The organism is Sinimarinibacterium arenosum (genome assembly GCF_005047655.1).
GTDB lineage: Bacteria > Pseudomonadota > Gammaproteobacteria > Nevskiales > Nevskiaceae > Solimonas.
Map to the genome: position 1 here is coordinate 342227 of NZ_SUKF01000003.1, position 112760 is coordinate 454986.

At 62.5% G+C, this 112760-nt stretch carries 112 protein-coding genes, 2 tRNA genes and 1 other RNA gene (2 of these 115 running past the window's edge); 81 read left to right on the plus strand and 34 right to left on the minus strand.

Annotated elements, in window-relative coordinates; translation table 11 throughout:
* The 5 genes from E4T66_RS07905 to E4T66_RS07925 form a co-directional block, all read left to right on the plus strand.
* A protein-coding gene (locus E4T66_RS07905) for an ATP-dependent DNA helicase (RefSeq protein WP_136848445.1) crosses the window boundary here: on the plus strand, nt 1-125 show its final stretch. The gene continues 1819 nt to the left of window position 1, outside the view; the window shows 125 of its 1944 coding nt (coding positions 1820-1944); the start codon falls outside the window, past its left edge; the stop codon is at nt 123-125.
* Nucleotides 122-823, plus strand: coding sequence for a tRNA (adenosine(37)-N6)-threonylcarbamoyltransferase complex dimerization subunit type 1 TsaB (tsaB, locus tag E4T66_RS07910; protein WP_136848447.1), 702 nt, complete (start codon nt 122-124; stop codon nt 821-823). The genes E4T66_RS07905 and tsaB overlap by 4 nt, the downstream gene beginning before the upstream one ends.
* 117 nt (nt 824-940) lie before the next feature.
* Nucleotides 941-1037: signal recognition particle sRNA small type (gene ffs, locus E4T66_RS07915), an RNA gene on the plus strand.
* Nucleotides 1038-1140: 103 nt separating this feature from the next.
* The gene (gene dnaX, locus E4T66_RS07920; RefSeq protein WP_136848449.1) at nt 1141-2787 is read left to right on the plus strand and encodes a DNA polymerase III subunit gamma/tau; all 1647 of its coding nucleotides are present in this window, start codon (nt 1141-1143) and stop codon (nt 2785-2787) included.
* Between the two features lie 55 nt (nt 2788-2842).
* Nucleotides 2843-3169 (plus strand): YbaB/EbfC family nucleoid-associated protein, encoded by a 327-nt coding sequence (locus E4T66_RS07925; RefSeq protein ID WP_136848451.1) that lies wholly within the window; start codon nt 2843-2845, stop codon nt 3167-3169.
* 72 nt (nt 3170-3241) lie between these two features.
* Here the strand turns inward: E4T66_RS07925 and E4T66_RS07930 are convergent, their stop codons facing one another.
* The 4 genes from E4T66_RS07930 to E4T66_RS07945 form a co-directional block, all read right to left on the minus strand.
* Nucleotides 3242-5413 carry a phosphocholine-specific phospholipase C gene (locus E4T66_RS07930; protein ID WP_136848453.1) on the minus strand — a complete coding sequence of 724 codons (2172 nt, stop codon included), beginning with the start codon at nt 5411-5413 and terminating at the stop codon, nt 3242-3244.
* Nucleotides 5410-5661 (minus strand): hypothetical protein, encoded by a 252-nt coding sequence (locus E4T66_RS07935; RefSeq protein ID WP_136848455.1) that lies wholly within the window; start codon nt 5659-5661, stop codon nt 5410-5412. The genes E4T66_RS07930 and E4T66_RS07935 overlap by 4 nt, the downstream gene beginning before the upstream one ends.
* A gap of 176 nt (nt 5662-5837) precedes the next feature.
* Nucleotides 5838-6395, minus strand: coding sequence for a ribosome biogenesis factor YjgA (gene yjgA, locus E4T66_RS07940; RefSeq protein WP_136848458.1), 558 nt, complete (start codon nt 6393-6395; stop codon nt 5838-5840).
* A 45-nt stretch (nt 6396-6440) separates the two neighbouring features.
* Nucleotides 6441-8072, minus strand: a complete 1632-nt coding sequence (locus E4T66_RS07945; RefSeq protein WP_136848460.1) for an alpha-D-glucose phosphate-specific phosphoglucomutase — start codon at nt 8070-8072, stop codon at nt 6441-6443.
* A gap of 151 nt (nt 8073-8223) precedes the next feature.
* On the opposite strand from E4T66_RS07945, the gene E4T66_RS07950 reads away from it, so the two are divergent.
* Nucleotides 8224-8616: a DUF1249 domain-containing protein gene (locus E4T66_RS07950; RefSeq protein WP_136848462.1), complete on the plus strand. Its 393-nt coding sequence runs from the start codon at nt 8224-8226 to the stop codon at nt 8614-8616.
* Between the two features lie 207 nt (nt 8617-8823).
* On the opposite strand, the gene E4T66_RS07955 is transcribed toward E4T66_RS07950, so the two are convergent.
* On the minus strand, nt 8824-9501 hold the full coding sequence (locus E4T66_RS07955) for an arylesterase (RefSeq protein ID WP_211242817.1): 678 nt from the start codon (nt 9499-9501) through the stop codon (nt 8824-8826).
* Here E4T66_RS07955 and E4T66_RS07960 point away from each other — a divergent pair.
* A complete protein-coding gene (locus E4T66_RS07960) occupies nt 9500-10024 on the plus strand; it encodes a gamma carbonic anhydrase family protein (RefSeq protein ID WP_136848464.1) in 525 nt (174 codons plus the stop codon). The two genes, E4T66_RS07955 and E4T66_RS07960, sit on opposite strands and share 2 nt — an antisense overlap.
* Here the strand turns inward: E4T66_RS07960 and E4T66_RS07965 are convergent.
* The 6 genes from E4T66_RS07965 to E4T66_RS07990 all read right to left on the minus strand — a co-directional run bounded on the left by E4T66_RS07965 (nt 10014) and on the right by E4T66_RS07990 (nt 12821).
* Nucleotides 10014-10511 carry a SixA phosphatase family protein gene (locus E4T66_RS07965; protein WP_136848466.1) on the minus strand — a complete coding sequence of 166 codons (498 nt, stop codon included), beginning with the start codon at nt 10509-10511 and terminating at the stop codon, nt 10014-10016. The genes E4T66_RS07960 and E4T66_RS07965 overlap by 11 nt on opposite strands.
* A gap of 33 nt (nt 10512-10544) precedes the next feature.
* Nucleotides 10545-11249, minus strand: coding sequence for a class I SAM-dependent methyltransferase (locus tag E4T66_RS07970; protein ID WP_136848468.1), 705 nt, complete (start codon nt 11247-11249; stop codon nt 10545-10547).
* A 3-nt stretch (nt 11250-11252) separates the two neighbouring features.
* Nucleotides 11253-11567, minus strand: a complete 315-nt coding sequence (locus tag E4T66_RS07975; protein WP_136848470.1) for an SCP2 sterol-binding domain-containing protein — start codon at nt 11565-11567, stop codon at nt 11253-11255.
* An 89-nt stretch (nt 11568-11656) separates the two neighbouring features.
* Nucleotides 11657-11935, minus strand: coding sequence for a hypothetical protein (locus E4T66_RS07980; protein WP_136848472.1), 279 nt, complete (start codon nt 11933-11935; stop codon nt 11657-11659).
* The gene (locus E4T66_RS07985) at nt 11932-12378 is read right to left on the minus strand and encodes a PaaI family thioesterase (RefSeq protein ID WP_136848474.1); all 447 of its coding nucleotides are present in this window, start codon (nt 12376-12378) and stop codon (nt 11932-11934) included. The genes E4T66_RS07980 and E4T66_RS07985 overlap by 4 nt, the downstream gene beginning before the upstream one ends.
* Complete coding sequence (locus E4T66_RS07990; RefSeq protein WP_136848476.1) at nt 12375-12821, minus strand: PaaI family thioesterase; 447 nt, start codon at nt 12819-12821, stop codon at nt 12375-12377. The genes E4T66_RS07985 and E4T66_RS07990 overlap by 4 nt, the downstream gene beginning before the upstream one ends.
* 85 nt (nt 12822-12906) lie before the next feature.
* On the opposite strand from E4T66_RS07990, the gene E4T66_RS07995 reads away from it, so the two are divergent.
* The 26 genes from E4T66_RS07995 to pnp all read left to right on the plus strand — a co-directional run bounded on the left by E4T66_RS07995 (nt 12907) and on the right by pnp (nt 39815).
* Entirely contained in the window at nt 12907-13557 is a 651-nt protein-coding gene (locus E4T66_RS07995; protein WP_211242818.1) for a CoA pyrophosphatase, read from the plus strand.
* Nucleotides 13554-13919 (plus strand): MazG nucleotide pyrophosphohydrolase domain-containing protein, encoded by a 366-nt coding sequence (locus E4T66_RS08000; protein ID WP_136848480.1) that lies wholly within the window; start codon nt 13554-13556, stop codon nt 13917-13919. Before E4T66_RS07995 ends, E4T66_RS08000 begins: the two co-directional genes overlap by 4 nt.
* A 64-nt stretch (nt 13920-13983) precedes the next feature.
* Nucleotides 13984-14928 carry a DegV family protein gene (locus E4T66_RS08005; RefSeq protein WP_136848482.1) on the plus strand — a complete coding sequence of 315 codons (945 nt, stop codon included), beginning with the start codon at nt 13984-13986 and terminating at the stop codon, nt 14926-14928.
* 67 nt (nt 14929-14995) lie between these two features.
* The gene (gene dapB, locus E4T66_RS08010; protein WP_136848484.1) at nt 14996-15802 is read left to right on the plus strand and encodes a 4-hydroxy-tetrahydrodipicolinate reductase; all 807 of its coding nucleotides are present in this window, start codon (nt 14996-14998) and stop codon (nt 15800-15802) included.
* Nucleotides 15803-15817: 15 nt separating this feature from the next.
* On the plus strand, nt 15818-16312 hold the full coding sequence (locus E4T66_RS08015; RefSeq protein ID WP_136848693.1) for a GNAT family N-acetyltransferase: 495 nt from the start codon (nt 15818-15820) through the stop codon (nt 16310-16312).
* Between the two features lie 70 nt (nt 16313-16382).
* A complete protein-coding gene (locus tag E4T66_RS08020; RefSeq protein WP_136848486.1) occupies nt 16383-17687 on the plus strand; it encodes an amidohydrolase in 1305 nt (434 codons plus the stop codon).
* Nucleotides 17674-18786 (plus strand): PA0069 family radical SAM protein, encoded by a 1113-nt coding sequence (locus E4T66_RS08025; RefSeq protein ID WP_248679531.1) that lies wholly within the window; start codon nt 17674-17676, stop codon nt 18784-18786. The genes E4T66_RS08020 and E4T66_RS08025 overlap by 14 nt, the downstream gene beginning before the upstream one ends.
* 118 nt (nt 18787-18904) lie before the next feature.
* Entirely contained in the window at nt 18905-20041 is a 1137-nt protein-coding gene (gene carA / locus E4T66_RS08030) for a glutamine-hydrolyzing carbamoyl-phosphate synthase small subunit (protein WP_136848488.1), read from the plus strand.
* Nucleotides 20042-20044: 3 nt separating this feature from the next.
* A complete protein-coding gene (gene leuE / locus E4T66_RS08035) occupies nt 20045-20692 on the plus strand; it encodes a leucine efflux protein LeuE (RefSeq protein ID WP_136848490.1) in 648 nt (215 codons plus the stop codon).
* 22 nt (nt 20693-20714) lie between these two features.
* A complete protein-coding gene (carB, locus tag E4T66_RS08040; RefSeq protein WP_136848491.1) occupies nt 20715-23933 on the plus strand; it encodes a carbamoyl-phosphate synthase large subunit in 3219 nt (1072 codons plus the stop codon).
* Nucleotides 23934-24019: 86 nt separating this feature from the next.
* Nucleotides 24020-24496, plus strand: a complete 477-nt coding sequence (gene greA / locus E4T66_RS08045) for a transcription elongation factor GreA (protein ID WP_136848492.1) — start codon at nt 24020-24022, stop codon at nt 24494-24496.
* Between the two features lie 71 nt (nt 24497-24567).
* Nucleotides 24568-25197, plus strand: coding sequence for a 23S rRNA (uridine(2552)-2'-O)-methyltransferase RlmE (rlmE, locus tag E4T66_RS08050; protein ID WP_136848493.1), 630 nt, complete (start codon nt 24568-24570; stop codon nt 25195-25197).
* 143 nt (nt 25198-25340) lie between these two features.
* Entirely contained in the window at nt 25341-27269 is a 1929-nt protein-coding gene (gene ftsH / locus E4T66_RS08055) for an ATP-dependent zinc metalloprotease FtsH (RefSeq protein WP_136848494.1), read from the plus strand.
* Nucleotides 27270-27342: 73 nt separating this feature from the next.
* The gene (gene folP / locus E4T66_RS08060; RefSeq protein WP_248679535.1) at nt 27343-28182 is read left to right on the plus strand and encodes a dihydropteroate synthase; all 840 of its coding nucleotides are present in this window, start codon (nt 27343-27345) and stop codon (nt 28180-28182) included.
* Nucleotides 28179-29516: a phosphoglucosamine mutase gene (gene glmM, locus E4T66_RS08065; protein ID WP_136848495.1), complete on the plus strand. Its 1338-nt coding sequence runs from the start codon at nt 28179-28181 to the stop codon at nt 29514-29516. Before folP ends, glmM begins: the two co-directional genes overlap by 4 nt.
* A gap of 18 nt (nt 29517-29534) precedes the next feature.
* Nucleotides 29535-30305, plus strand: a complete 771-nt coding sequence (tpiA, locus tag E4T66_RS08070) for a triose-phosphate isomerase (protein WP_136848496.1) — start codon at nt 29535-29537, stop codon at nt 30303-30305.
* A gap of 7 nt (nt 30306-30312) precedes the next feature.
* Nucleotides 30313-30678, plus strand: a complete 366-nt coding sequence (gene secG, locus E4T66_RS21815; protein WP_136848497.1) for a preprotein translocase subunit SecG — start codon at nt 30313-30315, stop codon at nt 30676-30678.
* Nucleotides 30679-30721: 43 nt separating this feature from the next.
* Nucleotides 30722-30806: transfer RNA gene (locus E4T66_RS08080), tRNA-Leu, on the plus strand.
* Nucleotides 30807-30915: 109 nt separating this feature from the next.
* Nucleotides 30916-30992: transfer RNA gene (locus tag E4T66_RS08085), tRNA-Met, on the plus strand.
* 78 nt (nt 30993-31070) lie between these two features.
* On the plus strand, nt 31071-31535 hold the full coding sequence (gene rimP / locus E4T66_RS08090) for a ribosome maturation factor RimP (protein ID WP_136848498.1): 465 nt from the start codon (nt 31071-31073) through the stop codon (nt 31533-31535).
* 6 nt (nt 31536-31541) lie between these two features.
* Nucleotides 31542-33032, plus strand: coding sequence for a transcription termination factor NusA (gene nusA, locus E4T66_RS08095; protein WP_136848499.1), 1491 nt, complete (start codon nt 31542-31544; stop codon nt 33030-33032).
* 36 nt (nt 33033-33068) lie between these two features.
* Complete coding sequence (gene infB, locus E4T66_RS08100; protein WP_136848500.1) at nt 33069-35717, plus strand: translation initiation factor IF-2; 2649 nt, start codon at nt 33069-33071, stop codon at nt 35715-35717.
* 36 nt (nt 35718-35753) lie between these two features.
* On the plus strand, nt 35754-36179 hold the full coding sequence (rbfA, locus tag E4T66_RS08105; protein WP_136848501.1) for a 30S ribosome-binding factor RbfA: 426 nt from the start codon (nt 35754-35756) through the stop codon (nt 36177-36179).
* 6 nt (nt 36180-36185) lie between these two features.
* Nucleotides 36186-37106 carry a tRNA pseudouridine(55) synthase TruB gene (gene truB / locus E4T66_RS08110; protein WP_136848502.1) on the plus strand — a complete coding sequence of 307 codons (921 nt, stop codon included), beginning with the start codon at nt 36186-36188 and terminating at the stop codon, nt 37104-37106.
* An 85-nt stretch (nt 37107-37191) separates the two neighbouring features.
* The gene (gene rpsO, locus E4T66_RS08115) at nt 37192-37461 is read left to right on the plus strand and encodes a 30S ribosomal protein S15 (protein WP_136848503.1); all 270 of its coding nucleotides are present in this window, start codon (nt 37192-37194) and stop codon (nt 37459-37461) included.
* Nucleotides 37462-37700: 239 nt separating this feature from the next.
* A complete protein-coding gene (gene pnp, locus E4T66_RS08120) occupies nt 37701-39815 on the plus strand; it encodes a polyribonucleotide nucleotidyltransferase (RefSeq protein ID WP_136848504.1) in 2115 nt (704 codons plus the stop codon).
* Between the two features lie 403 nt (nt 39816-40218).
* On the opposite strand, the gene phaR is transcribed toward pnp, so the two are convergent.
* Nucleotides 40219-40743 (minus strand): polyhydroxyalkanoate synthesis repressor PhaR, encoded by a 525-nt coding sequence (phaR, locus tag E4T66_RS08125; RefSeq protein WP_136848505.1) that lies wholly within the window; start codon nt 40741-40743, stop codon nt 40219-40221.
* Between the two features lie 57 nt (nt 40744-40800).
* Nucleotides 40801-41769: a tRNA glutamyl-Q(34) synthetase GluQRS gene (gluQRS, locus tag E4T66_RS08130; protein WP_211242819.1), complete on the minus strand. Its 969-nt coding sequence runs from the start codon at nt 41767-41769 to the stop codon at nt 40801-40803.
* Nucleotides 41770-41865: 96 nt separating this feature from the next.
* Here gluQRS and E4T66_RS08135 point away from each other — a divergent pair, with 96 nt between their 5' ends.
* The 4 genes from E4T66_RS08135 (at nt 41866) to E4T66_RS08150 (ending at nt 47475) form a co-directional block, all read left to right on the plus strand.
* Nucleotides 41866-42666 carry an HAD-IA family hydrolase gene (locus E4T66_RS08135; protein ID WP_136848506.1) on the plus strand — a complete coding sequence of 267 codons (801 nt, stop codon included), beginning with the start codon at nt 41866-41868 and terminating at the stop codon, nt 42664-42666.
* A 74-nt stretch (nt 42667-42740) separates the two neighbouring features.
* Nucleotides 42741-44333 carry an FAD-binding oxidoreductase gene (locus E4T66_RS08140; RefSeq protein ID WP_136848507.1) on the plus strand — a complete coding sequence of 531 codons (1593 nt, stop codon included), beginning with the start codon at nt 42741-42743 and terminating at the stop codon, nt 44331-44333.
* Nucleotides 44334-44361: 28 nt separating this feature from the next.
* Nucleotides 44362-45900, plus strand: coding sequence for a glycerol-3-phosphate dehydrogenase/oxidase (locus E4T66_RS08145; protein ID WP_136848508.1), 1539 nt, complete (start codon nt 44362-44364; stop codon nt 45898-45900).
* A 15-nt stretch (nt 45901-45915) separates the two neighbouring features.
* Nucleotides 45916-47475, plus strand: coding sequence for an FGGY-family carbohydrate kinase (locus tag E4T66_RS08150; protein ID WP_136848509.1), 1560 nt, complete (start codon nt 45916-45918; stop codon nt 47473-47475).
* A gap of 17 nt (nt 47476-47492) precedes the next feature.
* Here E4T66_RS08150 and E4T66_RS08155 read toward each other — a convergent pair whose 3' ends face one another.
* A complete protein-coding gene (locus tag E4T66_RS08155; protein WP_136848510.1) occupies nt 47493-47843 on the minus strand; it encodes a DUF962 domain-containing protein in 351 nt (116 codons plus the stop codon).
* On the minus strand, nt 47840-48262 hold the full coding sequence (queF, locus tag E4T66_RS08160; RefSeq protein ID WP_136848511.1) for a preQ(1) synthase: 423 nt from the start codon (nt 48260-48262) through the stop codon (nt 47840-47842). The genes E4T66_RS08155 and queF overlap by 4 nt, the downstream gene beginning before the upstream one ends.
* A gap of 123 nt (nt 48263-48385) precedes the next feature.
* Here queF and smc point away from each other — a divergent pair, with 123 nt between their 5' ends.
* The 4 genes from smc to E4T66_RS08180 are packed head-to-tail and all read left to right on the plus strand — an operon-like array spanning nt 48386 to nt 56213.
* Nucleotides 48386-51895 carry a chromosome segregation protein SMC gene (smc, locus tag E4T66_RS08165; RefSeq protein ID WP_169577541.1) on the plus strand — a complete coding sequence of 1170 codons (3510 nt, stop codon included), beginning with the start codon at nt 48386-48388 and terminating at the stop codon, nt 51893-51895.
* Nucleotides 51892-52683 (plus strand): cell division protein ZipA, encoded by a 792-nt coding sequence (locus tag E4T66_RS08170; protein WP_136848513.1) that lies wholly within the window; start codon nt 51892-51894, stop codon nt 52681-52683. The genes smc and E4T66_RS08170 overlap by 4 nt, the downstream gene beginning before the upstream one ends.
* Before the next feature lie 16 nt (nt 52684-52699).
* Nucleotides 52700-55006 carry an NAD-dependent DNA ligase LigA gene (gene ligA / locus E4T66_RS08175; RefSeq protein WP_136848514.1) on the plus strand — a complete coding sequence of 769 codons (2307 nt, stop codon included), beginning with the start codon at nt 52700-52702 and terminating at the stop codon, nt 55004-55006.
* A 34-nt stretch (nt 55007-55040) separates the two neighbouring features.
* Complete coding sequence (locus E4T66_RS08180; RefSeq protein WP_136848515.1) at nt 55041-56213, plus strand: mechanosensitive ion channel family protein; 1173 nt, start codon at nt 55041-55043, stop codon at nt 56211-56213.
* A 4-nt stretch (nt 56214-56217) separates the two neighbouring features.
* Here E4T66_RS08180 and E4T66_RS08185 read toward each other — a convergent pair whose 3' ends face one another.
* The 3 genes from E4T66_RS08185 to ispZ are packed head-to-tail and all read right to left on the minus strand — an operon-like array spanning nt 56218 to nt 57311.
* Nucleotides 56218-56475 (minus strand): BolA family protein, encoded by a 258-nt coding sequence (locus E4T66_RS08185; protein WP_136848516.1) that lies wholly within the window; start codon nt 56473-56475, stop codon nt 56218-56220.
* Entirely contained in the window at nt 56472-56771 is a 300-nt protein-coding gene (locus E4T66_RS08190) for a YciI family protein (RefSeq protein ID WP_136848517.1), read from the minus strand. Before E4T66_RS08190 ends, E4T66_RS08185 begins: the two co-directional genes overlap by 4 nt.
* A gap of 6 nt (nt 56772-56777) precedes the next feature.
* The gene (gene ispZ / locus E4T66_RS08195) at nt 56778-57311 is read right to left on the minus strand and encodes a septation protein IspZ (protein ID WP_136848518.1); all 534 of its coding nucleotides are present in this window, start codon (nt 57309-57311) and stop codon (nt 56778-56780) included.
* 101 nt (nt 57312-57412) lie between these two features.
* On the opposite strand from ispZ, the gene E4T66_RS08200 reads away from it, so the two are divergent.
* The 6 genes from E4T66_RS08200 (at nt 57413) to E4T66_RS08225 (ending at nt 62885) form a co-directional block, all read left to right on the plus strand.
* Nucleotides 57413-58036, plus strand: a complete 624-nt coding sequence (locus E4T66_RS08200; RefSeq protein WP_136848519.1) for an L-threonylcarbamoyladenylate synthase — start codon at nt 57413-57415, stop codon at nt 58034-58036.
* A 65-nt stretch (nt 58037-58101) separates the two neighbouring features.
* Nucleotides 58102-58752, plus strand: a complete 651-nt coding sequence (locus E4T66_RS08205) for a site-2 protease family protein (protein ID WP_136848520.1) — start codon at nt 58102-58104, stop codon at nt 58750-58752.
* Between the two features lie 43 nt (nt 58753-58795).
* On the plus strand, nt 58796-59812 hold the full coding sequence (trpS, locus tag E4T66_RS08210; protein WP_136848521.1) for a tryptophan--tRNA ligase: 1017 nt from the start codon (nt 58796-58798) through the stop codon (nt 59810-59812).
* A gap of 22 nt (nt 59813-59834) precedes the next feature.
* The gene (locus E4T66_RS08215) at nt 59835-60689 is read left to right on the plus strand and encodes a segregation and condensation protein A (protein ID WP_136848522.1); all 855 of its coding nucleotides are present in this window, start codon (nt 59835-59837) and stop codon (nt 60687-60689) included.
* Complete coding sequence (gene scpB / locus E4T66_RS08220) at nt 60682-61629, plus strand: SMC-Scp complex subunit ScpB (protein ID WP_136848523.1); 948 nt, start codon at nt 60682-60684, stop codon at nt 61627-61629. The genes E4T66_RS08215 and scpB overlap by 8 nt, the downstream gene beginning before the upstream one ends.
* Nucleotides 61630-61658: 29 nt before the next feature.
* A complete protein-coding gene (locus E4T66_RS08225) occupies nt 61659-62885 on the plus strand; it encodes a pseudouridine synthase (protein WP_136848524.1) in 1227 nt (408 codons plus the stop codon).
* On the opposite strand, the gene E4T66_RS08230 is transcribed toward E4T66_RS08225, so the two are convergent.
* The 5 genes from E4T66_RS08230 to E4T66_RS08250 form a co-directional block, all read right to left on the minus strand.
* Nucleotides 62866-63609 carry an SDR family NAD(P)-dependent oxidoreductase gene (locus E4T66_RS08230; protein ID WP_136848525.1) on the minus strand — a complete coding sequence of 248 codons (744 nt, stop codon included), beginning with the start codon at nt 63607-63609 and terminating at the stop codon, nt 62866-62868. The two genes, E4T66_RS08225 and E4T66_RS08230, sit on opposite strands and share 20 nt — an antisense overlap.
* A 76-nt stretch (nt 63610-63685) precedes the next feature.
* Nucleotides 63686-65320 carry an EAL domain-containing protein gene (locus E4T66_RS08235; RefSeq protein ID WP_136848526.1) on the minus strand — a complete coding sequence of 545 codons (1635 nt, stop codon included), beginning with the start codon at nt 65318-65320 and terminating at the stop codon, nt 63686-63688.
* Nucleotides 65321-65338: 18 nt separating this feature from the next.
* Nucleotides 65339-66013: a phosphoglycolate phosphatase gene (gene gph / locus E4T66_RS08240; RefSeq protein WP_136848527.1), complete on the minus strand. Its 675-nt coding sequence runs from the start codon at nt 66011-66013 to the stop codon at nt 65339-65341.
* A 4-nt stretch (nt 66014-66017) separates the two neighbouring features.
* Nucleotides 66018-66746 (minus strand): bifunctional 2-polyprenyl-6-hydroxyphenol methylase/3-demethylubiquinol 3-O-methyltransferase UbiG, encoded by a 729-nt coding sequence (gene ubiG / locus E4T66_RS08245; RefSeq protein WP_136848528.1) that lies wholly within the window; start codon nt 66744-66746, stop codon nt 66018-66020.
* A complete protein-coding gene (locus tag E4T66_RS08250) occupies nt 66743-68056 on the minus strand; it encodes a TRZ/ATZ family hydrolase (RefSeq protein ID WP_136848529.1) in 1314 nt (437 codons plus the stop codon). Before E4T66_RS08250 ends, ubiG begins: the two co-directional genes overlap by 4 nt.
* A 54-nt stretch (nt 68057-68110) precedes the next feature.
* Here E4T66_RS08250 and mtnA point away from each other — a divergent pair, with 54 nt between their 5' ends.
* The 17 genes from mtnA (at nt 68111) to E4T66_RS08335 (ending at nt 85968) form a co-directional block, all read left to right on the plus strand.
* The gene (gene mtnA / locus E4T66_RS08255) at nt 68111-69124 is read left to right on the plus strand and encodes an S-methyl-5-thioribose-1-phosphate isomerase (protein WP_136848530.1); all 1014 of its coding nucleotides are present in this window, start codon (nt 68111-68113) and stop codon (nt 69122-69124) included.
* Nucleotides 69125-69304: 180 nt separating this feature from the next.
* Nucleotides 69305-72043: a DNA gyrase subunit A gene (gyrA, locus tag E4T66_RS08260; RefSeq protein ID WP_136848531.1), complete on the plus strand. Its 2739-nt coding sequence runs from the start codon at nt 69305-69307 to the stop codon at nt 72041-72043.
* An 11-nt stretch (nt 72044-72054) separates the two neighbouring features.
* Entirely contained in the window at nt 72055-72648 is a 594-nt protein-coding gene (locus E4T66_RS08265) for a histidine phosphatase family protein (protein WP_136848532.1), read from the plus strand.
* 81 nt (nt 72649-72729) lie between these two features.
* Nucleotides 72730-72981, plus strand: coding sequence for a CopG family ribbon-helix-helix protein (locus tag E4T66_RS08270; protein WP_136848533.1), 252 nt, complete (start codon nt 72730-72732; stop codon nt 72979-72981).
* Nucleotides 72978-73376, plus strand: coding sequence for a PIN domain-containing protein (locus E4T66_RS08275; protein ID WP_136848534.1), 399 nt, complete (start codon nt 72978-72980; stop codon nt 73374-73376). Before E4T66_RS08270 ends, E4T66_RS08275 begins: the two co-directional genes overlap by 4 nt.
* 39 nt (nt 73377-73415) lie before the next feature.
* Nucleotides 73416-74498: a 3-phosphoserine/phosphohydroxythreonine transaminase gene (gene serC / locus E4T66_RS08280; protein ID WP_136848535.1), complete on the plus strand. Its 1083-nt coding sequence runs from the start codon at nt 73416-73418 to the stop codon at nt 74496-74498.
* A gap of 50 nt (nt 74499-74548) precedes the next feature.
* A complete protein-coding gene (locus tag E4T66_RS08285) occupies nt 74549-75724 on the plus strand; it encodes a phosphoglycerate dehydrogenase (RefSeq protein WP_136848536.1) in 1176 nt (391 codons plus the stop codon).
* 110 nt (nt 75725-75834) lie between these two features.
* Nucleotides 75835-76938 carry a prephenate dehydratase gene (pheA, locus tag E4T66_RS08290; RefSeq protein WP_136848537.1) on the plus strand — a complete coding sequence of 368 codons (1104 nt, stop codon included), beginning with the start codon at nt 75835-75837 and terminating at the stop codon, nt 76936-76938.
* A 53-nt stretch (nt 76939-76991) separates the two neighbouring features.
* Complete coding sequence (gene hisC, locus E4T66_RS08295) at nt 76992-78125, plus strand: histidinol-phosphate transaminase (RefSeq protein ID WP_136848538.1); 1134 nt, start codon at nt 76992-76994, stop codon at nt 78123-78125.
* A complete protein-coding gene (locus E4T66_RS08300; protein ID WP_136848539.1) occupies nt 78122-78991 on the plus strand; it encodes a prephenate dehydrogenase in 870 nt (289 codons plus the stop codon). The genes hisC and E4T66_RS08300 overlap by 4 nt, the downstream gene beginning before the upstream one ends.
* A 43-nt stretch (nt 78992-79034) precedes the next feature.
* Entirely contained in the window at nt 79035-80348 is a 1314-nt protein-coding gene (aroA, locus tag E4T66_RS08305) for a 3-phosphoshikimate 1-carboxyvinyltransferase (RefSeq protein WP_136848540.1), read from the plus strand.
* Entirely contained in the window at nt 80348-81034 is a 687-nt protein-coding gene (gene cmk / locus E4T66_RS08310; protein WP_136848541.1) for a (d)CMP kinase, read from the plus strand. Before aroA ends, cmk begins: the two co-directional genes overlap by 1 nt.
* Nucleotides 81035-81150: 116 nt before the next feature.
* A complete protein-coding gene (rpsA, locus tag E4T66_RS08315) occupies nt 81151-82827 on the plus strand; it encodes a 30S ribosomal protein S1 (protein WP_136848542.1) in 1677 nt (558 codons plus the stop codon).
* Between the two features lie 117 nt (nt 82828-82944).
* A complete protein-coding gene (locus E4T66_RS08320; RefSeq protein ID WP_248679539.1) occupies nt 82945-83292 on the plus strand; it encodes an integration host factor subunit beta in 348 nt (115 codons plus the stop codon).
* Nucleotides 83293-83303: 11 nt separating this feature from the next.
* Complete coding sequence (locus tag E4T66_RS08325) at nt 83304-83630, plus strand: LapA family protein (RefSeq protein ID WP_136848543.1); 327 nt, start codon at nt 83304-83306, stop codon at nt 83628-83630.
* 15 nt (nt 83631-83645) lie between these two features.
* Nucleotides 83646-84812, plus strand: coding sequence for a tetratricopeptide repeat protein (locus tag E4T66_RS08330; protein WP_136848544.1), 1167 nt, complete (start codon nt 83646-83648; stop codon nt 84810-84812).
* Between the two features lie 172 nt (nt 84813-84984).
* Complete coding sequence (locus tag E4T66_RS08335) at nt 84985-85968, plus strand: SDR family NAD(P)-dependent oxidoreductase (protein ID WP_169577542.1); 984 nt, start codon at nt 84985-84987, stop codon at nt 85966-85968.
* Nucleotides 85969-85989: 21 nt separating this feature from the next.
* On the opposite strand, the gene E4T66_RS08340 is transcribed toward E4T66_RS08335, so the two are convergent.
* The 5 genes from E4T66_RS08340 to E4T66_RS08360 form a co-directional block, all read right to left on the minus strand.
* Nucleotides 85990-87063: an OmpA family protein gene (locus E4T66_RS08340; protein WP_136848546.1), complete on the minus strand. Its 1074-nt coding sequence runs from the start codon at nt 87061-87063 to the stop codon at nt 85990-85992.
* 163 nt (nt 87064-87226) lie between these two features.
* Entirely contained in the window at nt 87227-88657 is a 1431-nt protein-coding gene (locus E4T66_RS08345; RefSeq protein ID WP_248679541.1) for a M48 family metalloprotease, read from the minus strand.
* A gap of 152 nt (nt 88658-88809) precedes the next feature.
* The gene (gene asd, locus E4T66_RS08350) at nt 88810-89700 is read right to left on the minus strand and encodes an archaetidylserine decarboxylase (RefSeq protein ID WP_136848548.1); all 891 of its coding nucleotides are present in this window, start codon (nt 89698-89700) and stop codon (nt 88810-88812) included.
* 8 nt (nt 89701-89708) lie between these two features.
* Complete coding sequence (locus E4T66_RS08355; protein WP_136848549.1) at nt 89709-90143, minus strand: copper chaperone PCu(A)C; 435 nt, start codon at nt 90141-90143, stop codon at nt 89709-89711.
* On the minus strand, nt 90140-90784 hold the full coding sequence (locus tag E4T66_RS08360) for an SCO family protein (protein WP_248679543.1): 645 nt from the start codon (nt 90782-90784) through the stop codon (nt 90140-90142). The genes E4T66_RS08355 and E4T66_RS08360 overlap by 4 nt, the downstream gene beginning before the upstream one ends.
* 102 nt (nt 90785-90886) lie before the next feature.
* Between E4T66_RS08360 and prmB the strand changes: the two genes are divergently transcribed.
* Genes prmB through E4T66_RS08375 form a run of 3 tightly spaced genes read left to right on the plus strand, consistent with a single transcriptional unit; the run spans nt 90887 to nt 94046 of the window.
* A complete protein-coding gene (prmB, locus tag E4T66_RS08365; RefSeq protein WP_136848551.1) occupies nt 90887-91786 on the plus strand; it encodes a 50S ribosomal protein L3 N(5)-glutamine methyltransferase in 900 nt (299 codons plus the stop codon).
* 3 nt (nt 91787-91789) lie between these two features.
* Nucleotides 91790-92890: a chorismate synthase gene (aroC, locus tag E4T66_RS08370; protein WP_136848552.1), complete on the plus strand. Its 1101-nt coding sequence runs from the start codon at nt 91790-91792 to the stop codon at nt 92888-92890.
* A 1-nt stretch (nt 92891) separates the two neighbouring features.
* On the plus strand, nt 92892-94046 hold the full coding sequence (locus tag E4T66_RS08375) for an MFS transporter (protein WP_169577543.1): 1155 nt from the start codon (nt 92892-92894) through the stop codon (nt 94044-94046).
* 30 nt (nt 94047-94076) lie between these two features.
* On the opposite strand, the gene E4T66_RS08380 is transcribed toward E4T66_RS08375, so the two are convergent.
* The 6 genes from E4T66_RS08380 to E4T66_RS08405 form a co-directional block, all read right to left on the minus strand.
* Nucleotides 94077-95036, minus strand: a complete 960-nt coding sequence (locus E4T66_RS08380) for a hypothetical protein (protein WP_136848554.1) — start codon at nt 95034-95036, stop codon at nt 94077-94079.
* A 20-nt stretch (nt 95037-95056) separates the two neighbouring features.
* On the minus strand, nt 95057-95437 hold the full coding sequence (locus E4T66_RS08385; RefSeq protein WP_136848555.1) for a hypothetical protein: 381 nt from the start codon (nt 95435-95437) through the stop codon (nt 95057-95059).
* 84 nt (nt 95438-95521) lie between these two features.
* Complete coding sequence (locus E4T66_RS08390) at nt 95522-96418, minus strand: carbon-nitrogen hydrolase family protein (protein WP_169577544.1); 897 nt, start codon at nt 96416-96418, stop codon at nt 95522-95524.
* A 27-nt stretch (nt 96419-96445) separates the two neighbouring features.
* Complete coding sequence (locus E4T66_RS08395; RefSeq protein ID WP_136848556.1) at nt 96446-97039, minus strand: GNAT family N-acetyltransferase; 594 nt, start codon at nt 97037-97039, stop codon at nt 96446-96448.
* Nucleotides 97036-97440 (minus strand): ketosteroid isomerase-related protein, encoded by a 405-nt coding sequence (locus E4T66_RS08400; RefSeq protein WP_136848698.1) that lies wholly within the window; start codon nt 97438-97440, stop codon nt 97036-97038. The genes E4T66_RS08395 and E4T66_RS08400 overlap by 4 nt, the downstream gene beginning before the upstream one ends.
* A 94-nt stretch (nt 97441-97534) precedes the next feature.
* Nucleotides 97535-98404 (minus strand): LysR family transcriptional regulator, encoded by an 870-nt coding sequence (locus E4T66_RS08405; protein WP_136848557.1) that lies wholly within the window; start codon nt 98402-98404, stop codon nt 97535-97537.
* 115 nt (nt 98405-98519) lie between these two features.
* Here E4T66_RS08405 and leuC point away from each other — a divergent pair, with 115 nt between their 5' ends.
* From leuC to folC, 14 genes are all read left to right on the plus strand, one after another.
* Nucleotides 98520-99923, plus strand: a complete 1404-nt coding sequence (gene leuC, locus E4T66_RS08410; RefSeq protein ID WP_136848558.1) for a 3-isopropylmalate dehydratase large subunit — start codon at nt 98520-98522, stop codon at nt 99921-99923.
* Nucleotides 99920-100198, plus strand: a complete 279-nt coding sequence (locus E4T66_RS08415) for a hypothetical protein (protein ID WP_136848559.1) — start codon at nt 99920-99922, stop codon at nt 100196-100198. The genes leuC and E4T66_RS08415 overlap by 4 nt, the downstream gene beginning before the upstream one ends.
* Entirely contained in the window at nt 100198-100836 is a 639-nt protein-coding gene (gene leuD / locus E4T66_RS08420; protein WP_136848560.1) for a 3-isopropylmalate dehydratase small subunit, read from the plus strand. Before E4T66_RS08415 ends, leuD begins: the two co-directional genes overlap by 1 nt.
* A gap of 29 nt (nt 100837-100865) precedes the next feature.
* Nucleotides 100866-101942: a 3-isopropylmalate dehydrogenase gene (gene leuB, locus E4T66_RS08425; RefSeq protein ID WP_136848561.1), complete on the plus strand. Its 1077-nt coding sequence runs from the start codon at nt 100866-100868 to the stop codon at nt 101940-101942.
* 19 nt (nt 101943-101961) lie between these two features.
* Complete coding sequence (gene asd / locus E4T66_RS08430) at nt 101962-103077, plus strand: aspartate-semialdehyde dehydrogenase (protein WP_136848562.1); 1116 nt, start codon at nt 101962-101964, stop codon at nt 103075-103077.
* Between the two features lie 30 nt (nt 103078-103107).
* Nucleotides 103108-104133: an Asd/ArgC dimerization domain-containing protein gene (locus E4T66_RS08435; protein ID WP_136848563.1), complete on the plus strand. Its 1026-nt coding sequence runs from the start codon at nt 103108-103110 to the stop codon at nt 104131-104133.
* 113 nt (nt 104134-104246) lie between these two features.
* Nucleotides 104247-106961 (plus strand): FimV/HubP family polar landmark protein, encoded by a 2715-nt coding sequence (locus E4T66_RS08440; protein ID WP_136848564.1) that lies wholly within the window; start codon nt 104247-104249, stop codon nt 106959-106961.
* A gap of 17 nt (nt 106962-106978) precedes the next feature.
* Nucleotides 106979-107644 carry an energy-coupling factor transporter transmembrane component T gene (locus E4T66_RS08445; RefSeq protein WP_169577545.1) on the plus strand — a complete coding sequence of 222 codons (666 nt, stop codon included), beginning with the start codon at nt 106979-106981 and terminating at the stop codon, nt 107642-107644.
* On the plus strand, nt 107641-108423 hold the full coding sequence (truA, locus tag E4T66_RS08450) for a tRNA pseudouridine(38-40) synthase TruA (protein WP_136848566.1): 783 nt from the start codon (nt 107641-107643) through the stop codon (nt 108421-108423). The genes E4T66_RS08445 and truA overlap by 4 nt, the downstream gene beginning before the upstream one ends.
* 20 nt (nt 108424-108443) lie before the next feature.
* Nucleotides 108444-109091 (plus strand): phosphoribosylanthranilate isomerase, encoded by a 648-nt coding sequence (locus E4T66_RS08455; protein ID WP_136848567.1) that lies wholly within the window; start codon nt 108444-108446, stop codon nt 109089-109091.
* 6 nt (nt 109092-109097) lie between these two features.
* A complete protein-coding gene (gene trpB / locus E4T66_RS08460) occupies nt 109098-110297 on the plus strand; it encodes a tryptophan synthase subunit beta (protein ID WP_136848568.1) in 1200 nt (399 codons plus the stop codon).
* A 2-nt stretch (nt 110298-110299) separates the two neighbouring features.
* Complete coding sequence (gene trpA / locus E4T66_RS08465; RefSeq protein ID WP_136848569.1) at nt 110300-111115, plus strand: tryptophan synthase subunit alpha; 816 nt, start codon at nt 110300-110302, stop codon at nt 111113-111115.
* A gap of 60 nt (nt 111116-111175) precedes the next feature.
* Complete coding sequence (gene accD / locus E4T66_RS08470) at nt 111176-112048, plus strand: acetyl-CoA carboxylase, carboxyltransferase subunit beta (protein ID WP_136848570.1); 873 nt, start codon at nt 111176-111178, stop codon at nt 112046-112048.
* A protein-coding gene (folC, locus tag E4T66_RS08475; protein ID WP_248679549.1) for a bifunctional tetrahydrofolate synthase/dihydrofolate synthase crosses the window boundary here: on the plus strand, nt 112038-112760 show its 5' portion. 576 nt of this gene lie beyond the right edge of the window; the window shows 723 of its 1299 coding nt (coding positions 1-723); its start codon is at nt 112038-112040; its stop codon lies beyond the right edge, outside the window. Before accD ends, folC begins: the two co-directional genes overlap by 11 nt.

A 112760-nucleotide genomic window follows, 5' to 3' on the forward strand; every position in this document is an offset into this window, starting at 1 on the left:
GTGATCCGCGCCTGACCGGAAAATCCTACGGCCAGCGCGTGCTGGCGGCGTTGCCGCGGATGCCGATCGTGCGGGATGCCGCAGCTGTGCAGGACTGGCTCACGCTGCTGCGGGAGGCGGCATGAAGGTGCTCGCACTGGATACCGCGACCGAGGCGTGCTCGGTTGCGCTGTCGGTCGACGGCAACGTGCTGGGGCGGCACGAGGTGGCGGGGCGCTCGCATACTCAGCTGCTGATGCCGATGGTGCATGCGTTGATGCAGCAGGCCGGGATCGGCTTTGCGCAGCTGGACGCCATCGCTTGCGGCATCGGTCCCGGCAGTTTCGCCGGTGTGCGGATCGGCGTTGGCGTGGTCAAGGGACTGGCGCTGGCGCTGGATCGGCCAGTGATCGGCGTGTCGTCGCTGGCGGCATTGGCGAAGCCGGTGCTGGATGCGGGGCAGGCACGCGTGCTCTGTGCAATCGATGCACGCATGAACGAGGTTTACTGGGCCGCCTACGGTGCCAACGAGCGCGGAATGCCAGCCGATATCGTATCGCCGCAGGTCATCGCGCCTGACGCGGTGGAGCCGGTTGGTGGTGGTTGCTGGGCTGCGGTTGGCACCGGATGGGGCACCTACGAGACACAGCTGCGCGCGGCGTCAGCAGCGCAGCTGAGCGGCGTCGACGGCACAGCGTTGCCGGACGCGCGTGCGCTGGTGCTGATTGCGCTGGAGGAACTGCGCCGGGGGGGCGGCATGGATGCTGACGCACTGGTCCCGGCGTATCTGCGCAACAAGGTCGCGCTGACCTTGAGCGAGCAACAGGCGCTGCGTCGGGGCTGATCCAGGCGCGTTGGTTGGACACATCGCATGCGGCGCTGGAGTCCATCGGTATTTTCGGGCACACTTCGCGTCCTTTCGCAGGCCCCCTCGGGGAATGCGCAACGTCTATGGTGGCCCGTGCCGGCCCTCCGCGACGGCAAGCTGTGAACCCCGCCAGGCCCGGAAGGGAGCAACGGTAGCGGTGTCGCCGGGTGCCGGAGCCAGCTGGTGCGGGCTACCGCCATAACGCTGTTTCCAGTCAGAAAGTTTCCGGTTTCCAGAAGAGATGCGCGACCGCTGACTGGAAACTGGAATCCGGAAGCCGGACACTGACCGCTATGAGCTATCTCGCACTCGCACGCAAGTATCGCCCCCGTCAGTTTCCTGATGTGATGGGGCAGGACCATGTGGTGAAGGCGCTGTCGCACGCACTGGACGGCGACAAGCTGCATCCGGCGATCCTGCTGACCGGAACGCGCGGCGTCGGCAAGACCACGCTGGCACGCATCATCGCCAAATGCCTGAACTGTGAGACCGGTGTTTCTGCGCATCCCTGCGGGGTTTGCAGTGCCTGCACCGAGGTCGACAGCGGACGCTTCGTCGATCTGCTCGAAATCGACGCAGCGTCGAATACCGGCGTTGACGATGTGCGTCAGCTGATCGACAACGCGCAGTACTCGCCGGCGCGCGGCCGTTACAAGGTCTACCTGATCGACGAAGTCCACATGCTGTCGAAGAGCGCGTTCAATGCGCTGCTGAAGACACTCGAAGAGCCGCCGCCGCATGTGAAGTTCATTCTCGCGACCACCGATCCGCAGAAACTGCTGGTTACGGTGCTGTCGCGCTGCCTGCAGTTCAATCTGAAACGTCTGCCGGTCGCGGTGATCCGCGATCAGCTGATCAAGGTGCTGGGCGATGAGAACATCGATTTCGAAACCGCGGCGGTGGTCGAGATCGCGCGCTCGGCAGACGGCTCGATGCGCGATGGATTGTCGCTGCTGGACCAGGCGATCGCGTTTGCCGGCGGCAAGACACTGCAGCGCGAGACGGTCGAGGACATGCTCGGTAGCGGAGGGCGTCAGACCCTGATCGAGATCATCGCCGCGCTGGCGAGCCGCAATGGCGATCAGCTGCTGGCCTGTCTGCAGAAGCTTGAGGCGCAGTCGCCGGACTATGCGGCATTGATCAACGATCTTTCCGCGGCGATGCAGCGCATCGCTGTGCTGCAGATGCTGCCCGGTGCGCGTACCGAAGACGACGACGAGGCGCTGGTGGCATTGACCTCGCAGTTCACGCCCGAGGATGTGCAGCTGGGCTACCAGATTGCCATCGGTGGGCGGCGCGACATGCCGTGGGCGCCGGATCCGCGTCTGGGCTTCGAAATGACCGTATTGCGGATGCTCGCGTTCCAGCCCGAAGAGGCAGGATCAACGGGGTCCATGCCGCCCACTGGTGGCGGGCAGGCGCGGAGTTCAGAGCCGTCCTCGCGGTCGGCAGCCGGCGGGGTCTCCGCTGCAGCGCCCAGCACCGCTGCGGCCGCTGCAGCGGCCGGACAGAGGCCGGCACCGTCTGCCGACATGATGCCAAAGCTGCCGCCGGATGCGAGCTGGCCACAGCGCGTCGAGGCCATGAGGATCGAGGGCTTTACGCGACAGCTCGCGCGGCACTGTGCCTGGGTATCGCAGGTCGGCAATGTGGTGCAGCTGGAACTGGATCCGCAGGTGCGACACGTGCTGCAGGAGGATCGCCGGGTCGAGCTGGAGGCGCAGCTGCGTCTGCAGCTAGGCGACAACATTCAACTGCGCATCAATACCGCGCAGGAGCAGGTCGAGCTGGCGTCGCCCGCGGTGCTGGCGAAGCAGGCGGAGATCGCCCGCCAGCGTGCAGCCGAGGAGTCGATCCAGGCCGATCCGGTGGTGCGGGCGTTTCGCGATCATTTCGGGGCGCAGATCCGCCCTGGTTCCATTCATCCGCTGGATTCCTGAAACGAATCCGGCCCGCGGCGTCAACGCCGCATGACCCCATGACAGGAGAGCAACGATGAAGGGTGGTGCACTCGGACAGATGATGCGCCAGGCGCAGCAGATGCAGGAGAACCTCAAGAAAGCGCAGGAAGAAGTCGCGCGCATGGAGGTGACCGGCGAAAGCGGCGCCGGCATGGTCAAGGTGACGCTGTCCGGCACGCATCAGGCGCACAAGGTCACGATTGCGCCGGAGGCACTGGGTGAGGACAAGGAATTCCTCGAAGATCTGATCGCCGCCGCCATCAATGATGCGGTGCAGAAAGTCGATGAGGCGTCGAAGGCGCGCATGGCGCAAGTCACCGCGGGCATGCAGCTGCCGCCGGGCATGAATCTCGGCATCTGAGCCGGAGCGCGTATCGCGTGAGGCCGATCCGGGAAACTCCGGGCCGGCTCCGCGTTACAGGATCATCCAGCTCTAGCGGGATGTGGGACTGCCGCCCATGGCCGGATCGCTGACGCTCGGTAGTCCGGTTTCGACGCGTCCGGCGCAGCGGCGGTAGAAGCCGCTGGGGTCGTCGCCGTCGAGCCGGATGTCCAGGTCGTACCAGTTGCCCTGCATGCTCAGCGACCACAGCGGTTCGATGCTGCTGCCGGCGGCTACCGCGTAGACCCAGGGACCGCCGCTGCCGTAGGCGGTGTCGGTCACGACAAAGCGGCAGGCCTGGCTGCCGCGGTTGATCAGCTGCAGGCTCAGCGCCGCGGCTGTCGGGACGTAGCACACGCGGACTTCCGGTTGCGCGGTATGGCGCTCGTCCAGCTGCGAAGCGTCGCCGCGAAAATGCCGATGCCAGCCGTTCGGTCCCAGGACCCACAGATCGTAGCGGCCGCCGTCGGCGGTCAGCGACCAGTCGTCTTCAATCCTCTCGCCGGCGGCAACACCATAGCGGCGTGGATTGCGCTCCAGGTGCAGGCGGTCGTAGACATGGAATACCGCACCGGCCTCACCACTGTTGGCAAACAGGATGCGCACACGGTCGCCGTCGGCCTGCGCGGTTGCGTGCAGTTCGTAGGCGAGTGCACGTGAGGGTCTGACGCCGGCGGCCTGCTGCGGTGGCTGTTGTGTGTCTTCGTCGGGCACCGGCACCTGATTTTGAGCGCCCTGGCTGTAGCGGATGGCGTCGGCTTCGAGCTTGCTGCGCTCGGGCAGGGTCGGCGGCGTCTCGTCGTTCGGATTGACGAAGTTGAACGCCTGCATCAGATCGCCGCAGACCATGCGTCGCCATGCGCTGATATTCGGTTCAACAACGCCGAAACGGGCTTCGAGAAAACGCAGCACCGAGGTGTGGTCGTAGGTCTGGCTGCAGACCCAGCCGCCGCGGCTCCATGGGGATACGGCATACATCGGAACGCGCGGGCCCGGGCCGAAAACACCGCCGTGGAAGGCGCTGCCGCTGTAGCGCTCTGAGTCGGTATCCACCGAGGCCTTACCCGCCATCGAGCCGTCGTCGTTCAGCGACGGCGCGCACGGCGGCGGCACATGGTCGAAGAAGCCGTCGTTCTCGTCGAAATTGACCAGCAGCACGGTGCGGCTCCAGACCTCGGGGTCGGCGGTCAGGGCCTTGATCACTTCTTGGATGTACCACGCGCCCTGGACCGGACTGGAGGGGCCGGGGTGTTCGGAGTACGTCGCGGGCGCAACGATCCACGACACCTGCGGCAATTTGCCGGCGCGAATGTCGTCGGCAAAGTCGGCCAGCATGTCGGGGTTCAGGATGTTGCCGCGCGGCATCGTGTTGGCGACGCCCTTGTACAGCGGATTGCCGGCATCGTCGGCGTCACGGTAGGCCGGGTAGGGTGAGCCGTCGGCGTTGTTGCCGGCCTGCTCATTGGCACGGCGATACTGCTGGAAGCCGGCCAGCGGGTTGTCGGTGAAGTTGTCCGGCAGGTTCTGGTACAGCTTCCAGCGGACGCCGGCGGCCTGCAGGCGTTCGGGATAGGTGGTCCAGAGGTAGCCGGCGCTGGAGGCATCCAGCGAGTCCCACTGATTGTTGATCGCCGGGCCGTTGCCGTCGCCGGTGGGATCGTTGGTGCCGGTCCAGTGGAACAGGCGATTGGTGTTGGTGCCGCCGTGAAAGGCGCAGTGATAGGCATCGCACACGGTAAAGGCTTCGGCCAGCGCAAACTGGAAATCGACTTCGTTGCGCGTGTAGTAGCCCATCGACTGCGGCTGCTTGTAGGTCGGCCAGTCGCCGAAGCGGCCGTTGTTCCATGCGGGTTGTGCGTTTTCCCAGGAATGCGGAGTGCCATCCACCCGCTGCGCATTACCGGCGCTGCTGTCGAGGTGATACGGCAGGATCACGCGTTCGCTGCCGTCACTGACGTAGCGCTGCGCCCAGACACTGCGTCCGTCTGGTTGCGGAACGGTAATGCGGTCGCCGAAACCGCGGACGCCGGCCATGGTGCCGAAGTAATGGTCGAACGAGCGGTTCTCCTGCATCAGGATGACCACGTGTTCGACGTCCATGATCGTGCCGGTGCGATTGTTGGCGGGGATTGCCAGGGCATCGCGGATGCATTGCGGCAGGGCCGCCAGCGCGGCCGACGAGCCGGCCAAGCGCAGGAAGTCGCGGCGATGCAGGCGGCTCATGTGCGCTTCCCGGAGAGCGTCTGCACGCAGGCCTCGGCCAGGGTGGCTGTTCCGGGCATGGGGGCGCAGTGCTTGTTACCGACTGGCGAGCCATCAGCGGGCTGGACGACGGGGGCGTTGCCGCTGCCGACCACCGGCGCCACCGAGCTGCCGCAGGCGGTCAGGCTGGTCAGGCAGATCACCGCGAGCGTGGCGGCCAATACCTTGAAGCTGCGCCCGGCTGGGCACATCGAGTTCGAATGCAGCATGTGTCGTTTCCCCGGGATGCTCGGAGCCGATCGGGTTGGCGTCGGCAGATGATTCCAGCGTGGAGCCGGCCATCAATCTGGCGGCAGACGGCCGGAACCGGCGGCAAGCCTAGCGGCGGACTGCGACAGTCAGATGACGCTTTCCGAGGTGAACGTGCGCGGGCGTCCGGTCGGCGCTATTCGGCAGCCGGTGTCGCCGCGCTCATGGTGTCGCGCAGTTGGCGAAACAGCGCGCGGCGCGCCTTGCTCATCGCCGGTGCTCCAGGTCGAGTCGGTGCATCGAGTTCGCGGCGGGCGTCACGCACCAGCGTGCGCAGCAGGGTTGAATCCGCATCAGGGTAGGTGTTGAGCCAGGCGTTCAGGCCGTCGTCGCCAGCCAGGATCCGCTCGCGCCAGTGCTCGACATCATGGAATGCGCGAGCGTCATGAACGCGGTTTGCGCGGGTTCGCTCCAGCGCCTGCTGCAGCGGTTCGGTATCGGCGGAGCGCAGCAGTTTGCCGACGTACTGCAGCTGGCGTTTGCGTGCGCCATGCGCCGTGATGCGGCGTGCTTCATCCAGGGCCTCGCGCAGCCGCTCGTCCATTTCGATCTCGTCGAGTTGGGTGACCGGAAGCGCGAGCAGCGCCGCGCCCAAATCCTGCAAAGCGAGCATTGATTTCTTACGCTGGGTCTTGCTCGGCCCCAGTTCGTCTTCAGGATCGGGCGCAGTCGGGTCGAACGGGCGGCGGGGCATTGAGGATGCGTTCTGGCGGCAGGAGGGCGCGGATTGTGACAGGGATCAGGTGACAAGGCTCGGTGCCTTGCGTCCGGTCAGCGCACTGATCCGCGCCAGTTGATCGGCCGCTGCCGCGAGTGGGGCCAACGCTTCTGCCGGATTCCAGCCCTGGGCGCTGGGATCCTTCTCGTAGCGCTCTAGGTAGACCCGCAAGGTTGCGCCCTGGGTGCCGGTGCCGGACAGGCGCATGACGATGCGAGCTTGCTCCCCGCAGACCACGCGCAGACCCTGGGCTACGGCGATACTGCCGTCGACCCGGTCCTGATAGCTGAACTCGTCGGCGGTTGTGACTTCGTAGCCGGAGACCTGCTGGCCCTGCAGCGAGGCCAGGCTGCCGGCAAACGCCTGCATCACCGCTTCGGCGTGAGTGGCGGGTAGCTCGTCGTAATCATGGCGGGCGAAGTAGTGCCGGCCGTAGTGCTGCCAATGCGCCTCGGCGATCTCGCGCACGCTGCGGCCACTGATCGCCAGCACGTTGAGCCAGGCCAGGACCGCCCAGAGTCCATCCTTCTCGCGCGCATGCGACGAGCTGGTGCCGAAGCTTTCTTCACCGCAGATCGTGACGTTGCCGGCGTCGAGCAGGTTGCAGAAGAACTTCCAGCCCGTGGGTGTCTCGTACAACGGCACTTTCAATTCTTTTGCCACGCGATCTGCTGCGCGAGAAGTCGGCATTGAGCGTGCAATGCCACGCAGGCCGTCGCGATAGCCTGGCAACTGCGGCAGATTCGCCGCCAGCATTGCCAGCGAATCGCCCGGCGAGATGAAGATGCCGCGGCCCAGAATCATGTTGCGGTCGCCGTCGCCGTCACTGGCGGCCAGCAGTTCAGGTGCGCCCTCGCCGAAGGCGAGATCCACCAGATGCTTGCCGTAGACCAGGTTGGGGTCTGGGTGGCCACCACCAAAGTCCGGCAGCGGGTTGGCATTGAGAATGGCGCCCGCTGGGGCGCCCAACTGCTCGACCAGAATGCGCTGCGCATAGGGACCGGTGACCGCATGCATGGCGTCGAAGCGCAGGCTGTGACCTTTCTTGATCCAGTCGCGCATGCGGTCGAAGTCGAACAGTGACTGCATCAGTGCGGCATAGTCGTCGACGCAGTCAACGATTTCGATGGTCGTGCCTTCGAGCGTCTGCTCACCGCGGCGGTCGAGATCGATATCCGCGTCATCGCAGTTGCGGTAGCGCGTGATGCTCTTGCTCTGCTGATAAATGCGGTCGGTCAGGCCTTCGCCGGCCTGGCCGCCTCCGGCGATATTGAACTTGACCCCAAAGTCGCCATCCGGCCCCGCCGGATTGTGGCTGGCGGTGAACAGCAGACCGCCCGCAGCGCCGCGCTTGCGGATCAGGTTGGACGCGGCAGGCGTCGACAGCAGCCCTCCCTGACCGACAACGATATGGCGTACGCCATTGGCGGCGGCCATGGAAATCGCGGTGCGGATGGCATCGCGGTTGTGATAGCGGCCATCGCCGCCGATCACCAGCGTTGCGCCGCGAATCTCGGGTGCGCAGTCGAAGATCGATTGCAGGAAATTTTCCAGATAGTGTGGCTGCTGGAAGACCGTGACCTTTTTGCGCAGGCCTGCGGTGCCGGGCTTTTGGTCGAGATAGGGTTTGGTGGTGATTTCGCGTATGGGCATGATCGTGCGTCCGTGATCGAGATGCGTGTTTGTCGGACCTGTGTCCCTATCTTATAGTCCGCGCATGCAAGCGACCACGCATCTTTGTCCGTGCTGCGGAAAGCCCCGCAGCATTGCGCATCTGCTCGAACTCTACGAGCGGAACTTTCGCTTGCTTGAGCGTCTGTTGCCTGAAATGGACATTCCGTTCGACGCTGCCGTTTCCCGAAGTGCCAGCGATTGCCCGTTGCATCTGCAGGTGACTGATCGTGATCGGTATACCCTGAATCTGCGCCTGACCTACGAGTTCACCGACGAGAACGGCATGCGAAGGCAGCCGGATCTCTGGATTCGGGTTTATCGCGATGCCGGTGTCGCCGAGGCGCTGCAGTGCAGCCAGCGGCCGCCGTGGCTGGCGGCAGATGAGGCCGATCCCGCCGCGCATGCGTTCCTGTCCGAGCAGTGGCGGCGCAATCTGATGCTGAACAAGTGGCTGGAATATCTGCTGGAGCACGGACACGGATTCGGCATGAGTGAGCGACCCCGCGTCGCTGCGGCGGTTTAGCGGCGCTCGCTTTCGAATTGGCGCCCCGTCGCCCCGTCATTTCCGGATGTCCGCATCTGCGACCAATGCGGGTTGCTCGATTGTCATGATGTTGGGCGCATCGCGCTTGTGCGCGCAACTCCTGCCAGGCGCAATGCAGACAGGAGATTGACACCGCCTTTAGCTGCCGCGGTTGCTGTTCCGGTGTGGGTGTATTCCGATAGGCGACTAGATCGCTCCGGCCTGCTCAAGGAGCGCGGCGACCGCTTGGGCGATGCGCCGATATCCGGCAGCGTTGGGATGGATCGGGTCGGATTTCAGTTTGCGATCAGCCAGCACTGCGGTGATCGCATCCTCTTGCAGTGGCAGATGGAGGCGCCGCGCCAGCTCGCCATAGGCCGGCTCGCTGCTTCGGAGCAGCAGTTTGGGCTCGGGCACCGCGAGAAGCACGACCTCTGCACCGTGCGCGCGAATCATGGTCACCATCGCTTCAAGGTTGCGGGCCATTGCTGAGCGGTCCTGCTGACGCAGCATGTCGTTGCCGCCGAGACACAGGATCACCAGTGCCGGCTCGGTTTCGTCCAGCGTCTGCGGCAGGCGGTCTAGGCCCTCGCCGGTGGTCTCACCTGGCACGCCGGCATTGATCACGCGTCGTCCGATGATGGCTTCGAGCTGCGCCGGGTAGGCCTGCCCGGGCGCGGCCCCGGTGCCGTGTGTCAGGCTGTCGCCGAAGGCCAGGATCACCGCGTCACTCGCCAGTGGCGACAGCTTCGGTGTCTTGTTGCCGCAGCCTGCGACCAGAACCGCCAGCAGCAGACCCATGATCCACGCGCGAAACATGTCTTGCGCGCCGGATTGATGCGTCGGCACACTGCGGCTCTTTTGAACTTCGGGTGCGGTTGACATGATTTATGCGCTGGACGAAATGACACCGCAGTGTAGCGAGGGCAGCTGGGTGGCCGACACAGCAACGCTGATCGGCGACGTGCGCCTGGGGCGCGACGCCAGTGTGTGGTTCGGCTGCGTGCTGCGCGGCGATAACGATGCCCTGATCATTGGCGCCGGCAGCAACATCCAGGACGGCTCAGTGCTGCATACCGATCATGGTCTGCCGCTGCGAGTCGGCGAGGGTTGTACCGTCGGACATCTGGCGATGCTGCATGGTTGCGAAGTCGGCGATAACACGCTGATCGGTATCAAGGCCGTGGTACTGAATCGCGCCCGTATCGGGCGCAACTGCATCGTCGCCGCCAATGCCCTGGTGACCGAGGGCAAGCAGTTTCCCGATGGTGTGATGATTATGGGCGCCCCGGCCAAGGTCGTGCGCGAGCTGCTGCCGCAGGAAATTGAAATGCTGCAGGCGATGGCGCGGCACTATGTTGAAAATGCGCGCCGCTATCGGCGGTCGCTGGTCGCCGTTACGCCTTGAACTGCTTGGGATAGGCGTAATGGCGCTCGACGCCGCTGCGCTCGGTGACGTCACTCCAGCAATTGGCGTCGAAGCCCAGCTGGACGACTGCGCAGGTCGGCATGTCATCGAAGCTGCAGTGCGCAAGCGCGTGGGCCAGCTCGGTGAAGCCCGGGTTGTGGCCGAACAACATGACGTGCGTGTCGGCGTCGTCGAGCAGCTGTACCAGCGTCAACAGGGTGTCCGCTGACGCTTCGTAGATCCTGGGCTGGATCGACACCGCAGCAGGATCCACGCCCAGCGCGTCGGCGAACAGCCGGGCGGTAGTGAGCGCGCGCACAGCGGGACTGGAGACCATGCGGTCGGGTCGTCCGATCAGGCTGGATACGTGGGCCGCCATGCGCGGGGCATCGCGACGGCCGCGGTCGTTCAGCGGGCGCTCGAAGTCGCTCAGTTCCGGGTAGTTCCAGGACGATTTGGCGTGACGCACAAGAGTCAGCAGACGCATGCGGATTCATTGCGGGCAATTGATACGGACATTCTAGGCCGGTGCGGATGACAGCGGCAGGTAAACGTCGTAGCGCGCCTGCTTTCCGCTGAGCTGGAATGCCGGTTTGCAGTCTGCCAGGAAGGGGGCATCCATCGGGCGTTTGACGACAACGCGCCGTCGCGCCGCTCGCAGTGCCGGGCCTAATAGGGCGTCGGCATCATCGTCTCCGCCGATCAGCTCGCGCAGGAACTGCATTTCCTTCTGTGGCAGGGCCGATTTGTCGCGGTGGGGATACATCGGATCGAGGTGGATCACGTCCCAGCTGCGGCCGCTGCACATCAGGCCGACGGCGTCCGCCTCGACAATGTCGATGCGTTGAGCCGCTTCGTGGGTGTCGTCACGGCCCAGTGCGCGCCGGTGTGCATCGCGCAGCAACGCAACCAGATCCGAATGACGCTCGGCCAGAGTGACGGTGGCACCGAGTGCGGCAAGGACGTAGCCGTCGCGCCCCAGACCGGCGGTGGCATCCAGTACGCTCAGGCCCGGCTCCTTGTGCATTCCGATCGCACGCGGCAACAGCTCACGACGTCCGGCCGCAATGCGACGGCGCACGTCCGCTGCAGACCAGTCGGCGCAGACCGGCTTGACCTGGGGGCGATGTGCGGCTCGCAGACTCAGCCGGTCCTCCAGCTGAACCAGCTCAAACAAAAAACCCCGGACGTCGCCGTCCGGGGTTGGATGCTGCGTGTTCGACAAGGCTTACAGCTTGCTGGCGTCGAAGAAGCCGGCCATGCGCTGGGCCAGCATCATGTCGCCCTCAATCTGCAGCTTGCCGGTCATGAACGCGGTCATGCCGTTGAGTTCACCCTTGAGCAGTGCCACCAGATCATCGTCTTCCATCGTGATGGTCAGGTCGGCGCTGGCTGCGGCACCTTCGCTGCCAGTGCAGGCACCGTTTTTGATGGTGACGTGTGCCGGAGCCGAGCAATTGAACTGGATCGTGCAGTCGGCGCCACCGGCGGCATCGGCATTGAAGGCAGCGGGCAGCTTCTTGAGCAGTTCTGCGGCGGACATCGACATCTCCAGGAGAAGTTAAGGAGTCGGCATCCTACGCAGGAGTCGGGGGATCGGCAACCATGCAAACGGACGAGTGGAAAGCGTGATTACTGCCGCGGCTTTGGCACGCTGCTCAGCGCGCCGAGCAGGCGCTGGCCGACGGCGGGACTGAGCAGAATGACATTGATGCTGCCCGGATAGATCTTGCCGCTGGCACGCAGCGCGGCAATCGCTTCAGCGTCATCCGCGTGGTGCAGCAGGACGAAATCGACATCGCGGACCAGTTGCGTTTCGATATCGCGAAATGCCCGAAATGCGGTGCCCTTGGGGCTTCGACTGACCTGATCGATTTCACGCAGGCTGAGGTAGCTCTGGTAATCGATCATTCCGAAGCCGACAGCAGAAAATGCGCACGCGCCAAGGCAATCGGCTGCTCAGGTGAGCGCTGCCAGCAGCGCACCATACAATGCGCTACGCGCAGCCCTTCACGCGTGACTTCACAGCGTGCATAGCATTCCGTGTCGCGACCCGGGAGCAGATAGTCGATCGAAAAGTCGATGCTGCGTGGTACACGCTCTTCGTCCCCGGTCAGTAACAGGTGCAGCAGCGCCGCGTTCTCCATGAATGCCGCAGTCACACCGCCGTGAATCGCTGGCAGCGCACGATTGCCGATCAGGTCGGGTCGAAATGGCAGGCGCGACAGTGGCGCCCCGTCGTGCAGGCTGAGTTCGACTCCGAGATAGCGTGAATATGGAATGCAGTCGACCAGCGCGGAAAATTCGCCATCATTCCGCGCGCGCTGTCGCGCCAGGAGCAGAGCCGTGCTCATGTGCGGGCCGCCGGGGTGCGGGAGGAACGCATGAAGACGCCTTGTGAAAGTGCAACCGGGCGCTCCGGGTCCGTCTGCCAGACGGTGGCGCGGGTGAACGCGATGCTGCGCGTCAGCCGATAGCATTCGGCGCGGCAGATGACGGTGTATCCCTTCAAGGCCGGCCTCAAGTAATCCATGCGCAGGTCGATCGTCGCCACCGGTTCGTATTGGGGAAAGCTGGCCAGAACTGCAGCGCCGCTGGCCGAATCGACCAGCGAGGTGATCACTCCAGTGTGGATGACGCCACGCTCCAGGTCGCCGAGCCATTCGTCGCGATAAGGCAGCTCCATCTCGACGTGTCCGCGACCGGCGGCGGTAATCTTCATTTCGCACGCGTTCGAGTACGGCACCACCTCGCTGAAGCGCCGCGCAAAGGTTTCGAATTCCGCTGGAATCGGCATGGTGTGGGTTTCTTACGGAAAGCTGGACGAACATTGTAGAGCTCGAGTCTGCGGACTGCGCAGCGGCTTCCGGTACACTGCCGCCATGGATACCGGTGGTGCGGTAAGCGAGATGACAGAGCTGGAGCGTCGGCTGCGTATGGCAATGACCCGCACTTCGCTCGATGCCCCGCGGCCAATGTATGGTCTGGAGATGCCGTTTCACCTGGATCGTTTGCTGCCGGCGAAAATGATCGAGTCGCTGCGTCCTGCTGCGGTGCTGGCGCCGGTGATCAAGCGTGGTGACGATTTGAGCATGTTGCTGACGGTGCGCTCGCAGCAGTTGCGGTCGCATCGGGGACAGATCAGTTTTCCCGGCGGCCGGCGCGATGATACGGATACCGATATCGTACATACCGCGCTGCGGGAGGCGAATGAGGAGGTTGGGCTGAGCGCGGATCAGGTCGAAGTCATTGGCTATCTGGACGACTATCCGACTCTGACGCGCTACCGGGTCACGCCGGTCGTGGGCATCGTCCATGGTAATCCGGCCTTGAGTATCGACCCGAGTGAAGTGGCGGAGGCGTTTGAGGCGCCGCTGTCGTTTGTGCTGAATCCGGCCAACTATGAGCGCAAGATTCTGGGACGCGATGGTCTCAATGTGCCCTTCTTCGAGCTCAATTGGCGGCAGTACCGGATTTGGGGTGCGACCGCCGGCATGCTGTGGAACCTGACGCAGATGGTGACCCGGGGATGAGCGATTCCCTGGCAGAAGCCCTGCGTCTGCAGCGACGTGCCGCTGCTCTGGGCTTCGACTGGCGCGAGCTGGGGGAGTTGTGGCTCAAGCTGGCCGAGGAGGTTGGCGAGCTGCAGCAGGCTGTGGGGCAAGGCGAAGACGCGATCCGCGATGAGTTGGGCGATCTGATGTTCATGGCAGTGAATCTGTCACGCCATCTGGGGGTCGATCCGGATGTCGCGCTGGCGGGTGCCAATGCAAAATTCCTGCGGCGATTCGGCCTGATTGAATCACGGCTCGATCAATTGCCGCCGGTTGGTGACCCGCGGCGCCTGGATGCAATGGAAGACATTTGGCAGGAAGCCAAGCGCCGAGAGAAATAGCGCGGAAGTGGGGGAGATCGACGGAACGGTGAGTCCGCCGACTGACAGATAGACAGGGGGAGTCATGCGTATTGGTATCGTGGTGGACTCCGGCTGCGATTTGCCGCCGGAATTTATTGAACAGAACAACATCGGCATTCTGCCAATCACGATCCATCTCGATGGGCAGGATCTGGTTGACGTGCGCGATCCGGCGGTTACTCTGGATTTCTATCGCCAGCGCCAGGGCGCCAAGGGTGATGCCGGAACCTCGCCGTTCTCGATCGAGCAGATCAAGCAGGTCTTTCTCGAGCGCCTGGTGATCGATTACGACTTTGTGTTCTGTCTGACCATCGCCAGCAGTCGTAGTCCGATTCACGAGAATGCGGTTAAGGCGTCGTTCGCCATTCTCAGTGATTACAAGCCGATCCGCACGGCAGCCGGAGTGCCGGGGCCGTTTTCGCTGCGGGTGATCGACACGCAGAATCTGTTCGCCGGGCAAGCGATTCCGGCGGTCGAGGCGGTGCGCATGATCAGCGAGGGTGTCGCGAATCCGAACAAGATTCGAGAGCGGCTCGAATTCATCGCTCACAACACCTACGGCTATCTGATCCCGCGGGATCTACAGTATCTGCGTCTGCGGGCGAAGAAGAAGGGTGATCGTAGCGTCGGGCTGTTCGGTGCCATGCTGGGCACTGCGCTCGACATCAAGCCGCTGATTCGCGGTTATCGGAATGAGACCGGACCAGTGGCGAAGTTGCGTCACTTCGACGATGCCGCGGAAAAACTGCTGACGTATGCCGCTGCCCGGGTCGAGAAAGGTTTGCTCACTCCCACGCTGTGCCTGAGCTACGGTGGTGAGCTGGACGACATGCGCCGCCTGCCGGGCTATGCGACCCTGATCAAGGTCTGCCACGACCACGGGGTGGAGGTCTTCGAGAGCATCATGAGTGTCACCGGCGGCATCAATGTCGGGGACGGCGCGTTTGCGGTGGCGTTTGCGGCAGAGGAGCACGAGCTGGACCTGTGATGGCTCCGGCTGGTGGGCGCGCTGCGCGGTAAGCTATGCGCCCCTCAACTCTGCTTTTTCAATTCTCATGACACAGACCCGCATCGGCATTCTCGGCGCCACTGGCCGCATGGGCTGCGCGGTTTATCAGGCCGCGGAACAGGCGCAGAACGTCCGCGTAGGCGCAGCGTTTGAACGCGCAGGCCATCTGCAGCTGGGCGCCGATCTCGGTCCGATTGCCGGACGCGCGCCGGGCCTCGTGCGCATCAGCGCCGATGTTGCTGCCGCGATGCCGAATTTTGATGTGCTGATCGACTTCACTCGTCCGGAGGGCACGATGGCCGTACTGCCGCTATGCGTTGAGGCGGGCAAGGCCATGGTGATCGGAACGACCGGACTGGATCCGGCTCAAAAGGCGCAACTTTCCGCAGCGGCGCAGCACATCCCGATCTGCGTTGCGGCTAACTTCAGCGTCGGCGTCAATCTGACACTGAAACTGATCGAGGAGGCTGCCCGAGTGCTCGGTGAAGACTTCGACATTGAAATCGTCGAGGCGCATCACCGACACAAGGTCGATGCGCCATCGGGGACCGCGCTGGCCATGGGCGAGGCGGCTGCGCGTGGGCGCCAGCGGGAGCTGGCCGATTGCGCCGTATACGCGCGCGAAGGGCATACCGGAGAGCGCGTTGCTGGCGCCATCGGCTTTGCGACGGTGCGCGGCGGCGATGTGGTTGGTGATCACACCGTGATGTACCTGGGCGAGGGTGAACGTGTCGAGATCACGCACAAGGCTTCGAGCCGGCAGAATTTCGCGCGTGGCGCTGTCCGCGCCGCCGCCTGGTTGCAGGGACGCGCGCCCGGGCTGTACAGCATGCGCGACGTGCTGGATCTCTAGATGTCCGATTCATCGATGAACCCCGTCACCATCCGGTCCGCGCGTCCAGGCGACGCGCCGCTGATTCTTGAGCTGATCCAGGCGCTGGCCGCGTACGAAAAGCTGTCGCACGAGGTTGTGGCGACAGCCGATGGACTGGATCAGCATCTGTTTGGCGAGCGCCCGTACGCCGAAGCGCTGATGGCCGAGGTGGGCAGTACTGCCGTCGGTTTTGCGCTGTACTTCCATAACTACTCGACGTTTCTGGGGCGGCCGGGAATCTATCTCGAGGATCTGTTCGTGCAGCCCGAGCATCGGGGCCGCGGTATCGGCAAGCGCCTGTTGGCGCAGTTGGCACAGATTGCTTTGGCGCGCGGCTGCGGGCGGCTGGAATGGTCGGTGCTGGACTGGAATGAGCCGGCGATTGCGTTCTACCGCAGTCTGGGTGCGCGCCAGCTCACTGAATGGATCGGCAACCGCGTGACCGGCGACGCGCTGCAGGCGCTGGCCGCAACGGCGGAGGACGCGTAAAACGTCTCCGGAGGATGCTGGCGCACCCACGGTGCGCCCGTCATCCATCTGCAAATCAGGAGAGGGGCTCATGAATCTGAAGGCAAGCCGCATCGCCACAGCGTTGTGCATGGCGCTGCCCGTGGCGGCACTGGCTGCGGTCGAACCGGATTGGGCCGCGCTGAGCGCGGCGGATGCCCCTCATCTGGTGGAGCAGCGACGCTATCTGCACCAGCACCCGGAGCTCTCGAACCGGGAATTCAAGACCGCCAAGTACCTTGCCACGCAGCTGCGCGGCCTCGGACTCGAGGTCAAGACCGGCGTGGCACACACGGGTGTGGTGGCAGTGCTCAAGGGCGCACTGCCGGGGCCGGTGGTGGCACTGCGGGCGGATATCGATGGCCTGCCGGTGACCGAGGCGGTCGATGTGCCGTTCAAGTCCACCGTGCGCGCGCAATACGATGGCAAGGATGTCGGTGTGATGCACGCCTGCGGTCATGACGGCCATATGGCGATCCTGCTCGGCGTCGCACGCCTGCTGACAGCGCAACGCGAGCGGCTGCCCGGCACGGTCAAGTTCATCTTCCAGCCGGCCGAGGAAAGTCCGCCGGTCGGCGAGGAGGGTGGGGCCGCGTTGATGGTGAAGGAGGGTGTGCTGGATGCCTCGCCCAGGCCGGACGTGATCTTCGGCCTGCATCTGTTGTCGATGTTCGAGGTTGGAAAGGTCGGCTATCGCGCCGGCGGCATCATGGCCAGTGCGGATGACATGCGCATCGTGGTTCATGGCAAGCAGACGCACGGTGCCGCACCCTGGCTGGGGGTCGATCCGATCGTGGTTGCGTCCCAGATCGTGCTGGGCCTGCAGACGATTCCCGCGCGTCAGACCGTGGCGACCCAGGCGCCGGTGATTGTCTCGATCGGCAAGATCGACGGCGGTGTACGTGACAACATCATTCCCGACCGTGTCGAAATGAAGGGGACGCTGCGCGCACTCGACGAGGACATGCGCCAGGATCTGCAAATGCGGGTGCGGCGTACTGCGGAGAAGATTGCCGAGTCGGCCGGCGCCAGCGCCGAGGTGTTCTTCTCCGAGCGGCATGCCTATCCGGTGACTTTCAACGACCCGGAACTGATGACGCAGATGCTGCCGGCGCTACGCGGCGAGTTCGGGGATGCGCTGTTCGAGGCGCAGCCGATTCTGGGCGCGGAGGATTTTTCGTTCTTCCAGCAGAAAATTCCAGGACTGTACCTGTTTGTCGGCATCCGCCCGCATGATGTGGTGCCGGAAGGTTTTGCCTCGAATCATTCGCCGAATTTCACGATGGACGAAGCGGCGCTGCAGACCGGGGTGCGCGCGCTGACGCGCCTGACCTGGGACTATCTTGGCGGCGGCTGAACGCGATGACGACATCGGCGCGCCACCGCGCGCCGCGATCCGTGGGCGCGGGACGGCGGTTGCGCCCGCGGGGCGGTTCGAGTCGACGATCCGCGAGGCGGTCGATGATGGTTGGGATCTGCCTCCGGATCCCGCGCCAGCGCCGCAGACCGAAGTGTTCGTCGATCACGCGCGCAGCATCATCACCCGCAACACCTCGCCAGATCTTCCGTTCGAGCAATCGATCAACCCCTACCGGGGCTGCGAGCATGGCTGTGTCTACTGCTACGCGCGCCCGGCGCAGGCCTATCTGAACCTGTCGCCGGGTCTCGATTTCGAGACCAAGCTGTTTTACAAGCCCAATGCGGCGGTGCTACTCGACGCGGAGCTGCGCAAGCCGGGATACCGGCCCTCGATGATCTCGCTGGGGGCCAATACCGATCCGTATCAGCCGATCGAACGCAAGCTCGGCATTACCCGGTCGATCCTGGAGGTGCTGAGGCGATTCCATCATCCCGTCGGCATTGTCACCAAGGGCGCGGCGATGATCGAGCGGGACCTGGACCTGCTGACTGAATTGGCGCGGGATGAGCTGGTGCACGTGGCGATCTCGATCACGACGCTCGACCCGGAACTGAAGCGGCGCCTGGAGCCGCGTACGGCCGCGCCGGCAACCCGCCTGCGGGTCATCGAACGGCTGAGCGCGGCCGGTGTGCCGACGATGGTGTTCTTCTCCCCGGTGATTCCGTTCATCAACGATGCGGAGATGGAGGCGGTGCTGACGGCGGCGCGCAACGCCGGCGCCGCGCACGCCAGCTACATCCTGCTGCGTCTGCCGCATGAGGTGAAGCTGCTGTTCCGGGATTGGTTGGCAACGCACTATCCCCAGAAGGCTGACCATGTGATGAGCCTGGTGCAGCAGATGCGCGGGGGGCGCGACAACGACAGTCAATTCGGCAGTCGCATGCGCGGGCAGGGGGCTTATGCGGATGTGCTGGAACAGCGTTTCAAGGCTGCCTGCCGGCGGCTGGGCCTGAACCTGTCGCGCGGACCGGCGCTGCGGCTGGACCGGTTTGCGCCGCCGCTGGCGCCTGGCGATCAGCTCGGTCTGGGTTTTTAAGAGAATGTTCGAAAAGTCGTGGACGATGACGGGGCGCACCAATATAATGCTGGGCTAATCCGGCACGGGGGCTTGAGCCCCCGTTTCCATGTCCGCCGAACGGATTAGATACCAACGCATGACTGACCTTAAACCCGCTTTGCTCGCACTCGCGGACGGCTCTATTTTTCGCGGCGTTTCGATCGGGGTTGACGGTCAGACGGTCGGCGAAGTCGTCTTCAATACCGCCATGACCGGCTATCAGGAAATCCTGACGGACCCGTCGTATCGCGAACAGATTGTGACGCTGACGTATCCGCACATCGGCAATGTCGGCACCAACGACGAGGATGCCGAGTCCGAGCGGGTGCAGTTGGCGGGCCTGGTGCTGCGCGAAGTTCCTCGCGCGCACAGCAGCTTCCGTTCGACCGAAGACTTCCGCGTTTATCTGAAGCGGCAGAAGACCGTTGCCATTGCCGGCATCGATACGCGGCGTCTGACGCGCATCCTGCGCGACACCGGTGCTCAGAATGGATGCATCGTCGCTGGCGGTCGGATCAGTGAGAAGAAGGCGCTGGCCGCGGCGCAGGGCTTTGCCGGTCTGAAGGGCATGGATCTGGCGCAAGTGGTAACGGTCGAGAAGGCCTATCCCTGGACGCGTGGATCGTGGGAGCTTGAGAGCAATCGTGAAATCGAGCGCAGTGGCGGCAGCCGCCATGTGGTGGTCTACGATTTCGGCGTCAAGCGCAATATTCTGCGCATGCTGGTTGACCGCGATTGCCGCGTCACTGTGGTGCCCGCCAAGACGACGGCCAAGGAAGTGCTCAAGCTCAAGCCGGACGGCGTGATGTTGTCGAATGGACCCGGGGATCCGGAGCCCTGTGACTACGCGATCAAGGCGGCACGTGAGCTGCTGGCCAAGAAAACTCCGATGTTCGGTATCTGTCTGGGACATCAGATTCTTGGCTTGGCCGCTGGTGCGCGCACGCTGAAGATGAAGTTCGGACATCACGGTGCCAACCATCCGGTGCAGGATCTTGAAACCGGCCATGTGCTGATCACCAGTCAGAACCATGGTTTTGCGGTGGACGAGCAGAGCTTGCCGGCCAACGCGCAGGTGACGCATCGCTCGCTGTTCGACGGTTCGAACCAGGGCATCCGCTTGACGGATGCGCCAGCCTTCAGTTTCCAGGGGCATCCTGAGGCCAGCCCCGGCCCGCACGACGTCGGTATGTTGTTTGACCGCTTCGTGCAGCTGATGGCGGACGCGCACTAAGCCATGTTCGGCGTAACCGACATCACCACTTACGTCATTGGGGTGGTGATCATCGTTCTGCTGCCCGGTCCGAATTCGATGTTCGTGCTCAGCGTGGCGGGGCGCGGCGGCGTGGCCGCTGGATATCGCGCCGCCTGCGGCGTCTTCGTCGGCGATCTGGTGCTGATGCTGGCGGCTGCAGCGGGCATGGCGTCAGTGCTGCAGGCCTATCCGGGTCTGTTCGGCGTATTCAAGCTGGCCGGCGCAGCCTATCTGGCGTGGCTGGGCATCGGACTGTTGCGCTCAGCCTGGCATAGCTGGCATCACGGTGCGGAGGCTCAGGCGATTCCGGCGCGTCCGCTGTCGATGACGCGGCCGTTTACCCGTGCGCTGACTATCAGTTTGCTGAATCCCAAGGCGATCCTGTTCTTTGTCTCGTTTTTCATCCAGTTCGTCGATCGTAGCTATGCCCATCCGGCTCTGACCTACGCGGTGCTCGGCGGCATCGTGCAACTGGCCAGCTTCAGCTATCTGACCGCACTGATCTTCGCCGGCCACCGCCTTGCAGCGAAGCTGCGCGCGCGCCATCGCATGTCGGCCGGCGCCAACGGCGGTGTTGGCGCCCTGTTTTTAACCTTCAGCGCTCGGCTGGCGACAGCCGCGGCGGGATAAGACCTTTACAGACCCTAGAAAGATGCCAAAACGTAACGACATCAAGAGCATCATGATCATCGGCGCGGGTCCGATCGTGATCGGACAAGCCTGCGAGTTCGACTACTCCGGTGCACAGGCGTGCAAGGCATTGCGCGAAGAGGGGTATCGCGTGGTGCTGGTCAACTCCAATCCGGCCACGATCATGACGGATCCGGAAATGGCCGATGCGACCTACATCGAGCCGATCCGCTGGCAGGCGATCGAGAAGATCATCGAGAAGGAGCGCCCGGATGCGTTGTTGCCGACCATGGGTGGGCAGACGGCGCTGAACTGCGCGCTGGATCTGGCGCGCGAAGGCGTGCTGGCCAAATTTGGCGTCGAGCTGATCGGCGCCAGCGAAAAGGCGATCGATGTCGCCGAGGACCGCCAGAAATTTCGCGATGCGATGACCGAGATCAACCTCGGTTCGGCGCGCTCTGCGGTGGCGCATTCGATGGACGAGGCCCGGCGCATCCAGGTCGATATTGGCTTTCCGGTGATCATCCGTCCGAGCTTTACCTTGGGTGGTACTGGCGGCGGTGTTGCCTACAACATCGAGGAATTTGAAGACATCGTGATGCGCGGTCTCGATCTGTCGCCAACCAATGAGGTTCTGATCGAAGAATCGCTGCTTGGTTGGAAAGAGTTCGAGATGGAGGTGGTCCGCGACCACAAGGACAACTGCATCATCATCTGCAGCATCGAAAACTTTGATCCGATGGGTGTACATACCGGCGACTCGATTACGGTTGCGCCGGCGCAGACCCTGACCGACAAGGAATACCAGATCATGCGCAACGCGAGCATCGCGGTACTGCGCAAGATTGGCGTCGATACCGGTGGATCGAACGTCCAGTTTGCGATCAATCCGGCGGATGGCCGCATGATCGTCATCGAAATGAATCCGCGCGTGTCGCGTTCGTCGGCGCTGGCGTCGAAGGCCACCGGCTTCCCGATCGCCAAGATCGCGGCCAAGCTGGCTGTCGGCTACACCCTGGACGAGTTGCGTAACGAGATCACCGGAGGCGCAACGCCGGCGTCGTTCGAGCCGTCGATCGATTACGTTGTCACCAAGATTCCGCGCTTTACGTTCGAGAAGTTTCCGCAGGCCGATTCGCGTCTGACCACGCAGATGAAGTCGGTCGGCGAGGTGATGGCAATCGGGCGTAACTTCCAGGAATCGCTGCACAAGGCGATGCGCGGTCTCGAAGTCGGTTCGGACGGATTCGAGCCCGAAGTGCCCGACCACAGCGATGTTTCCATCAACCGCATACGGACTGAGCTGGCGATTCCTCGCGGGCGCCGGCTGTGGTACGTCGGCGACGCCTTCCGCGTCGGCATGAGCGTTGAAGACGTCTACCAGGCCTCGAAAATCGATCGCTGGTTCCTTGAACAGATCGAGGAGCTGATCCGCATCGAGGGCGAAATTGCCGCGAGCAAGTTGAGCACGCTGGAGTCGGACACATTGCGCCGCTGGAAGCGGCTGGGCTTCTCCGATCGGCGTCTTGCGCGGCTGCTTGGCGTCAAGGAAGAGTCGATTCGACGTACGCGTTATAAGCATGGTATCCGGCCGGTATTCAAGCGCGTCGATACCTGCGCTGCGGAGTTTCCGACGTCGACGGCTTACCTGTATTCGTCCTACGACGAAGAGTGTGAGGCAGCGCCCAGCGACCGGCAGAAGATCATGATTCTCGGTGGCGGGCCGAACCGGATCGGCCAGGGCATCGAGTTCGACTACTGCTGCGTGCACGCGTCGCTGGCACTGCGCGAGGACGGATTCGAGACCATCATGGTCAACTGCAATCCGGAGACCGTTTCGACTGACTTCGATACTTCGGATCGGCTGTACTTCGAACCGCTGACGTTCGAGGATGTGATGGAAATCATCGAACTGGAGAAGCCCAAGGGCGTGATTGTCCAGTTCGGTGGGCAGACCCCGCTGAAACTCGCGCGTCAGCTGGAGAAGGCCGGCGCGCCGATCATTGGCACCACGCCGGACGCGATCGATCTGGCAGAGGACCGCGAGCGCTTCCAGAAACTCGTCGACAAGCTGCAGTTGCTGCAGCCGCCGAATGGTACGGCGACGTCGGAAAAGCAGGCGCTCGCGGTAGCTCGCAAGGTCGGTTACCCCCTGGTGGTGAGGCCTTCGTATGTGCTGGGCGGACGTGCGATGGAAATCGTCTACGACGACGACGACCTGCAGAGATACATGCGCGAGGCAGTACAGGTATCGAATGACTCGCCCGTGCTGCTCGACCGATTTCTGAATGACGCGATCGAAGTTGACGTCGATGCCCTCGCGGACGGTAGTGCGGTCGTGATCGGCGGCATCATGGAGCACATCGAGGAGGCCGGAGTGCATTCGGGTGACTCGGCGTGCTCGCTGCCGGCCCACTCGCTGCCGAAGAAGGTTCAGGATGAGATTCGCAAACAGGTGGTCAAGCTTGCACAGGCGCTGAATGTTGTCGGACTGATGAACACGCAGTTTGCTGTTCAGGCGGGGCAGGTTTACCTGCTGGAGGTGAATCCGCGAGCATCACGAACTGCGCCGTTCGTGTCGAAAGCGACCGGTCGGCCGCTGGCCAAGATTGCGGCGCGCTGCATGGTCGGGACCAGCCTCAAGGCGCAGGGGGTTACCCGCGAAGTGATCCCGAAATATTTTTCGGTCAAGGAATCGGTTTTTCCGTTCAACAAGTTTCCGTCGGTCGATCCGCTGCTGGGGCCTGAAATGCGCTCGACCGGCGAGGTCATGGGCGTCGGCGCCTATTTTGGCGAGGCCTTCAACAAGGCATTGCTGGCGCAGGGGATGAATGTTCCACGGAGCGGAACGGCCTTCATCTCGGTCAAGGAGGTCGACAAGCGCAAAGCGGTCGAGCTGGCCAAGGTTCTGTCGGGCAAGGGTTTCCGAATCATTGCCACGCACGGTACGGCGTCTGCCATCCGCGCCTCCGGAGTCGACTGCGAAGGGGTGAACAAGGTCAAGGAAGGCCGGCCGCATTGTGTCGACATGATCAAGAATGGCGAGATTCATTTCATCGCCAACACGACTGAAGGCAAGATTTCGATCGAGGAATCCCGATCGATCCGCGCATCGGCCATCCAGAACAAGGTTTGTTACTTCACGACAATTGCCGGCGCCTTGGCGGCGGCGGCGGCGATGGACCATCTGGATCGTCTGGACGTGAATCGTCTGCAGACCTTGCACGAGTCCCTGCATTAGGTAGTATCTGCGGTCGAATCTGAAACCGCCTGCCGCGTCCCCATGGCGCGGCGGGGTTATTTTTGTCTGAAAAACATGGATCTGCGATGAGCAAAACCCCAATGACGGCGCGTGGCGCCGAAAAACTGCGCGAGGAACTGCGGTATCGCAAGAGCGAATTGCGGCCCAAAATCATTGCCGACATCGAAGAAGCGCGTAAGCAGGGTGACCTGCGCGAAAACGCCGAGTATCACGCCGCGCGCGAACAGCATGGCTTCAATGAGGGACGAATCCAGGAAATTGAAGGAAAGCTGGGTTCGGCACAGGTCATTGATGTGACCCAGATGCCTGCCACGGGTAAGGTGATCTTTGGCGTCACGGTTGATCTGGCTGACGCCGATTCCGGAGACGAATTGCGCTATCAGATCGTCGGAGAGGACGAAGCTGACGTGCAGGCCGGCCGGATTTCGCTGAATTCACCGATTGCGCGCGCGCTGATCGGCAAATCCGAGGGTGACATTGTCCAGGTTGTGATTCCTGCCGGCGCACGGGAACTTGAAATTGTGAAAGTGCACTACATCTAGACAGTCTGGTATCGGATGCGGGCTGAGGTCCGGTCATTGGCGTCCGAATGTTCGAGAGCTCGGGTTTACAGATGAGTCAGAAGCGCAGTTCCAGTTCCGCACGCTGGTTGGCGGAGCACGAGGCCGACCGCTACGTCAACGATGCGCGTCGGCAGGGCTTTCGTTCGCGCGCCGTTTACAAGCTGAAGGAGATTCAGGAGCGTGATCGCATCCTGAAATCGGGTCAGATCGTAGTAGATCTGGGTGCGGCACCGGGCGGCTGGTGCCAGTACGCTCGGCCGTTGCTGGGCGCTCGCGGGCAGATGTTTGCTCTCGATATCCTGCCGATGGATCCTGTTCCGGACGTGGATTTCATCCATGGTGACTTTCGTGAGGACTCGGTGCTGCTGCAGCTGGAATCACGGGTCGGCGACCAGATGGTTGACCTTGTATTGAGCGATATGGCCCCCAATATCAGTGGAATCGATGCCGCTGATCAGGCCGGCAGTATTTATCTTTGCGAACTGGCGCTGGAATTTGCCAAGGCGCACCTGAAGCCGCGCGGTACGTTGCTGGTCAAGGTGTTTCAGGGCGAAGGGTTCGAGGACTATGTGAAAACGGTGCGGGAAGTCTTCGAAACCGTTGCGATTCGCAAGCCCAAGGCCTCTCGTCCGCGTAGCCGGGAGGTTTATCTGCTGGCGCGTAACTTTAGTGCGGTGTAGTGTTCTGATTGTTTGGAGCCGGAATGCCTTCGGCGCCGAATTGGCGTGAGCCACCCGAACATCGGTGAGTGATCGCGGAATGGTTTGTCGATGGCAATCTGTAGGCGGCCGAATGACGGCAGCGCAGGATCCGAGGACTTGAATTGAACGATCTGGCCAAGAATCTGTTGCTCTGGGTGGTGATACTCGTTGTTCTGATGAGTGTCTTCCAGAGCTTTTCGTCTCGGTCGCGCTCGCAGCCTGAGCTGGCGTACTCCGAGTTCATGAGTCAGGTTCAGCAGGGCAATGTCGCGGAGGTGACCATCGAAGGCTCGGTCATCCGTGGCGAAATGCGCGGTGGAACCCGGTTTCTGACCGTTAGCCCGGAAACCGACAATCGCGCGATGGTGGGCACCCTGCTCGACAACAAGGTGAAATTCACCGGCGAGCTGCCCAAGGAAACACCGCTGCTGTTGCAGCTGCTGTTCAACGCGTTCCCAATCCTTCTGCTCATCGCGGTCTGGGTGTACTTCATGCGCCAGATGCAGGGCGGCGGTGGTGGCCGTGGCGCGATGTCGTTCGGGAAGAGCCGAGCGCGCATGCTCAATGCTGACCAGGTCAAGATCACGTTCAACGACGTTGCTGGCTGCGAGGAGGCCAAGCAGGAAGTGTCCGAGCTGGTTGACTTCCTCAAGGATCCGGCCAAGTTTCAGAAGCTCGGCGGAAAAATTCCTCGCGGTGTGCTGATGGTCGGCTCGCCCGGTACCGGCAAGACGCTGCTGGCCAAGGCAATTGCGGGTGAGGCGGGGGTTCCGTTCTTCACGATTTCCGGTTCGGATTTCGTGGAAATGTTTGTCGGCGTCGGCGCCTCGCGTGTGCGCGACATGTTCGAGCAAGCCAAGAAGCACGCGCCCTGCATCATCTTCATCGATGAAATCGATGCCGTTGGTCGTCATCGTGGTGCCGGACTCGGCGGTGGGCATGACGAGCGCGAACAGACGCTGAATCAGTTGCTGGTCGAGATGGATGGATTCGAAGGCAGCGAGGGCGTGATCGTCATCGCCGCTACCAATCGTCCGGACGTGCTGGATCCGGCGCTGCTGCGCCCCGGTCGGTTCGATCGCCAGGTCGTGGTGCCGCTACCGGATGTGCGCGGACGTGAGCAGATTCTCAAAGTTCACCTTCGCGCCTTGCCTCTGGCCGATAACGTCAAACCTGGAATCATTGCCCGTGCGACACCGGGCTTCTCTGGCGCCGATCTGGCCAACCTGGTTAACGAAGCGGCGCTGTTTGCGGCGCGTGCCAACAAGCGCCTGGTTGAGCATGACGACTTCGAGCGCGCCAAAGACAAGATCATGATGGGCGCCGAGCGGCGCTCAATGGTCATGTCGGAGGAAGAGAAAAAGCTGACGGCTTATCACGAGGGCGGCCACGCGATTGTGGGGCTGTCGGTGCCCGAGCATGATCCGGTCTACAAGGTCACGATCATCCCGCGCGGCCGTGCGCTGGGCGTAACCATGTTTCTGCCGGAGGAAGATCGCTACAGCTACACCAAGCAGCGTCTGAATTCGCAGATCTGCTCGCTGTTTGGTGGCCGCATTGCCGAAGAGATCATCTTCGGGCCGGAGAAAGTGACGACCGGAGCCTCCAATGACATCGAGCGTGCGACTGAAATCGCCCGCAACATGGTCACCAAGTGGGGCTTGTCCGACAAGTTGGGACCGTTGTCGTACACTGAAAATGACGGGGAAGTCTTCCTCGGCAGATCGGTGACCCAGACCAAGAGCGTCTCAGACGAAACGGCGCACACGATTGACGTCGAAGTGCGCAAGATTATTGAATCGAATTATGCGCTTGCGCACAAGATCGTCGAAGAGAATCTGGACAAGCTTCATGCCATGGCGGATGCCTTGCTGAAGTACGAGACGATTGACTCGGAGCAGCTGCGCCGCATCATGGCGGGCGAGGATCCGGGGCCTCCGGAGAGCTGGACCGACGATTCCGATCGCCCGGCCGGCGGCAGTCCCCAACCGGCGGCAGATGTGGCGAGCAAAGCCGGCGGCGTGCCGCCAAAGCCGGCCAGCCAGACCTGATCACCAGCATCGGTCTGTGACGACTACACTCTCGGGGCCGGCATCTGCCGGCCCCTTATCGTATTGATCGCCCGTGTTGCTCGCGCTGCCCACCCGTACGCTTGATCTGAGTCGCCCCAAAGTCATGGGCATTCTCAATGTCACGCCGGATTCATTTTCCGACGGCGGCCATCATTTCGAGCTCGGTGCGGCCATCCGCCATGCGATGCAGATGATCGACGAGGGTGCGGAGATCATCGATATCGGCGGTGAGTCGACCCGTCCTGGGAGCGCTCCGGTGTCGGTGCAACAGGAGATCGATCGGGTCATCCCTGTCATCGAGGCTCTGCGCGCGGAGTCCGGGGTGGTGATTTCGATTGACACGATGAAGCCCGCGGTGATGCGGGCGGCGTGTGCGGCTGGTGCGGAAATAGTTAACGATGTCATGGCATTGCAGGCGCCTGGGGCGCTGGATGTGGTGGCGCAATCTGGTGCTGCAGCCTGTCTGATGCATATGCAGGGGCAGCCGCAGACGATGCAGGCAAATCCGCAATACAAGGATGTACTTGCCGAGGTTCGCGAGTTTCTGGCTGAGCGCGTCGGTTGCTGCCGTGCGGCTGGAGTTGCGCCCAATCGTTTGCTGGTGGATCCGGGTATTGGATTTGGCAAATCGCTGGAGCACAACCTGCAGCTGTTATCCCATCTGGACCAAGTGTCTGAGGACGGTTGTCCGGTATTGGTCGGCGTGTCCAGAAAGTCCATGTTCGGTGCGTTATTGGAACGCGCCGTTGATGAGCGCCTGCCTGCGGGGTTGGCCGTCGCTGCGCTTGCGATTTGGCAGGGGGCGGCTATAGTGCGCGCCCACGATGTGCGCGCCACCGTTGATGCGGTGCGCTGCGCGCACGCACTTCACGTGAGGAGAGCCGTAGCTTGAGTCGCAAGTATTTCGGGACTGACGGGGTGCGCGGCAGGGTCGGACAGACTCCGATGACGCCGGAGTTTGCGCTGAAGCTCGGGTGGGCCGCTGGATGCGTGCTGGGTGGCTCTGCGGGTGCAAGAGTTTTGATCGGCAAGGACACGCGTCGATCCGGATACCTGTTTGAGTCAGCGCTGGAGGCCGGATTCGCCGCCGCAGGCGTTGAATCGGACCTGCTGGGGCCGCTGCCGACGCCCGCGGTTGCTTATCTGACCCGCGCACTGCGTGCACAGGCCGGTGTCGTGATTTCGGCGTCGCATAACCCGCATTACGACAACGGGGTGAAATTTTTCGGGGCCGATGGCAGCAAGCTGGGCGACGAGCTGGAGTTGCAGATCGAATCGATGCTGGAGCAGCCGATGGTCTGCGTCGCGCCGGAGCTGCTCGGGCGCGCGAAGCGCATTGACGATTGCGGCGGGCGCTACATTGAATTCTGCAAGGGCACATTTGGCGAGCGGAGCCTCAACGGCCTTCGAATCGTGATCGACTGCGCTAATGGCGCCGCGTATAAAGTCGGGCCCGCAGTGCTGGAAGAGCTGGGCGCCGAGGTCAAGGCAATTGGCGTGGCGCCCAATGGTCTCAATATCAATCTTGATTGCGGTTCAACGCATCTGGATGCGCTGAAGCGGGCAGTGCTTGAGTTCGGTGCTGATGTCGGTATTGCGTTGGACGGCGATGCCGATCGATGCCTGATGATTGATGCCAACGGCGAACTGATTGACGGCGATCAGATTCTGTTTGTCCTGGCGCAGATCCGTCATCAGCAGGGCCTGCTGGACGCCCCTGTGGTTGGAACAGTCATGTCCAATCTTGGGTTGGAGCAGGCAATCCGAGCGCTCGGAGTCGAGTTCATTCGTGCGCAGGTCGGTGATCGCCACGTGATGGAGCAGCTCAAGCTGGTCGGCGGCACGCTGGGTGGCGAGACCTCGGGTCACACCATCTGCCTCGACAAAACCACGACCGGTGATGGAATGGTCGCGGCGCTTCAGGTTCTGGCGGCGATGACCCGGGCGAAGCTTCCGCTGGCGCAGCTGGTGGGGGGTATGCGCAAGTTTCCGCAGGTTCTGATCAATGTTCCAATCAAAGGGCTGGCGCGCGACGTGCTTCAGCATGCCGACGTCGGTACTGCTGAGGCGGAGGTGCGCCGTCAGCTCGGCTCGCGGGGAAGAACCTTGCTGCGGGCGTCGGGAACAGAGCCGCTGATCCGGGTGATGGTGGAGGCGCAGGAGCCGGATGAGACACTGCAGGCAGCCGAGTTCTTGGCGGCGCAAGTACGCGCCGCATGTCGATAGACGATAAGGGAGATCGAAATGGCAAGAAGGCCGTTGGTGGCGGGAAACTGGAAAATGAATGGCTCGCGTGACAGCAATGCGAGCTTGATGCACGACGTCGTGTTCGAGGCGCGCAACTTCCCGGACGTCGACATTCTGGTCTGCCCGCCTGCGGTGTATATCGAATCGGTTGGCCGCATGCTCGAAGGCAGCGCGATTCAGTTGGGTGCGCAGACTCTGAGCGAGCAGGGCAAGCCTGGCGCGTTCACCGGTGAAATTCACGGTGGAATGCTGCGCGATGTGGGGTGCACCCATGTCATCGTTGGCCACTCCGAGCGTCGTGCGCTCTACGGCGAGACCAGCAACATCGTCGCTGCCAAGTTTCGTACGGCGCAGCTGTGCGGACTCGTGCCGGTGCTGTGCGTCGGTGAAACCCTAGAGCAACGCGAAGCGAATCAGACCGAGGCCGTGCTGATGGAGCAGCTCAACGCGGTCGTCAGCTTGTGCGGGATTGCGGCATTCAAGACCGCGATCATCGCCTATGAGCCTGTCTGGGCCATCGGAACCGGGCGGACGGCGACGCCGCAGCAGGCGCAGGATGCCCACGAGTTCCTGCGTGCGCAGTTGGCAGCAAGCGATGCTAAAATTGCGAGTTCAGTGCGGATTTTGTATGGCGGCAGCGTCAAGGCGGACAATGCCGAGACGTTGTTTAAATGTGCGGATGTCGATGGCGGCCTGATTGGCGGTGCGTCGCTCAAATCCGCGGAATTCATGGCTATTTGCGCAGCTGCGCAGATGCGGGAGAAGTGAGTCTCGTATGTACACGATTCTGGTGATTGTGCAGGTGCTGGTTGCCCTTGCATTGGTGGGGCTGATTCTGATTCAGCATGGCAAGGGCGCGGACGCAGGTGCCGCGTTCGGTAGCGGCGCCTCGGGGACAGTCTTTGGTGCGCGCGGGTCGGCGAATTTTCTGTCGCGGACTACCGGTTGGCTGGCAACGATTTTTTTTGCTGTCAGCCTCGCTCTGGCCTATCTGGTCCATGGTGAAAAAGAAGGCACTTCGGTGTTGGATACGGTGCCGGCAGCGGCCGAATTGCCGGCGCAAGCGGGTGACGCTTCGAGCGTTCCGGTCGAAATTCCGGCCGAGTCGGCGCCTGATCAGGCGCCAGTTGTTCCGGAGTAGAGACAAATTGATTTGCGGGCGCTAGAATCGCGCCCCTTCCGATGCCCACGTGGTGGAATTGGTAGACACGCTACCTTGAGGTGGTAGTGGCGAAAGTCGTGGGAGTTCGAGTCTCTCCGTGGGCACCAATGTTTGTCGCAGCGCTCGAGCGCGAAAATGTTGGTCGGAAGGTGTGGAAATAGACAGAATTTGTATTGCCTATTAGAGGGTTGGCAGCTATACTTTCGGTCTGTCTGGTGCGGGGTGGAGCAGTCTGGCAGCTCGTCGGGCTCATAACCCGAAGGTCGCAGGTTCAAATCCTGCCCCCGCTACCAATTAGTTTGGCTTCCAAAGGGCCCCTTGTGGGCCCTTTTTGTTGGCGATAGTGTCGCAACGGCAGGTGTAGATTCGGAATGACGGTACTGAAGGATCGATTGCAGGGCATGCTTGAACCCTTGGTGGAATCACTGGGTTACGAGCTGCTGTTGCTCGAATTCAGTCCGAGTTCCAAGAGTGGCCTGTTGCGTCTGTTCATTGATGCTCCGGCCGGCATTTCGCTCGAGGATTGCGAGCGAGTCAGCCGCGAAGTTTCGGGTCTGCTGGACGTGGAGGACCCGATCAGTACGGCATACCGGCTGGAAGTATCGTCTCCGGGCTTCGATCGCCCGCTGGCGAAGCCGGCGCACTTTGAACGTTTCATTAATGAGCAGGCCCGTGTGCAACTGGTTGCGCCGCTGAATGGCCGTCGCCGTTTCGTGGGTTGGATTCGTGAAGTTGGAGGCGATGCCGTGACGCTGGAAACGGCGGACGGCATGGTCGAGATTCCGTTCGTGGAGATCGATCGTGCCCGGTTGGTTCCGGAATTTGATCGGGAGTAAGAGGCCGTGAATAAAAACATCCTGTTGATGGTCGACGTCGTCTCCAACGAGAAAGGTGTCGAGCAGGAACTGATTTTTGAGGCGCTTGAAGCGGCTCTGGCGTCCGCTGCCAAAGAACAATACGGCGACGAGGCAGACCTTCGCGTTGCGATCGACCGCGAAACCGGAGATTACGAAACTTTTCGCCGGTGGACCGTCCTTGAGGACGATAGCGAGGATTTCGAATATCCGGAACGGCAAATCAAGCTGTCGTATGCGCTGAAGGAAATGCCTGATGCGAAGCCCGGGGACGTCATCGAACGCCCGGTCGCTTCGGTCGATTTCGGGCGCATTGGTGCGCAGAAGGCCAAGCAGGTCATCGTTCAGAAGGTCCGTGAGGCCGAGCGCGCCCAGGTTGTCGCTGCTTATCGCGACCGGGTTGGTGAACTGATCACCGGCCAGATCAAGCGCATCGAGCGTGGCAATGTCATTGTTGATTTGGGCGGGAATGCGGAGGCGATCGTGTTGCGCGATCAGCTGATTCCGCGTGAACCAGTGCGGCCGAATGATCGCATTCGCGGCTATCTGTATGAAGTGAGTCCGCAGGTGCGTGGACCGCAGCTGTTTCTTTCGCGCACGTCACCGCAGTTCCTGATGGAACTGTTCGCACTGGAAGTTCCGGAAATCGCCCAGGGGCTGATCGAGCTGAAGGGCGCGGCGCGTGATCCCGGCTTGCGCGCGAAGATTGCCGTGCAGGCAAAGGACAAGCGGATCGATCCGGTCGGTGCCTGCGTCGGCATGCGCGGATCGCGCGTGCAGAGCGTGTCCAATGAACTCGCCGGTGAGCGTGTTGATATCGTGCCGTGGGATGAGAACATCGCACAGTTTGTGATCAATGCGATGGCGCCGGCTGAGGTTGAAACGATCATCGTAGACGAGGAATCGCATTCGATGACGATCGGTGTTGCGGAGGAAAAGCTTGCCCAGGCCATTGGTCGTGGCGGTCAGAACGTGCGCCTTGCGTCCGAGCTGACGGGCTGGACACTCAACGTGATGACCACGGCTGATGCGGAAAGCAAGAAAGAAGAAGAAAACGAGTCAGTGCTCCGCGTGTTCATGGAGCATCTGGACGTCGATGCCGAAGTCGCCAGCGTTCTCGTTCAGGAAGGCTTCGCTTCGCTTGAGGAGATCGCCTACGTTCCCGCTGAGGAATTGATGGAGATCGAGGAATTTGACGAGGGTATTGTCGAAGAACTCCGCAATCGGGCGCGCGATGTGTTGCTGACCAAGGCGATTGCCAAGGCCGAGCAGAGAGCGCATGCGCAGCCGGCTGAAGATCTCTTGTCTTTGGAAGGGATGGACGACGATACAGCCTATCTGCTGGCTGAGGCCGGGATCAGCACCTGCGAGGGACTGGCTGATCTGGCGACCGACGAATTGCTTGAGCTGCTGCCCCAGTTTTCCGAAGAGCGGGCCTCGACTCTGATTATGATGGCGCGCGCCAAGGCGTACGCGTAAGCGAACGGGTGGCTTTGTCTGCCCGGGGAAGGATGAATGTCTACAGTTACCGTACAGGATTTCGCGAAAGAACTCGGGCGCCCGATCGATGAACTGTTGACGCAGTTCAAAGAGGCGGGTGTGACCGTGTCCGGCGCGTCGGCGCCGATCAGCGGCGAGGATAAGGTTGCTCTGCTCAACTATCTGCAGCTGAAAACTGGTGGCGCAGCGCCCGCGAGCGGTGAGCCGAAGCGAATCACGCTGAAGCGGCGTGAGACGACCGAGCTCAAGCTCGGTGGTGCGCGGGGCGCGCCGTCCAAGACGGTGAGCATCGAAGTCCGCAAAAAGCGGACCTACGTCAAGCGAGACGAAATGCCGGAGCTCGACGCTGAAGCACAGCGTCTGGCAGAGGAAGCTGCAATCCAGGCCGAGGCCGAACGGGCGGCCGCGGCGCGGCTGGCTGCGGAGGCGGAAGCACTGCGGCAACAGCAGGAAGCCGAACGCAAGCAGCGCGATGAGGAAGAGCAACGCAAGCGTGACGAGGCTGCAGCGGCCGAGCGCCAGGCCAAGGATGAGCACGCGCGCCTGCTGCAGGAAGATCCCCTTTACCGCGCCAAGTGGGAGGCGGAGCAGTCGCGCAGCCGCGCTGCTGAGAACATTCGTCGAGCGGCCGAAGCCGCTCGAATTGCGGCAACGCAGCCGGCGCCGGTAATCGCGGCGCCAGCGCCCGTGCCGTCCGCAAAGAAGGCGGGGGGCGGTGGAAATGCGGCCCCGGCTGGGCGTGCAGCGCCAGGCGGTGGTCGTCAGCGCACCGAGCTGCATCTGGCTGATGGCAAGAAAGGCGCTCGCCGCGAGAAGAAGTCAAAGAAACCGTCAGGTCGTGTGCGGTTTGATAACGTTCATGTCTTCGAGAAACCGGTCGCCCCGGTCGTGCGCGAAGTCGAGGTGCCGGAAGCCATTACCGTTGGTGAATTGGCCAACCGCATGGCTGTCAAGGCTACTGAATTGATCAAGGTGATGATGAAGAATGGCCTGATGGCCACCATCAATCAGACCTTGGATCAGGACACCGCGCTGCTGATGGTCGAGGAAATGGGCCATAAGGCGCGCTCGGTCAAAGCCTCGGATTTCGAGGACAGCCTGGAGCAGGCGGTTACCGGCGGCGATCAGCAGGACATCGAGAAAGAACCGCGGCCGGCGGTCGTCACGATCATGGGGCATGTCGACCACGGCAAGACCTCATTGCTGGACTACATTCGCAAGACCAAGGTCGCCTCTGGCGAGGCTGGCGGCATTACCCAGCACATTGGCGCCTACCACGTCGAGACGGACAAGGGGATCATCACCTTCCTGGATACCCCGGGTCACGCCGCGTTTACACGAATGCGTGCACGTGGTGCGCAGGTGACCGATATCGTGGTGCTGGTTGTGGCGTCCGACGACGGCGTGATGCCGCAGACCCGTGAGGCGATTCAGCATGCGCGGGCGGCGGGTGCGCCGATCGTTGTTGCCGTGACCAAGATCGACAAGCCGGATTCGGACATTGATCGGGTCAAGACCGAATTGTCCAAGGAAAATGTCATTGCCGAAGAGTGGGGCGGTGACGTCCAGATCGTAGGCGTTTCTGCGGTGACTGGGCAGGGTGTGGATGCGCTGCTCGATGCACTCTTGGTTCAGGCGGAAATGCTGGAACTGACGGCGCCTGTCGAGTCGCTGGCGCGTGGCAACATCCTCGAGGCATCGATCGAAAAGGGTCGAGGACCTGTGGCGACGGTGCTGGTGCGCGCCGGGACCCTGAAGCAGGGCGATGTTGTGCTGTCTGGCCCGCATTTTGGCCGTGTACGCGCGATGTTCGATGAGACCGGCAAGCCAACCAAGGAAGCAGGGCCGTCGATTCCGGTGCAGATCTTGGGTCTGTCCGGCGCTCCGGATGCGGGCGATGACGTGGTGGTGGTTGCTGACGAACGCAGCGCGCGAGAGCTTGCAGAGCTGCGTGAGCAGAAACTGCGTGAACAGAAACTGGCCCAGTCGCATGCGTTGCGGATGGATCAGGTATTTGCCCGGATGGGCGAGGGTGACGTCAAGCAGCTGAACCTGATGATCAAATCGGATGTTCAGGGCTCTGCTGAAGCGATCTCCGATGCGTTGCGCAAGATTCCGAGCGAGGAAGTGCGGGTCAATGTGCTGACCTCCGGAATCGGTGGCATCAGCGAATCCGATGTCGATCTGGCTGCGGCATCCAAGGCCATCATCATCGGCTTCAACGTTCGTGCCGACGCGGCAGCGCGCAAGCGGATTCAGGATACCGGCGTTGACGTGCGGTATTACTCGATCATCTACGACATCATTGATGATGTGAGCAGCGCCGTGTCCGGGTTGCTGGGTACAGAGACACGCGAGCAGATTGTCGGTATTGCGCAGGTTCGCGATGTATTCCGCAGCTCGACCTTGGGCAGCATTGCAGGATGTCTGGTGATCGAGGGCTCGGTGCAGAAGAGCCTGCCGATCCGCGTTCTGCGCAACAACACCGTCATTTACGAAGGCGTGCTGGAATCGTTGCGCCGCTTCAAGGACGACGTGCAGAAGGTCGAAGCAGGCACGGAGTGCGGCATCGGCGTCAAGGACTATAACGACGTCAAGGCGGGCGACCAGATTGAATGCTTCCAGCGCGTCGAGGTTCGGCGCACGGTTTCGGCTGCGGCCTAAAGCGCCACAGGGCGAGATCATTCTGCGCGAGATGGTGTGAAGGAATATTCCAGAAAGGTTCGTCTGAACACGCAGTTGCGGACTGAGCTCGCTGCACTCATTCGTACGCACTTGTCAGATCCGCGTGTGCTTGGGGTTACCGTCACCGAGGCGGATGTTTCGCCGGATATGCGGAGCGCAAAAATTTCGGTGAGCTTGCTCGGAGATGATGCACGTCTGGCGGAGGCGGTCATGGGGCTTAACCATGCTGCAGGGCGCCTGCGGCGTGCGCTGGGGGTAAACCTTCGCCTGCGTTACACGCCGATGCTGCGATTTGTGCCGGACGTGGCAATGCGTCAATCCGATCGCATGAATGTGCTGATCCGGGACGCCGTGCGGCGAGATGCCGAGCGTGCGGCAGAGAATGCAGGGACATCTGGGGATCGGGTTCCGTCGGAGCCGAGTCCGGACGACGCTGGCTAGCTGGGGATGAGCAAGCCAAGGCGGCCGAGACGGCCGGTGAGCGGCATTTTGCTGCTCGACAAGCCGTTGGGTTTGAGCTCGAACCAGGCGTTGCAGCGGGTCAAGTTTCTGTATCAAGCCGACAAGGCTGGGCATACCGGCAGTCTGGACCCGCTGGCGACAGGAATGCTGCCGATCTGTCTGGGCGAGGCGACCAAGCTGTCCGGGGTGCTGCTCGATTCGGACAAGATCTACCGCGCGCGCGTGCGACTGGGCCAGCGTACCGATACCGGGGACGCTGAGGGTCAAGTCATCGCGTCAGCCGAAGTGTCTGCGGGATTGGCGGAAATTGAAGCGGTCCTGCCGCGCTTTCTTGGCGAGATTCTTCAGGTTCCGCCGATGTATTCCGCGTTGAAGCAGGGTGGAGAGCGGCTGTATGCGCTCGCGCGCCAGGGGATTGAGGTCGAACGTCAGGCGCGTCCGGTGACCATTCACGGATTGCGCATCGAGTCATTCGACACACCCGAATTCGATTTGTGGGTGCATTGCTCAAAAGGCACATATATCCGGACTTTGGCGGAAGATATCGCGACCGCGGTCGGGCAATGTGCATTTCTTGCGGGGCTGCGGCGTCTGTCGGTGGCGCCGTTTTCCAGCCAAGCGCCGGTTTCGCTCGAAACGCTTCAGCAGACGCTGGACTCGGGAGGGCTCGAGGCGATTGACCGTTTGCTGCTGACGCCCGCGGAAGGTGTCGCTCATTGGTCGCAACTGCGGGTCGATGCTGAGCAGGAGCGCAAGCTGGCTCATGGCCGGGCGGTCGAGCTGAGCGATCTGCCGCCGAATCAGGCCCGGTTTGCGGTGCTGAATCAGCAGGGGCAACTGCTCGGGCTGGCGGAATCTGACGGTCTGGGGCGTCTTTTACCGCGGCGCTGGTTGACTGCGGGGTGATGCCCTTGTGATGGTATGCCGAAGAACGCTAAAATAGCGGACTTTGTAAAGATCGAAAAAATTTAGAGTTTCGGAGCAGGTAGGCATGAGTTTGACAGTGGAACACAAAGCGGGCGTTGTCCAGAAATTCGCCCGGGCCAGTAACGATACGGGATCGCCGGAAGTGCAGGTTGCCCTGCTGACCGAGCGGATCAACACGTTGGCGCCGCATTTCGACAAGCACAAGAAGGACAATCATTCGCGCCGCGGCTTGCTGAAGATGGTCAACCAGCGTCGTCAGATGCTGGACTATCTGAAGAGCCGGGATGAGGCGCGCTACGTCAAGCTCATTGCCGAGCTCGGCCTGCGCCGCTGATCCGCACGAGCTAAGCGCATTGCGCCTGCTGCCGGAAGACCCTCAGTGAGCCCCAGGGTATCACTGGGGTCTTTTGTTTTGTGCGGCGAAATTTCAGCATCGTCTCGTGACGCGCAGTCCGCGTCGGGCGGTGCTTATTCGCGTGTAGAACCCGTCGTTGAGCTGAAGTGCGCACGCGATTCCCATCGGAGCCGCGTCTTCGACGCTGCGCCAATATACGAACAAGTGAGATAACAACCATGGCGATTCCAGCCACCTTGACCGCGCCCGTGCGCAAGACTTTCCAATTCGGGGACCGTACTGTTGTTCTCGAAACCGGTGCGATCGCACGCCAGGCCACCGCAGCGGTGATCGTCAGCGTTGACGAAACCGTTGTCATGGTGTCTGTCGTGGCAAAGAAGGAAGCAAAGCCGGATCAGGATTTCTTCCCGCTGACCGTCGACTACATGGAGAAGTTCTACGCCGGCGGACGCATCCCCGGTGGCTTCTTCAAGCGTGAAGGGCGTCCGACTGAAAAGGAAACACTGACTTCGCGCCTCATCGACCGTCCGATTCGTCCGCTGTTCCCGGAGGGTTTCCGTAACGAAATTCAGATCGTGGCGACGGTGATGTCGCTGAATCCGGAAGTCGACGGTGAAATTCCTGCGATGATCGGTGCGTCCGCCGCGCTGGCATTGTCGGGCGTGCCGTTCCTCGGTCCGATCGGTGCTGCCAAGGTCGGTTACAAGGACGGTCACTATCTGCTGAACCCGAGCGCCACAGAGCTGAAGACTTCGGAGCTGGAGCTGATCGTCGCCGGCACCAAGGATGCGGTGCTGATGGTTGAATCCGAAGCCCAGATGCTGTCCGAAGCGGTGATGTTGGGGGCGGTTCTGTTTGGGCACGAGCAGATGCAGGCGGTGATCCAGGCCATCAACGAGTTTGCCGCTGAAGCCGGCAAGGCGAAGTGGGACTGGAGCGCTGCGGACAGCACTTCGGTGCAGGCGTTTGCGCAGTCGTACGAAGAGCGCATCGCTGCTGCGTACTCCATCATGGACAAGCAGAGCCGCTACGCGGCCATGGGCGAGATTCGCGCGGACGCAGTTGCTGCGCGCCCGGCCGATGCGCCGTTTAGCGAAAATCAGTTGAAGACCGAGCTGCATGACATCGAAGCCAAGGTCGTGCGTCATCGCATCCTTGACGGGCAGCCGCGCATTGACGGCCGTGATCGCACGACCGTGCGTCCACTGGCGATGCAGACCGGCGTGCTGCCGCGTGCGCATGGTTCGGCGCTGTTTACGCGCGGTGAAACACAGGCGATCGCGGTAACCACGCTGGGCACCGGCAAGGACTACCAGATCATGGATGCGATCAGTGGCGAGTGGCATGAGCACTTCATGTTCCACTACAACTTCCCGGCGTACTGCGTCGGCGAAACCGGGCGCATGAACGCACCCAAGCGTCGCGAGATCGGTCATGGACGTCTGGCCAAGCGCGGTGTCGCGGCGGTGATGCCGGATCTGGACAAGGAATTCCCGTACGTCGTGCGCGTTGTATCGGAAATCACCGAATCCAATGGCTCTTCCTCGATGGCATCGGTTTGCGGTGCCTGTCTGGCCCTGATGGATGCGGGCGTGCCGATCAAGGCGCCGGTGGCGGGTGTTGCGATGGGCCTGATTCTCGAGGGCAGCCGGTGGGCAGTGTTGACTGACATTCTGGGTGATGAAGATCACCTGGGCGACATGGACTTCAAGGTTGCCGGTACGCGTGATGGCGTCACCGCGCTGCAGATGGACATCAAGATCACCGGTATCACCGGCGAAATCATGGCGCAGGCGCTGCAGCAGGCCAAGGATGCACGCATGCACATTCTTGAGGCGATGGAGCAGGTGCTGCCGAAAGCGCGCATGGATCTTTCGCCGCATGCGCCGCGAATCACCACGATCAAGATTCATCCGGACAAGATTCGCGAAGTGATCGGTAAGGGTGGCTCGACGATTCAGTCGATCACCAAGGAAACCGGTACGCAGATTGACATCAGCGACGATGGCACTATCAAGATTGCTGCGGTTGATGGCGCCGCGGCGCAGGCTGCAGTTGATCGCATCAATTCGTTGACACGCGATGTCGAGGTCGGCGCGATTTATGAGGGCAAGGTGGCCAAGATCATGGACTTCGGCGCGTTCGTGACGATTGCTCCGGGCAAAGATGGTCTGGTTCACATCTCCCAGCTGGCCGAAAAGCGCGTTGAGCGCGTTGATGAGGTCGTCAAGGAAGGGCAGACCGTGCGCGTCAAGGTGCTGGAAGTCAGCCGCGACGGCAAGATTCGTCTGTCTATGAAGGAAGCGGCGTCAGAAGAAGCTGCCGCAGAGTAGTTGCATGCAGCAAGGGTCGGCCTCCGTTTCGGTGGCCGGCCCTTTTCAGTTTGAAGACAGTGTCGATCCGTCATGGCATCTGCCGGAATTCCCGGTAGCGCATATAGACGGACAAAAAAATACCCCCCAGGGGAGGGGGGCAAAGTGCGAGAAAGGCGCTTGGCCTTTCTGGAGGAGACTTTACTGACCCGGTCGAGCCCCGGCTTCACCGGGTTTTTCGTTTCCGCGTCATGTTGCAGTGCAGTATAGGGATGACTTACTTCGATGTCAACGAAATAAACGAATATTTAAGTCAAACAAAAACAAGAACTTATTATTGAAATGCGCTCAATATGTGACGCAGGTGTCACTTCTTGTGCCCGAGTGCATCAGCGACAAGCGCCGAAGATTCGGGCTTCATGCCCTAGCTGTCTGACTTCTGCGTTTCGCTGATGGCTTCTTCGTCCAGTCCGGCGCGGCGTTTGATCGATTTCGCCGTCGTGGTCAGGTTGTGCAGGAACTCGCGCCGCACCGAGCGCCAGATCGGAACCTGTTTCTCGGCGAGCTCTTTGAGTGCGTGAATCGGTTGCTGCGCCTGGCCGAGCAGATCCTTCAGCTGATCCGAAAAGTGCTGCTGTTGCTGCTGAAACAGTTCGACGGAGAGTTCGAGATAACGTCCGATACTGTTCTGCATTGGATCGCCGTAATAGCGAATGATGAACTCCAGCAGTTCAGTTGTGAAAATCGGATCACCGCCTTCTTCTTGCTCCGCGATCACCTGCAGCAGAATGCTGCGCGTGATGTCTTCGTGTGTTCGCTTGTCCTCGACTCGGAAGGCGATGTTCTGCAGCACCAGCTTGCGGATTTCCTCCAGCGTGATGTAGCGGCTGATATGGGTATCGTACAAACGCCGGTTGGGGTACTTCTTGATGACACGAAGATCAGTCATAAGGCCCTAATTCACATGGAATGTTGCACTGAAATGCTGCATAGCATCATGCCAGAATCAGTGCGCACCCTCCACCGTGGGGTGCCGGACGGTCGCAACCGCGTCGCTGCGCCAGTGTGCAACTCCCCAGTTCAACACTTCCTGCGCTGATGCTGACAACAGTGAGACCGGCGGCTGCTGTCCAAGCCACTGCAGACATCGCGCGAGGTTGGCGCCGGGTTTGCGCTCATCCAGGGGGTCGGCATGGTTCTGCTTCGACAGCTTGAGTCCGCGTGCATCCAGAAGGACCGGCAGATGCCGGTATTGTGGAGGGGCAAATTCAAGTGCGGCCATCACCTGTAATTGTCGGAAGGTCGATCCCAGCAGGTCGGCGCCGCGCACGACTTCAGTGATGCACTGAGCGTGCTCGTCAACCGCACAGGCCAGTTGGTAGCCGATGACCGCGTCTGCGCGGCGCACGGTGAAATCACCGATCTCGTGTGCTGCGTTACGGACTTGCAGGCCTTGCCAGGCGTCGACGAATTGCAGCTGTCCCTCTGCAATACGGAGCCGCAAAGCATGTCCAGCGTGAGGCAAGTCAAGATCGCGGCAGGTGCCTGGATACACGGGGCCATCCGGTCCGTCGTGCGCGCTGTGTTGCAGTTGCGCCCGGGTGCAGCGACAGGCATATAGCCGGCTGTGCTGTTCCAGGGTCGCCAGAGCAGACTGGTATTCGTCCAGATGCCGCCGCTGATAACGCGGTGATGCATCCCAGTGCAATCCATGGCGCTCCAACTGACGCAGAATCTGCGAGTCAATGCCGGGAACGCAGCGTGGCTGATCCAGATCGTCAATGCGCAGCAGCCATTGCCCACTCATGGAGCGCGCCTGAAGGTAACTCGCCGTTGCGGTCAGCAGTGAACCGAGATGCAGCGGTCCGCTTGGGGTTGGCGCGAAGCGTCCCCGATACGGAGTGGCGGGCGGGTTGGATGGAGAATGGTGCATGTTGACGATGTGCGCCGTTTCACGGATTGAGCGCCGTCGCATGCTACATTAAGTCCAGCGCGCATCCTGATCAAAGCCAGCTTAAATGGAACCGGAAGAACCTTGCCCTAGAACCGTCTACGCGATACGGAGGCGGCGATGACTTTGCGGGCCGTACTGTTTGATGTCGACGGCACACTTGCCGATACAGAAGCTCTGGGGCACCGGCCAGCCTACAACCGGGCCTTCCGCAAACTGGGCCTCGAATTTCGTTGGGGACCCAAGCTGTATCGACGCTTGCTGAAGCAGCCCGGAGGGCGCGAGCGTCTGAAATACTACGTTCAGCACTATCACCCTGACCTGGGTGCGGAGCAGGCCGAGGCGGACGCCTGTTTGGATGCCTGGATCGCCAAAGTGCATGAACTCAAATCGAAATATTTTCGCCGACGCATGCGCCAAGGCCGTGTGCCATTGCGACCTGGGATCGCACGCATCATGCGCGAAGCGCGCAGCAACAATCTGAAGCTCGCGATCGTGACCAATGCCAGCCTGAAAACGCTGAAGCCCGTGCTGAAGTACTGCATGGGTCCGGAGCTCGCAGCTGAAATCGAAGTGATTGCGAGCGGTGAGGAAGTGCACTGCAAGAAACCGGCACCCGATGTCTATCGGCTCGCGATGCTGCGGCTGGGTGTCAGTCCCGATGAATGCGTGGCGCTCGAAGATTCCGAGATGGGGCTGAAGGCGGCAACTGCAGCCGGCGTGCCGGCAGTCGTCACGGTCAATAGTGACACTCTGGAACAGAACTTCGCGGATGCGCGATTGGTCGTCAGCTGTCTCGGGGAGCCGGGTGCTCCAGCGGCGCTTCTGAAGGGGAGCTTTGACGGGCCGAATTGGGTCACGATTGAGACCCTGAAGCAGATCAATCGAAAATACGGTGCTGCGCACGCTCGCGCTGCCTAGGTCTCTCGCCACCGAGCCGCGCAGCTTCACCGTGGCTCGATATACTCGCCTTCCGCAGAACGCCGGGGGTGAGCATGCGACGCTGGAACGGGTGGGGTGACGAGAATGATCATCACGAGCTCAACGAGGATGCGCGCGCTTTTTTGCGTGAGCGGCTGGGGCCGGGAAATCCGCGCGCGGATGCGACGCTTGAGGCAGCCCTTGCGGCAGTTCCGTCGAGCCGCATCTCCGAATCGCCACTGATCAAAACGGATGCGCGCCAGCGTCTGCTGCATGCGCGCGGGCACAGCTTCCCCGATTGGGTCGCGATGCGCGCCGGCCGAATGGGTCCGTTCGCCGACGGCGTTGCCTTGCCGGAAAGCCACGACGATGCTGCGCGTACGCTGGCAGAAGCGCGCAAGCTGGGCGCAACGGTCGTGCCGTACGGTGGCGGCACCAGTGTCGTCGGCCATCTGAACGTACCGCAGGACGACCGGCCGGTCGTCAATATCTCGCTGGAGCGGATGCACCGGCTGATGTCGCTGGACGACAGGAGTTACCAGGCGACGTTTGGCGCAGGAACTCCGGGGCCGCAGGTTGAAGCGCAGCTGCGCGCGCATGGATTCATGCTCGGCCATTTCCCGCAGTCCTATCAATATTCAACCGTGGGCGGCTGGGTAGTGACCCGATCGTCTGGACAGCAGTCGCTGCGCTACGGGCGCATCGAGCAGTTGTTTGCTGGCGGCCGTCTGACGACCCCGCGCGGCGAGTTGCGGGTCGGCGGCGTGCCGGCATCGTCTGCGGGGCCTGATCTGCGTGAATGGGTCATGGGCAGCGAAGGACGGCTTGGCCTGCTGACGGAGGTCGATGTGCGCTTACGTCGGCTACCGCAGTGCGAATACTTTCATGTCGTGTTCTTCCCTGGCTGGGAGGCGGCGCTCGAAGGTGTCCGCGCGTTGTCGCAGGCAGAGTTGCCGTTGTCGATGTTGCGTGTTTCAAATGAAGTCGAGACTGACACCCAGCTGCAGTTGGCCGGGCATCCCAAACTGATTCGCTGGCTGCAGCGCTACCTCGGGATGCGCGGCATTCAGCAGGGGCAGTGCATGATGGTCATGGGATTGACCGGGAGCGAGGCCGAATGTCGTCGAATGCGTCGTGAGGCGCTTACAGTCGCCAAGCGGTTCCGCGGTGTCCATGTCGGCAAGGCAATGGGGCAGGCCTGGGCCAAGAACCGATTCCGCGGTCCGCTGCTGCGCAATTCGCTGTGGGACCTGGGATATGCGGCCGACACGGTTGAGACTTCGGTCAATTGGCCGAAGGTGACCAGCACCATGCGCGCGATCGAGTCTGCCGCTGCGGAGGCCTTGAAGGCAGAGAACGAACGCGTCCATGCGTTCACGCACCTTTCACATATGTATCGCCAGGGCTGCAGTATCTATTCAACCTTCGTGTTCAGGTCGGCGGGTGATCCGGACGCCGATCTGCAGCGCTGGCGCCAGCTGAAAACTCGAGTGTCGGAGGCGATCGTTGCGCAAGGCGGGACGATCAGCCATCAGCACGGCGTTGGAGTCGATCACGCGCCGTATCTGCCGGCCGAAAAAGGTGCACTGGGCATCGATTTGATTCGCGCTGCGGCACGCGATATCGATCCGGACGGCATGATGAATCCCGGAAAGTTGTTTCTGTAATGCTCGCAATTCGCGTTGAGGCGCGCCCATGAGCTCACGCATCGAGTTGTCACATCTGCGCGATCATTACGATCTGGTGATCATCGGAGGCGGCATCACTGGCGCCGGCATCCTGCGCGAGGCCAGTGGGCGCGGTACGAGCGTCCTGCTGGTGGAGGCGCGCGACTTCGCGTCCGGAACCTCGTCTTGGTCGTCGAAGCTGGTACACGGCGGCCTGCGCTATCTTAAAAATGGCCAATGGCGGCTGACCCTGGAGTCTGTGCGCGAACGCCAGCGCCTGATGCGCGAGGCTCCCGGCCTGATCGATCCGCAGCCATTTCTGATGCCGATCTACGCCGGTGCCAAGCCAGGTCGCTGGTTGATGCAGATGGGCCTGCTGATTTACGACCTGATGGGCGGCGTACGCCGTTCGAGCTGGCTTGATCAAAATGCCGCACTCAAGCGAGTGCCGGCATTGGCACCCGATCGCCTGCTCGGTGCCGTGGCCTATGAAGATGCGCGCACTGACGACGCGCGTCTGGTCTTGCGTCTGATCTTTGAAGGACGGGCCGCCGGTGCCGATGTGCTGAACTACACCCGGGCGCAGCTGCGTTCTGAGGGCGGCCGTGTCAGCGGCGTGCAGTTGATTGACAGTCTGAGCGGGCAGCAGCGCGAAATCGGTGCCGGTGTCGTGATCAATGCAACGGGCGCCTGGGCGTCCGATATACCGGGTGCTCCGGCAGGGGCGCCTAAGCTGCGCCCTCTGCGTGGGAGCCATCTGGTATTTCCGAGTGCGCGGTGGCCCCTGACAGAGGCCGTGGGTTGGCTTCATCCGCGTGACCAGCGGCCGGTCTTCGCGTATCCATGGGAAGGTGCGGTGCTGTATGGCACCACCGATCTCGATCACCTGGGAACTCCAGATCAGGCGGTCATCAATCCTGCCGAGGTCGATTACCTGATCGAGGCGCTGGATCGCCAGTTTCCCGCATTGCGATTGCGTGCGAGCGACGCGCTGGCGAGCTATTCCGGCGTGCGCCCGATCGTTGACGGAGGCAAGGCGGATCCTTCAGCGGAGTCGCGCGAATCGGCAATGTGGCAGCAGCCCGGTCTGGTCGGTATCACCGGAGGCAAGCTGACCACGTTCAGAGTGACCGCGCGTCAGGTATTGCGCGAGGCTGCAAAGCAGTTGCCACAACTGGATCCGGGCCCCGAACGGCCGGTTTTCCAGCAACCCGACAATCCCGTCGACACGCATCACGGCCGTCGACTTCAGGGCCGCTTCGGTGCGCTGGCAGCTCGGTTACAGGCCGAAACCCCGGCGGATGAACTGCAGCCGATCGGTAGCACGCCGTATACCTGGGCCGAGCTGCGCTGGTCCGCGCGGCACGAGGCGGTGGTGTGCCTGAGTGACCTGATGATGCGGCGTACACGCCTGGGCCTCGTGTGTGCCGATGGTGGCAGCAGCTACCTTCCGCGCATTCTTCAAATCTGCGCTGAAGAGCTGGGCTGGGATGAAGCGCGATGTGCGGCCGAGTCCGATGCCTATCGACAGTACTGGCGGCGGCAGCATGCGCCGCCCGGCATCTGAGTCGGCTTCGTGCCGATGAACTCGAGCCGTCTGCTCAGCATCGATGTGGGCACCCAGAGTGCGCGTGCGATCGTGTTCGACGCGCGGGGCCAGCTGCTGCGCAAGGCGCAGGAAATTTTTGAGCCCACCTATCGTTCACCGCAGCCGGGGTGGGCTGAACAGGACCCTGAGGTCTACTGGGCTGCGGTCGTGCGCTGCTGTCAGCGACTGTGGGTCCAGGGCGAGGTGCGGCCGGAGCAGATTTCCGCGATCAGCCTGACCACCCAGCGTGCCACGATGGTCTGTGTCGGCGCAGACGGCGAAGTTCTGCGTCCGGCCATTGTCTGGCTGGACCAGCGCCGCTGCACTGACCCACCGAAGCTGTCGGCGCTTTGGCGTGGCGTGTTTCGCATGATCGGAGCGACGCCGCTGATCGAGCATTTGCAGCGAGAGGCGGATGCCAACTGGCTGGCACAGCACGAGCCGGAACTGTGGCGGCACACGACGCATTTCCTGCTGCTGTCCGGCTGGCTGACGCATCGCATGGTGGGCGAGTATGTCGACTCAACCGGCTGTCAGGTGGGTTTCATTCCATTTGACTACCGCCGACATGACTGGGCCGCGCCAGGCGATTTCAAATGGCAGGCGCTGGCGGTTCGCCGCGAACAGCTGCCGAGCTTGCGGCCGCCTGGCAGCGTGCTCGGAACGCTGACCGCAGATGCCGCACGGGTGCTTGGGCTCCCAGTTGGAGTGCCGCTGATTGCCGCCGCGGCGGACAAGGCTTGCGAAGTGCTGGGCAGCGGCGTGTTGGAGCCCGATGTCGCGCAACTCAGCTTTGGCACGACGGCCACCATCAACACCACGCAGGCGCGTTACCTCGAAGTTCAGCGCATGCTGCCTCCTTATCCGGCGGCGCTGCCGGGCGCTTACAACACCGAGATCCAGATTTATCGGGGCTTCTGGATGGTGTCCTGGTTCAAGCGTGAATTCGCACATCGCGAGCAGGCGTTGGCGGCCGAGCGTGGCGTCGCGGTCGAGGATCTGTTCGACGAATTGATCGGGCATGTGCCCCCAGGTTCGATGGGGCTGATGCTGCAGCCGTACTGGTCGCCTGGCGTGCGGGACCCGGGGCCGGAGGCCAAGGGCGCGATCATCGGATTTGGCGATGTGCATACACGCGCGCATTTCTATCGGGCGATTCTCGAAGGCCTGATCTACGGCCTGCGCGGCGGCAGCGAGCAGATCCAGAAACGCAGCGGCCAGCCGATCCGCCTGCTGCGCGTGGCAGGTGGCGGATCGCAGTCGGATCAGGCCATGCAGATCACCGCAGATGTCTTCGGATTGCCGGCAGAGCGGCCGTCGATCTATGAAACGTCCGCCTTGGGCGCCGCCATCAATGCTGCCGTGGGGCTGGGCATTTATCCGGACTATGCAACGGCGGTGCAGGCGATGACCCGCGTGGGTGCGCGCTTCGAGCCGCGGCCCGAGGCCGTAGCGGTATACGACGCGCTGTACCGGGAAGTTTACGGGCGGATGTACGGCCGCCTACGGCCGCTGTATCACGCCATCCGGCGCATTACCGGATATCCGCCGTAGCGCCCCGACCGGTTGCCTCAGGTCGCCGTCTGCAGATTTTTCCACCACTGTCCCGAAATGACGAATCGCGGGAAGGTGATGAATTGCTCGGCGACGATACGCTGCACGAAGTCCCAGGCGTTTGAAAACGGTTCCGGCTGAATCGCTTCGCGGTCATGCCCCAGGCCCTGGGCGAACAGGGCCAGCGCCATCAGCAACACGCCGCCGAGTGCGGCGAACAGGCCTGAAAACAGCAACGCGCTCACAGCATTGATGGTGCCGAGCCAGAACAGCGGTACCGCAGCGATGTGGATCAGCAGGTTGATCCGATCCTGGTGGCGCTCGCTGTAGTCGGACCACTGTGCCTGCAGCAGTGCATCGAAATTCATGGAGTGAACCCCGCTCCGGTTGGATCGACATGCCAGGCCGACGGCGGCAGTTCGCCTTTCCAGGCTTTCTTCCGATGCTCGACGCTGACGTGGGTGTAAATGCCGCCGCGGACGTTGAAGACCGCGGTCAGGCGCATGAATCGCGGTTTGGTCGCTGCGACCAGGTCGTCGAGGATCTGGTTGGTCACGGCCTCGTGGAAACAGCCTTCGTCGCGGAAGCTCCAGAGGTAGAGCTTGAGCGACTTCAGCTCGATGCACTGCTTGTCGGCCACGTATTCCAGATACAGCGTGCCAAAATCAGGTTGACCGGTTTTCGGGCACAGGCAGGTGAACTCCGGCATGCGCATGCGGATCGCGAAATCGCGGCCGGGCGCCGGGTTGGGGAAGGTCTCAAGGGTCTTGGTTGGCTGCGTAGACATGCGCGCGGGTTCGGAAGTAATTGAAATCAATGGCAGATGATCCTGCCGCTCGGCATAATTTACACTACGCGACCTCCAATACTCATAACCAGCGTCCGCAGCAGGACGGGGCCCACATCACCCATGCGTCTCTCGGGAATCAAACTCGCCGGGTTCAAGTCCTTCGTGGACCCGACCCAATTGCCGTTACCGGCCAATCTGACCGGTGTCGTGGGGCCCAATGGCTGCGGCAAGTCGAACATCATCGACGCGGTGCGCTGGGTGCTGGGCGAGACCAGCATGAAGAACCTGCGCTCCGCCGACAGCGAGGACGTGATCTTCAATGGTTCGAAGACGCGCAAACCGGTCGGTCGCGCCTCGGTGGAGTTGATCTTCGACAACAGTGACGGCACCGTCGGCGGCGCTTATGCCGCGTACGCCGAGATCTCGGTGCGGCGCGAGCTGGTCCGCGACAACAGTTCGCAGTACTACCTCAACGGCAGCAAATGCCTGAAGCGAGACGTCACCGATCTGTTCCTCGGCACCGGACTGGGCGGCAAGAACCAGTACGCGATCATCGAACAGGGCATGGTCTCGCGCATGATCGAGGCCAAGCCGGAGGAACTGCGGCAGTGGCTGGAGGAAGCCGCCGGCATTTCCAAGTACAAGGATCGCCGCCGCGAAACCGAGTCGCGCATCAAGCAGACCCGTGAAAACCTGGCCCGTCTGAACGACCTGCGCGGCGAGATCCAGCAGCGTGTCGAAGTGCTGGCCAAGCAGGCGGCCAATGCCGAGAAGTACAAGGAATTCAAATCTGGTGAGCGTCAGCTGCGGGCTGAGATCCTGGCGCTGCGGATGCGTCAGTTCGATGCCCAATGTGGGGGGCACGAATCGTCCATCATCGAGCTGGATCAGGCCCTGGAATCCGCGAAGCAACGCGTTTCGCAGTGTACTGATGCACGCATCGCTGCCGAGATCGAGAACAAGGCGCTGGGGCATACCCTCAACGCCGAGCAGTCCAAGGTCTACGAAGCCGAAGCGGCGCTGGCGCGGCAGGAGCAGAGCTTCCAGCACGCGCAGGAGCTCAAGCAGCTCAAGGCGCGCGAGCTGGACCAGATCAATCGTCAGTTGTCCGAGCTTGATGCGCGCCAGCAGCGCGAACAGCAGCGCCTGGAAGCAGCCGCACGCGAACTGGTCGAGCTCGAGCGTCGGGTCGATACCGCCGAGCGCAACGAGGCCGACAGCCAGTCAGCGCTGATCGAGGCCGAGGATGGTGTGCATGAGGAACAGCGGCGCTGGGACGGTTTCGTCCAGGACGCCGAAACGCCGCTTTCGCAGACCGAGGCCGAGCGTGTCCGTGTACAGCAGCTGGAGCGCGCACGCTTCCAGGCCGACGAGCGTCTGAAGCGGCTGGAGGCTGAATGTGCGGCGCTGAATATCGATCCCGTCCAGCTCAGTCTGAGTGAGGCTGATCGCGAGCTGCAGTCGCTGACCGATGAGCTGAGTACCGCCGAAGAACGTTTGCGCACCATCGACGGCGATCTGCAGCAGGTGCGCGACGAGCGCACCGCGGCTGAAACCGCGCTGCACGAGACGCGCCAGTCCCTGCAGTCCGCGCGCGGCCGCATGGCCTCGCTGGAGACCTTGCAACAGGCTGCGCTGCGTCAGGATGACGCCGGCCTGAATCAGTGGCTGCAGCAGCAGCAACTGTCGCAGTGCCCGCGACTGGCAGATGCGTTGCAGGTCGATGACGGCTGGGAGACCGCAGTCGAGCAGGTTCTTGGCGGGCTGCTGCAGGCGCCGCTGCTGCCGGACTATGGTCAGCGCGTGTCGACGCTGCTGGAAGGGCCGAAGTCCGGTATTGCGGTGCTTTCGGACCAGGCGGGTCGTGGCAGCAATGGACTCGCGGCAAAAGTCAGCGGGCCGTTGGCGGTGCTGGATCTGCTGAATGGCATTCATGTTGCCGAGAATCTGACTGAAGCGGCAGCACTGGCGGCTTCACTGTCACCGGGCGAGTCAGTGATCACGCCGGATGGCATCTGGAGCGGGCGTCAGTGGCGCCGCTATCCGCGCAGCGGCGACAACCAGGGCGGCGTCATTGCCCGCGGCCAGCTGCTCAAGCAGCTCAAGGCGCAGGTCGATTCGCAGCAGCAGCAGGTTCTGGAGCGCGAACAGGTTCTGGGTGAGCTGCGTGGCCGCACGCACGCGATGGAACAGGAGCGACGCGATACTGCCTCCAAGTTCGACCAGCTCCGTCATCGCCAGGCGCAGAAGCTGGCGTTCCGGCAGGCCCAGGCGGTACGGCTGGAACAGATGCTGTCGCGCGCCGAGGCGCTGGGCAGCGAGATTGACGGTCTCGATCAGGTACGCACGCAGCAGATCGACGAGCTGGAGCAGGCCCGCGGGCGTCTGCTGGCGATGGAACAGGTTGCGCAGGAATTGCGCGATCGTCGCACCCAGATGCAGCAGGAGCTGCAGAAGAAGCGCGATGCGGTTGGGCGCGCGCGTCTGGCGCTGACCCAGGCGCAGCAGGCGCGCAGCCAGCTTCAGGTTCAGCTGGCCGGGCAACGCAGTGCACAGGATGCAATGGCGCAGGCGCTGCAGGATATCGCCGCCAGCCGCGAGAACCTGCAGATCCGCAAGCTGGATGAAGAGCAGAACGCCGCCCAGCTGGATGCGCCGCTGACTGATCACGCCGAGCATGTCGAACAGGCGCGTGCCGCGGTCCAGCTGGCCCGCGAAGGCCTGCGTGCGATCCGCGAGCAGGTCGAGGCGACTGAACGCGCATTGCAGGCTGCGGTCCAGCAGGCACATGCGGCTGAAGTCGAAAAGGATGCCGCGCTCGAACGCGTTCAGCAGGCGCGACTGGAATTCGAGAACCTGCGCGCACATCGCGAAAGTCTGGACGAGCAGATTGCCGAGACGGGCTTCGAGCGCGAAGCGCTGTTTGCGGGGCTTGCCGAGGAGGCCACGCTGCCGGACTGGGAAGACAGGCTGGCATCGATCACGCGCAGGATCGAGCGCCTTGGCGCGATCAATCTGGCGGCAATCGAAGAGCTCGAAGAGGCGCGTGGGCGCGACAACTACCTGACCGAGCAGCATGACGACCTGCATCAGGCACTGGAGACGCTGGAGTCGGCCATCCACAAGATCGACACCGAGACCAAGGAACTGTTCAAGCAGACCTTCGACCGCGTCGATACCGTATTCCGCGACCGCTTCCCGAAATTGTTCGGCGGCGGCGAGGCGTACCTGGAGCTGACCGGCGACGACATGCTCAATACCGGTGTGCGTGTCATGGCGCGGCCGCCAGGCAAGCGCAATTCGACGATTCACCTGCTGTCAGGCGGTGAAAAGGCGATGACGGCAGTGGCGCTGCTGCTGGCGCTGTTCCAGCTCAATCCAGCGCCGTTCTGCCTGATGGACGAGGTCGATGCGCCACTGGACGACGCCAACGTCGGCCGCTTCTGCGAAATCGTCAGAGAAATGTCGCAGAACGTCCAGTTCATTATCATTACCCACAACAAGATCACGATGGAGCTGGCTCAGCAGCTGCACGGTGTGACCATGCAGGAACCCGGCGTCTCGCGCCTGGTCAGTGTGGACATCCAGAAGGCCGTCGAGTTGGCGACCGAGCAAGGAACACAAGAATGACTCCATTGCAGTGGGCACTACTGGTCGTTGGGGCGGCCGCCGTCATCGCGATCTATCTGTTTACGCGGCGCGATCGTGACCGTGGGCACAAGAAGTCGTCGCGTCGCAGGCATGCGCCGCCGATCGGGGGCGATGCGCGTCCGAGCGGGCCCGCGGCGGGTCTGGACCAGCTGGAGATGTTCGGCGGTGGCAGTGGCGAGTTCGACGAGTTTGGCGTCGGCAAACCGCGCAAGCGCGTTACTCCCGGCATGCCTGGAATTCCCAGTGCCAAACCAACCGCAGGCGCCGAGGGCCAGGTACCGCCGCTGCTGCAGAGTCCCGCGGTACCGCGGGCTTCCGAGGCCGCTCCGTCAGCGCCGCAGCCTGAAGACAAGCTGGTCACCTTGCTGATCGCGGAACGCGAGGGCACGGCGATCTTTGGGCCGAAGATTCATGCGGCATTGCAGCGGCAGGCGCTGGTGTTTGGCGACCGCCGCATCTATCACCGCTATGAACCCGCGGCCGGCAGCGACGAGGCTGTGTTCTCGGTCGCGAGTCTGATCAAGCCGGGCGTGCTGGATCCCGCGGAAAAGCAGGGATTTTCGACGCCGGGGCTGACACTGTTCATGATTCTGCCCGGTCCGGCCAAGCCGCAGGCCGCGGTAGCAGACATGCTGGCCACAGCGCGCGCGCTGGCCAATGAACTCAACGCCGAGGTCTATGACAGCAATCGCCAGCCGCTGAGTGCCGAATCCGAGCAGGCTTTGACCCGCGAGATCGATGCATGGGCGCGCCGCTACGGTCTATGAGCCGGGAACGCCGCGCTTGAGCGAATCTGACGATTCGGTCCGCGCCCGTGTCGCGGCGCTGCGCGAGCAGCTTCATGCGCACAACTACCGGTACTACGCGCTTGACGAGCCGAGTATTTCGGACGCGGAGTACGACGCGCTGTTCCGTGAGCTGCAGCAGCTCGAGCAGCAGTATCCTGCGCTTCGCAGTGCCGACTCGCCGACGCAGCGGATCGGGGTAGCGCCGCTGTCGGCGTTCGCGCCCTTGCGTCACCGGCTGCCGATGCAGTCCCTGAACAATGCGTTTGGCGATGAGGAGCTGCGTGAGTTCGATCGCCGGGTGCGTGAGGGCCTGGGGCGCAGCAGTGTTGACTATGTGGCTGAGCCCAAGCTCGACGGGCTGGCGGTCTCGCTGATCTATCGCGACGGCGTGTTCGAACAGGGCGCGACGCGCGGTGACGGCGAAACCGGTGAGGACATCAGCGCCAATCTGCGCACAATTCGCGGATTGCCACTGCACCTGCACGGCGCTGTGCCGGATTTGATCGAAGTACGTGGCGAGGTTTTCCTGCCGCATGCCGGCTTCAGCAAGATGAATCAGGACGCGGCCGCGCGTGGCGACAAGCTGTATGTGAATCCGCGCAATGCCGCTGCCGGCAGCCTGCGTCAGCTGGATTCACGAGTCACCGCGCAACGGCCGCTGGCGCTCTACGCATACGGTGTCGGCTACAGCGAAGGCTGGCAGTCACCCGCACGACACACCGAGGTGCTGGAGCAGTTGCGCAACTGGGGGCTGCCGGTTTCGACGCTGATCGAAGCGGTACATGGCGCGGAAGGGTGCCTGGACTATTTCAGGCGGATGCAGGCGCGGCGGGGGGGGCTGCCGTTCGACATCGACGGCGTCGTCTTCAAGGTGGATGAGTTGGCGGCGCGAGAGGAATTGGGCTCTGTTGCGCGCGCACCGCGCTGGGCCATCGCGCACAAGTTTCCCGCAGAAGAAGCCGAGACCGTTCTGGAAAATGTCGACTTTCAGGTCGGCCGCACCGGCGCGCTGACCCCGACGGCGCGACTGCGCACGGTGTTCGTCGGCGGCGCCAATGTCAGCAACGCGACCTTGCACAACATGGACGAGATCGCGCGCAAGGACATCCGTATTGGCGACACCGTGATCGTGCGACGCGCCGGGGATGTCATCCCGGAAGTCAAAGGGGTGGTTCTTGAAAAGCGCCCGTCCGATGCTCGCGTAGTCGAGATGCCGGCGCTGTGTCCGGTCTGCGGTTCGGACGTCCGGCGCGACCCGGAAGGCGTGATCTATCGCTGCATCGGGCGCCTGGTGTGCAAGGCCCAGCTGAAACAGTCGCTGCAGCACTTCGTCTCGCGCAAGGCCGCCGACATTGAGGGCGTTGGCGAGATGCTGATCGACGAGCTGGTTGAACGCGAGCGGCTGAAAGCCCCTGCGGATCTGTATGCCCTGACGGTTGCGGATATCGCCGATCTGTATAAGTCAGCGGAAGTCGCGCCCGCCAAGCTGATCGACGCGATTGCCAAGCGTCGCAGTCTGCCGCTGCCGCGTCTGGTCTATGCCCTGGGAATTCCTGAAGTCGGCGAAACCACGGCCAAGGATCTGGCGCGTCACCTTGGCAGCTTTGTGCGTATCCGCCGGGCCCGGTCTGAAGTCCTGACCCTGATCGAGGGGATTGGCGACAGCGTTGCTAAGGAGATTCGCTGGTTCTTCGGAGACGAACACAATGCCTCTGCGGTCGACGCCTTGCTGGCGCAGATCACGATCGAGGACGAGCATCCGGTCTCAGCGGCGCTGGCGACACGTGCGAGCCTGAGCCAGCTGCTGGCGCTGCAGCAGATTCGCGGTCTCGGACCGGTCAAGGCCGACGCGCTGACGGTTGGCTGTGACTCCGTCGAAGCACTGATGCAGCGGATCGATGGGGCAGACGTGGGTCAATGGCTCGATGACAGGACAGCGGCCGGCGTGCGTGAGTATTTCGCCGAATCACGACACCGTCAGGAGCTGCTGGCGCTGGAGCAGCAATTGCGCGCATTCGGCGTATTCGACGCACAAACACAGACTGCCGACACACCAGCGGGTGCACTGAGCGGACGCAGCTTCGTGCTGACCGGGACGCTGGCATTGCCGCGCGACGAAGTGGCGGCGCAGATCGAAGCCGCCGGCGGTCGGGTCTCCAGCTCGGTGTCGGCCAAGACCGACTACCTGGTCGCTGGAGAGGCTGCCGGCTCCAAGCTGGCCAAGGCGATCAAGCTGGGCGTGACGGTGATCGACTACGATGCACTACGTCGGCTGATCGACGGCCAGGATCTGCTGCAATGAATCGATTGGTCACTGATGTGAGCAGAGGGGGCTGATGATCGAGCCCGCGCGTCATCTGCTGGGTCTGCTGCTGGCGCACCCGCTGACTTCGTCGGCGGTGCTGCTGGCGTCGGCGCTGATCTGGGCAGTGCTGATGCATGTTCTGGTCGACGGAATCAACGGTGGGCGCCATCCCTGGCAGCGCAGATTACGGGCACGTCTGGGGGTTGCCCCGGGCAAGCGTCTGGGCGAGCTGCGCTGGATGCTGTGGTCGATGCATCTGGTGTTGTGGCCACTGGTCGCCTGGGCATTTCTGCATCTGTGGGGTCTGCATGACGAAGGGCAGAACATCGTCGAGAAGTTCTTTGACCGCGGCTTCACGCTCAGTGGACTGACGATCGTTCCTGGAAAGCTGTTGCTGGGTACCGTCTACTTTCTCGCGCTGCTGACCTTCACCCGCTGGCTCAAGCGCAAGATCGAGCACGACTGGCTGCCACTGACGGCGATCGAAGCCAACACACGGCAGTCGCTGGCAACGCTGTTCGGTTACGCGACGTTCCTGATTGCGGCACTGGTCGGCCTGACTGCTGCAGGGTTCGATTTCACCAAGCTGGCGATCGTCGCTGGTGCGTTGTCGGTGGGAATTGGTTTCGGACTGCAGAATATCGTCAACAACTTCGTCTCCGGTCTGATCATCCTGTTTGAACGACCGGTACGCATTGGGGATTACATTTTCGTCGGGGAGACCCAGGGTTTCGTACGCAAGATCCGCATTCGTGCGACCGAACTGGAAACCTGGGACCGCGAATCCGTGGTGGTGCCGAACTCCGACCTGCTGTCCAATCATCTGCGCAACCTGAATCTGCGTGACAGCTTCGGTCGGGTCATCGTCGGTGTCGGCGTGGCCTACGGATCCGACACGCTGAAGGTCAAGCAGGTGTTGCTGGATGTGGCCTGTGCGAACCCGCAGGTGATTCGCGACGGCGAGCTAGACGGGCTCAGCGGTCCGGGGATCTACTTCGTGAACTTCGGCGACAGTTCACTGGACTTCGAACTGCGTGCGTATATCCGTGCGGTGGACAAGCGACTCAGTGTCGCCAGCGAACTGCGCTTCGCCATTGATCAGGCGTTTCGCCAGAACCACATCGATATCCCGTTTCCGCAGCGCGATCTGTGGATGCGCAACGCACCGCCATCAGCACCTGCCGCGCCAACCGACGGGATCTAGCGCTTCAGACGCTGGCCTTGATCGACAGCGCGTGAATGTCACTCTGCATCAGCTCATCCAGTGCGGCATATACCGCACGATGGCATTGCACCGGGGTCATGCCGGCAAAGGCTGGGCTGCGTATCTCGACGCTAAAATGGCCTTTGCCGCTGCGCGCGCCGGCATGCCCGGCATGCAGGTGACTGTCGTCCTCGATCTGCAGCTGCGCCGGCTGAAAAGTTGCTTCCAGGGCAGCCCGGATGCGTTCGATGCGGTCGTTCACGGCAGTGCCTTGATGAACGGCTCGACCACGACGCTGTCGAATACGCCGGCGCGCTGATAGGGATCCGCCGCAGCCCAGGCTTTGGCACTGGCCAGATCATCGAACTCGGCAACGATCAGGCTGCCGGCGAAGCCGGCGTCGCCAGGATCGCTGGCGTCGATGCGTGGTCGCGGGCCGGCCATGACCAAGCGGCCCTGGTCGATCAGCTGTTGCAGATAGGCTACGTGTTCGGGGCGGGTCGCCCGACGCAGCGCCAGGCTGTCGGACCGGTCGTGGCCAAGAATCATGTAAAGCACGCGCGGCTACTCCTCGGTCGGCAGATAGCGCTTCAGAAACGGGATGTGCGCCAGCAGGAAGGCAAACATCAGCGTCGTGAAACCAAAGGTCTTGACCTTGACCCAAGCAGCTTCAGAAAAGGCGTTGGCCACGTACAGGTTCAGCACCGCACAGAATGCAAAGAAGGCCGCCCAAGCCAGATTCACCCTGCGCCACACCGGTTCCGGCAGTTCGATCGCCTTCTGCGGCAGCCGTGCCATCAGCACCTTGTCGCCGATGAAGTGACTCGCCAGCAGCGCGATCGAGAAGATCGCGTAGATCACCGTTGGCTTGTACTTGATGAACTCCGGATCGTGGATGTACAGCGTCAGGCCTCCGAGCCCGGCGGCGACCAGTGCGGTGACGAAATGCGTCTTGTGCAGACGCTTTTCCTTGAACCAGTAAATCGCCACCAGCATAAACATCGACACGATCAGGACGGTCGTCGCGACGTAGATACCGTAGAGCGAGTAGGCGCCGAAAAACAGCAGCGCCGGAGCGAAGTCGAGCAGCATATTCATGCGGCTATTGTACGGGCTGGCGAGGGCGGTGGCTGGCGTCGATCAGCGAGCCGGGGCGTGCGAGGGTAGAATGCACGCTCCTCGCGAACCGATGAAATCCAGTGGCCGACTGGTACGAGCTGCACCCGCAGAATCCGCAGAAGCGCCTGCTGGCGCAGATTGCCGTGCGCGTGCGCCAGGGCGCCGTCATTGCCTATCCGACTGACTCCTGCTACGCGCTGGGCTGTCACCTGGACGACAAGGATGCGGCGGCGCGGCTGCGCAAAATCCGTGACTTCGACAAGCATCACCAGTTCACGCTGGTCTGCCGCGACCTGTCCGAGATCGCAACCTATGCGCGCGTCGACAATCAGCAGTTCCGCCTGCTGAAGACCTTGACACCGGGGCCCTACACCTTCGTGCTGCAGGCGACCAAGGAATTGCCGCGACGGGTTGCGCACGAACGCCGCAAAACTATCGGCATCCGCATTCCCGAGCATGTCATTGCGCAGCAGCTGCTGGAAACGCTCGGTGAGCCGCTGATTTCCTGCACCCTGCAGTTTCCGGGGGAGCAGGAGCCGGTCAGCGATCCCTCCGATTGGCGCGAGCAGCTGGATCGCAGCGTGGATGTGGTCATCGAAGGCGGTTCCTGCGGCACTGAGCCCACTACGGTGCTGGATCTCAGCGAAGGCGAGGTCACCGTCATGCGCGAAGGCAAGGGCGACGTTTCCCGGATCAGCCTGTAGCGTCGGCCGCTTCCATATCCGCCCTCCGGTCGGGCTTCCGTCGCCGGTATAATGCGCAGATGCCTATGGATATGACGCTGGTCCAGAAAATCGCGGTCTGGGCCTTACCGGTCCTGTTTGCCATTACCGTGCACGAAGCCGCGCACGGCTATGTTGCGCGCTCGCTCGGGGATCGCACCGCCGAGTCGCTGGGCCGGTTGAGCCTCAACCCGCTGAAACACATCGATCCTGTGGGTACGGTGATTGTTCCGCTGGTGCTGCTGGTGCTGGGTGGTTTTCTGTTCGGCTGGGCCAAGCCGGTGCCGGTCAACTTCCGGAATCTGCGCAATCCGCGCCGCGACATGGCGATTGTGGCAGCGGCTGGGCCGCTGTCGAATCTGCTGATGGCGTTGGCGTGGGGGCTGCTGTTGAGATTCAGCATCAGCGTTGGCGACAACAGCGGCATCTGGATCGGTCTCAGCTCAATGGCGATGGCCGGTATCCTGATCAATCTGGTGCTCGCGGTGCTGAATCTGTTGCCCCTGCCGCCGCTGGACGGCGGACGCGTGCTGGCGGGACTGGTGTCGGCTCGGGCTGCACTGATGCTCGACAAAGTCGAACCCTACGGCATGCTGATCCTGATCGGTTTGCTGGCGACCGGTGCGCTGGGCTGGCTGATCTCGGGGCCGCTGGCACTGCTGCAGTCTTTGCTGCTGCAGCTGCTGGGGCTGCGCTGAAACCTGTACAACCCTGATTGAATTGACCGACTGACGATCTCACGTGGCAACCGAATCCAAACCCGTTGTGCTTTCCGGTATTCAGCCTTCAGGGCGTCTGACCCTGGGCAACTATCTCGGCGCGCTCAAGAACTGGGTCAAGCTCAACGAGCAGTTCACCTGTTACTACATGCTGGTCGATATGCATGCGATCACGGTGCGGCAGGACCCGGCCGTCCTGAGGGATCGCTGCTATGAGTTTCTGGCGCTCTACATCGCCTGCGGCCTTGATCCGGCGTCCAATGTTCTGTTTGTGCAGTCGCATGTGCCGGCGCATGCGCGCCTGGCCTGGGTGCTGAACTGCTACACGCAGATGGGCGAGTTGAGCCGGATGACCCAGTTCAAGGACAAGTCGCAGAAGAACACCGACAATATCAACGCAGGTCTGTTCAGCTATCCGGTGCTGATGGCCGCCGACATCCTGCTGTATCAGGCCGGCGCAGTGCCGGTAGGCGAAGACCAGAAGCAGCATCTGGAGCTGACCCGCGATGTGGCGATGCGCTTCAACAATCTGTACGGCTCGCCCGAGCGCCCGGTGTTCACGGTGCCGGAGCCGATGATCCCGCCGGTCGGTGCGCGCATCATGAGCCTGCAGGAACCGACCAAGAAAATGTCGAAGTCGGATGCGGCCGAGACCAATGCGGTCTATCTGCTCGACGATCCGGACGTGATCACGCGCAAGATCAAGCGCGCCGTCACCGACATGGACAACAGCGTGCGCTACGCTCCGACGGAAAAGCCCGGCGTTTCCAATCTGATGTCGATTCTGGCCGCTACGACGGGTCAGTCGTTCGACAGTATCGTCACGCAATACGACGGTCAGGGCTACGGCAAGTTCAAGGCCGCCTGCGCGGAGGCGGTGGTCGAGTGTCTGCGTCCGGTGCAGGCGCGTTACCACGAAGTTCGCGACGATCTGGACGGTCTGCGCCGAATCCTGCGGGATGGCGCCGAGCAGGCTTCACTGCGCGCCGATGCCACGCTCAAGCACGTGCACGAAGTGCTCGGCTTCATTCCCGAATAAGGCCACAAGCCCGGACTCGCCCATGACCGAAGCGATCGAACAGGCCGAGACGAGCGTCGCAGACGAATCGTCGGCGCCGATGCCGAAGGTTCACGGGCACCGGATCGAGAAGTTGCCGGAGGATTTGTACATTCCTCCGGACGCGCTGGAAGTGTTTCTCGATGCCTTCGAAGGCCCGCTGGATCTGCTGCTGTATCTGATCCGGCGCCAGAACCTGAACATCCTCGATATCCCGGTATTCAAGATCACCCAGCAGTACATGCAGTACATCGATCTGATGCATGGCATGAAACTGGAGTTGGCTGCCGAATATCTTGTCATGGCGGCGCTGCTGGCCGAGATCAAATCGAGCATCCTGCTGCCGCGGCCGCCACCGGACGAAGCCGTCGAACAGGGTGATCCGCGCATGGAACTGGTGCGGCGCCTGCAGGAATACGAGCGCTTCAAGACTGCGAGCGAAGCGATTGAGAAGCTGCCGCGGGTCGGACGTGATGTCTTTGTTGCCCAGGCGCGGCCCGAGGTCATTCCGAAGGTCGCCCAGGTGCCGATGCCGACGGTGCGCGAGCTGTTGCTGGCGTTTCGGGATGTGATGGAGCGTACCGCGCTGTTCCGGCATCACGAGATCTCGCGCGAACCGCTGACGGTGCGCGAGCGCATGTCGAATATTCTGGCCCGTCTGCAGCGCGGTCCGGCGCAGCTGATTGATCTGATCGATCCGGAAGAAGGCCGGATCGGAGTGGTCGTGTGCTTTCTCGCAATCCTGGAGCTTGCACGCTCATCGATGTTGGATATCCGGCAGGACGGCCCGTTTGCGCCGCTGCTGTTGACGCCGCCGGGGCCGCGCCTGGCGGAAGTGGAGGAAGATGCCCATGACTGAAGACGTCGCGTTGGAACGAGCGGCCGAGCCTCTCGAGGAAATCAACGAGGCGCGCGACCGCCTGCTGGAGCGTGTGCTCGAAGCTCTGCTGATGGCCTCCGATCAGCCGCTTTCACTGGAACAGCTGTCGCGCCTGCTCGGAAATGAGCTGGGTGTCGGCAAGAAAGATCTGCGCGAAGCGCTGGCGCGACTGAGCGACAGTCTGGCCGAACGCGCGGTCGAGCTGCGTGAGGTCGCGTCCGGCTATCGAATTCAGGTCCGGCAGGATTACGCAGAGTGGGTCAGCAAGCTGTGGCAGGAAAAGCCGCCGCGGCTGTCGCGAGCCTTGCTCGAAACACTGGCGCTGATCTGCTATCGCCAGCCGATCACGCGCGGTGAGGTTGAGGAGGTGCGCGGCGTTGCGCTTTCGCCGAACATCATTCGGACCTTGCTCGAGCGCAACTGGATTCGCGAAGTCGGCGTCAAGGAAGTGCCGGGGCGTCCGTCGCTGTTCGGAACCACCCAGCAGTTTCTCGACGACCTGAGCCTGTCTTCGCTGGACGACCTGCCCAGCCTGCCGGAGATCAAGGATCCACTGCAGCTCGAGGCGGCGCTGGAGCGGCTCGGCGAGCAGTTGCATGAGGTATCGCATGTTGCCGACGCGCCGATAGCGTCGAATGCCGATGCCGAATCCCCCGAAGCGCTGCCGAACGATGGCGTGGACGTGACACTCGAAGTTTCGGTGGCAGCTCTCGTGGACGCACCGACAGAGGCTGCGACCGACGCGATCGGTACGGACGATGCGGGGGATGCGGATCCCGGCTCAGGCTTGTCCGTAGACACCGACACAGTTGAGGTCGAGGCAGAGCCGTCATCGGAACTGCCGGATGATGACGCGGCGGCCGACCTCGCCAGGGACGCTGATCCGGATGCGGATGCTGTTGATCCGAACCGGTCCTAATTGCGCTACACCTTCGGATCACACGCTCCATGGCAGAACGAATTCAGAAACTCCTGGCGACAGCCGGCGTTGCCTCGCGTCGCGAGATCGAACGCCTGATCGCCGAGGGGCGGATTCAGGTCAATGGGCAGCCGGCAGTTCTGGGTCAGGCCGTCAACGCTGATGACAAGATCCGGCTTGATGGGCGACCGCTGAATTTGTCGCACAAGACCGAGCCCACGCGGGTGCTGCTGTACAAGAAGCGTGTCGATGAAGTCGTGACGCGCGACGATCCTGATGGTCGGCGCACGGTTTTCCGCAAGCTGCCAGCACTGGAAAGCGGTCGCTGGATCGCGATCGGGCGTCTCGACATCAACACCTCGGGGCTGCTGCTGTTCACCAACAACGGTGAACTGGCGCGTCGCCTGATGCATCCCAGCTTTCAGGTATCGCGGACTTACGCGGTACGCATGCACGGCACGGTCGATCCCTCCATGATCGACCGCATGCGTCGCGGCGTGACGCTGGATGACGGTCCGGCCAAATTTGAATCGATTGTTCCAGGCGAAAACGAAGACGGTGCCGCGTCGAACCAGTGGTACCACGTCACCCTGCGCGAAGGTCGCAACCGTCTGGTTCGACGCCTGATCGAGTCCCAGGGTCTGCAGGTCAGTCGACTGATCCGGATCGCCTATGGACCGATTTCACTCGGTCGCGGCATCAAGTCCGCGGCCAGCCGTGAAGCGACACCGTCCGAATTGAATGCGCTGATGGCGGTTGTCGGCATGCAGCCTGAGGCAGGTCCTGCGGGCAAGAAAGCGCGCGGGGCTGCCGGTCCTGGCGGTAGCAAGCGCGGTCCGGTGAAGCCGATTACGGTTGGGCGGGTCTCGCGCCAGAGCGCTCGCAAGCAGAGCGAGCAAGGGTGGCCGGAGAACAAGCGCGATCGCGGGCGCGACAGCGTGGAGCGCGATGACGCCGGTGGCGCGAGGGCGCGCACTTCGCGGTCGAGGCCCGGCGGCGACAGCAGGCCGTCAGGGCAGCGTCCGACTGGTGGTGCGCGAAAGCAGAGCGGCGCTGCGGAGGGGTCTGCGGCATCCAGATCGAGCAGCAGTGCGCGTCCGTCCGCAACGCGCGCTCCGGGGAAACCTTCCGGAGCCCGTATCGAGGACTCCGGAAAACCGCGCAGCAGCAAACCGGGGATGCGTCCGTCACGCTCCGGAGCGCGGGATCGCGCGTCAGGCCCGGGTTCGCCCAAACCTAGAAAGCCGAGCCGCTGATTCCGCGGCTGTCGGGGCCGAGCAGCCACAGCAGGGCCGGCGTTGCAGTTTCTGGCACTGGCGCCTGCTCGACAATTTCGCCGGGATATCCCTTGAGGCGGTGGCCGGTACGCAGCGGGCCCGGATCATAGCTGTTCATACGCACCGAACCGGTTTGCGGTAGCTCGGCTGCCCAGGTCTGCATCAGATGTTCCAGTGCCGCCTTGGAGATGCCATAAATGCCGTCATAAGCATGCACTTCGCGCCCGTGGCGATCCGAAACGAAGACCACCGAGGCGTCTGCGGCCTGCTCCAGCAACGGCAACAGGTGACGCGTCAATGCAAACGGCGCGGTGAGATTCACCTGCAATGACTCGATCCACTCCTTGGGATCGACATCGGTCAGGGGCATGAACTGCTTGAACTGGGCGGCGCAATGCAGCACGCCATCGATGCCGCCGATTTCGGTTTCGATCGTGCTTGCTAGATCGGCGTAATCCTTCCAGCTGGCGCCGCCGAGATTGAGCGGATAGATCGCCGGGGCCGACCCGCCAGCGGCTTCGATGGCGTCGTAAACCGCCTCAAGCTTCTTCACCGTGCGTCCAAGCAGCACAACGGTTGCACCATGCGCGGCGCAGGCCAGTGCAGCTGCACGACCCAGGCCGTCGCCGGCACCGGTAATCAGGATGCGCCGTCCAGCCAACAGATCGGAAGGCGGTGCGTAGTTCACAGGTATTGCAGTCATCGGACATGGTGGCTGGCGCGAGGGGCGCTAGTTTAGCGCCTGGGCCGCGGTTGCCGCGTCAGCGCCGTTGTCTGATTTATCGCGTCAGCCAGCGCGTGACGGCGTCCGGCGACATGGCCGGGGCAACCGCCGTGCCTTCGGCATAGTCGGCTTGCAGGGCCTTGGCCAGCTCCAGCTGGGCTGCCGTCTCGATGCCACTGCAGACGACCGTCTGCGCCTGCACTTTCAGCAACTGCATCAGCGCCTGGGTGACGCTGCGGACCTTGGGTAGATCCAGCGCGCGCAAGGTCAGTTTTCCGACGATACGGCACTCATCCAGCGGGACTTCAAGCGCAGCGAGCGGGGAGGTGCCCAGATCGCCGATGCCGTTGAGTGAGAGTTTGACGCCTGCGGTGCGCAGTTGATCGAGCTGAGAGCGATGTTCGGCCTGCAGCGGATTGATCGCCGCTTCAGAGAACTCGATGATCAGTTGTGCGGGTTTCAGATCATGCGCATTGAGCATGCGCAGAATCAGATCCGGCAGACTCAGCAGCCGTAACGCGCTGGAGGGCAGGCGCAGGATCAGCAGCGGAGCATTGTCGAGCCGTTGCCATTGCGCCAGACGTTCGAGGCCTTGGCGCAGTATCCACAGACTCAAACCATGCGTCAGTCCGAGACGATCAGGGCGATCGACAAAATGGTTTTCGCTGAGGCGGCCCAGTCGCGGGTGCTCCCATACCGGCGACAGACGCAGGCGAAGTGCGCGATCGGCGGCCAGCGGCTGCTGGACCCAGTACTCTTCGCTGAGGCCATCGTTGTACAGCGCGCTGTGCAGTTCCGCCATCAGGCGCGAACTTTCTGATCGCGCATTGTCCTGTTCCGGCGCATACACCAGATGATCAAGGTCGCCGGCAATGGCCGCGAATTTGGCGGTCTCCGCGTGGCGCAGCAGTGATTCGGCATCGGCTCCATGCGCCGGATAGCAGGCGATGCCGATGGTGGTGCGGACCGACAACGGGCGCCGGCCGATGGTCAGCGGCACGTCCAGCGCGAGTTGGATCCGGTTCGCGTGATGGCGGCCTGCCGCGGCGTCACGAGCGTCGGCGATCAGGACGCCAAAGTCGTCAAAGCCAAAATGCGCGAGGAAGTCGTTGTCGGTGATGACGCTCTGCAGGCGTTCACGCAGCTGGGTGACAAATTGCCGCGCCGCCTCCTCACCGTGCGTCTGTTCAATCTCCTGGTAGTGCACGGTGTCGAGCACCATTACTGCGAAACCCTGCACCAGCTGGCTCTGGTGATGCGCGATCTGCCGATCGATGGCGGCGATCAGGGCGTGTCGGTTGGGCAGGCCAATGTTGTGTCCGAGGACCGGTGCGCGACCGAGCTCGTACTGCAGGCGATCAGCCTGCTGACGCAGGTCACGGGTCTCGTCGAGGACCAGCGCCCCGGCCTGGTACGACATGACCATGCCAATGTACTGGCCCCAGACCAGAAACAGGAACGGCATCAGGTCCAGCAGCCACAGCGCCGGATTGCGCTGCTGGACCGCCAGAATGCCTTCCCAGCTATAGGTGTCGAACTCGTAACGGCAGACCAGCAGCGTCGCCATGATGATCGCAGCGCCGGCAACACCCAGGCCGACCCAGGCATGACGATTGGCGCGTCCGCGCAGCAGGCGCGCGGTGGCGTCCAGAGTTTGCAGCGGGCGGAAGCGCGAAGGTCGGTCGGCCATACCGCCGATTCTGGCACGTCAGGCGTGCGAAGGTATCCATTTCAGCAGGCCGGTCGGCATCTCGACGATACCGTCCGCGCCCCAGCTGCCGATCGGGCTGCCGTATCCGACGTAACCCCAACCAGCCGCGATGGTGCGCATGCCTGCTGCGCGGCCGGCCTGGATGTCGCGCAGGTCGTCGCCGACGTACAGGCAGGCCTGTGGCTCCAAGTCGATGCGTTCGCAGGCCAGCAGGAGACTTGCCGGATGCGGTTTGGCGTGGGTCGCCTCGTCGGCGCTGACCACGCACGCGGCGGCGGAATCCAGCGCCAGTGCAGTCATCAGCGGACGGGTCAGCCAGCTCGGCTTGTTGGTCACGACGCCCCAGCGAAGTCCGGCTGCCCCGATCGCCTCCAGCAATGTGTCAATGCCATCGAACAGCGTCGACTCATCTGCGAGATGGGCGCTGTAGTAGTTCAGCAGCTCTTCTCTGCGCTGCGAATATTCGGGGTGCTCCGGCGCCATGCCAAGCGCGGTTTGCAGCAGCCCGCGCGCACCGGCTGATGCCACCGGGCGGTAATCTGCCAGCGGTAGCGCTGGCAGGCCCAGATTGGCCCGGACGTGATTGGCGGCGTGGCCTAGATCCGGGGCGGTGTCGACCAAGGTGCCGTCGAGATCGAACAGCACGCAGCGCAGCGGTTTGGACGCGGTCATGTGTTCAGGTGTGCGGCCGACGGCAGTGCATCAGGTAATTGACGTCGATATCGTCGGCCAGACGCGCCGAACGCAGGATCGGGTTGTAGCGCAGTCCCTTGAGACCCAGAACCTCCAGACCGCCGCTGCGCGCCCACGCGTCCAGTTCGGAGGGGCGAATGAATTTTTCGTAGTCGTGCGTGCCGCGCGGAACCACCTGGGTCAGATACTCGGCGCCGACAATCATCAGAGCGAAAGATTTCGGATTGCGGTTAATGGTCGAAAAAACCACGGTACCACCGGGTTTGACCAGGGTCGCGCAGGCCTGCACCACGGCTGCGGGATCCGGAACGTGTTCGAGCATTTCCAGGCAGCAGACCAGATCGAAGCTGGCGGGACGTTCGGCGGCCAGTTCCTCTGCGGCAATCTGGCGGTAGTCGGCGCGCAGGCCGGATTCCAGTCCGTGCAGTCGTGCCACTTCGAGCACGTCGCCAGCCAGATCGACGCCGGTTGCGGTACAGCCTGCAGCGACCAGTGCTTCGGTCAGCAGTCCGCCGCCGCAGCCGACGTCGAGCGCGGTCTTGCCGCTCAGGCCGCTGGCGCACTCGGTGATGTACCGCACGCGCGGCAGATTGATCGCATGCAAGGCGCCCATTTCGCCGCGTGGATCCCACCAGCGTGTGGCGAGGCGGTCGAAGTTTGCGATTTCGCGCGGGTCGAGATTGCTGCGAGTGGCGGGACTTTCTGAGGTCATGGTTGGATCTTATGGCGCCACTGTGCGGCTTGCGCCAGCGTGCGGGGTTCGTCGAGTGTGAGCAGTCGACGTTCGCGCATCAATGCGCGGCCGGCGACAAAGGTATGCGTGACCTGATCGCGGCTTGCGGCATACACCAGTTGTGACAGTACGTGGTAGACCGGCTGGGTAGCTGCTGCAGACAGATCGATGGCGATGAAGTCGGCCGACTTGCCTGCCACCAGCGAGCCGGTTTCGGCGTCCAGCCCCAGCGCGCGCGCGCCGCCCAGCGTGGCCATTTCCAGCGCCTGCGCTGCGGGCAGTGTCTCGGCATCACCCGCAACGGCCTTGGCCATCAGCGCCGCTGTGCGCATCTCGCCGATCAGGTCGAGATCGTTGTTGCTGGCGGCGCCATCGGTGCCCAGTCCGACATTGACGCCGGCGGCCAGCAGTCGGCCAATCGGGGCAAAGCCGCTGGCCAGCTTGAGGTTGGACTCCGGGCAATGCGCGATATGTACGCCGAGTTCGGCGGCCTGTTCGATTTCAGCGTCGTTCAGCTGGGTCATATGAACCGCAACGAAGTCCGGCCCTAAAAGACCCAGATCGCGTAGACGTTGCCACGGGCGCATGCCGCTGGATTCGGTCGCCTGCGCGACTTCGAATGCGGTCTCATGCAGATGCATGTGGATGCCGATGCCAAGCTCGTCGGCGTACTGGCGGATCTTGCGCAGCGGCGCGTCCGACACGGTGTAGGGTGCGTGCGGTGCGAAGATCGTCCGGACCAGCGTTTCGTGTTTGAGCGCGTCGTGCAGCTCCAGGCCCTTGTGGATGTACTCGTCGGCGTTCTGTGCCCATGCGGTCGGGAAATCCAGCGCGATCAGGCCGACGCAGACGCGCAGACCCGTCTCAATCGCAACCCGCGCGGTCGCATCCGGAAAGAAGTACATGTCGTTGACGCAGGTCGTACCGCCGCGAATCATCTCAGCGAACGCCAGCCGGGCGCCATCCTCGCAGAACGCCGGACTGACATGAGCCGCTTCGGCAGGCCATACATGATGCTGCAGCCAGTCCATCAGCGGCAGATCATCGGCCATGCCGCGCAGCAGGCTCATGGCGGCGTGCGTGTGCAGATTGACCAGGCCGGGCATTACAGCGTGATGCGGCAGGGTCAGGGTCTCAGCCGGCGCGTAGCGTGCTCGTGCCTCGTTCAGCGGAGTGCATTCAACGATACGGCCGCGATCCACGACAAGCGCGTGATCCTCGAGCACGCTGGCGGCAGGTTCAATCGGCACCAACCAGCGTGGTGCGACCAGCAGGTCGACAGTCTGCATGTTGAAATCGCTAGGCCCGTAAAATGATCGCGTCATTCTAGCCGAGCCTTTTCGATGCCGACCGCCGCGCAGCCTGCCGTACAGCCGATTCTGTGGTGCCGAGATCATCTTCAGCTGCTGGATCAGCGAAAGCTGCCGCAGGCGGTGAACTATCTGAGCTGCCGTGGTGCGGCGGATGTGGCCAGCGCGATCCACAGCATGGCGGTGCGGGGTGCCCCGGCGATCGGCATCGCAGCGGCGTACGGACTGGTGCTGGCGTTGCGTGCCGATGTTGATGGCTACGATCGCGCCTTCGAGACCCTGGCGGCGTCGCGCCCGACCGCGGTCAATCTGCGCTGGGCCCTGGAGCGCATGGGAGCGGTCTGGCTCGCCGGCCATGACCTCGAGGCGCTGGAGGCCGAGGCGATCCGCATTCATCAGGAAGACCTGGAGCAGAACCGGCGCATGGCCGAACTGGGCGCGGCACTGTTGCCCGCCAATGCGACGGTGCTGACACACTGCAATACCGGCGCGCTGGCGACTGGGGGACATGGCACCGCGTTGGGGGTGATCCGTACCGGCTATGCGATGAACCGCATTGTGCGGGTATACAACACCGAGACGCGGCCGTGGCTGCAGGGCGCGCGCCTGACTGCGTGGGAGCTGCAGCAGGAAGGCATTCCGGGGCAATTGGTTGCCGACGGCGCCGCCGCGCATCTGATGGCGAGCGAGAGGATTGACTGGGTCATCGTAGGTGCCGATCGCATTGCCGCCAATGGCGACACCGCGAACAAGATCGGCACCTACGCGCTGGCTTTGGCTGCGCGCGCACACGGCACGCGATTCATGGTGGTGGCGCCCAGTGGCACCTTCGATTTGCGCTGCCCGGGCGGTGGCGCGATCCCCATCGAACAACGTCCGGCGCAGGAGCTGACCGAGTTCAAGGGGCAGGCGATCGCGCCTGCGGGGTACGACGCCTTCAACCCGGTTTTCGATGTCACACCGGCGGCGTTGATTGATGCCATCGTTTGCGAGCGCGGGGTGGTGATGCTGCCGACGACGGACAAGCTGGCAGCACTGTTGCGCTGACCGCCTGCAGTGCCTTGCAGGGGCCTGAAAAAGGGGACGCCGAACCCCTGTCCGTGTTAAGATTTATCGACAAATAGAAGCGCCAATGCGGCGCCGCGACTTATCGCGACATCCTATTGATCTAAAGCTGTTTTTTGAACAGAAGGCCGTCCCGTCAGGCGGGGCCGGCGGGTATCCGATATGACTGAATTCGCCAAGGAAGTTCTCAGCGTCAATCTCGAAGACGAGATGCGGCGTTCTTACCTCGATTACGCCATGAGCGTCATCGTTGGCCGTGCGCTGCCGGACGCGCGCGATGGCCTGAAACCGGTGCATCGTCGCGTGCTGTACGCGATGAAGGAACTCGGCAACGAGTACAACAAGCCGTACAAGAAATCGGCGCGCGTGGTCGGTGACGTCATCGGTAAGTACCACCCGCACGGCGACTCTGCGGTGTACGACACCATCGTGCGCATGGCGCAGCCGTTCTCGATGCGTTACGTGCTGGTCGACGGCCAGGGCAACTTCGGTTCGGTGGATGGCGATGCGCCGGCAGCCATGCGTTATACCGAAGTGCGTATGTCCAAGCTGGCGCATGAGCTGCTTGCGGATATCGACAAGGACACTGTCGATTTCCAGCCGAACTACGACGGATCGGAGACCGAACCCTCGGTGCTGCCGACACGGGTGCCGCAGTTGCTGGTCAACGGCGCGGCCGGCATCGCGGTCGGTATGGCGACCAACATTCCGCCGCACAATCTGGGTGAAGTCATCAACGGCTGCGTTGCGTTGATCGACAATCCGAATATCGAACTCGCGGAGCTGATGCAGCACATTCCGGCGCCGGATTTTCCGACCGCGGGTCTGTTGCTGGACGCGCATGCGCTGGCTGATGCCTATGCCACCGGTCGCGGCCGCATTGTCGTCCGCGCGCGCACGCATTTCGAGAGCATCGGCAACGACAAGCAGGCGATCATCGTCACCGAGCTGCCGTACCAGGTGAACAAGGCGCGCCTGCTCGAGAAAATTGCCGAGTTGGTCAAGGACAAGAAGCTCGAAGGCATCACCGAGCTGCGCGACGAATCCGACAAGGATGGCATGCGCATGGTGATCGAGCTGCGTCGCGGCGAGAACGCCGACGTTGTGCTGAACAATCTGTTCCAGCACACGCAGCTGCAGGACAGCTTCAATTTCAACATGGTGGCGCTGGACAACGGCCAGCCACGGCTGCTGTCGCTCCGTCAGCTGCTGGAAATCTTTGTCCGCCATCGCCGCGAGGTGGTCACGCGGCGCACGCGTTATCTGCTGCGCAAGGCGCGTGAGCGCGCGCATGTGTTGGAGGGGCTGGCGGTTGCGCTGGCCAATATTGACCAGATCATCGAGCTGATCCGTCGCTCACCGTCGCCGGCAGAGGCGAAGGCCGGATTGATGAGCCGTCTGTGGCTGCCGGGCCCGGTGACTGCGATGCTGGAGCGTGCCGGCGCACACGCTTCGCGACCGCAGGACCTGGCGGTCGGCTTTGGCATCATCGACAACGCCGAGTCCGGACTGGGGTCCGCAGCGCAGCCGGGCTATCGCCTGTCCGAAGCGCAGGCTCAGGCCATTCTCGACTTGCGCCTGCATCGCCTGACCGGGCTGGAGCAGGACAAGATTCATGACGAATTCAAGCAGCTGATCGAGTCGATTCTCGATTATCTGGACATCCTCGGTTCGGAGCTGCGTCTGTTATCGGTGATTCGCACTGAACTGCTGGAAATTCAGGAGCAGTACGCGGATGCCCGCCGTACAGAGATCACCAATGCGGCGCTGAACATTGCGCACGAGGATCTGATCACGCCGCAGGACATGGTGGTGACCTTGTCGCATGAGGGTTACGTCAAGGCGGTGGCGCTGGACGAGTACCAGTCACAGAAGCGCGGCGGCCGCGGCAAGATCGCGGCGACGACCAAGGACAAGGATTTCGTCGACCGCCTGTGGGTCACGCATTCGCACGATACGCTGCTGTGTTTCTCCAGTACCGGCAAGTGCTACAAGCGGCGGGTGTTCGAACTGCCGCCGGGTTCGCGCGGTTCACGCGGGCGTCCGTTCAACAACATCCTGCCGCTGGAAGACAACGAAAAAATCAATGCGGTGTTGGCGATCAAGTCGTTCGAGGACGCCGCTCCCGGCGCCGAGGGGCCGGATCAGAAGGCGTTCGTGTTCATGGTCACGCGCCGCGGGACGGTCAAGAAGACCGAGCTGCAGGCGTTCCAGAATGTGCGCTCCAACGGCATCATTGCAGTCGACCTGCGGGTGGATGACGAACTTGTCGGCGTGGCGCTGACCGGCGGTGATCACGAGGTCATTCTGATCTCCGATTCCGGTCGCGCGATCCGTTTCCACGAGAATGATGTGCGCGGCATGGGGCGTGGCGCTACCGGTGTGCGCGGCATGCGGCTGATCAAGACTTTTGCTGGCAGTGAAGACGCCGAAGACGAGACGTCGTCCGACGACGCGATTGAGGAAGCTTCCGGCGGCGATGGCGCGCGCGTGATTGCGCTGATCGTTGCTGACGGGGGCGACATTCTCACCGTGTCCGAATTTGGCTACGGCAAGCGCACGCCGGTGGCGCAGTTCCCGCGGCGCGGACGCGGCGGTCAGGGCGTCATTGCGCAGTCGCTGTCGGATCGCACGGGGCGCCTCATCGGCGCGGTTGCCGTCGACGATACGCATCAGGTCATGCTGATTTCCGAGGACGGCATTCTGATTCGCTTCAAGACCACCGACGTCCGGACCATGGGGCGCAATACACAGGGTGTGCGTCTGATGCGTCCGGGTGACGGCGATCGTCTGGTCGGCGTTGATCGCATTGCGATTGACGACGACGAAGATGAGGCTGAAGGAGACGTCGGCGAAGTCCTTGATGAGGCTGGCGACGGCGACGCGCCGGCCGCTGAGTAGAGCCGAATACCATGTGGTCGGGGCGCCAAGGGCGTTTCCGGCTGCTGGCAGCGTTTGCAGTGTTGGCGGTCGCCTTGGTCTGTGCCGCGGCTTCGGCGCAGGCCGATCGCATTGTGTTTCTGGTCCGGCACGCCGAAGTGGCGTCAACCGGGCGCGATCCCGCGTTGAGTCCATTGGGTGAGACCCGCGCGCTTGCTCTGGCTGACATTCTGGCCAACGAGCATCCGGCACTGATCATCGTCAGCAATACGCAGCGCAGCCGCCAGACGGCGGCCGCGCTGGCTGCGCGCACCGGTGCGCGTGTGCGCGTGGTCGATGTCGACGGGAGCAGCGTGGACGCTCACGTCGAGGCGGTCGTCGCTGCGGTTCTGAATTACGTCGGTCGCGGAGCTGTTGTCGTTGTAGGGCATAGCAATACGCTGCCGCGAGTTGCTGCCGCATTGGGGGCTCCGGCGCAGCCGGATCTGGCGCGCGGATGTTTCGACGTCCTGTGGCGCGTCAGTTTACGACGTGCGGGCGCGCTATTCGAGGCGTTCAGATACGGTCGACGCTTGGCTGAATGCGAACCTTCGAGCGCCTCGGCGAAATCGAACCCGTCGAAATAAATTCATATTAAACATAATCTTATCCACCTTATATAAAGCACTCATATTGACTAACATGACCTGTTAGGTGAGAATTCACGCATGAATTTCAGCGTGCATATTGATGAGGCCACCCTCGAGCGCCTGCAGCGTGCGGTCGATCGCAGTGGCTTGACCCGCAATCGCATCATTGTGACTGCGGTGCAGGAGTGGCTGGAGCGCAACGACGAGAAAGACTGGCCGGAAGCGCTGAAGGCTCATTTCCGCAACCCCGCTCCCGAACTGACCGAGGACGCGCTCGATTTCCAGGCATGGCGCTCAGCGCTGCCTGCAGGGCCGGGAGTGCGCTGGTGAAATACCTGCTCGATTCAGATGTGCTGGCTGCAGCGGTGAAGGGACGTCTGCCAGTGGTGCTCAGGCTGGCGGAACTCAAGCCGACCGCAGTCGCGGTCTCTGTGATGGCGCGGGTTGAGGCTGAAACCGCGCTGCGCCTTCAACCGCGTGCCCAGGCGCGCTACGGGAAATTGCTGAAGGAGTTTCTGTCATCCGTGGCGGTGCTCGATTTTGGCGCGTCAGAGGCTCAGCAAGCGGTCGGACTTTCCGCCTATTTGCAGTCGGCGGGTGAATCGTTGCCCCTGCTGGATCTGCAGCAGGCCGCCACCGCACTGGCGCATCAACTTACGTTGGTGACTGATCGGGTCGCCACATTTGCTTCCGTGCCCAACCTTGATGTTGAGTGGTGGGCATAGGTGTTGATTAACATTAACTTTATATCATAAGGATCTGATATGTCACGCATATTTAACTTCAGCGCTGGTCCTGGCGCGCTTCCGCTGCCGGTCCTCGAACAAGTGCAGGCGGACCTGCTGGATTGGCGTGGCGCAGGGATGTCGGTGATGGAAATGTCTCACCGCGGCAAGGAATTCATGTCCATTGCGGCCGAGGCCGAAGCCGATCTGCGTGAGTTGATGGCAGTGCCTGCCAACTACAAGGTACTGTTCATGCAGGGCGGTGCGACCGCCCAGTTCGCCTTCATCCCGATGAACTTGCTCGGCGACAAGACCAGCGCGGATTATGTCGTGACCGGCGATTGGGGCAAAAAGGCCGCGAAGGAAGCCGGCAAGTACGGCACCGCGAATATCGCTGCCACCAGCGCCGCCGAAAAATTTACCTGCATTCCGGACCGTGCCAGCTGGAAGCTGGATCCGAATGCGGCGTATGTGCACATCACGCCGAACGAAACCATCCACGGTGTTGAATTCACCGAAGAGCCGGATACCGGCACGGTGCCGCTGGTTGCCGACATGTCTTCGAATTTCATGTCGCGGCCCGTCGATGTCAGCAAGTACGGTCTGATCTATGGCGGCGCACAGAAGAATATCGGGCCGGCCGGCCTGACGTTGGTGATCGTCCGCGAGGATCTGATCGGCCACGCCAAGCCAACGACACCGGGCGTGTTCGACTACAAGGCCGTGGCAGAAGGCGAGTCCATGCTCAATACGCCGCCGTGCTTCTCTTGGTACGTTGCCGGTCTGGTCTTCAAGTGGCTCAAGACCGAAGGCGGTCTGACGGTGATCGGTGAGCGGAATGCGCGCAAGGCAGCGCTGCTGTACGACTACATCGACAGTCAGGATTTCTATCGCAACCCGGTCAGCAAGGCGGACCGCTCGCGCATGAATGTGCCGTTTACCCTGGCAAACGCCGAACTGGATGCAGATTTTCTGAAGGGCGCCAATGCCGCAGGCCTGTCGGGTCTGAAGGGACATCGCGCAGTGGGCGGTATGCGGGCAAGCATCTATAACGCCATGCCCATCGAGGGCGTCCAGGCGCTGGTCAGCTACATGAAGGAATTCGCCCGCACACGCGGCTGATGCACTGACCTGATCCGTCGAATTCACGAACCCAATTTCGGAAACCGCACATGCTCAAGATTCAGACCCTCAACAATATTTCCGTCGCCGGACTCGAACGCCTGCCCCGGAATGCCTATGAAGTGGCTTCGGAGATCTCCCAGCCGGATGCGATTCTGGTGCGCTCCGCCAAGATGCACGATATGGAAATCCCGGCATCGGTGAAGGCAATCGGCCGCGCTGGCGCGGGCACCAACAATATCCCGGTGGCCGCAATGTCCAAGCGCGGCGTGCCGGTATTCAACGCGCCGGGCGCCAATGCCAATGCGGTCAAGGAGTTGGTGCTGGCGTCGATGTTCATGGCCTCGCGCAATATTCCGCAGGCACTGGACTTCGTACGTAAGCTCGACGGGGACAACAAGGCCATGAACGAGGCCGTCGAAGCCGGCAAGAAGAAGTTTGTTGGCTTCGAATTGCCGGGCCGTACGCTCGGTGTGATCGGTCTGGGCGCGATCGGCGTCAAGGTCGCCAACGCTGCGCTTGAGCTGGGCATGAAGGTCTACGGCTACGATCCGGCGATGACCGTGCAGAACGCTTGGCAGCTGAATGCCGGTGTGCGCCAGGCGGTTTCGGTTGACGACCTGATGTCCAAGTCGCAGTTCGTATCGGTCCACGTGCCGCTGATCGACGCGACCCGTGGCCTGATCAATGCCGACCGCATCAAGCTGATGCAGAAGCAGGGCGTGGTGCTGAACTTCGCGCGCGACGCGATTGTTGACGAGCGCGCCGTACTTGAGGCGCTCGACAATGGACAGTTGCATGCCTATGCCTGCGACTTCCCGTCCAATGCGCTCAAGGGCCATCCGCGTGCCATCTGCACGCCGCATCTGGGCGCGTCGACTGCTGAAGCGGAAGACAACTGCGCGGTCATGGTTGCCGACCAGATCCGCGAATTCCTGGAGGCCGGGAATATCCGCAATTCGGTGAATTTCCCCGAAGCGGTGCTGCCGCTGCTGCCGGGCAAGACGCGCATCTGCATCGTCAACGAAAACGTGCCGAACATGGTGGGACAGATTTCCACCGCGCTGGCCAAGCACGCGCTGAACATTGCCGACCTGCTGAACAAGTCCCGCGGCGACCTGGCCTATACCATTGTCGATGTGGACACCGATGTGCCGGCGTCCGTGGCACAGGAGCTGGGCGCGATTTCCGGTGTTCTGGCGACGCGCATCATTCCGGCGTCCTGAGTCCGGGGCGGTCCAAGGCCGCCTGGCATCAATCTGCAGGTCGCGGGCCAGTCGGCTCGCGACTTGCAGTAAACTTTGCGCCCTTTGCGCGGCTGCGCAGGTCGCTTCCAATGAATCCAAAATCTCTACCCGAAGCACGCCAACAGATCGATGCGCTGGACGAGCAGATCCAGACGCTGATTTCGCGTCGGGCGCGTATTGCACAGCAGATTGCCCACATCAAGCAGGGCATGGGCGACACCGGCGACCATTACCGGCCGTCGCGCGAAGCCGAAGTACTGAGGCAGGTGATCGCGCGCAACCAGGCTGCTGGTGGCCCGCTGACCGACGAAGCGATTGCCCGCCTGATGCGCGAAATCATGTCCGCGTGCCTGTCGCTGGAATCGCCCCTGACGGTGGCCTACCTCGGACCCGAAGGCACGTATACGCAGGCTGCAGTGCTCAAGCACTTCGGTGACAGCGTGCGTGCACGCGCCAACAGCGCCATTGACGAGATTTTCCGCGAAGTCGAGAGCGGCGCGGCTGACTACGGCGTGGTGCCGGTGGAGAACTCCACCGGAGGCGTGGTGATTCACACGCTGGACGAACTGATTCACACCAAGTTGCGCATCTGTGGCGAGGTCACGTTGCCCGTGCACCATCACCTGTTGTCCGCGGCAGACGACCTGGCAGCCGTGACCAAGGTGTACTCGCATCCGCAATCTTTCGCGCAATGTCGCAAATGGCTGGATTCAAAGTTGCCGCATGCGATCCGTGAAACCGTCTCCAGCAATGGTCAGGCGGCGCGGCAGGCGCGGGAGGAGGGCAACGGTACCGCGGCGATCGCAAGCCTGCAGGCCGGCCGCATCAATCAGCTCAATATCCTGGCGTCGAATATCGAAGACGATCCGACCAACACCACGCGCTTTCTGGTCATCGGCAAGCAGGATCCCGCCGCCACCGGCGACGATGTCACTTCCGTGGTGATGATGGCGCACCGCAGTGATACGCCGGGTGCTCTGTTCAAACTGCTGCAACCATTTGCAGATGCGGGGCTGGACATGTCCCGCATCGAGTCGCGCCCGGCCAAGGGGTCGGCGGCGCGCGACTACTATTTCTTCATCGATTTCGTCGGTCACGCCAGTGATCCCAAGGTGCGCACCGCGCTGGATGTGGTGCAGCGCGAAGCGGCATTCTTCAAGGTGCTGGGCGCGTATCCGCGAGCGGTCCTGTAAGGTTTTTTGCGGCCGGACCTCTAAGGCCGTTGCTCCAACCATCAGATTCGCCAATGAACTCGACACTTTTGAAACATGCAGGTCCCGGGGTGCTTTCGCTGGAGGCGTACTCGCCCGGCATGCCAATTGACGAACTGCAACGCCGTCTTGGCGTGGGTAACGCGATCAAGCTCGCGTCTAATGAAAATCCGCTGGGCACGAGCGCAAAAGTACGCGAGGCCATTGCCCAGACGGTCAGTGGATCGGATTTCGCACGTTACCCGGACGGCAGCGGTCACCGCCTGAAGCAGAAGATTGCGCAGATGCAGGCGATTGAACCGTCGCGCATCACTTTGGGTAACGGCTCCAACGACATCATCGAGCTGCTGGGCCGCGTCTTTCTCGGTCCGGATCGCGCCGCAATGTTTTCGGCACATGCCTTTGCGGTCTATCCGATCATTGCGCAGGCGCAGTCAGCCCGCGCAGTCGTGGTGCCGGCGCGGCCGGCTGACGACGAGCAGCCTTATGGTCACGATCTGGCGGCGTTTGCTCGCGAGCTCAAGGCCAATCCGGATGTGGCGCTGATCTTCATTGCCAATCCGAACAATCCGACAGGAACGTGGCTGAATGCCGCTGATCTCGAAGCGTTTCTGGCGCAGGTGCCGTCGGATGTGATCGTTGCGCTGGATGAGGCCTACGACGAATACATGGATCCGGCGCTGCGTGGCGATACCCGCGCGTGGCTGGACCGCTTCCCGAACCTGATCGTGTTCCGGACGTTCTCGAAAGCCTACGGTCTGGCCGCGCTGCGCGTCGGATACTCGCTGTCGAGTCCGGAGTTGGCGGATGTGCTCAATCGTGTACGTCAGCCGTTCAACAACAACAGCCTGGCGCTGCTGGCTGCGGAAGTTGCGCTGGAAGATCAGGACTTTGTGCAGCGCTCGGTGGAGCTGAATACCCGTGAGCGTGCGCGACTGACCGAGGCATTGCAGGGTATGGGGCTGACGGTACTGCCGTCGCAGGCGAACTTCCTGGCGGTTGGATTCGGGCGTGATGCCAAGCCGATCCATCAGGGGCTGCTGGAGCGCGGTGTGATCGTGCGCCCGGTTGCGTCCTATGAGTTACCGCAATTCATTCGCGTCAGCATCGGCACCGAGGCGGAAAATGACCGCTTCATCGCGGCGCTGAAGGAGGTTCTGGCGGCATGATTGCGCAGCGCCTTGCCATCATTGGCCTGGGACTGATTGGCGGCTCGCTGGCGCGGGCACTGCGCAATGCCGGTGCAGTGGCGCAGATCAGCGGTTACGACCCCGATCCGAGCCGACGCGCCGATGCGCAGCGATTGTGCGTGATCGATCGCGTATACGACCAGCCCGCCGCCGCCGTGCGTGACGCCGATGTCGTGGTGCTGTCTGTTCCGGTGCTGAACACGGCGGACGCTCTGGTCGAATGCCTGCCGGCCTGCAAGCTGGATGTCATCGTGACCGACGTCGGCAGCACCAAACAGTCAGTGCTGGATGATGTGCAGCGCGTCTGCGGCAAGCTGCCGCCGTGGTTCGTTGCGGCTCATCCGATCGCAGGCACCGAAAAAAGCGGTATCGCCAATTCGGTGCTCGACCTGTTTCGCCGGCATCGCGTGATCGTCACGCCGCACGAGGCACAGGATCCGAACGCCCTGGCGGTGATCACACGCATGTGGCAGGCAGTCGGTGCGCGCGTGGTTGAAATGGACGCGCGCCAGCACGACGAGATTTTTGCTGCGACTTCGCATCTGCCGCACCTGATTGCCTACAGCTACGTCGACATGCTGGCGCGTCTGGATGAAAAGCATCAGATATTTTCAAACGCCGGCGGCGGGTTTCGCGACTTCACACGAATTGCCTCGAGCTCGCCGCAAATGTGGCATGACGTGGTCAAGGCCAACGCCGATTCTGTTGCAGACCTGCTCGATCAGCAGATCGGTGAACTGCAGCAGATTCGTGAGCTGATTCGCGCAAAGCGCTGGGATGACATCAAGGCGCTGTTCGAGCGCGCGCGCGCCGCGCGAGAGCGCTATCTCGCGCAAATTGAATGAACATTTTCTCGGAATCTTTCAGTCACCCGACGCGGATGCAGCGATGAGCAAGGTCACTTTCCAGATGACGCCTGGCGGTACCCTCAGTGGCGCGCTGCGCGTGCCGGGCGACAAATCGATCTCGCATCGTGCGGTCATGTTTGGCGCGCTGGCGCAGGGCATCACCGAGGTGGAGGGCTTTCTGACCGGTGAGGACTGCCTATGCACGATGCAGGCGTTTCGCGCCATGGGCGTCGACATTGAGCAGACGGCCCCAACGCAGCTGCGCATCAAGGGCGTCGGTCTGCAAGGCTTGCGCAAGCCGCAGGCGGTCCTCGATCTGGGAAATTCCGGAACCTCGATGCGTCTGATGGCCGGACTGCTGGCCGGTCAGGCGTTCAGCTGCACCCTGACCGGCGACGCTTCGCTGTCGCGACGCCCGATGAAGCGCGTGATCGAGCCACTGACGCGAATGGGCGCGAGCATTGAATCGGACGGCGGCCGCGCACCGCTGGTGATCCATCCGGTCACGCAGTTGCAGGCCATCCGGTATGAGTCGCCAGTGGCCAGTGCCCAGATCAAGTCCTGCGTGCTGCTGGCGGGGCTCTATGCGCAGGGCCGCACCGAAGTATTCGAGCCGGAGGCCTCGCGCGATCACACCGAACGCATGCTGCGGGCATTCGGCGTCGAGGTAGCGGCTCATGCGGGTTACGCTGCGATCGACGGCGGACAGAGCCTGCATGCGACCCGGGTTCAGGTTCCGGCGGACATCTCCTCGGCAGCGTTCTTCCTGGTGGGTGCGGCGATCGCCCCGGGTTCGGACGTCGTGTTGCGCGACGTCGGCATCAATCCGACCCGCACCGGCATCATCGAGGTGCTGCGCCAGATGGGAGCTGACATCCAGATCGAAAACGAGCGCATGTTCGGTGGCGAGCCGGTGGCCGATCTGCATGTCCGTGGCGGAGAGCTGCACGGCATCGAAATTGGACGCGATCTGGTTGCTGCAAGCATCGACGAATTCCCGGCAATTTTCATTGCTGCGGCATGCGCCGAAGGTGAGACCGTGGTGACCGGAGCCGAGGAATTGCGCGTCAAGGAGTCCGATCGCATCCAGACCATGTGCGACGGTCTGAACGCGCTCGGAATTGACGCGATCGCACTGCCGGATGGCATGCGCGTGCAGGGGGGTACACTGAAGGGCGGTACGATCGATTCGCACGGCGATCACCGGATTGCCATGAGTTTCGCGGTTGCGGCGCTACGTGCCGCGGCGCCGATCACGATCCTGGATTGCGCCAACGTCAATACGTCGTTTCCTGGATTCGCCTCGCTGGCGCGGGACGCTGGCCTGCGCATCGAAGTTGCTGGCGCCGAGTGATGCCCGTCACCATCCCAGTGATCGCGGTCGATGGCCCCAGTGGCGTCGGCAAGGGGCTGGTGACGCGCTGGCTTGCGCAGCGTCTTCCGGGATGGCACCGACTCGACAGTGGCGCCCTGTATCGCATCCTGGCGCTGGCGGCACATCGGCGCGGTATCGATCTGCACGATGCCCCGGCTGTCGCCGCGCTGGCGCCTGCGCTGGATATCCGTTTTGCCGGCACCACAGAAGACGATGAAGGTATCTGGGTTGATGGTCAGGACTGGACCCACGACGTTCGTCGCGAATCGACTGGAGCACTGGCGTCAATGATCGCGGCCGCGTTGCCGGTGCGGGCGGCTCTGCTGCAGCGCCAGCGCGACTTTCGTCAGGCGCCGGGCCTGATAGCAGATGGCCGTGACATGGGGACGGTTGTTTTTCCGGATGCCGTGCTGAAGGTGTTCATGGACGCCAGCCCGCAGGAGCGCGCCGAGCGTCGCCTCAAGCAGTTGAGTGCTAAGGGGATACAGGCTACACTCGCGCCCCTTTGCGAAGAGATTCGCGCCCGCGACGAGCGCGACCGAAGCCGTTCCGCATCCCCGCTGAAGCCTGCGGATGATGCTGAACTGCTTGATACAACAGGACTTTCACCGGAAGCAGTGGTTTCGAAGGTGGATCTTCTGTTGCAGCGGTATCGGTTGGTCTAGGACGTTTTCCCGGCGCAAAAACAGGTCGGTCTCACGATAGCGTGGGCCGGATTTTTCATTTCTAACAGGCCCCATCGCGAGTACGCGTAGGGAACGTTAACAGACAGAGTCTATAAATGAGCGAAAGTTTCGCTGAGATGTTTGAGGCCAGCCTCAAGAGTGGCCAATCCATGCAGTCCGGCACCATCGTCAATGCACGAGTGCTGGAGGTCAAATCCGACGTCGTCATCGTCGACGCCGGCCTGAAGTCGGAAGGCGTGATTCCGCTTCAGGAGTTCATGGTTGACGGCGAGCTGAAAGTCGCTGCCGGCGATGAAGTTGAAGTGGCACTGGAAACTGTTGAGGACGGCTTCGGCGAAACCAAGTTCTCGAAAGAGAAGGCCGAACGCATCAAGACCTGGGATCGCCTGGCCAAGGCCTTCGAAGAGAAGGAAACGGTCATCGGCACGATCACCGGCAAGGTCAAGGGTGGTTTCACTGTCGATATCGGTTCGGTTCGCGCGTTCCTGCCGGGCTCACTGGTCGACGTCCGCCCGGTTCGCGATACCTCGTACCTCGAAGGCAAGCCGCTCGAGTTCAAGGTCATCAAGCTCGACAAGCTGCGCAACAATGTGGTCGTTTCGCGTCGCGAAGTTCTCGAAGCCGAGTACAGCGCCGAGCGTGACAGCCTGCTGGCCAACCTGCAGGAAGGCATCGTCCTCAAGGGCGTGGTCAAGAACCTGGTCGAGTACGGCGCGTTCGTCGACCTGGGTGGCATCGACGGCCTGCTGCACATCACCGACATGACCTGGAAGCGGGTCAAGGATCCGGCCGAGGTTGTGACCGTCGGCGACGAGATCGAAGTCAAGGTTCTGAAGTACGACCGCGAGCGTCGCCGCGTGTCGCTGGGCCTGAAGCAGCTGGGCGCGGATCCCTGGGTCGACATCGAACGTCGCTACCCGGAGAAGACCCGCCTGTTCGGCAAGGTCACCAACATCACCGATTACGGCTCGTTTGTCGAAATCGAGCCGGGCGTCGAAGGCCTGGTCCACGTGTCCGAAATGGACTGGACCAACAAGAACGTCAATCCGGCCAAGGTTGTACAGGTTGGCGACGAAGTCGAAGTGATGATCCTCGACATCGACGGCGAGCGTCGTCGTATCTCGCTGGGCATGAAGCAGTGCAAGCCGAACCCGTGGGAAGATTTCGCCCAGAATCACCAGAAGGGCGACCGCGTTCATGGCGCGATCAAGTCGATCACCGACTTCGGCATCTTCATCGGTCTGGACGGTGGTATCGACGGTCTGGTGCATCTGTCCGATCTGGATTGGAACGAGCCGGGTGAAGTTGCCGTGCGCCGTTACCAGAAGGGTCAGGAACTCGACGCAGTCGTGCTGGCGATTGACGGTGCGCGTGAGCGCATCTCGCTGGGCGTCAAGCAGGTCAGCTCGGATCCGCTGGCCGAATTCATTGCCAGCACCACCAAGGGCGTGATTGTCAGCGGCACGGTGCGTGAAGTTGACGCCCGCGGCGCGGTCATCGACCTCGGCAATGGCGTCGAAGGCTACATCCGGGCTAACGATCTGGCGCGTGAGCGCGTGGAAGATGCGACCAAGCTGCTGAAGGAAGGCGATACTCTCGAATCGCGCTTCGTTGGCGTCGATCGCAAGAACCGCGTGATCCAGCTGTCGGTTCGTGAGAAGGAAATCCAGGAAGAGCAGGAGACTGTCGCGGAATACAGCCGCAACGCGTCGACTGGCAAGACCAGCCTGGGCGACCTGCTCAAGGAACAGATGGGCGGCAACAACAATTAAGTTGTTCGCCTATCATCCCGAAAACACGGGATAAATTAAAAGGGCCGCGCTTGCGCGGCCCTTTTTTTTTCTTTATTGTTCAAGCTTCTACATTCAACAGGCGGGCGGCAGCGCTCCATGACCAAGTCGGAACTGATCGAACATCTCGCCGGCAGGCAGACGCACCTGATGCACAAGGACGTCGAGTTGGCGGTGAAGCTGGTGCTGGATCAGATCAGCAATGCGCTGGCGCGTGATGACAGGGTCGAGATTCGTGGTTTCGGCAGCTTTGCGCTGCATCATCGGCCGGCCCGTGTCGGACGCAACCCCAAGACCGGCGATCCGGTTAATATTCCGCCCAAGCGGGTTCCGCATTTCAAGCCAGGCAAGGAGATGCGCGAGCGCGTCAATGCCAGTCTGGCGACTGTGCCCCACATTCTGCGAGCGGCCGATCAGCATGATCCCGACGCGGACGATGCCGAATAGGAGACGTCCGAATGTGGCGAATCGTGTTGCTGGTCCTGTTGATCGCCGTTCTAGTGCTGGGCGCGTCGATCGGGTACTTCAACGCACAGAGCGTCACATTCAACTATCTTCTGGGGGAGTGGCAAATTCCCTTGATCGCGCTGCTGATCGCGGACTTCGCCTTTGGGGTGCTCATTGCGCTGGCGGTTGCGGCGGCACGCATCCTGAGTTTGCGTCTGGAAGTTCGGCGCCTGCGAGGACGCATCCGCGAAAATGAAGCTGAGCTGCGCAATCTGCGCAATCTGCCGGTGAACCCCGAACCCAGTATCGCTGCGCCTCCGACGTCTTCGCCGGTCTGAGCGCAAAACAGGCGCATGCTCGATCCCTTGTTTCTGTGGCTGTTGCTGCCCCTGGGTTTTGTCCTCGGTTGGGCTCTGCGCCGCAATATGGCAAGCCAAAGCACGCACAGCCTCTCAACCGAGCAGTTGGGTGGGCTGCTGTCGCAGCTGGAATCCGATGATCCGGATCGCGCGATCGCTGCGCTGACTGCCGTCGCCGAGCTCGACCCTTCCACGGTTGAACTGCACATGACGCTCGGGCGCATGTTCCGCAAGCGCGGTGAGGTGGATCGTGCGCTGCGCGTGCATGAAGCCCTGGTTGCGCGACAGGGCATCGCGCCTTCGCTGCACGATCAGGCGCGCTACGAGCTTGCGCAGGACTACATGACTGCCGGGGTCATGGACCGGGCAGAGCAGCTGTTTGCCGCGCTGGCCGATCAAGGCAAGTACGTGACGGTCTCTCTAGAGGCGATTCGCACGATGCATGAACAGGCGCGCGACTGGAAGCCGGCGATTGATGCGGCGCGGCGTCTTGAAGCGGCACAGGGGGAATCGCAACGCGCAGCCATAGCACAGTACTTCTGCGAGCTGGCTGATGAGGCGCGGCGCGAAAAGAAGCTTTCTGAGGCCATTCGGCAGGCACGTCGGGCATTGGATGAAGATCCCGGCTGCGTGCGGGCCCATCTGATGCTTGGAGAATTGAACGAGGCTGACGGCGAATTTGCCGCCGCCGCCAAAGCTTATCTCCGGGCTTTCGAGCAGGACCCCCGTTTCCTGCCGGACGTGATCGAGCCCTTGCGTCGCTGCTTCGAGAAAACCGGCGATCGTGAGGCGTATCTTCAGTTTCTGGCGGATGCGCGCGAGATGTCCTCGTCGAGCCTGCCGATTCTGGCCGAGGCGCGCTTGCTGGCTGAAGGTGGCATCGATCCATTCGAGCATCTGGCTCAGGGTCTGGAGGCGCGGCCAAGCCGGGCCGTCTTGGCGGACTTTCTTGAGGTACTCGAGCGCCAGCCGAATGTCATTGCCTCCGGTCTGGACAAGCCTGCGGCGCGCCTGCGCGAAGCATTGGTGCGCCTTATGGAGACGGCGCCGCGCTATCAGTGCAGCCATTGCGGCTTCAGTCCGCGGCAGCTGTTCTGGCAGTGCCCCAGCTGCAAGCATTGGGGCACGACGGCGCCCGCCGACGACATCATGAAGGTCTGAATGCGCCGTTCCGACGGCATTCGTGAATCCTCCGTGTCGCCGTCTGCACCCTCCGCACATAATTTTCCAAGGAAATTCAAGCGATCAGGTGAACGTCCCCTTTGACGCCTGCGGATGACTCTGGCACTTTGCGGGACTGCGAGATTCCAATAACGACGACCAGAGGAGATTCGTGGGCAAGACCGCATTCGTGACCGGCGCCACCGGTTTCGTGGGCCTGAATCTCGTGGAGCATCTCTGCGAGCAGGGCTGGCACGTGATCGCCTTGCATCGCGCGCAATCGGATTTGTCCGGGCTGGATCGCCTGCCCAAGGTCGAGCGCGTGATCGGCGATGTCACCGATGCCCGTTCCCTCAGCGCCGTCGTGCCCAGGGGCGTCGACTGCGTGTTTCATGCGGCAGGCAATACCAGCCTGTGGTCCAAATCGCATGTCGAGCAGCTGAAGGTCAATGTCCGCGGCACACGCAACGTCGTGCGCGCAGCGCTGGAGGCGCGCGCCAAGCGGTTTATCCACACCTCGAGCATTGTCGCCTACGGCTTGCACAGCGGCGTCATCACCGAGGAGACGCCGACACGCGGCAGCGCCGTCGGCATCAACTATGTGCGCAGCAAGGCGCTGTCCGAGCGCGAGGTGCGCAAGGGTCTGTCGGCCGGTCTCAAGGCGGTGATCGTCAATCCGTCGAACATTCTCGGTCGTTACGACACCGCAAGCTGGTCGCGGCTGTTCCGATTGGTGAAGCAGGGGCGCTTGCCCGCGGTGCCCCCCGGAGGCGGCAGCTTCTGCCATGCGACAGAGGTTGCGAGGGCTCTTGTCGTTGCGGCCGAGCAGGGGAAGGTGGGGCAGAACTACCTGCTCGGGGGCGCGCAGGCCAGCTACGTCGGTCTGGTCAAGGCGATCTCCGATTCACTGGGGCTGAAGCGGCGCGTGGTCGCCGTGCATCCGCGCATCCTCACGGCCTATGCGCAGATCGAGGAATGGATTGCGCCGTTGTTCGGTCGCGAGCCGGACGTCACCGTCGATGCCGTCGAACTGCTATCGCAAAACCTATACTGCAGCAGTCGTCTGGCCGAACGTGAGCTCGGCTATCAGCCGCGCAAACTCGACGAAATGATCGTCGATTGCCGCGACTGGATGCGCGCGGAACATCTCCTCTGATCGGCTTTGGCTCCGCGGCATTCAGCGCGGACGTTCGACCAGTTCCACACGCCGGTTTTCTGCACGTCCCGCGTCTGTCCGGTTGCTGGCCACAGGAGCGAGATCACCCACGCCGGCCGGAACCAGGCGCGAGGCGGCAATGCCGTACTGAGTGACCAAAGCGTGCACCACGGCTGCGGCGCGACGCTGGGACAGACTCATGTTGACCTCATGCGTGCCCACGCTGTCCGTATGTCCGACGACATACAGCGTGAGCCCACCTTGCTGCTTCAGCAATTCGGCGATCTGATCGAGCGCCGGCGTCGACTCGTCGCTCAAGGCATCGCTGCCGAAATCGAAGTAGATATTGCGCAGTGCGATGCGACCGGTTTCGCTGATGGCCTTGTTCATTGCCGAAGCGTCGATGAGTTTCTGCTCCATCGCCGTACTTTCAACAACATCGGCGAGGATGATGGCGCGACCCGATGTTTCCTTGACGACCGTGGAGCTCTTGAAGCCCACGTAGACCGCCACATGTGTGTGACCGTTGGCACTGCGGGCGACCAGGAAGTAGGCGTCATTGGGATCAGGAAACGAGTAGTACGCGCGATCACTGCCGGTTGAGGCGCCGGAGTCGGCGAATGCCCGGCGCTGGCCATTGCCGAACAGCACCTCCAGCAGGAGCGGACGTCCACCGCATTCGGCTTTGCTGCAGCGATACAGCACCTTGTAGCCCTGCTGCGCCAGGCCCTGCTCGTAGTTGCGGAACACCTCCAGTGCGCTCCGACCCGCCGGCGCGGCGTACATCAGGCGCGTGACCGCGCCTTCGAGTCGCTGCCCGGGCTCGGTGGTCCAGCCGCCATCCCGCTTGAGCGGCTTGCCGAGCGGCAGCCAGTAGCTGTCGAAGGTCTTGTTCTGGCTGCGCAATAGGCAGGCGCCTTCATAACGCTGCACCGCCGGGTGCTCCTGCGCGGACGGATCGTCGGTGCAGCCCTGTGCGCGTGCGTCCATGCCGCAAAGCTGCAGGCCGAAAAACACCAGCGTGACGGCGACCGTTCGCCGTGATCGCGCATGGCGCGGTGTGTTCAAGGTGATGTTGCCGGTACGCAGTGGCATCGTCGCTCCCAGTTCAGTCCCAGTCCGCAGAACTGCATTCTGTTCCCGCGCGGCGATGTCGACTCTGACGTGTTTCGCAGAACGGTGCCGATTGCGGGAGGAGAGTGTGACGCAGTTCGCGACGCGCGCCTGATGCCTGCTCGTGGCTCGCGAGGGATGCCGCCTAGCGCAAGGCGTCCGCCGCGGCGCGCTGGCGTCCCTGCTGCGGCCGCCAACTCTCCGGAAGCGTGCCGCGGATTTCCTTGCGTTTGGCCAGCAGGCGTGCGCGATCCTGTTCGTTCAGATTCGGCAGGCGCAGCCCGGCATCAAGTTGCGCCAGCGCATTGCCGGCGTCGCCGCGCAGGAACAGAAAGGTGGCCATCTGATACGACGCTTCGACCATGTTGCCGCTCTCACGGGCCGCCTGCGCCAGCAGGCTATAGGTCTTGAACTGCGTGCCAAGCACCTGGTCGCGGGAGATCAGCACCTGGCGCGCATCGTCCGGCCGGCCTGCAACCATCAATGCGTCGGCGTAGGCCAGGATTGCCGGCGCGTAGGCGGGGTATGCCTGCAGCGTGCGTTCTAGTGTGGCGACACCGTCGGCAATCTTGCCGGTCTGCAGTTTCAGCGTGCCGTCAAGCAACTGCACATGCGCCTGCCGCGGTTGCGCCTCGCTTAACGGCGCCAGGGTTGCGAGTGCCTGGGCACTCTGTCCGAACTGTTCCTGCGCCAGCGCGAGGCCGTACCGGTTGGCTGGCGTATCCCGACCCGCACTCAGCTGTGCGCTGAAATAGTCGACTGCCTGACTCGGATGGTCGACGGTCAAGACACGAGCGCGTGCTTTCATCAGCTCGAAGTCAGGTGAAGACTGGGGAGCGACCTGCGGAAGTTCCGCCGCGCGTTCGCGCGCTTCGGCGACACGATTGGTGTTCAGTGGATGCGTTCTCAGGATCTCGGGAACGCCAGTGCCATAGAGTCGTGACTGTTGTTCCAGTTTCTGGAAAAAACTGCCCATGGCGTTGGGGTCGAAGCCTGCTCCGGACATGGTCTGGACGCCGATGCGATCCGCTTCCTGTTCGTGCGCACGGGTGTAACTGACCTGGCGCTGGTAGTTCATTGCCTGACCGACCGACAGCGCGCCGATGACGACATCCGGATCAGCCGATCCGGCAATGATGGCGGCAATCACTGCAAGCCACGTGGCAATGCTCGCGACTTCAGTGTCTTCGCCGGAGCGAGCGATATGACGTTGGGTGACGTGCGCCAGTTCGTGCCCCATGACACCCGCTACTTCGCTTTCATTGTCTGCAGCCAGCAACAGCCCGGCGTTGAATCCTACATAACCGCCGGGCAGCGCGAATGCATTGACCCTCGGGTCGGCGACAACGAAAAACGTCAGATCAGGTGCCTGTGTCTTGCTGTGTGAGGCCAGCTTCCAGCCAAGCGCACTGATGTAGGTGGTGATTTCGGGATCTTCGAGGATGTATCCGACGCGATACAGCTCGGACATCACGCGGGCGCCAAGTTGTTTTTCCTGCATGGGCGTCAGCGTGTTATCTGCGGGCTCTCCGATCTGCGGCAGGTCGAGCGCGGACGGCGGAACCGCGGATGCCACCGCAGTGATGCAGCAGAGGGCAGCTGTCAGCAGCGTCGAAAATATGCGCATGGAGCAGAACGATCGTGACCGCCGGCAATTTAACCGACAACGCCGGTATAGAGCATGAAACCTGGTGAAAGGTTCGGAAAAGTTCGGTTGCCGACGAAAGTTCACGCCGGCGTCCAGCTGCCCAGGGACTGACCTTGCCGTATCGGCTGACCGGGTTGCAGCTTCGTGTCCCACTGCACCCTCTGTCGCGGTGCAAGCAGAATCACGGTTGAACCCATATTGAAGCGACCGATCTCCGCGCCTCGCGGCAAGGTCACCGGAGTCATCGGCTCATATTCGGTTGGTTCGGCACGCAGATGCGGCGGCGACACCATGCCAGCCCAGACCGTTTCCAACGATCCAACGAACAGTGCGCCGACCATGATCAGGCCGACCGGGCCGGCGTCTGTATCGAAGATCGCGTTGAGGCGCTCATTGCGTGCGAACAGATTCGGCAGTGCGCGTGCGGTGGCGGCGTTGACGCTGAACAGTCGGCCCGGAACGTACGTCCAGCGCTGCAGGCGACCGTCCAGCGGCATGTGGATGCGGTGATAGTTGTATGGCGCCAGATAGATCGTGCAGAACTCGCCATCGGCAAATGCAGCGGCTCGTTCCGTGTCTCCGGCGAGCAGGTCCAGCAGCGAGTAGCTGTGTCCCTTGGCCTGAATCAGGCGCCCATCACGAATCTGGCCGAACTGGCTGACGGTTCCGTCGACCGGACTCAGAAACGCCCGTGGATCAGCGGCGAGGGGGCGGGCACCGGGCTTCAGCGCTCGCGTGAAAAAATCGTTGAAGCTGACGTAGTCTTCGACGCGGCTGCGTTCCGCCTCGGTCAGGTCGATCGTGAATCCGCGCATGAACAGGCGGATCAGTGCATTCTTGAATCCGGGATGCTGGATCTGTGCAACACGGTGCACCATCGACGATAACCATCGTGTGGGCAATACGCGCTGAAGCCCCGCAAACAACTGATCACCCAGGCCCGCGCGCTCACCTGCTTCGGTAGAGTTCATCGCGGGCCTCACGTAGGGCGGACTTCGAAACTCGCAGAAACCTGCTGGTCGCCGCAGTGGATCGTCAGCTCACTGCGATCGCCGCTGCGCAGATCGCGCTGCGCACGGAACAGCATGATGTGATAGCTGCCCGGTTTGAGTTCAGCCGTCCCGCCAGCCGCAAGCTCGATGCGTTGATCACGCAGCATGCGCATGACGCCGTCCTCGGCCACGCTACGGTGCAGCTCGGCGGCGCCGAAGTCAGCGCCGGTGACCCGGTCGCAAACCAGATCGTTGTTGCCGTTGTTGCGCAACGTCACATATCCGGCATGCGCGCTGGCGCCAGGCGGGGCCTCACGTATCCATGCGTCGGCGGCGCTCAACACCGGTTGCGCGGCTCCGGAACAGGCGCCGCACAGAATCATCAAGGCAACGAGACAGGATCGGTACAAAGCGCGTGTCATGAGCGGTTCCTGAGCACAGTGCCGAGGTCGCGGACCAATGCGTCGACCTGATGCGGCGGAGTGAAATAGCCTGCGATTCGAGCTTGCGGGTCGATCAGTACCAGCGCAGCCGAGTGGTCCATTGTGTAGCTTTCGGGCGTATCGCCCGGCACCTTCAGATACGCGACGCCGAGCGTCTGTGCCATCTGCTTGAGTTGTGGTTCTTGCGTGGTGACGCCGATGAAATTCGGGCTGAAATACTGGACATACCGCTTCAGCGTCTCAGGGGTATCGCGTTCGGGGTCGATGGAGAACAGCGCGACGGTCAGATTCGACGATTCGCTGCCCAGCTGCGCTTCGACCGCCTTGAGCACGCCCAGCGTCGTCGGGCAGATATCCGGACAGTAGGTGAAACCCGGGAAAATCAGGGTCCAGTGTCCCAGCAATGATTCGCGCGTAAAGGGTTGGCCGTCCTGATCGATCAGACTGAATTCCGGCAGCGAGCGAGGCGCCTTCAGCAGCGTGCCCGAACCGATCGCGATGTTCTTCGGGGAGGACAGCAGAGCGGCCGCAATCAGGCCAAGGATCAGTGCCGCGACGCCGGCGAAGACGATCAGGGCCTGACGATTGTTCGGGGGCGATGAAGAATTGGATGAAGACAAGGCGTGGTCCTGACGTTGGCGTGCTGTCGGCGAGAGCCGCATAATGCGCGGCCATTATCCCATAGCTGCCGAGCCAGATCGTCTGCCCGACATGATCCGCCCATGATCCGCCGTTTCGAAACCGATGCACTCAACACTGTTCGCGACCTGGTGCGCTGGGGCGCCAGCCGTTTTCGCGAAGCCGGGCTGCATTACGGTCACGGTACCGATAATGCGCTCGACGAGGCCTATTTTCTGACGCTGTGGGCGCTGCATCTGCCGATGGATCTGCCGGCGATCTATCTTGAGTCGACTGTGACCTCGGCCGAGCGCAGTGCTGTTATCAAGCTGCTGCGTTCGCGGATTGCAACGCGCAAGCCTGCGGCTTATCTGATCGGTGAAATCGAGTTCGCCGGCATGCCTTTTTTCGTCGACGATCGGGTGCTGGTGCCGCGCTCGCCCATTGGCGAGCTGATCCGGCGTGATTTCGAGCCCTGGCTGCAGGGCGCGCCTGAACGCATTCTCGATCTTTGCACCGGCAGCGGCTGCATCGGCATTGCCTGCGCCAGTCAGTATCCGCAGTCCGAGGTCGATCTGGCGGACATCAGCTCCGGCGCGCTGGCCGTTGCCCGCAAGAACATCAAGCGACATGGGCTGGAACAGCGTGTGCGTGCGGTGCGCTCGGATGTCTATGACGGGCTTGGCGACGCGACCTACGATCTCATCGTGACCAATCCGCCCTATGTCGGGACCGCCGAGTGGAAGGGGCTGCCTGAAGAGTACCGCCATGAGCCGCGCATCGCCCTGGAGGCCGGCAGTGACGGTATGGATATCGTCGAGCGCATTCTCACCGGCGCGCCCGAGCGCCTGCGTCCAGGCGGCCTGCTGATTTGCGAAGTGGGCGACAGCGTCGAGGAATTCGATGCACGTTGGCCGCGGCTTCCGGTGACCTGGATCGAATTCGAACACGGCGGCGACGGCGTGTTTCTGATCTCCCGCGAAGACCTGGTTGCATCTCTCTAAGTCATGTCCGGCAACACTTACGGCAAGCTATTCTGCGTCACCAGTTTCGGCGAATCGCACGGCGCGGCGATCGGCTGCGTTGTCGATGGCTGCCCGCCGGGTCTGGACCTGTGCGAGGCCGACATTCAGGGGGATCTTGACCGTCGCAAGCCCGGCACCTCCAAATATGTCACCCAGCGCAAGGAACCGGATCAGGTTGAAATCCTGTCAGGTGTATTCGAGGGCAAGACCACCGGCACGCCGATCGCGCTGCTGATCCGTAACACCGACCAGCGCTCGTACGACTACGAGAAGATCAAGCAGGTGTTCAGGCCGAATCACGCCGATTACGCGTATGTGCAGAAGTACGGCATCCGCGACCATCGTGGCGGCGGCCGTTCCAGCGCCCGGGAAACTGCGGTGCGTGTTGCTGCCGGCGCGATCGCCAAGAAGTTTTTGCAGCAGCGCGTCGGTATCGAGATTCGTGGCTGTCTGGAACAGATGGGGCCGATCAGCGTGGATCGCGTCGACTGGTCCGCGGTCAACAGCAATCCGTTTTTCTGCCCTGATCCCACTCGCGTGCCGGAGCTAGAGGCGCTGATCGATCAGTTGCGCAGCGACGGCGACTCCATTGGCGCACGTCTGTATGTCGAGGCGCGCAATGTGCCGCCGGGCCTCGGTGAACCCGTGTTCGATCGCCTTGACGCCGATATTGCGGCGGCGCTGATGTCGATCAACGCGGTCAAGGGTGTCGAGATCGGCGACGGCATGGCGGTTGCCGCAATGAAAGGTACCGAGCACCGCGACGAGCTGAGCCCGCAGGGATTCCTGGCGAACCATTCGGGGGGGGTTGCCGGCGGCATCAGCACCGGTCAGACCGTGGTCGCACGCTACGCGATCAAGCCGACGTCGAGCATCACCACACCGGGGCAGAGCATCGATGAGACCGGTGCGGCGACGCCAATGCGCACCACGGGTCGCCACGATCCCTGCGTGGGCCTGCGTGCAACGCCGATCGGTGAGGCGATGCTGGCGCTGGTGCTGATGGATCACTATCTGCGCCAGCGCGCACAGAATGCCGACGTCGTCGTCGACACGCCGCGTATTCCGGGCGGGACCGACTGACATGCGCTTGCTCTCTGTAGGCGCGACGCGCCTGCAGACGCGTCTGGCCGGGTTCTATTTCTTCTACTACGCCACGGTTGGCGCGTTCCTGCCGTACTGGGCGCCCTATCTCGCTGCGCGAGGATTTTCCGCCGAGCAGATGGGCATCGCCTTTGCGCTGATGGGAGTGATGCGGTCGATCGTGCCGATCGCCTGGGGCACTTGGTCCGACCGCAGCGGCCACCGCATCGTGCTGATTCGTGGTGCAGCTCTGGCGGCGCTGGCGATGTTTCTGGCGATTCCGTTCGTCGACGGCGTGCTGCGCATTGGGCTGCTGATGGTCGGGTACACCGTGTTCTGGCACGCACTGCTGCCGCAGTTCGAAGTCGTGGCGCTGAACCATCTGCGGGTCAAGGGCGGGGACTACAGCCGCGTGCGCTTGTGGGGTTCCGTCGGCTTTGTGATCGCGGTACTGGGGCTGGGTTTTGCCCTGGATCTCACTGGCATCCTGTGGCTGCCGTGGCTGGTCGGCATTTTCTGGCTGGGCATGGCGGCATCAGCGTGGAGCGTGCCGGAACCGCCGTCCACGCTGACGCCCGGCGCGGTCCGCAACTCGATCTGGAGCACGCTGCGTCAGCCGCAAGTGCTGGTGTTTTTGGGTATTTGTTTCGCGTCGCAGCTGAGTTTCGCGCCGTACTACAACTTTTTCACGCTGTTTCTTGAACGCCATGCGTACAGTCGCAGCGCCGCCGGCCTGCTGTGGTCGCTGGGTGTCGTTGCCGAAATCGGCTTGTTCATGGTGGCCGGTCGCCTGATCGGGCAGTTCGGCGCACGGCGGTTGCTGGTCATTGTGCTTTTCTGCACGGCTATCCGCTGGGGTGTTACCGCTGCGGCGGTCGACAGCTGGGTCCTACTGCTGTTCGCGCAGCTGTCGCACGCGATCACCTTCGGCGCCTATCACGCGATTGCAGTGCACTACGTGCAGCAGTTGTTTCCGGCCGATCTGCAGGGCCGTGGGCAGGCGGTGTACAACGCCGTCGCGTACGGAGTGGGCGGCTCGGTCGGCAGTCTGCTTGCAGGCTATGCATGGGAAGGCATATCGCCGGAATCAGTGTTCTATGGCGCGGCACTGGTGGCCCTGGCCGGCTGGCTACTGGCGTGGCGCCACCTGCGCTGAACATCGGGTGCCAAGTCGTCAGAGCGCGTCTCAGCTCACAGTGTCGTAGGAGAGCAGCAGGTCGGCAATCTCTGCGCGGCTGCCGTCACTGCGGGTATAGCTGCCGCTTTGTGCGACGCTGTCGCCGTTCTCGAACGTGCTGGCGGTATTCGCGTAATCCAGTCCGATCGAATCGACGCCGGCACTGGCGAGATCCTGCAGTTGCTGTGTGCCGTCGCTGTTCCAGCTCAGCAGGCGCAGGCGCGAGTAGACCGCGTCGCTGTTGTTGATAACGCCATCGCCGTTATCGTCATAGCGACGCAGCGCCTCGAAGCCATTGGCATCGCCATTCTGGTCGCCGAACAGTTCACGTCCATCGTCGATCTGACCGTTGCCGTTGCGGTCCAGTGCCAGCAGAGCATCGCCGCCGGTGGCAACGCTGGCGCGGTCCTGTATGCCGTCGGCATTCAGATCGAAGCTCACACCGTTGGCGACGCCGGTCGTTTCCAGGCCGTTGCCGTTCAGGTCCAGCATCATCGGATCGGATTTCTGCGGTGCCGGCTTTGGCGTCTGCCGCAGGACCAGATGCTCGTAGGTGAGGTCGGCCTCGACGATCTGAACGCCGTTATCGCTGACCTGGACGTCGCGGATATGAACCTGGACCCCGAGATACTCCATTTCGGTGGTCTGCTGCGTGCGCCCCGGCGTTGACGGCGTCAGGGCCGGGGCGGTGTCGGTCACGGCGGCATCCGGTGCGGAGCTGGTTTGGGAATCGGCAGAGGCTGCAGTTTCGCTCGATACGGGAGTGTCGCCGGAATCACTTGAATGCAGCACGCAGCGGTCGAGAATCTGCCACGCGACCGATGAGTTACGTTGGTCGCGGATTTCGCGGCTCAGGTGATCCGTTTCGGGCGCGGATGCGGAGCTTTCGCCGGACGGGTTGCGCGAACCTGAAGCTGCGCGGTCAGGGCGCAAGGGAGCGTGGCTGCCGGAAAATGCGGAGATATACATGACGACTCTCCTTTTACGCCTCAGCTGGAAAATTGGGGGAAGTCGGTGCGTCGTCGGGCCGCACGTCCGCTGGGTGCCGTCGAACCGGCGCTACGTCGCGTGCGCAGACGCGTGAGCAGTAGGCGATCGCGCAAACGAACCCAGAACGTCTCGCGCCGCACCCGCAATTCGATGCAGCCTCGCGGGCTCAACTGATACCAGCGTTCGCCGTCAATTTCGCAGCGGTCAATCAGATCCTGCGCATAAAGTCGTTCCAGCAGCCGATGCATGTCGTCGCTGCGCAGGCCGACCTGGGCCCATTCGTCGAGCAGATCGGATTCGGCCATCGGCAGCCGCGTGTCGATGCGATCGCCCAGCATCTGCGCAAACGCGTTCAACAGCGTGCTGCTCGTGATTTTCATGGCGGCCTCCGGGATACCTGGGGATGTATCGGCCGGAGGCGGAAAATCTTGAGTAGCACCCAAGGGCGTGAAATTCCTCGGGAACTACAGGTCGATCTGCTCCACGGGCGGTAGCGAGATCGAGCCTTGTTCATGCCAATGGCGGTGGTTGAAGACCTGGCCGTCATTGCGCACCCGCATCACGGCGTCCAGATCGATATCGGCATGAATCCAGCCCGGTTCATCGCGTCGCCCTTCGACCACAACTCCATTGTCAGGAAAGCCGTAGTCGGGTGGGCCGAATACTGCCGCGCGTCCGGTATTGATATCGATCGCAGGTGACCAGGGGGCCAGGCCAACCAGGGGGGACTGTGCGACGTAGCACTGGTTTTCCAGTGCGCGTGCCTGGCAGCCGACACGCACGCGGTGATAGCCGGCTTGCGTGTCGGTACAGCTGGGAACGACCAGCAGCTCGGCGCCGGCTTCGCATTGCGCGCGTGCCAGCAGCGGAAATTCGCTGTCGTAGCAGAGATTGATCGCGATCATGCCGAGCGCGGTGCGGAATACTTTGAGGCCGCTGTCCGCTGAAGCCGAAATGTCCCAGCTTTCGCGCTCGAAGCGCGTCACGATCTGCTTGTCCTGGAATCCGACGCCGCCGTCCGGGGCGCACAACCAGGCGCGGTTGACGGTGCATGATTCGGACAGCGTCCAGGGCAGGCTGCCGGCGACGATGTAAACCCCCAGTTCAGTCGCCAGCCGCCGGTGCAGCGCAAGATAGTCGTGCCTCAAACCCTGTAGTGCCTGGACCTGGCGCCCCAGATCGGCGCGCGTGTCCGCATCGAACAGTGCAGCAAGGCTCATCGCTGCGTACTCTGGATACACCAGCAGTTGCGCACCGTCGTCGGTCGCCATTTGGCACCAGTGTCGCAGCTGTGCCTCAACCTCGTTCCACGTGCGCGGTTCGGAAACCGGGTACTGCGAGACGGCCAGTTTGATAGTCATCGGACCCTCGCGTTTGTCATGACTGCATCAGGCTTCGAGTGAACGCATCCAGAACGTCATGGGTTTTTCAGTGGATTCGGATTGCCCGATATCCGGCCACGACAGCGTCGTGCGCAGATGCGGCGCCCTGCGGTAGCCACGATGCTGCCAGAAGCTGTCGTTGGGAATGTAGCCAATGGGTTTGCGCGGATCGTCCACGTCACGCTCAACGGCACAGAACGCGCAGACCGACAAACCGTGCTGGCGCGCGTGCGCCTCGCGCAATTCGAAAAATTTCACGCCCAGGCCCCGACCGCGGTATGCGGGCAACAGCACCGATTCGCCGAAGTAATCGATGCTCCCCAGCGCAACGCCGGCGTCGAGGAATGGCTGCTGCATGTCCACCGGAGCATCGGTTAGTGGCAATACGGTGGATGCGCCAACACAGCGATCGCCGTCCCAGACCAGAATCGCCAGACTTCGCGGGCAGCTGACATACATTTGCAGATAGCGGCTTTCGTAGGCGAGGCTGCCTTCATACAGATACGGCCAGTCGCGAAACACGACGATCCGCAGCTGTGCCAGCGCGTCGAGCTGCGTGGCGATCTGGCCACCGCAAAGCGATTCGATGCGCAGGCTCACGCGCCGACCTGATGCAGCCAGTTCTGCAGGTTGTAGTAGTTGGTTACGCGCGAGACCTTGCCGTCACGGATATCGAAAAAGGCGCCGCCCGGCAGCCGGTAGGTCTGGCCGCGGGCGGGCGGCAGCCCTTCATCGGTGTTCAGGTAGGTGCCCAGCACGGTGTACTCGGCGGCCGCGCGCGTCCCGTCGGCGTTGCACAGAATCTGGATATCGACGATCTGTTCGCGGTAACAGGCATTCATTTGATCAATGAACCGCCGGAAAGCGGGCTTGCCGCTCTCGCGGCCGCCCTGGTTGATGTCGTGGCTGACGTCGTCGGTCAGCAGCGCGAAGAAGTCTTCCCAGTGCCCGGCATTGAAAGCGGCGTAGTAACGGTCGATGAGCTGTACGGTCGTGAGCATTGCGGCGTCCAAAGAGCAGGAAATCGGCAGGGTATGCAGGCGGGAGGATGTCGCGTCAGTTTACGAAACACCTGGTTGATGCGGCCAGCACGCATCAAGCCGGCACTGAAAGTTGCTCGATCAGCGCGCTGGCAGCACCGGACAGGGTGCGACGCTGATGCCAGACCAGACCCAGCTCGCGATACAGATTCAGCCCGCGAACCGACAGCCGACACAAACTGTCGTCGACCATCGAGTCCGGCAACACGCTCCAGCCCAGTCCGATGCCGGCGAGCATCTTCAGTGTTTCGAGATAGTTGGTCGCCAGGCGTACCCGTGGTGCCACACCTTGACGCTGCAATTCGGCAGTGACGATGCGGTGGGTGTAGGTGGCCGCATCCGGCAGGACCGCGGGGTGCTCCGCCAGATCGCGCAGTCGCAGATTGTTGCGACCGGCGAGCGGATGTTGAGGTGCGACCACTACGCTCATCGGGTCGGGCCAGATCAGCCGCTGCTCCAGCTGCGGCAACGGCTGCGTGGGCAGGGTGACGATGCCGAGTTCCAGCTTGCCGTTCAGTACAGATTCGCAGGCCACCTCGGAATCCATGAAATGGATGTCCAGATCGACGTTGGGAAACTGCATCGTATAGCTACGCAGCACCGGAGGCAGACGATGCAGGCCGATATGATGGCTGGTGCCAATGGACAGGCGTCCGCCAACGTCCTCATTCAGGCTCGACAAGGCGCGGCGCGCGTCCTCGATGTCCTGCAGCGCCTTCTTTGCATACGGCAGCAGTGTGCGTCCGGCATCGGTCAGGCTGACTCTTCGACCCACCCGGTCGAAGAGTGGGTGGCCAATCTGCTGTTCCAGTGCGGTGATGCGCTTGCTGACGGCCGGCTGCGACAAGTGCAGCTCCTCGGCGGCCTGAGTGAATGACGCACCTTCCGCGACCTCGACGAATGCCACCAGCAGCTGTGTGTCCATGGGCGTCTATTCGGATTCCATTATGGAATGCAGTATATAAGAACGATTCATTGGAGTTATTGAAAAATCAGGCTTACTCTGTGCGCCGTTCTCACTGCACGACACGCCGACTGCCATGGCCAAGACGCTCTACGACAAGATCTGGGATGCCCACACCGTCATCGATCAAGGCGATGGTTCGGCTTTGATCTACATCGATCGCCACCTGGTTCATGAAGTCACCAGCCCACAGGCGTTCGACGGTCTGCGCCTGAACGGCCGCAAGCCGTGGCGGCTCGCTGCGAATCTGGCGGTACCGGATCACAACGTGCCGACAGTGAACCGCCGCTTGGGCATCAGCGATCCGATCTCGCGTGCGCAGCTCGATGCCCTGGACGCCAACTGCCGCGACTTCGGCATTACCAAATTTGACCTGATGGATGTCCGTCAGGGCATCGTGCATGTCATCGGCCCGGAACAGGGCGCGACGCTGCCGGGCATGACTGTGGTCTGCGGTGATTCGCACACCTCGACCCATGGCGCGTTTGGCGCGCTGGCCTTCGGAATCGGCACCTCCGAAGTCGAGCATGCCCTGGCGACCCAGACCCTGGTCCTGAAGAAAGCCAAGACCATGCAGATTCGGGTCAATGGCCATGTCGGACCGGGTGTGACGGCCAAGGACATCACTCTGGCGATCATCGGCGAGATCGGAACTGCCGGTGGCACCGGCTATGTCATCGAATACGCCGGCGAAGCGATCGAGGACCTGTCGATGGAAGGCCGCATGACCCTGTGCAACATGGCGATCGAAGGCGGCGCGCGTGCGGGCCTGGTTGCCGTGGACGACAAGACCATCGATTACGTCAAAGGCCGGCCGTTCGCGCCCAAGCCGGAGCAATGGGAAGCCGCAGTCGCCGAGTGGAAAACACTGCACAGCGATCCCGAGGCGCGGTTCGACCGCGTCGTCGAGATCCATGCCGCATCCATTGAGCCGCAGGTCACCTGGGGCACCTCGCCGGAGATGGTCGGCCCGGTCTCGGCGCGGGTGCCTGATCCGGCGCAGATCGAAGACCCTGTGAAGCGCAATGGCATGCAAAAGGCGCTGGCCTACATGGGTTTGACGGCGAACACGCCGATCACGCAGATCGCAATCGACAAAGTCTTCATCGGGTCATGCACCAATTCCCGGATCGAGGACCTGCGCGCTGCCGCAGCGGTGGTCCGAGGCAAGCGCAAGGCAGACAGCGTCAAGCTGGCGATGGTCGTTCCCGGCTCCGGTCTGGTGAAGCAACAGGCCGAGGCTGAGGGTCTGGATAAGGTCTTTCTGGATGCCGGCTTCGAGTGGCGCGAGCCAGGCTGCTCGATGTGTCTGGCAATGAACGCCGACCGCCTGGAGCCGGGCGAGCGCTGTGCCTCGACCTCGAATCGCAATTTCGAAGGTCGCCAGGGGCAGGGAGGGCGGACGCATCTGGTGTCGCCGGCGATGGCTGCCGCCGCCGGAATCGCGGGTCACTTCACCGATATCAGGAGCTGGACGTGAAGCCGCTGGTTGAAGGACAGACGCCGCATCTGTCGCTGTGCGTTGCAGATGTTGATGCGTCGCTGGAGGAATTCAGCCGGCAGCTGGGTTGTGCGCCCTGCTTTTTTGTCAGCGGAGAGTTCGCGCTGTGGCAGACACAGGACTTCAATGTGTCGATTCGCCGCGGTGGGCTTTCGACCTCGGCTGTCGATCAGGCTTGGGCGCGGTTCACCACACAACCGCAAATGCATGACAGCCTGGGTCTGCGGCCCGGGCATCGCAAGGAGATTCACTGATGCGCGCCTTTACCGTATTGACCTCCAAGGTCATGCCGCTGGACCGGCCCAACGTTGATACCGACGCGATCATTCCGAAGCAGTATCTGAAATCGATCCGCCGTACCGGCTTCGGCCCGTTTCTTTTCGATGACTGGCGCTATCTCGATCCCGGCACGTTGGAGGTTGATCCGGCGACGCGGCGGCCCAATCCGGACTTCGTACTGAACGATCCGAAGCATGCTGGAGCGCAGATTCTGATTGCGCGCGAAAACTTCGGCTGCGGCTCCTCGCGTGAGCACGCGGTCTGGGCCTTGGACGACTACGGCTTTCGTGCGGTGATCGCCCCGAGCTTCGCAGACATCTTCTTCTCCAACTGTTTCAAGAATGGCTTGTTGCCGGTGGTTCTGAAGGCAGACGAAGTGCAGGCGATTTTCGAAGGGGTCGCTTCTGATCCGGGCAAGCAGTTCACGATTGACCTGCCGGCGCAGGAACTGCGCTTGCCCTGCGGCAAGGCATTCAAGTTCGAGATCAACCCGCATCACAAGCACAACATGGTCAACGGTCTGGATGAGATTGGGCTGACGCTGCAGCAGGCGGACGTGATTCGTGCCTATGAGGCACGTCGAGCGCAGCAGGCACCCTGGCTGTTCAACTGACCCCCACTGAATTTGCATCGGCGAACATCATGAGCAAAAACATTCTGATTCTGCCCGGCGACGGCATTGGGCCGGAAATCGTGGCCGAAGCGGTCAAGGTGTTGCAGGTTCTGAAGGATCAGGGCGAAGACATAGCCTGGAGCTTCGGACATCTGGGCGGAGCGGCTTACGATGCCGAGGGTCATCCGTATCCCGAATCGACGCAGAAGGCAGCACGTGCCGCCGACGCGATCCTGATGGGTTCGGTCGGCGGTCCAAAATACGACGCATTGCCGCGCGAGCTGCGTCCCGAGCGCGGCATTCTTGGCATTCGCAAGGACCTGGGCCTGTTTGCGAATCTGCGCCCGGCGCTGGCCTATGAGGAGCTGGCTGCCGCATCGTCATTCAAGCCGGAAGTGATCGCCGGACTCGATCTGCTGATCCTGCGCGAGCTGACGGGCGACATCTACTTTGGGCAGCCTCGCGGACGTCGCGAGACCGCCGACGGGCACGCCGAGGGATACGACACGATGCATTACAGCGTGCCGGAGATCGAGCGTATTGCGCGCGTCGGATTCGAAGCGGCCCGCAAGCGTGGCAAGCGCCTGTGCTCGGTGGACAAGGAAAATGTGCTGGAGACGTCGCGGCTGTGGCGCGAAGTGGTGACGCGGGTAGCCACCGAATATCCGGATGTCGAGTTGAGTCACATGTATGTCGACAACGCAGCGATGCAGCTGGTCAAGAACCCGAAGCAGTTCGATGTGATGGTGACCGGCAATCTGTTCGGCGACATTCTGTCCGATGAGGCTTCAATGCTGGCCGGTTCGATCGGGATGCTGCCGTCTGCGTCGTTGGACGTGAACAATAAAGGCCTCTACGAACCGATTCACGGCAGTGCACCGGACATCATGAGACAGAACAAGGCCAATCCGCTGGCGACGATCCTGTCGGTCGGCATGATGTTCAAGTACAGCTTCGATCGCGGCGACGTCGCCGATCGCATTGATGCCGCGGTGCGCGCGGTGCTGCGCGCCGGCAAGCGTACCGGTGATATCGCCATGCCGGGCGAAACGGTGATCGGCACGCGCGAGATGGGTGACGCAGTTGTGGCTGCATTGCTGCGCTGAGCTTTCAGGAATTCAAGACATGAAAAAAGTAGGACTGGTGGGTTGGCGTGGCATGGTCGGCTCGGTGCTGATGCAGCGCATGCAGGCTGAGGGCGATTTTGCGTTGATCGCACCGTATTTCTTCAGCACGTCCAATGCTGGTGGCGCCGGTCCGCAGATCGACGGTCGCGCAACGCCGGCATTGCAGGATGCCAACAGCGTCGAAGCACTGGCACAGATGGATGTGATCATCAGCTGCCAGGGCGGCGATTACACCAACGCAATCTTTCCGCAGCTGCGTAAATTCGGCTGGTCGGGTTACTGGATCGACGCGGCCAGTGCGCTGCGCATGCAGGACGACGCGGTCATCATTCTGGATCCGGTGAATCGCAAGGTCATCGATGAGGCGCTTGCGCGCGGGGTCAGGAATTTCGTCGGCGGCAACTGCACCGTCAGCCTGATGCTGATGGCCGTTGGCGCCCTGTACGAGGCCGATCTGGTCGAGTGGATGTCCGCAATGACCTATCAGGCCGCCAGCGGCGCAGGCGCGCAGAACATGCGTGAGCTGATTGCGCAGATGGGTGTGATCGAGCGAAGCGTGGCCGATACGTTGGCCGATCCCGCCAGTGCCATTCTCGAAATCGACCGCAAGGTCGCGGAATGCCAGCGCAGCGCCGAGTTCCCGGTGACCAACTTCGGCGTGCCACTGGCGGGCTCGCTGATTCCCTACATCGACAAACAGCTCGATGGCGGTCAGAGCAAAGAGGAGTGGAAAGGACAGGCCGAGACCAACAAGATTCTCGGCCGCAGTGATCAGCCGATACCGATCGACGGCATCTGTGTCCGTATCGGCGCAATGCGGTGCCACTCGCAGGCGCTGACGATCAAGCTCAAGCGCGATGTGCCGCTGGCCGAGATCGAAGCCATGATCGCTGCGCACAATCCGTGGGCGCATGTCGTTCCGAACACGCGCGAGGCTTCGATGCGTGATCTGACACCCGTGGCCGTGACCGGAACCTTGAACGTTGCCGTCGGTCGGCTGCGCAAGCTCAACATGGGGCCGGAGTATCTCGGAGCGTTCACGGTGGGTGACCAGTTGCTGTGGGGTGCGGCCGAACCGTTGCGGCGCATGCTAAGAATCCTGCTCGGAGAGTAAACTGCTCGCCCATTGAAGCAGGCGGCAGGCATGACTCAGCGGTTCGACGTAGCGGTGATCGGTGCGGACAGCGCGATTGGTGCGGCGATTCTCGATCTGATTTCGGAACGAAAGTTTCCTGCGGGTGAGATTGCTGCGCTGGTGCTGGATCCGCGAGAAGACGCCGGGGTGTCATTTGCTGGCGCCGAACTCGATCTCGAAGACGCCCAGCTATTCGACTTCGGCCAGGTGCAGCTGGCATTTCTTGCCAGCACGGACGAGCGGCTGATGGGCGTGGCCGAGCGTGCGGCGGATCAGGGCTGTGTTGTGGTCGACGCCTGTGGCGCGCCCTGGGCTGATCCTGCCATTCCGGTGGTCGTCGCGGACTTCAATGATCAGTCGCTGGACCGCTTCAACGATCGTGGCATCGTCGCCGGGCCGGATCCGCTGCTGGTTCCGCTGGTGCTGACACTGGCGCCGCTGCATGCAATGGCCGGACTGCGTGGCGTCAGTGTCACTGCAATGTTGCCGGTTTCTGACACGGGCCGTACCGGGCTCGAAGATCTGGCGCGGCAGACGACCGCGCTGCTCAACGCACGCTTCTACGAAAGCACGGCGTTTCCGCAACAGATCGCATTCAATCTGCTGGGGCAGGTGGGCGATGCGGACGCCGCGGGCCAGACCGTGCGCGAACGCCGCGTTGCGGAGCAGCTGCGTGACCTGCTGACGCCCGCAAGCGAGCTGAATGCCGATTTCAGTCTGGTGCAGGCACCGGTGTTCTACGGCTATGCCATCAATGTCGAGGCCAGCTTTGATCGCGCGATAGACTTGGCGCAGGCTGCCGAAGTGTTGCGCGAAGCGCCGGGTATTGAGCTGATCACTTCGGCTGAAGCCGCTGAATGTCCGTCGCCGGTCACGAAAGCGACGGGGGTGGACGCAGTCAGTGTCGCCCGTCTGCGGCTACGCACCGTCCAGCCGAACACCGTATGCTTCTGGGCAACCACCGATAATATTCGTCGTGCATCGGCGCTGAACGCACTGATGAGCGCGGAACGCTTGGTGCGAAACTACCTATAATTGTCCGCGCAGAAAAGTTCCGGTATAAAAGGGGCTTATACGCGCAAATTAACCTGCCGTCTGAACTGCCGTCGGGGGATGAAGCGGTTCTAGTCGGGGTTGCTGGAGAGGTTATGAGGCATTTGCTCCCATCTGCGGCTGCGCTGTTTTTAGCGTTCTGGACCCTTTCGGCCGCGGCCCTGGGGCTGGGCGAGATGTCCGTCGAATCCGGACTGAATCAGCGATTCGTTGCACGCATTCCATTGAGTCTCACTGCGGCGGACGATCCAAGCGCGGTTCGCATTGCGCTGGCTTCGAATGCGGAGTTCGAGCGCGCCGGCCTCGAACGTTCGGCCTTTTTGTCGGATCTGCGTTTTGAAGTCGTCGCCGACGGCGCCGCGCCTCACGTCCGGGTCACCAGCGATCAGATTGCGCGCGAGCCGATCGTGATGTTGCTGGTCGAGGCGCGCGATACCAGCAGCCGGGTGCTGCGTGAATACACTGTCTTTCTCGATCCGCCGTACTTCGGACCCGGCACCCCGGCCGAAGTGGGGACGCCGGTTCCGGTTGCAGCAACGCCACTGGCGACGCCGCCACCGACCCCGGTGCCCGCGCCGGCGAGCGTTAAGGCACCCGCTGCCACGGCGGTTCCTCAGGTGGCCGTTCCGGCTACAACGACGCCAGCTCCGGCGACACAGCAGACATCACCGCAGTTCTATGAAACGGTGGAAGAGTCGGCTCAGCCGTCGGCGTCCGTTCCGGCGCCTGTGCCGACGCGGGCCGCGTCAGTGGTGCCTGATTCAGCGCCAAGCCGTTCAGAGTTCGGCCCGGTTGCCGCAGGGCAAACGCTGTGGAGCATTGCGGGAGCTGTCTTGCCAGACAGCTCGGTCACGATGGATCAAATGCTGCTGGCGCTGTATCGCAGCAACCCGGATGCGTTTGACGGTGGCATCAATGGACTGCAGAAGGGCGCTGTCCTGCGTGTACCGTCGCGGGACGAAATCACAGCGGTCAGCCCTGATGCGGCGCGCCTCGAAGTGCGGCGCCTGCGGGGGCTGGAGCGTCCTGCTCCGACCCGGAGCCCAAAGCCGACGCCAGCGCCGAGTGTGATGCCCACGGCGCTTCCGACGCCGGAGCCGACGCTTGACGAGGCGTCCAAGCCGACGACTTCCGGGCCAATCAGCTTGCCGGCCAAGCCAGCCGCGACCCCGGCACCACAACCGACTTCGGCAGCTGAACTGTCTCCGGACCTGCCCATCGTGGAGCCGTCTGACGCAGTGTCTGCGCAGATCCCGGCAGAAACAGAAACGTCACAGGCTGCCGCTTCCGTAGAGGGTGAAAGCGCCGCCCCGAACGAAGCGCCTGCCACGGCCGAACCGTCAGCAACGCCCGCTCCTGCCGTTGCCGTTGAACAGGATGAAATTGTCAGCGGCCCGCTTCCCAAGCGCGAAGCCGGGTTGCTGGAGACCCTGCTGATTCCGCTGATCCTGGGTCTGCTGGTCCTAGGCGGAATCGGCTATCTGATCTCGCGGATTCTGGCGCGGCGCAAGGCCGGAGCCGATTCCGCAGCGGCCGCACCTGGCAGCATTCCCAAACCGCCGTCGACGCCGCGGCCGGTTGCGCCAGTCGCTGATGCAGCACCAGAACCGAAAGCGGAACCCGAACCGCCTCCGGCGTCGACGCAGCAGTTCGAGTTGCCGCAAACCCGGATACCCGGAGCTGCCGCCGGCTTGGCGATGGATGCGACCCAGGCGTTCAATGTGCCGCCCCCGGCGGAGCCTGAGCCAGTCGACTTCGATCTGACCGGACAGTTTGAGTCGCAGACGATGCAGATCGATCTGGACACCAACGATCCGGTGTCCGAGGCGGATTTCCATCTGGCCTACGGTCTCTACGACGAAGCGGCTTTATTGCTGAAGCAGGCTGCCGAACGCGAGCCCGGGCGCAGTGAAATTCGCACCAAACTCGCCGAAACCTATTTCGCCGCAGGCAAACCGGCCGAATTTCTTGCCGCTGCGGAGGATGCACATCCGCTGGTATCCGCTGCGGACTGGCAGAAGATATCCATCATGGGACAGCAGCTGTGTCCTGATGTCGAGCTCTTCCACGAAGGCTCGGCAGTCGCTGATGTCGGCGGCGCTACCGACTTCGATCTCGGGGCGCTGGACGAGGCTCCGGCTGAAGCTGTGGAGCCGGTCGCCGAGTCGCCGAGCGACTTGGCCGAGACTAGGACTGATTCAAGCAGCCTGGATTTCAAGCTGGATGATTTCAATCTCCCGGCAGTTGAGCCCGCCGCGAGCGAAACCACGGCATCCGCACATGACAATGCGCTGGAGTTCGACCTCTCGCAGTTCGATCTGTCGCAGCCGGGTGAAGCGGAGAGTGCTGCGGTTGCCGATACAGCGCGGGGCGGCGGTGCGGCCGACAATGCGGTTGATTTCGAGCTCGACCTGTCGTCGTTCGACACCGCTGCGGAAAACGCTCCATCTGAGCCTGCACTTGAAACAGCTGCTGAAGCCGAATTGCCGACGCTGGATATTCAAGCCGACGCGCCCAAGCCGACCGGTGCCTTGAACGAAATCGACTTCAGTCTTGGCGATATCGAAGTCTCAGAGCCCGCTCCCAGCAACAACGTGCCTGAAATTCGCCTCGACGATATCGATCTGGGCGAAATGCCCACGGAATCTGCCGCTGCCGGAGACGAGGTGGGGACCAAGCTCGATCTGGCACGAGCCTATGTCGATATGGGTGACAGCGAGATGGCGCGGTCGCTGCTGGATGAGGTTGTTGCGCAGGGCAGTGATCAGCAGAAGCAGGACGCGCAGAACCTGCTGTCGCGGCTCGGCTGACTCCCCAGGCGGCGGCTTTGAGGGTCTCGATCCACCCGGCAGTCCGGGTTCTGATCGTTCTGGTGCTGGCCGCCTTCTCGTCGCAGGCGAGTCTGGCGGCATTGGGCGTCTGGGCACTGCTGTTGCTGAGCAGCTATTTTCTCGCCGTCGGGCATGACACCGCAGCGGTTGCGCGGTTGCGAAATGGCGTCTCACGCCTGCGCTGGCTGCTGCTGGCAATTTTCGTGCTTTACGCCGGCTTTACGCCGGGCACGCCAATCGTGACCACCCTGCCGGGAATCAGTCGCGAAGGCCTGCTTGAAGGCCTGCGTCGCGCGCTGGTGCTGATCGATCTGCTGATGATGGTGTACCTGTTGCTGGCGCTGACGCCGGTGAATGAACTGGTCGCCGCAATCCACACGCTCGTGCGACCGCTGCGCCCTCTGGGTGTTGATCCGCAGCGGCTGGGTTTGCGTCTGGCACTTGCGCTGGACCAGGTCAATCACATGCATACCCGTCTGCGGGGAGAGGCACGGGCTCCCGGAAACTGGGCACAGCGTGCCGCAGATCTGATCAGCGAGATCGAACACGACGCCCAGCATTCACAGCGGCAGTGGACGCTGACGCCGGTGGCCGAGGCACGCTGGTGGGAGTGGCTGCTGCCGCTCGCGATTCTCGCCCTGCTGATGCGCTGGACCCCATGACCCGATTCGCGGTGGGCGTCGAATATATCGGCACCGGATTTTCCGGCTGGCAGGCGCTGGCCGGACGCCGGACCGTGCAAGGAGAGGTTGAGGCGGCGCTGTCTGCTGTCGCGGATCATCCGGTCAGCGTGGTCACAGCCGGGCGCACCGACGCCGGTGTGCATGCGCAACAACAGGTCGTGCATTTTGATTCGGATTCCCGACGCAGCGCCTATGCCTGGCTGATGGGCAGCAACACCCGGCTGCCGCAGGAGGTCAATCTGCGCTGGATCCAGCCGGTGGATGCACGCTTTCACGCGCGTTATGCGGCCGTGCGGCGCAGCTATCGCTACGTGATTCACAATCACTCTGCGCGCAGCGCGCTGGCCTATCAGCGCAGCGGCTGGTGGCCGCAGACGCTGGATGTGAATGCCATGCACTCTGCTGCGCAGATCCTGGTTGGCGAACACGATTTCTCGGCGTTTCGCGATTCGCAGTGTCAGTCGCGCACGACAGTCCGCCGGATGTACGCCATCAACGTACAGCGCCGGCGTGATTTCATCGTCATTGATGTCTGCGGCAATGCCTTTTTGCACCACATGGTGCGCAACATTGTCGGCACCCTGGCGCAGGTGGGCTTGGGCAAACAGCCGGTACAATGGGTTGCGCAAGTGCTTGCCGGTGGCGATCGCAGACAGGCCGGGATGACGGCCCCCGCTGCCGGTCTCTATTTCGTGGGTCCCGAATATCCGGCAGAATTCGCGCTCCCGCCGCTGCCGCGGCCCTGGTTTCCCGCCTGAATCCTCTTTTTTCACCCGCAGTGTCACGAACCCGGATCAAATTCTGCGGCTTGCGCCGCAAGCAGGACCTCGAATGCGCCGTGGCGCTGGGGGTCGATGCCGTGGGGTTCGTGATGGTGCCGGCCAGCAAGCGCTGTCTGAGCCTGAATCAGGCGGCGAAACTGCGGGAACGTGTGCCTGCATTCGTCAACGTCGTCACCTTGCTGATGGACGCGCCGGCCCGGGATGTTCGTGCCGTGATCAAGGCCGTGCAGCCCGATCTGCTACAGTTTCACGGCAACGAAACGGCGGAGTTCTGTGCCAGCTTCGGCTTGCCGTACATCAAGGCCGTGGCGATGTCGGGTCCGGTTGATCTGGCGCGCTTCGCACGTCGCTATCGCGGAAGTCGCGGCTTGCTGCTGGACAGTCATGCGCCAGGGCAGATGGGCGGTAGCGGCACTGCATTTGACTGGACGGTAGCCACGCCGACGTCGATGCCTCTGATTCTGGCCGGTGGCTTGAACGCACAGAACGTCGGCAAGGGCATTGCGCAGGTACGGCCGTACGCCGTTGACGTCTCCAGCGGTATCGAACTGCAACCCGGCGTCAAGGACGTCCAGCGCATGCGCGCCTTTGTCGATGCGGTTGCCCGCGCCGACCGTGCATGGCAACGCAAGAATGATGGATAACACTGCATGAGCTACGACCTTCCCGATACGCACGGACACTTTGGCCGCTATGGTGGCCAGTTCGTCGCCGAAACCCTGATGGAGCCACTGCGTCAGCTGACAGAGGCTTACGAATCGCTGAAAAATGCTCCGGCTTTTCTCGCTGAACTTGATCGCGATCTGCGCGACTACGTCGGTCGGCCGTCGCCACTGTATTTCGCCGAACGCCTGACGCGGAGTTGGGGCGGGGCGCAGATCTGGCTCAAGCGCGAAGATCTGAATCACACTGGTGCCCACAAGATCAACAACACGGTCGGGCAGGCACTGCTCGCCAAGCACCTGGGCAAGACCCGCATCATTGCTGAAACCGGTGCCGGACAGCACGGTGTGGCGTCCGCAACGATCGCGGCGCGGCTCGGACTCAAGTGCGTGGTTTACATGGGTGTCGAGGATGTGCAGCGGCAGTCACCCAACGTCTACCGGATGAAACTGCTCGGCGCGGAAGTCGTGCCGGTGCACTCCGGCACCAAGACGCTGAAGGATGCGCTCAACGAGGCCCTGCGCGACTGGGTCAGCAACGTAGACGACACCTTCTACGTGATCGGCACCGTGGCCGGTCCGCATCCGTACCCGATGCTGGTACGCGATTTCAATGCGGTGGTCGGCCGCGAGGTGCTGGCGCAGAGCCGCGAGCGTTTCGGACAGTTACCGAACGCGCTGGTCGCCTGCGTCGGCGGAGGCTCCAATGCCATCGGACTGTTCCATCCGTTCATCGAGCACACCGAGGTGGCGATGTACGGCGTCGAGGCCGGTGGGCACGGCGTTGCCACGCACGAACATGCCGCGCCACTGACGGCGGGGCGTCCAGGTGTTCTGCACGGCAACCGAACCTACGTGATGGCGGACGACAACGGCCAGATCCTGCCGACGCATTCCATCTCCGCGGGTCTGGACTATCCCGGCGTTGGTCCCGAGCATGCGTATCTGAAGGACATCGGCCGGGTCAACTACACCACGGTCACCGACGACGAGGCTCTGGCCGCGTTTCACGAGCTGACGCGCAGCGAGGGCATTATCCCGGCACTGGAGTCGTCCCACGCGGTCGCCTATGCCAAGAAGCTGGCCCGCGAGTACGGACCGGAACAACGCATCGTCGTGAACCTGTCAGGTCGTGGTGACAAGGACATCTTCACCATCGCCAAGCTTGAAGGCATCGAACTCCTGTGACCATGGCCTCCCGAATCCAGCGCGTTTTCTCCGAACTCAAGCAGCAGGGCCGCAAGGGTCTGGTGCCGTACATCACTGCAGGCGATCCGTCTCCGGCAGCCACTGTGGGGCTGATGCATGCACTGGTGCGCGGCGGTGCCGATGTGATTGAGCTCGGTGTTCCGTTTTCCGATCCGATGGCGGACGGTCCGACCATCCAGCTGGCCTGCGAACGCGCGCTGGCGCACGGAACCGGCCTGTGGGACGTCATTGACATGGTGGCGGAGTTCCGCCGTGACGATCAGCAGACGCCGGTCGTGTTGATGGGCTATCTGAATCCGATTGAGACCCGCGGCATTGATGCTTTTGCCGAGCGCGCCCAGGCCGCAGGGGTTGATGGCGTGCTGATCGTTGATTTGGCGGTGGAGGAGGCGGACGAGTATCTGCCGCCGCTGCGCGCTCGTGGCCTGGATTGCATCTTCCTGCTGGCGCCGACCAGTTCGGACGCGCGCATTGAAACCATTGCGCGTCACGCCAGTGGCTATCTGTACTACGTCTCGCTCAAGGGCGTTACCGGCGCGGCCAGTCTGGACATCGTCAGCGTGACCGAGAAGCTGGAGCAGATCCGGCGCCACAGCACACTGCCGCTCGCGGTCGGCTTCGGGATTCGCGACGCCGCCAGTGCGCGTGCGGTCGGCGCCGTGGCTGACGCCGTGGTTGTCGGCAGTGCCCTCGTATCGGAAATCGAACGTCTGCAGCACAATGCCGAACAGCTGCCACAGGTCCTGCAGGATCGTCTGACGGAGCTGCGTGCAGCGCTGGATCAACCGGTAGTCTGAATCCGCGGCCGCAAAACCGCTAACATTCGCCACTCGCCTGGTGGGTTTATGTCTGATTCCATGAGTTGGCTCGATAAGATTGTTGGTTCCAAGCTGCTTCCGAGCGGCACCAAGAAGCACAACGTCCCGGAAGGTCTGTGGACCAAGTGCGAGACCTGCCAGTCGGTGCTGTATCGCGCGGAGCTGGAGCGCACGCTGGAGGTCTGCCCCAAGTGCGGCACCCACCGCGTGATCGGTGCGCGTCAGCGTCTGGATACTTTTCTCGATCCGGAGCCGCGCATTGAGATCGGGAACGAGGTCAGTCCAAAGGATCCTCTGAAGTTCAAGGATAGCCGCAAGTACGTTGACCGCCTGAAAGAGGCGCAGTCCGACACCAACGAGAAGGACGCCCTGATCGTCATGCGCGGCCAGCTGATGGGCATGCCGCTGGTCGTCAGCGCCTTCGAGTTCAGCTTCATGGGCGGTTCGATGGGCAGTGTCGTCGGTGAGAAATTCGTCCGCGGCGTCAATGCGGCACTGGAATTCGGCACCCCGTATGTGTGCTTTACCGCTTCCGGCGGCGCACGCATGCAGGAATCCCTGTTTTCGCTGATGCAGATGGCCAAGACCTCCGCAGCCTTGGCCAAGCTGGCCGAGCGAGGTTTGCCGTTTGTTTCGGTGCTGACGCATCCGACCATGGGGGGTGTTTCCGCCAGTCTGGCGATGCTGGGCGATCTCAACATTGCCGAGCCCAAGGCACTGATCGGATTTGCCGGACCGCGTGTAATCGAGCAGACGGTGCGTCAGAAACTGCCGGAAGGATTCCAGCGCGCGGAGTTCCTGCTGGAGAAGGGTGCGATTGACGCCATCATCGATCGCCGTGAAATGCGTGATCGCCTGTATCGCATGCTGTCGATGATGACCCACTTCTCGCCGAGCGTCAGTGCCGCATAGTCCAGCGTCTCCCGGGGGCGCGTCGCTGGGCGCCGGCAGCAGCCTCGAAGACTGGCTGCGCTGGCAGGAGACCCTGCATCCTCGCAGTATCGAACTGGGACTCGGCCGCATCGCACGGGTGGCTGCCGCCTTGCGTCTGCCGGCACACGACGCACTGACGATCACCATCGCCGGTACTAATGGCAAGGGCTCCAGTGCGCATCTGGCTGAGCTGATCTATCGCAAGGCCGGGTATCACGTCGGTCTCTACACCTCACCGCACCTGCTGCATTACAACGAACGTATCCGCATCGACGGCGAGCCGTGCCGCGATGCCGACCTGTGCCGCGCATTCACCGCGATCGAGGCCGCACGCGGCAATGTCGCGCTGACCTACTTTGAATTCGGCACCCTGGCCGCGCTGTGGTTGTTCCGTGAAGCGGGTGTGCAGCTGCAGATTCTTGAAGTCGGGTTGGGCGGCCGTCTCGACGCCACCAATCTGGTCGATGCCGACGCCGCGCTGGTCACAACCATCGGACTCGATCATCAGGACTGGCTGGGCGACACCCGCGAGCAGATTGCCGTCGAAAAGGCCGGCGTCTTTCGACATGGACGCGTCGCGATCGCAGCCGAGCCGGCGCCGCCAGCAACACTGATTGCCGAGGCCACGCGCATCGGTGCGCTGTTGCAGCGGCGAGGGCAGGACTTCGACGTCGGTCGTGGCGAAAACGGT

What these genes read in the sequence shown, in the direction of transcription:
- tsaB (WP_136848447.1), top strand. Translation starts at nt 122, where the DNA reads ATGAAGGTGCTCGCACTGGATACCGCGACCGAGGCGTGCTCGGTTGCG.
- dnaX (WP_136848449.1), top strand. Translation starts at nt 1,141, where the DNA reads ATGAGCTATCTCGCACTCGCACGCAAGTATCGCCCCCGTCAGTTTCCT.
- E4T66_RS07925 (WP_136848451.1), top strand. Translation starts at nt 2,843, where the DNA reads ATGAAGGGTGGTGCACTCGGACAGATGATGCGCCAGGCGCAGCAGATG.
- E4T66_RS07930 (WP_136848453.1), bottom strand. Translation starts at nt 5,413, where the DNA reads ATGAGCCGCCTGCATCGCCGCGACTTCCTGCGCTTGGCCGGCTCGTCG.
- E4T66_RS07935 (WP_136848455.1), bottom strand. Translation starts at nt 5,661, where the DNA reads ATGCTGCATTCGAACTCGATGTGCCCAGCCGGGCGCAGCTTCAAGGTA.
- yjgA (WP_136848458.1), bottom strand. Translation starts at nt 6,395, where the DNA reads ATGCCCCGCCGCCCGTTCGACCCGACTGCGCCCGATCCTGAAGACGAA.
- E4T66_RS07945 (WP_136848460.1), bottom strand. Translation starts at nt 8,072, where the DNA reads ATGCCCATACGCGAAATCACCACCAAACCCTATCTCGACCAAAAGCCC.
- E4T66_RS07960 (WP_136848464.1), top strand. Translation starts at nt 9,500, where the DNA reads ATGATTTATGCGCTGGACGAAATGACACCGCAGTGTAGCGAGGGCAGC.
- E4T66_RS07955 (WP_211242817.1), bottom strand. Translation starts at nt 9,501, where the DNA reads ATGTCAACCGCACCCGAAGTTCAAAAGAGCCGCAGTGTGCCGACGCAT.
- E4T66_RS07965 (WP_136848466.1), bottom strand. Translation starts at nt 10,511, where the DNA reads ATGCGTCTGCTGACTCTTGTGCGTCACGCCAAATCGTCCTGGAACTAC.
- E4T66_RS07975 (WP_136848470.1), bottom strand. Translation starts at nt 11,567, where the DNA reads ATGTCCGCCGCAGAACTGCTCAAGAAGCTGCCCGCTGCCTTCAATGCC.
- E4T66_RS07980 (WP_136848472.1), bottom strand. Translation starts at nt 11,935, where the DNA reads ATGATCGATTACCAGAGCTACCTCAGCCTGCGTGAAATCGATCAGGTC.
- E4T66_RS07985 (WP_136848474.1), bottom strand. Translation starts at nt 12,378, where the DNA reads ATGAGCACGGCTCTGCTCCTGGCGCGACAGCGCGCGCGGAATGATGGC.
- E4T66_RS07990 (WP_136848476.1), bottom strand. Translation starts at nt 12,821, where the DNA reads ATGCCGATTCCAGCGGAATTCGAAACCTTTGCGCGGCGCTTCAGCGAG.
- E4T66_RS07995 (WP_211242818.1), top strand. Translation starts at nt 12,907, where the DNA reads ATGGATACCGGTGGTGCGGTAAGCGAGATGACAGAGCTGGAGCGTCGG.
- E4T66_RS08000 (WP_136848480.1), top strand. Translation starts at nt 13,554, where the DNA reads ATGAGCGATTCCCTGGCAGAAGCCCTGCGTCTGCAGCGACGTGCCGCT.
- E4T66_RS08005 (WP_136848482.1), top strand. Translation starts at nt 13,984, where the DNA reads ATGCGTATTGGTATCGTGGTGGACTCCGGCTGCGATTTGCCGCCGGAA.
- dapB (WP_136848484.1), top strand. Translation starts at nt 14,996, where the DNA reads ATGACACAGACCCGCATCGGCATTCTCGGCGCCACTGGCCGCATGGGC.
- E4T66_RS08015 (WP_136848693.1), top strand. Translation starts at nt 15,818, where the DNA reads ATGAACCCCGTCACCATCCGGTCCGCGCGTCCAGGCGACGCGCCGCTG.
- E4T66_RS08020 (WP_136848486.1), top strand. Translation starts at nt 16,383, where the DNA reads ATGAATCTGAAGGCAAGCCGCATCGCCACAGCGTTGTGCATGGCGCTG.
- carA (WP_136848488.1), top strand. Translation starts at nt 18,905, where the DNA reads ATGACTGACCTTAAACCCGCTTTGCTCGCACTCGCGGACGGCTCTATT.
- leuE (WP_136848490.1), top strand. Translation starts at nt 20,045, where the DNA reads ATGTTCGGCGTAACCGACATCACCACTTACGTCATTGGGGTGGTGATC.
- carB (WP_136848491.1), top strand. Translation starts at nt 20,715, where the DNA reads ATGCCAAAACGTAACGACATCAAGAGCATCATGATCATCGGCGCGGGT.
- greA (WP_136848492.1), top strand. Translation starts at nt 24,020, where the DNA reads ATGAGCAAAACCCCAATGACGGCGCGTGGCGCCGAAAAACTGCGCGAG.
- rlmE (WP_136848493.1), top strand. Translation starts at nt 24,568, where the DNA reads ATGAGTCAGAAGCGCAGTTCCAGTTCCGCACGCTGGTTGGCGGAGCAC.
- tpiA (WP_136848496.1), top strand. Translation starts at nt 29,535, where the DNA reads ATGGCAAGAAGGCCGTTGGTGGCGGGAAACTGGAAAATGAATGGCTCG.
- secG (WP_136848497.1), top strand. Translation starts at nt 30,313, where the DNA reads ATGTACACGATTCTGGTGATTGTGCAGGTGCTGGTTGCCCTTGCATTG.
- rimP (WP_136848498.1), top strand. Translation starts at nt 31,071, where the DNA reads ATGACGGTACTGAAGGATCGATTGCAGGGCATGCTTGAACCCTTGGTG.
- infB (WP_136848500.1), top strand. Translation starts at nt 33,069, where the DNA reads ATGTCTACAGTTACCGTACAGGATTTCGCGAAAGAACTCGGGCGCCCG.
- truB (WP_136848502.1), top strand. Translation starts at nt 36,186, where the DNA reads ATGAGCAAGCCAAGGCGGCCGAGACGGCCGGTGAGCGGCATTTTGCTG.
- rpsO (WP_136848503.1), top strand. Translation starts at nt 37,192, where the DNA reads ATGAGTTTGACAGTGGAACACAAAGCGGGCGTTGTCCAGAAATTCGCC.
- pnp (WP_136848504.1), top strand. Translation starts at nt 37,701, where the DNA reads ATGGCGATTCCAGCCACCTTGACCGCGCCCGTGCGCAAGACTTTCCAA.
- phaR (WP_136848505.1), bottom strand. Translation starts at nt 40,743, where the DNA reads ATGACTGATCTTCGTGTCATCAAGAAGTACCCCAACCGGCGTTTGTAC.
- gluQRS (WP_211242819.1), bottom strand. Translation starts at nt 41,769, where the DNA reads ATGCGACGGCGCTCAATCCGTGAAACGGCGCACATCGTCAACATGCAC.
- E4T66_RS08135 (WP_136848506.1), top strand. Translation starts at nt 41,866, where the DNA reads ATGACTTTGCGGGCCGTACTGTTTGATGTCGACGGCACACTTGCCGAT.
- E4T66_RS08140 (WP_136848507.1), top strand. Translation starts at nt 42,741, where the DNA reads ATGCGACGCTGGAACGGGTGGGGTGACGAGAATGATCATCACGAGCTC.
- E4T66_RS08145 (WP_136848508.1), top strand. Translation starts at nt 44,362, where the DNA reads ATGAGCTCACGCATCGAGTTGTCACATCTGCGCGATCATTACGATCTG.
- E4T66_RS08150 (WP_136848509.1), top strand. Translation starts at nt 45,916, where the DNA reads ATGAACTCGAGCCGTCTGCTCAGCATCGATGTGGGCACCCAGAGTGCG.
- E4T66_RS08155 (WP_136848510.1), bottom strand. Translation starts at nt 47,843, where the DNA reads ATGAATTTCGATGCACTGCTGCAGGCACAGTGGTCCGACTACAGCGAG.
- queF (WP_136848511.1), bottom strand. Translation starts at nt 48,262, where the DNA reads ATGTCTACGCAGCCAACCAAGACCCTTGAGACCTTCCCCAACCCGGCG.
- smc (WP_169577541.1), top strand. Translation starts at nt 48,386, where the DNA reads ATGCGTCTCTCGGGAATCAAACTCGCCGGGTTCAAGTCCTTCGTGGAC.
- E4T66_RS08170 (WP_136848513.1), top strand. Translation starts at nt 51,892, where the DNA reads ATGACTCCATTGCAGTGGGCACTACTGGTCGTTGGGGCGGCCGCCGTC.
- E4T66_RS08180 (WP_136848515.1), top strand. Translation starts at nt 55,041, where the DNA reads ATGATCGAGCCCGCGCGTCATCTGCTGGGTCTGCTGCTGGCGCACCCG.
- ispZ (WP_136848518.1), bottom strand. Translation starts at nt 57,311, where the DNA reads ATGAATATGCTGCTCGACTTCGCTCCGGCGCTGCTGTTTTTCGGCGCC.
- E4T66_RS08205 (WP_136848520.1), top strand. Translation starts at nt 58,102, where the DNA reads ATGGATATGACGCTGGTCCAGAAAATCGCGGTCTGGGCCTTACCGGTC.
- E4T66_RS08215 (WP_136848522.1), top strand. Translation starts at nt 59,835, where the DNA reads ATGACCGAAGCGATCGAACAGGCCGAGACGAGCGTCGCAGACGAATCG.
- scpB (WP_136848523.1), top strand. Translation starts at nt 60,682, where the DNA reads ATGACTGAAGACGTCGCGTTGGAACGAGCGGCCGAGCCTCTCGAGGAA.
- E4T66_RS08225 (WP_136848524.1), top strand. Translation starts at nt 61,659, where the DNA reads ATGGCAGAACGAATTCAGAAACTCCTGGCGACAGCCGGCGTTGCCTCG.
- E4T66_RS08230 (WP_136848525.1), bottom strand. Translation starts at nt 63,609, where the DNA reads ATGACTGCAATACCTGTGAACTACGCACCGCCTTCCGATCTGTTGGCT.
- E4T66_RS08235 (WP_136848526.1), bottom strand. Translation starts at nt 65,320, where the DNA reads ATGGCCGACCGACCTTCGCGCTTCCGCCCGCTGCAAACTCTGGACGCC.
- gph (WP_136848527.1), bottom strand. Translation starts at nt 66,013, where the DNA reads ATGACCGCGTCCAAACCGCTGCGCTGCGTGCTGTTCGATCTCGACGGC.
- ubiG (WP_136848528.1), bottom strand. Translation starts at nt 66,746, where the DNA reads ATGACCTCAGAAAGTCCCGCCACTCGCAGCAATCTCGACCCGCGCGAA.
- E4T66_RS08250 (WP_136848529.1), bottom strand. Translation starts at nt 68,056, where the DNA reads ATGCAGACTGTCGACCTGCTGGTCGCACCACGCTGGTTGGTGCCGATT.
- mtnA (WP_136848530.1), top strand. Translation starts at nt 68,111, where the DNA reads ATGCCGACCGCCGCGCAGCCTGCCGTACAGCCGATTCTGTGGTGCCGA.
- gyrA (WP_136848531.1), top strand. Translation starts at nt 69,305, where the DNA reads ATGACTGAATTCGCCAAGGAAGTTCTCAGCGTCAATCTCGAAGACGAG.
- E4T66_RS08265 (WP_136848532.1), top strand. Translation starts at nt 72,055, where the DNA reads ATGTGGTCGGGGCGCCAAGGGCGTTTCCGGCTGCTGGCAGCGTTTGCA.
- E4T66_RS08270 (WP_136848533.1), top strand. Translation starts at nt 72,730, where the DNA reads ATGAATTTCAGCGTGCATATTGATGAGGCCACCCTCGAGCGCCTGCAG.
- serC (WP_136848535.1), top strand. Translation starts at nt 73,416, where the DNA reads ATGTCACGCATATTTAACTTCAGCGCTGGTCCTGGCGCGCTTCCGCTG.
- E4T66_RS08285 (WP_136848536.1), top strand. Translation starts at nt 74,549, where the DNA reads ATGCTCAAGATTCAGACCCTCAACAATATTTCCGTCGCCGGACTCGAA.
- pheA (WP_136848537.1), top strand. Translation starts at nt 75,835, where the DNA reads ATGAATCCAAAATCTCTACCCGAAGCACGCCAACAGATCGATGCGCTG.
- hisC (WP_136848538.1), top strand. Translation starts at nt 76,992, where the DNA reads ATGAACTCGACACTTTTGAAACATGCAGGTCCCGGGGTGCTTTCGCTG.
- E4T66_RS08300 (WP_136848539.1), top strand. Translation starts at nt 78,122, where the DNA reads ATGATTGCGCAGCGCCTTGCCATCATTGGCCTGGGACTGATTGGCGGC.
- aroA (WP_136848540.1), top strand. Translation starts at nt 79,035, where the DNA reads ATGAGCAAGGTCACTTTCCAGATGACGCCTGGCGGTACCCTCAGTGGC.
- cmk (WP_136848541.1), top strand. Translation starts at nt 80,348, where the DNA reads ATGCCCGTCACCATCCCAGTGATCGCGGTCGATGGCCCCAGTGGCGTC.
- rpsA (WP_136848542.1), top strand. Translation starts at nt 81,151, where the DNA reads ATGAGCGAAAGTTTCGCTGAGATGTTTGAGGCCAGCCTCAAGAGTGGC.
- E4T66_RS08320 (WP_248679539.1), top strand. Translation starts at nt 82,945, where the DNA reads ATGACCAAGTCGGAACTGATCGAACATCTCGCCGGCAGGCAGACGCAC.
- E4T66_RS08325 (WP_136848543.1), top strand. Translation starts at nt 83,304, where the DNA reads ATGTGGCGAATCGTGTTGCTGGTCCTGTTGATCGCCGTTCTAGTGCTG.
- E4T66_RS08330 (WP_136848544.1), top strand. Translation starts at nt 83,646, where the DNA reads ATGCTCGATCCCTTGTTTCTGTGGCTGTTGCTGCCCCTGGGTTTTGTC.
- E4T66_RS08340 (WP_136848546.1), bottom strand. Translation starts at nt 87,063, where the DNA reads ATGCCACTGCGTACCGGCAACATCACCTTGAACACACCGCGCCATGCG.
- asd (WP_136848548.1), bottom strand. Translation starts at nt 89,700, where the DNA reads ATGAACTCTACCGAAGCAGGTGAGCGCGCGGGCCTGGGTGATCAGTTG.
- E4T66_RS08355 (WP_136848549.1), bottom strand. Translation starts at nt 90,143, where the DNA reads ATGACACGCGCTTTGTACCGATCCTGTCTCGTTGCCTTGATGATTCTG.
- prmB (WP_136848551.1), top strand. Translation starts at nt 90,887, where the DNA reads ATGATCCGCCGTTTCGAAACCGATGCACTCAACACTGTTCGCGACCTG.
- aroC (WP_136848552.1), top strand. Translation starts at nt 91,790, where the DNA reads ATGTCCGGCAACACTTACGGCAAGCTATTCTGCGTCACCAGTTTCGGC.
- E4T66_RS08375 (WP_169577543.1), top strand. Translation starts at nt 92,892, where the DNA reads ATGCGCTTGCTCTCTGTAGGCGCGACGCGCCTGCAGACGCGTCTGGCC.
- E4T66_RS08380 (WP_136848554.1), bottom strand. Translation starts at nt 95,036, where the DNA reads ATGTATATCTCCGCATTTTCCGGCAGCCACGCTCCCTTGCGCCCTGAC.
- E4T66_RS08385 (WP_136848555.1), bottom strand. Translation starts at nt 95,437, where the DNA reads ATGAAAATCACGAGCAGCACGCTGTTGAACGCGTTTGCGCAGATGCTG.
- E4T66_RS08390 (WP_169577544.1), bottom strand. Translation starts at nt 96,418, where the DNA reads ATGACTATCAAACTGGCCGTCTCGCAGTACCCGGTTTCCGAACCGCGC.
- E4T66_RS08400 (WP_136848698.1), bottom strand. Translation starts at nt 97,440, where the DNA reads ATGCTCACGACCGTACAGCTCATCGACCGTTACTACGCCGCTTTCAAT.
- E4T66_RS08405 (WP_136848557.1), bottom strand. Translation starts at nt 98,404, where the DNA reads ATGGACACACAGCTGCTGGTGGCATTCGTCGAGGTCGCGGAAGGTGCG.
- leuC (WP_136848558.1), top strand. Translation starts at nt 98,520, where the DNA reads ATGGCCAAGACGCTCTACGACAAGATCTGGGATGCCCACACCGTCATC.
- leuD (WP_136848560.1), top strand. Translation starts at nt 100,198, where the DNA reads ATGCGCGCCTTTACCGTATTGACCTCCAAGGTCATGCCGCTGGACCGG.
- leuB (WP_136848561.1), top strand. Translation starts at nt 100,866, where the DNA reads ATGAGCAAAAACATTCTGATTCTGCCCGGCGACGGCATTGGGCCGGAA.
- asd (WP_136848562.1), top strand. Translation starts at nt 101,962, where the DNA reads ATGAAAAAAGTAGGACTGGTGGGTTGGCGTGGCATGGTCGGCTCGGTG.
- E4T66_RS08435 (WP_136848563.1), top strand. Translation starts at nt 103,108, where the DNA reads ATGACTCAGCGGTTCGACGTAGCGGTGATCGGTGCGGACAGCGCGATT.
- E4T66_RS08440 (WP_136848564.1), top strand. Translation starts at nt 104,247, where the DNA reads ATGAGGCATTTGCTCCCATCTGCGGCTGCGCTGTTTTTAGCGTTCTGG.
- truA (WP_136848566.1), top strand. Translation starts at nt 107,641, where the DNA reads ATGACCCGATTCGCGGTGGGCGTCGAATATATCGGCACCGGATTTTCC.
- trpB (WP_136848568.1), top strand. Translation starts at nt 109,098, where the DNA reads ATGAGCTACGACCTTCCCGATACGCACGGACACTTTGGCCGCTATGGT.
- trpA (WP_136848569.1), top strand. Translation starts at nt 110,300, where the DNA reads ATGGCCTCCCGAATCCAGCGCGTTTTCTCCGAACTCAAGCAGCAGGGC.
- accD (WP_136848570.1), top strand. Translation starts at nt 111,176, where the DNA reads ATGAGTTGGCTCGATAAGATTGTTGGTTCCAAGCTGCTTCCGAGCGGC.